The 115,343-nt window shown below is 70.0% G+C and carries 90 protein-coding genes and 2 pseudogenes (2 of these 92 cut by a window edge); 46 read left to right on the plus strand and 46 right to left on the minus strand.

The window, feature by feature from the left end; all coding sequences use genetic code 11:
- The 4 genes and pseudogenes from I4J89_RS34275 to I4J89_RS34285 all read right to left on the minus strand — a co-directional run.
- Nucleotides 1–360, minus strand: the 5' portion of a protein-coding gene (locus tag I4J89_RS34275; protein ID WP_196418301.1) for a class I SAM-dependent methyltransferase. Its footprint begins 408 nt before the window's first position; the window shows 360 of its 768 coding nt (coding positions 1–360); it begins with the start codon at nucleotides 358–360; its stop codon lies beyond the left edge, outside the window.
- A 199-nt stretch (nucleotides 361–559) separates the two neighbouring features.
- Nucleotides 560–1,213: pseudogene (locus I4J89_RS52050) on the minus strand (M28 family metallopeptidase); the annotation flags it as partial.
- 69 nt (nucleotides 1,214–1,282) lie between these two features.
- Nucleotides 1,283–2,080, minus strand: a pseudogene (locus I4J89_RS52055) (PA domain-containing protein); the annotation flags it as partial.
- Nucleotides 2,081–2,151: 71 nt separating this feature from the next.
- Complete coding sequence (locus I4J89_RS34285; RefSeq protein ID WP_230860064.1) at nucleotides 2,152–3,027, minus strand: fumarylacetoacetate hydrolase family protein; 876 nt, start codon at nucleotides 3,025–3,027, stop codon at nucleotides 2,152–2,154.
- Between the two features lie 128 nt (nucleotides 3,028–3,155).
- Here I4J89_RS34285 and I4J89_RS34290 point away from each other — a divergent pair, with 128 nt between their 5' ends.
- The 4 genes from I4J89_RS34290 (at nucleotide 3,156) to I4J89_RS34305 (ending at nucleotide 9,627) form a co-directional block, all read left to right on the plus strand.
- A complete protein-coding gene (locus tag I4J89_RS34290; protein WP_196418304.1) occupies nucleotides 3,156–3,926 on the plus strand; it encodes an IclR family transcriptional regulator in 771 nt (256 codons plus the stop codon).
- 136 nt (nucleotides 3,927–4,062) lie between these two features.
- Entirely contained in the window at nucleotides 4,063–5,499 is a 1,437-nt protein-coding gene (locus I4J89_RS34295) for an extracellular solute-binding protein (RefSeq protein ID WP_230860065.1), read from the plus strand.
- A complete protein-coding gene (locus tag I4J89_RS34300) occupies nucleotides 5,496–7,493 on the plus strand; it encodes an ABC transporter permease (protein WP_196418305.1) in 1,998 nt (665 codons plus the stop codon). The genes I4J89_RS34295 and I4J89_RS34300 overlap by 4 nt, the downstream gene beginning before the upstream one ends.
- A gap of 121 nt (nucleotides 7,494–7,614) precedes the next feature.
- The gene (locus I4J89_RS34305; RefSeq protein ID WP_196418306.1) at nucleotides 7,615–9,627 is read left to right on the plus strand and encodes a M6 family metalloprotease domain-containing protein; all 2,013 of its coding nucleotides are present in this window, start codon (nucleotides 7,615–7,617) and stop codon (nucleotides 9,625–9,627) included.
- Here I4J89_RS34305 and I4J89_RS34310 read toward each other — a convergent pair.
- Both I4J89_RS34310 and I4J89_RS34315 read right to left on the minus strand, forming a co-directional pair.
- Nucleotides 9,607–10,266, minus strand: a complete 660-nt coding sequence (locus I4J89_RS34310; protein WP_196418307.1) for a histone deacetylase — start codon at nucleotides 10,264–10,266, stop codon at nucleotides 9,607–9,609. The genes I4J89_RS34305 and I4J89_RS34310 overlap by 21 nt on opposite strands.
- Nucleotides 10,266–15,413 (minus strand): fibronectin type III domain-containing protein, encoded by a 5,148-nt coding sequence (locus tag I4J89_RS34315; RefSeq protein WP_196418308.1) that lies wholly within the window; start codon nucleotides 15,411–15,413, stop codon nucleotides 10,266–10,268. Before I4J89_RS34315 ends, I4J89_RS34310 begins: the two co-directional genes overlap by 1 nt.
- Before the next feature lie 39 nt (nucleotides 15,414–15,452).
- Here I4J89_RS34315 and I4J89_RS34320 point away from each other — a divergent pair, with 39 nt between their 5' ends.
- The gene (locus I4J89_RS34320; protein ID WP_196418309.1) at nucleotides 15,453–18,899 is read left to right on the plus strand and encodes a CHAT domain-containing protein; all 3,447 of its coding nucleotides are present in this window, start codon (nucleotides 15,453–15,455) and stop codon (nucleotides 18,897–18,899) included.
- Between the two features lie 230 nt (nucleotides 18,900–19,129).
- Here I4J89_RS34320 and I4J89_RS34325 read toward each other — a convergent pair whose 3' ends face one another.
- From I4J89_RS34325 to I4J89_RS34375, 11 genes are all read right to left on the minus strand, one after another.
- Nucleotides 19,130–20,044, minus strand: coding sequence for a ParB/RepB/Spo0J family partition protein (locus tag I4J89_RS34325; protein WP_309238585.1), 915 nt, complete (start codon nucleotides 20,042–20,044; stop codon nucleotides 19,130–19,132).
- Nucleotides 20,045–20,299: 255 nt separating this feature from the next.
- Nucleotides 20,300–21,403, minus strand: coding sequence for a 3-dehydroquinate synthase II family protein (locus tag I4J89_RS34330; RefSeq protein ID WP_196418311.1), 1,104 nt, complete (start codon nucleotides 21,401–21,403; stop codon nucleotides 20,300–20,302).
- A gap of 21 nt (nucleotides 21,404–21,424) precedes the next feature.
- Nucleotides 21,425–22,249, minus strand: a complete 825-nt coding sequence (locus I4J89_RS34335) for a 2-amino-3,7-dideoxy-D-threo-hept-6-ulosonate synthase (RefSeq protein ID WP_196418312.1) — start codon at nucleotides 22,247–22,249, stop codon at nucleotides 21,425–21,427.
- A gap of 62 nt (nucleotides 22,250–22,311) precedes the next feature.
- Nucleotides 22,312–23,484: a hydroxymethylglutaryl-CoA synthase gene (locus I4J89_RS34340; protein ID WP_196418396.1), complete on the minus strand. Its 1,173-nt coding sequence runs from the start codon at nucleotides 23,482–23,484 to the stop codon at nucleotides 22,312–22,314.
- A 2-nt stretch (nucleotides 23,485–23,486) separates the two neighbouring features.
- Complete coding sequence (locus I4J89_RS34345; protein WP_196418313.1) at nucleotides 23,487–24,548, minus strand: hydroxymethylglutaryl-coenzyme A reductase family protein; 1,062 nt, start codon at nucleotides 24,546–24,548, stop codon at nucleotides 23,487–23,489.
- Nucleotides 24,545–25,636: a type 2 isopentenyl-diphosphate Delta-isomerase gene (gene fni / locus I4J89_RS34350; RefSeq protein WP_196418314.1), complete on the minus strand. Its 1,092-nt coding sequence runs from the start codon at nucleotides 25,634–25,636 to the stop codon at nucleotides 24,545–24,547. The genes I4J89_RS34345 and fni overlap by 4 nt, the downstream gene beginning before the upstream one ends.
- Entirely contained in the window at nucleotides 25,633–26,709 is a 1,077-nt protein-coding gene (locus tag I4J89_RS34355; RefSeq protein WP_196418315.1) for a phosphomevalonate kinase, read from the minus strand. Before I4J89_RS34355 ends, fni begins: the two co-directional genes overlap by 4 nt.
- On the minus strand, nucleotides 26,706–27,716 hold the full coding sequence (gene mvaD, locus I4J89_RS34360; RefSeq protein ID WP_196418316.1) for a diphosphomevalonate decarboxylase: 1,011 nt from the start codon (nucleotides 27,714–27,716) through the stop codon (nucleotides 26,706–26,708). The genes I4J89_RS34355 and mvaD overlap by 4 nt, the downstream gene beginning before the upstream one ends.
- Nucleotides 27,706–28,659 (minus strand): mevalonate kinase, encoded by a 954-nt coding sequence (gene mvk / locus I4J89_RS34365; protein ID WP_230860066.1) that lies wholly within the window; start codon nucleotides 28,657–28,659, stop codon nucleotides 27,706–27,708. The genes mvaD and mvk overlap by 11 nt, the downstream gene beginning before the upstream one ends.
- On the minus strand, nucleotides 28,660–29,748 hold the full coding sequence (locus tag I4J89_RS34370; protein WP_196418317.1) for a polyprenyl synthetase family protein: 1,089 nt from the start codon (nucleotides 29,746–29,748) through the stop codon (nucleotides 28,660–28,662).
- 247 nt (nucleotides 29,749–29,995) lie between these two features.
- Nucleotides 29,996–31,555 carry a helix-turn-helix transcriptional regulator gene (locus tag I4J89_RS34375; RefSeq protein WP_230860067.1) on the minus strand — a complete coding sequence of 520 codons (1,560 nt, stop codon included), beginning with the start codon at nucleotides 31,553–31,555 and terminating at the stop codon, nucleotides 29,996–29,998.
- 322 nt (nucleotides 31,556–31,877) lie between these two features.
- Here I4J89_RS34375 and I4J89_RS34380 point away from each other — a divergent pair, with 322 nt between their 5' ends.
- Genes I4J89_RS34380 through I4J89_RS34395 form a run of 4 tightly spaced genes read left to right on the plus strand, consistent with a single transcriptional unit; the run spans nucleotide 31,878 to nucleotide 36,373 of the window.
- A complete protein-coding gene (locus I4J89_RS34380; protein ID WP_309238586.1) occupies nucleotides 31,878–32,936 on the plus strand; it encodes a polyprenyl synthetase family protein in 1,059 nt (352 codons plus the stop codon).
- Nucleotides 32,937–32,954: 18 nt separating this feature from the next.
- Nucleotides 32,955–33,911, plus strand: coding sequence for a UbiA family prenyltransferase (locus I4J89_RS34385; RefSeq protein WP_196418318.1), 957 nt, complete (start codon nucleotides 32,955–32,957; stop codon nucleotides 33,909–33,911).
- 29 nt (nucleotides 33,912–33,940) lie between these two features.
- A complete protein-coding gene (locus I4J89_RS34390) occupies nucleotides 33,941–35,545 on the plus strand; it encodes a class I adenylate-forming enzyme family protein (protein ID WP_196418319.1) in 1,605 nt (534 codons plus the stop codon).
- A 30-nt stretch (nucleotides 35,546–35,575) separates the two neighbouring features.
- Nucleotides 35,576–36,373, plus strand: a complete 798-nt coding sequence (locus I4J89_RS34395) for a transmembrane-type terpene cyclase (RefSeq protein WP_196418320.1) — start codon at nucleotides 35,576–35,578, stop codon at nucleotides 36,371–36,373.
- Here I4J89_RS34395 and sigJ read toward each other — a convergent pair.
- Nucleotides 36,288–37,253, minus strand: a complete 966-nt coding sequence (sigJ, locus tag I4J89_RS34400) for an RNA polymerase sigma factor SigJ (protein ID WP_196418321.1) — start codon at nucleotides 37,251–37,253, stop codon at nucleotides 36,288–36,290. The genes I4J89_RS34395 and sigJ overlap by 86 nt on opposite strands.
- 174 nt (nucleotides 37,254–37,427) lie before the next feature.
- Here sigJ and I4J89_RS34405 point away from each other — a divergent pair, with 174 nt between their 5' ends.
- Entirely contained in the window at nucleotides 37,428–39,620 is a 2,193-nt protein-coding gene (locus I4J89_RS34405) for an MMPL family transporter (RefSeq protein WP_309238587.1), read from the plus strand.
- A 66-nt stretch (nucleotides 39,621–39,686) separates the two neighbouring features.
- Here the strand turns inward: I4J89_RS34405 and I4J89_RS34410 are convergent, their stop codons facing one another.
- Nucleotides 39,687–40,031, minus strand: a complete 345-nt coding sequence (locus I4J89_RS34410; RefSeq protein ID WP_196418323.1) for a hypothetical protein — start codon at nucleotides 40,029–40,031, stop codon at nucleotides 39,687–39,689.
- Between the two features lie 90 nt (nucleotides 40,032–40,121).
- Between I4J89_RS34410 and I4J89_RS34415 the strand changes: the two genes are divergently transcribed.
- The gene (locus I4J89_RS34415) at nucleotides 40,122–41,045 is read left to right on the plus strand and encodes a hypothetical protein (RefSeq protein WP_196418324.1); all 924 of its coding nucleotides are present in this window, start codon (nucleotides 40,122–40,124) and stop codon (nucleotides 41,043–41,045) included.
- A 63-nt stretch (nucleotides 41,046–41,108) separates the two neighbouring features.
- Here I4J89_RS34415 and I4J89_RS34420 read toward each other — a convergent pair whose 3' ends face one another.
- A complete protein-coding gene (locus tag I4J89_RS34420; RefSeq protein WP_230860068.1) occupies nucleotides 41,109–42,587 on the minus strand; it encodes an FUSC family protein in 1,479 nt (492 codons plus the stop codon).
- 198 nt (nucleotides 42,588–42,785) lie between these two features.
- On the opposite strand from I4J89_RS34420, the gene I4J89_RS34425 reads away from it, so the two are divergent.
- Nucleotides 42,786–44,147 (plus strand): DUF1996 domain-containing protein, encoded by a 1,362-nt coding sequence (locus I4J89_RS34425; protein WP_230860069.1) that lies wholly within the window; start codon nucleotides 42,786–42,788, stop codon nucleotides 44,145–44,147.
- An 83-nt stretch (nucleotides 44,148–44,230) separates the two neighbouring features.
- Here I4J89_RS34425 and I4J89_RS34430 read toward each other — a convergent pair whose 3' ends face one another.
- On the minus strand, nucleotides 44,231–45,208 hold the full coding sequence (locus I4J89_RS34430; RefSeq protein WP_196418325.1) for an alpha/beta fold hydrolase: 978 nt from the start codon (nucleotides 45,206–45,208) through the stop codon (nucleotides 44,231–44,233).
- Between the two features lie 9 nt (nucleotides 45,209–45,217).
- Between I4J89_RS34430 and I4J89_RS34435 the strand changes: the two genes are divergently transcribed.
- From I4J89_RS34435 to I4J89_RS34485, 11 genes are all read left to right on the plus strand, one after another.
- Nucleotides 45,218–46,237: a helix-turn-helix transcriptional regulator gene (locus I4J89_RS34435; RefSeq protein ID WP_309238588.1), complete on the plus strand. Its 1,020-nt coding sequence runs from the start codon at nucleotides 45,218–45,220 to the stop codon at nucleotides 46,235–46,237.
- A 513-nt stretch (nucleotides 46,238–46,750) separates the two neighbouring features.
- On the plus strand, nucleotides 46,751–47,851 hold the full coding sequence (locus tag I4J89_RS34440; protein ID WP_196418326.1) for an amidinotransferase: 1,101 nt from the start codon (nucleotides 46,751–46,753) through the stop codon (nucleotides 47,849–47,851).
- 69 nt (nucleotides 47,852–47,920) lie between these two features.
- On the plus strand, nucleotides 47,921–48,679 hold the full coding sequence (locus I4J89_RS34445) for an N-acetyltransferase (protein ID WP_196418327.1): 759 nt from the start codon (nucleotides 47,921–47,923) through the stop codon (nucleotides 48,677–48,679).
- Between the two features lie 27 nt (nucleotides 48,680–48,706).
- Nucleotides 48,707–50,491: a non-ribosomal peptide synthetase gene (locus tag I4J89_RS34450; protein WP_196418328.1), complete on the plus strand. Its 1,785-nt coding sequence runs from the start codon at nucleotides 48,707–48,709 to the stop codon at nucleotides 50,489–50,491.
- On the plus strand, nucleotides 50,488–51,795 hold the full coding sequence (locus I4J89_RS34455) for a condensation domain-containing protein (RefSeq protein ID WP_196418329.1): 1,308 nt from the start codon (nucleotides 50,488–50,490) through the stop codon (nucleotides 51,793–51,795). The genes I4J89_RS34450 and I4J89_RS34455 overlap by 4 nt, the downstream gene beginning before the upstream one ends.
- Nucleotides 51,776–53,047, plus strand: coding sequence for a cytochrome P450 (locus I4J89_RS34460; protein ID WP_196418330.1), 1,272 nt, complete (start codon nucleotides 51,776–51,778; stop codon nucleotides 53,045–53,047). The genes I4J89_RS34455 and I4J89_RS34460 overlap by 20 nt, the downstream gene beginning before the upstream one ends.
- Nucleotides 53,044–54,642 (plus strand): condensation domain-containing protein, encoded by a 1,599-nt coding sequence (locus I4J89_RS34465; RefSeq protein WP_196418331.1) that lies wholly within the window; start codon nucleotides 53,044–53,046, stop codon nucleotides 54,640–54,642. The genes I4J89_RS34460 and I4J89_RS34465 overlap by 4 nt, the downstream gene beginning before the upstream one ends.
- Complete coding sequence (locus I4J89_RS34470) at nucleotides 54,639–55,928, plus strand: MFS transporter (RefSeq protein WP_196418332.1); 1,290 nt, start codon at nucleotides 54,639–54,641, stop codon at nucleotides 55,926–55,928. The genes I4J89_RS34465 and I4J89_RS34470 overlap by 4 nt, the downstream gene beginning before the upstream one ends.
- Before the next feature lie 11 nt (nucleotides 55,929–55,939).
- Nucleotides 55,940–56,989 (plus strand): TauD/TfdA family dioxygenase, encoded by a 1,050-nt coding sequence (locus I4J89_RS34475; protein ID WP_196418333.1) that lies wholly within the window; start codon nucleotides 55,940–55,942, stop codon nucleotides 56,987–56,989.
- A complete protein-coding gene (locus I4J89_RS34480; protein ID WP_196418334.1) occupies nucleotides 56,986–60,891 on the plus strand; it encodes a non-ribosomal peptide synthetase in 3,906 nt (1,301 codons plus the stop codon). Before I4J89_RS34475 ends, I4J89_RS34480 begins: the two co-directional genes overlap by 4 nt.
- Nucleotides 60,881–63,181: an amino acid adenylation domain-containing protein gene (locus I4J89_RS34485; protein ID WP_196418335.1), complete on the plus strand. Its 2,301-nt coding sequence runs from the start codon at nucleotides 60,881–60,883 to the stop codon at nucleotides 63,179–63,181. Before I4J89_RS34480 ends, I4J89_RS34485 begins: the two co-directional genes overlap by 11 nt.
- Nucleotides 63,182–63,191: 10 nt before the next feature.
- On the opposite strand, the gene I4J89_RS34490 is transcribed toward I4J89_RS34485, so the two are convergent.
- A complete protein-coding gene (locus tag I4J89_RS34490; protein WP_309238589.1) occupies nucleotides 63,192–63,827 on the minus strand; it encodes a TetR/AcrR family transcriptional regulator in 636 nt (211 codons plus the stop codon).
- A 46-nt stretch (nucleotides 63,828–63,873) separates the two neighbouring features.
- Between I4J89_RS34490 and I4J89_RS34495 the strand changes: the two genes are divergently transcribed.
- The 4 genes from I4J89_RS34495 (at nucleotide 63,874) to I4J89_RS34510 (ending at nucleotide 66,702) form a co-directional block, all read left to right on the plus strand.
- Entirely contained in the window at nucleotides 63,874–64,185 is a 312-nt protein-coding gene (locus I4J89_RS34495) for a hypothetical protein (protein ID WP_196418336.1), read from the plus strand.
- The gene (locus tag I4J89_RS34500; protein ID WP_196418337.1) at nucleotides 64,185–65,060 is read left to right on the plus strand and encodes a methyltransferase domain-containing protein; all 876 of its coding nucleotides are present in this window, start codon (nucleotides 64,185–64,187) and stop codon (nucleotides 65,058–65,060) included. Before I4J89_RS34495 ends, I4J89_RS34500 begins: the two co-directional genes overlap by 1 nt.
- Nucleotides 65,057–65,422 carry a hypothetical protein gene (locus tag I4J89_RS34505; protein WP_196418338.1) on the plus strand — a complete coding sequence of 122 codons (366 nt, stop codon included), beginning with the start codon at nucleotides 65,057–65,059 and terminating at the stop codon, nucleotides 65,420–65,422. The genes I4J89_RS34500 and I4J89_RS34505 overlap by 4 nt, the downstream gene beginning before the upstream one ends.
- 602 nt (nucleotides 65,423–66,024) lie before the next feature.
- Nucleotides 66,025–66,702, plus strand: a complete 678-nt coding sequence (locus I4J89_RS34510; protein ID WP_230860070.1) for a DUF899 domain-containing protein — start codon at nucleotides 66,025–66,027, stop codon at nucleotides 66,700–66,702.
- A 53-nt stretch (nucleotides 66,703–66,755) separates the two neighbouring features.
- Here the strand turns inward: I4J89_RS34510 and I4J89_RS34515 are convergent, their stop codons facing one another.
- Together I4J89_RS34515 and I4J89_RS34520 are read right to left on the minus strand one after the other, a co-directional pair.
- Nucleotides 66,756–67,286, minus strand: coding sequence for an RICIN domain-containing protein (locus I4J89_RS34515; RefSeq protein WP_196418340.1), 531 nt, complete (start codon nucleotides 67,284–67,286; stop codon nucleotides 66,756–66,758).
- 31 nt (nucleotides 67,287–67,317) lie between these two features.
- Nucleotides 67,318–67,833 (minus strand): FG-GAP repeat domain-containing protein, encoded by a 516-nt coding sequence (locus tag I4J89_RS34520; protein WP_196418341.1) that lies wholly within the window; start codon nucleotides 67,831–67,833, stop codon nucleotides 67,318–67,320.
- A 231-nt stretch (nucleotides 67,834–68,064) separates the two neighbouring features.
- Between I4J89_RS34520 and I4J89_RS34525 the strand changes: the two genes are divergently transcribed.
- The 5 genes from I4J89_RS34525 to I4J89_RS34545 all read left to right on the plus strand — a co-directional run bounded on the left by I4J89_RS34525 (nucleotide 68,065) and on the right by I4J89_RS34545 (nucleotide 74,127).
- A complete protein-coding gene (locus tag I4J89_RS34525; RefSeq protein ID WP_196418342.1) occupies nucleotides 68,065–68,499 on the plus strand; it encodes a DUF2690 domain-containing protein in 435 nt (144 codons plus the stop codon).
- 214 nt (nucleotides 68,500–68,713) lie between these two features.
- Entirely contained in the window at nucleotides 68,714–69,517 is an 804-nt protein-coding gene (locus I4J89_RS34530) for a maleylpyruvate isomerase family mycothiol-dependent enzyme (RefSeq protein WP_196418343.1), read from the plus strand.
- 557 nt (nucleotides 69,518–70,074) lie between these two features.
- The gene (locus I4J89_RS34535; protein WP_196418344.1) at nucleotides 70,075–72,168 is read left to right on the plus strand and encodes a hypothetical protein; all 2,094 of its coding nucleotides are present in this window, start codon (nucleotides 70,075–70,077) and stop codon (nucleotides 72,166–72,168) included.
- A 1-nt stretch (nucleotide 72,169) separates the two neighbouring features.
- Entirely contained in the window at nucleotides 72,170–73,705 is a 1,536-nt protein-coding gene (locus tag I4J89_RS34540; protein WP_196418345.1) for a hypothetical protein, read from the plus strand.
- 143 nt (nucleotides 73,706–73,848) lie between these two features.
- Entirely contained in the window at nucleotides 73,849–74,127 is a 279-nt protein-coding gene (locus I4J89_RS34545; RefSeq protein ID WP_196418346.1) for an MBL fold metallo-hydrolase, read from the plus strand.
- 441 nt (nucleotides 74,128–74,568) lie between these two features.
- Here the strand turns inward: I4J89_RS34545 and I4J89_RS34550 are convergent, their stop codons facing one another.
- A complete protein-coding gene (locus tag I4J89_RS34550) occupies nucleotides 74,569–74,871 on the minus strand; it encodes a hypothetical protein (RefSeq protein ID WP_196418347.1) in 303 nt (100 codons plus the stop codon).
- A gap of 137 nt (nucleotides 74,872–75,008) precedes the next feature.
- Nucleotides 75,009–77,207 (minus strand): MMPL family transporter, encoded by a 2,199-nt coding sequence (locus tag I4J89_RS34555; protein ID WP_196418348.1) that lies wholly within the window; start codon nucleotides 77,205–77,207, stop codon nucleotides 75,009–75,011.
- 173 nt (nucleotides 77,208–77,380) lie between these two features.
- Here I4J89_RS34555 and I4J89_RS34560 point away from each other — a divergent pair, with 173 nt between their 5' ends.
- Together I4J89_RS34560 and I4J89_RS34565 are read left to right on the plus strand one after the other, a co-directional pair.
- On the plus strand, nucleotides 77,381–79,084 hold the full coding sequence (locus I4J89_RS34560) for a sensor histidine kinase (protein WP_196418349.1): 1,704 nt from the start codon (nucleotides 77,381–77,383) through the stop codon (nucleotides 79,082–79,084).
- Nucleotides 79,081–79,761 (plus strand): response regulator, encoded by a 681-nt coding sequence (locus I4J89_RS34565; protein WP_196418350.1) that lies wholly within the window; start codon nucleotides 79,081–79,083, stop codon nucleotides 79,759–79,761. Before I4J89_RS34560 ends, I4J89_RS34565 begins: the two co-directional genes overlap by 4 nt.
- Nucleotides 79,762–79,767: 6 nt before the next feature.
- Here I4J89_RS34565 and I4J89_RS34570 read toward each other — a convergent pair whose 3' ends face one another.
- Nucleotides 79,768–81,261, minus strand: coding sequence for a family 43 glycosylhydrolase (locus I4J89_RS34570; RefSeq protein ID WP_196418351.1), 1,494 nt, complete (start codon nucleotides 81,259–81,261; stop codon nucleotides 79,768–79,770).
- 201 nt (nucleotides 81,262–81,462) lie between these two features.
- On the opposite strand from I4J89_RS34570, the gene I4J89_RS34575 reads away from it, so the two are divergent.
- On the plus strand, nucleotides 81,463–82,908 hold the full coding sequence (locus tag I4J89_RS34575; protein WP_196418352.1) for a family 43 glycosylhydrolase: 1,446 nt from the start codon (nucleotides 81,463–81,465) through the stop codon (nucleotides 82,906–82,908).
- 76 nt (nucleotides 82,909–82,984) lie between these two features.
- Here I4J89_RS34575 and I4J89_RS34580 read toward each other — a convergent pair whose 3' ends face one another.
- The 8 genes from I4J89_RS34580 to I4J89_RS34615 form a co-directional block, all read right to left on the minus strand.
- On the minus strand, nucleotides 82,985–86,089 hold the full coding sequence (locus tag I4J89_RS34580; RefSeq protein WP_196418353.1) for a caspase, EACC1-associated type: 3,105 nt from the start codon (nucleotides 86,087–86,089) through the stop codon (nucleotides 82,985–82,987).
- Between the two features lie 3 nt (nucleotides 86,090–86,092).
- Nucleotides 86,093–86,482, minus strand: coding sequence for an effector-associated constant component EACC1 (locus I4J89_RS34585; protein ID WP_196418354.1), 390 nt, complete (start codon nucleotides 86,480–86,482; stop codon nucleotides 86,093–86,095).
- A gap of 152 nt (nucleotides 86,483–86,634) precedes the next feature.
- Complete coding sequence (locus I4J89_RS34590; protein ID WP_196418355.1) at nucleotides 86,635–88,605, minus strand: hypothetical protein; 1,971 nt, start codon at nucleotides 88,603–88,605, stop codon at nucleotides 86,635–86,637.
- Nucleotides 88,532–89,689: a glycoside hydrolase family 130 protein gene (locus I4J89_RS34595; protein WP_230860071.1), complete on the minus strand. Its 1,158-nt coding sequence runs from the start codon at nucleotides 89,687–89,689 to the stop codon at nucleotides 88,532–88,534. Before I4J89_RS34595 ends, I4J89_RS34590 begins: the two co-directional genes overlap by 74 nt.
- A gap of 1 nt (nucleotide 89,690) precedes the next feature.
- Nucleotides 89,691–90,521: a carbohydrate ABC transporter permease gene (locus I4J89_RS34600; protein ID WP_196418356.1), complete on the minus strand. Its 831-nt coding sequence runs from the start codon at nucleotides 90,519–90,521 to the stop codon at nucleotides 89,691–89,693.
- 1 nt (nucleotide 90,522) lies between these two features.
- Nucleotides 90,523–91,365, minus strand: a complete 843-nt coding sequence (locus tag I4J89_RS34605) for a carbohydrate ABC transporter permease (protein WP_196418357.1) — start codon at nucleotides 91,363–91,365, stop codon at nucleotides 90,523–90,525.
- A 32-nt stretch (nucleotides 91,366–91,397) separates the two neighbouring features.
- Nucleotides 91,398–92,657, minus strand: a complete 1,260-nt coding sequence (locus tag I4J89_RS34610; protein WP_309238590.1) for an ABC transporter substrate-binding protein — start codon at nucleotides 92,655–92,657, stop codon at nucleotides 91,398–91,400.
- Between the two features lie 39 nt (nucleotides 92,658–92,696).
- Nucleotides 92,697–93,728 (minus strand): LacI family DNA-binding transcriptional regulator, encoded by a 1,032-nt coding sequence (locus tag I4J89_RS34615; RefSeq protein ID WP_196418359.1) that lies wholly within the window; start codon nucleotides 93,726–93,728, stop codon nucleotides 92,697–92,699.
- Between the two features lie 171 nt (nucleotides 93,729–93,899).
- On the opposite strand from I4J89_RS34615, the gene I4J89_RS34620 reads away from it, so the two are divergent.
- Nucleotides 93,900–94,502 carry a hypothetical protein gene (locus I4J89_RS34620; RefSeq protein WP_196418360.1) on the plus strand — a complete coding sequence of 201 codons (603 nt, stop codon included), beginning with the start codon at nucleotides 93,900–93,902 and terminating at the stop codon, nucleotides 94,500–94,502.
- A gap of 13 nt (nucleotides 94,503–94,515) precedes the next feature.
- Here the strand turns inward: I4J89_RS34620 and I4J89_RS34625 are convergent, their stop codons facing one another.
- Nucleotides 94,516–94,977 (minus strand): hypothetical protein, encoded by a 462-nt coding sequence (locus I4J89_RS34625; RefSeq protein ID WP_196418361.1) that lies wholly within the window; start codon nucleotides 94,975–94,977, stop codon nucleotides 94,516–94,518.
- 121 nt (nucleotides 94,978–95,098) lie between these two features.
- Between I4J89_RS34625 and I4J89_RS51690 the strand changes: the two genes are divergently transcribed.
- Nucleotides 95,099–96,217, plus strand: a complete 1,119-nt coding sequence (locus tag I4J89_RS51690) for a carboxypeptidase-like regulatory domain-containing protein (RefSeq protein WP_196418362.1) — start codon at nucleotides 95,099–95,101, stop codon at nucleotides 96,215–96,217.
- Between the two features lie 165 nt (nucleotides 96,218–96,382).
- On the plus strand, nucleotides 96,383–97,993 hold the full coding sequence (locus tag I4J89_RS34635; RefSeq protein ID WP_196418363.1) for a cellulase family glycosylhydrolase: 1,611 nt from the start codon (nucleotides 96,383–96,385) through the stop codon (nucleotides 97,991–97,993).
- A gap of 25 nt (nucleotides 97,994–98,018) precedes the next feature.
- Here I4J89_RS34635 and I4J89_RS34640 read toward each other — a convergent pair whose 3' ends face one another.
- From I4J89_RS34640 to I4J89_RS34655, 4 genes are all read right to left on the minus strand, one after another.
- Nucleotides 98,019–98,720: a hypothetical protein gene (locus I4J89_RS34640; RefSeq protein ID WP_309238591.1), complete on the minus strand. Its 702-nt coding sequence runs from the start codon at nucleotides 98,718–98,720 to the stop codon at nucleotides 98,019–98,021.
- A gap of 53 nt (nucleotides 98,721–98,773) precedes the next feature.
- On the minus strand, nucleotides 98,774–100,447 hold the full coding sequence (locus I4J89_RS34645; protein ID WP_196418364.1) for a serine/threonine-protein kinase: 1,674 nt from the start codon (nucleotides 100,445–100,447) through the stop codon (nucleotides 98,774–98,776).
- 148 nt (nucleotides 100,448–100,595) lie between these two features.
- Nucleotides 100,596–101,624 carry a S66 peptidase family protein gene (locus tag I4J89_RS34650; RefSeq protein WP_196418365.1) on the minus strand — a complete coding sequence of 343 codons (1,029 nt, stop codon included), beginning with the start codon at nucleotides 101,622–101,624 and terminating at the stop codon, nucleotides 100,596–100,598.
- A 99-nt stretch (nucleotides 101,625–101,723) separates the two neighbouring features.
- On the minus strand, nucleotides 101,724–102,047 hold the full coding sequence (locus I4J89_RS34655) for an ArsR/SmtB family transcription factor (protein ID WP_196418366.1): 324 nt from the start codon (nucleotides 102,045–102,047) through the stop codon (nucleotides 101,724–101,726).
- Nucleotides 102,048–102,112: 65 nt separating this feature from the next.
- Between I4J89_RS34655 and I4J89_RS34660 the strand changes: the two genes are divergently transcribed.
- Nucleotides 102,113–103,189 carry a flavin-containing monooxygenase gene (locus I4J89_RS34660; RefSeq protein ID WP_196418367.1) on the plus strand — a complete coding sequence of 359 codons (1,077 nt, stop codon included), beginning with the start codon at nucleotides 102,113–102,115 and terminating at the stop codon, nucleotides 103,187–103,189.
- Complete coding sequence (locus I4J89_RS34665) at nucleotides 103,186–104,016, plus strand: hypothetical protein (protein WP_196418368.1); 831 nt, start codon at nucleotides 103,186–103,188, stop codon at nucleotides 104,014–104,016. Before I4J89_RS34660 ends, I4J89_RS34665 begins: the two co-directional genes overlap by 4 nt.
- 3 nt (nucleotides 104,017–104,019) lie before the next feature.
- Here I4J89_RS34665 and I4J89_RS34670 read toward each other — a convergent pair whose 3' ends face one another.
- Genes I4J89_RS34670 through I4J89_RS34695 form a run of 6 tightly spaced genes read right to left on the minus strand, consistent with a single transcriptional unit; the run spans nucleotide 104,020 to nucleotide 109,135 of the window.
- The gene (locus tag I4J89_RS34670) at nucleotides 104,020–105,288 is read right to left on the minus strand and encodes an MFS transporter (RefSeq protein WP_196418369.1); all 1,269 of its coding nucleotides are present in this window, start codon (nucleotides 105,286–105,288) and stop codon (nucleotides 104,020–104,022) included.
- Between the two features lie 5 nt (nucleotides 105,289–105,293).
- Nucleotides 105,294–106,712, minus strand: coding sequence for an FAD-dependent oxidoreductase (locus I4J89_RS34675; protein ID WP_196418370.1), 1,419 nt, complete (start codon nucleotides 106,710–106,712; stop codon nucleotides 105,294–105,296).
- Nucleotides 106,713–106,767: 55 nt separating this feature from the next.
- Nucleotides 106,768–107,274 (minus strand): GNAT family N-acetyltransferase, encoded by a 507-nt coding sequence (locus tag I4J89_RS34680; RefSeq protein ID WP_196418371.1) that lies wholly within the window; start codon nucleotides 107,272–107,274, stop codon nucleotides 106,768–106,770.
- Complete coding sequence (locus I4J89_RS34685; RefSeq protein ID WP_196418372.1) at nucleotides 107,271–107,600, minus strand: ArsR/SmtB family transcription factor; 330 nt, start codon at nucleotides 107,598–107,600, stop codon at nucleotides 107,271–107,273. Before I4J89_RS34685 ends, I4J89_RS34680 begins: the two co-directional genes overlap by 4 nt.
- A gap of 12 nt (nucleotides 107,601–107,612) precedes the next feature.
- Nucleotides 107,613–108,887: a M28 family metallopeptidase gene (locus tag I4J89_RS34690; RefSeq protein ID WP_196418373.1), complete on the minus strand. Its 1,275-nt coding sequence runs from the start codon at nucleotides 108,885–108,887 to the stop codon at nucleotides 107,613–107,615.
- Nucleotides 108,884–109,135 carry a hypothetical protein gene (locus tag I4J89_RS34695; RefSeq protein WP_230860074.1) on the minus strand — a complete coding sequence of 84 codons (252 nt, stop codon included), beginning with the start codon at nucleotides 109,133–109,135 and terminating at the stop codon, nucleotides 108,884–108,886. Before I4J89_RS34695 ends, I4J89_RS34690 begins: the two co-directional genes overlap by 4 nt.
- A 90-nt stretch (nucleotides 109,136–109,225) precedes the next feature.
- Here I4J89_RS34695 and I4J89_RS34700 point away from each other — a divergent pair, with 90 nt between their 5' ends.
- The 6 genes from I4J89_RS34700 to I4J89_RS34725 all read left to right on the plus strand — a co-directional run.
- Complete coding sequence (locus I4J89_RS34700) at nucleotides 109,226–109,606, plus strand: ArsR/SmtB family transcription factor (protein WP_196418374.1); 381 nt, start codon at nucleotides 109,226–109,228, stop codon at nucleotides 109,604–109,606.
- 413 nt (nucleotides 109,607–110,019) lie between these two features.
- Nucleotides 110,020–111,687 carry a sodium:solute symporter family protein gene (locus I4J89_RS34705; protein ID WP_196418375.1) on the plus strand — a complete coding sequence of 556 codons (1,668 nt, stop codon included), beginning with the start codon at nucleotides 110,020–110,022 and terminating at the stop codon, nucleotides 111,685–111,687.
- A 27-nt stretch (nucleotides 111,688–111,714) separates the two neighbouring features.
- Nucleotides 111,715–112,104: a hypothetical protein gene (locus I4J89_RS34710; RefSeq protein WP_196418376.1), complete on the plus strand. Its 390-nt coding sequence runs from the start codon at nucleotides 111,715–111,717 to the stop codon at nucleotides 112,102–112,104.
- A 53-nt stretch (nucleotides 112,105–112,157) separates the two neighbouring features.
- Complete coding sequence (locus I4J89_RS34715; protein WP_196418377.1) at nucleotides 112,158–112,688, plus strand: DUF6197 family protein; 531 nt, start codon at nucleotides 112,158–112,160, stop codon at nucleotides 112,686–112,688.
- Between the two features lie 43 nt (nucleotides 112,689–112,731).
- On the plus strand, nucleotides 112,732–113,733 hold the full coding sequence (locus tag I4J89_RS34720) for a carbohydrate kinase family protein (protein WP_196418378.1): 1,002 nt from the start codon (nucleotides 112,732–112,734) through the stop codon (nucleotides 113,731–113,733).
- Nucleotides 113,730–115,343, plus strand: partial view of a glycoside hydrolase family 65 protein gene (locus tag I4J89_RS34725; protein ID WP_196418379.1) — the 5' portion only. It continues 702 nt past the right edge of the window; 1,614 of the gene's 2,316 nt are visible here — the first part of the coding sequence; it begins with the start codon at nucleotides 113,730–113,732; its stop codon lies off the right edge, out of view. Before I4J89_RS34720 ends, I4J89_RS34725 begins: the two co-directional genes overlap by 4 nt.

The following is a 115,343-nucleotide window of genomic DNA, read 5'->3' on the forward strand; positions in this document are numbered from 1 at the left end:
GGAGCCGTCCGGCAGGGGGACGTCCTCGGCATCGGCTTCGATCAGCGGGAAGGACAGACCGAACTCCTCCTGGCAGCGGCGGGCCGTGTCCAACTGCGCGGGTGTCAGGTCCACGCCGACCGGTCGCGCCCCGAGCCGGGCGAGCCAAGCGGAGACATAGGCGGTTCCGCAGCCGAGTTCGACGACGTCCAGGCCGTCGACGTCACCGAGAACGCGCAACTGGCTCTCCGGGTTGCCGAACAGCCCCCATGAGAAGTCTTCGGCCGCCCATGCTTCGTGGGCGCGCGCATCGGTGAACTGCGCATTCACGATCGTCCACAGATCACGATTGACGGCCAGCTCGTCCCTGGAATCAAGCATCAGCCGTGGCCACCTCTCAGTTCGAGCACCAGAATGTCGGCCGGCCGGGAGCGGACGCCGCTCTCCGACCGGCCAACTGTTTCAGGCGTGCCCGGCGAGCCCGTCATCCTCTGCGGACGAGATCGGGCGATTCCTCGCCGGCCACGACGCTCTGTCAGGGAATGGCGGTTGTGTTGAAGGCGAATCTGGCTGTCGAGTCGGCGATGGCGTCGGCGTTGACGTCCAACGCGGTCATGTTGGGGTTGGCGATGGTGTCGCAGGCCAGGTGGTAGCAGATGTCGTAGGCGACACCGGCGGTGCCACCGAACAGCGCCTGTTCTTCCGGCGTCTTGATGCCTTCGGCACCGGTGAAGATGCCACCGGCGGGAATTCCCACCGCGATGAACGGGCCGTAGTCGGAGCGGCCGTCGAAGTCGGTGCCGACGTGGCCGAGACCGCGGGAGTCGAAGAAGGCCGCGAGCTGTTGCTCGATCTGCGCGGAGCCGGGCGGTCCGGCCGGAGAGCCCACCCCGTCGGAGTCGTCGCCGTCGTAGAGCTTGTAGGCGTAGTTGGGTGAGGCCACCATGTCGAAGTTGAGGTACAGCCTGATCCGGTCCCGCTGGGCGGCGGACAGACCCTCGACGTACTGATCGGAGCCGAGCAGCCCGATCTCCTCCGCCGCCCAGAACGCGAAGCGGACCTTGTTGCGCACCGGGAAGTGACGCATCTGCAAGGCGGTCTCGAGGATCGCGGCCGTGCCCGAGCCGTTGTCGTTGATGCCGGGACCGGCCGTCACGCTGTCGAGGTGCGCGCCGACCATCACGACGTTGTTCGGGTTGCCGAGCCGTGTCTCGGCGATCACGTTGTGGTTGGTGCCCAGCGTCAGCGTGGAGTCGACCTTGAGGCGGACGGTGGTTCCGGGGTTGGCGGCGAGCTCGTTGCCGACGGCGAAGCTGGCGAAGACCATGGGAACTCCGGCCCGCCACTCTCCGATGTCGAGCGGGAAGGGGTCGGTGCGTCCGGGCTGTCCTTCGTTGAAGACGATGATGCCGGAGGCGCCGGCGAAGCCCGCGTTGCGGATCTTGGTGGCGAACCCGCACGTGCCGCGCTGGATGAGCGCGATCCGGCCGGCGACGAAGCCGTTGAAGTCGGCGGCTTCACATCCGCTCGTCGAGGTCGGTGTGGGGGTCGGCGGCAGCGTGAGGTCGACACCCTGCACCTGCGCGGTCACATCGCCGGCGGGTGAGGGTTCGAAGGTGAAGAACTCCTGGTTGGGAACGTAGGTCTTGCTGACCGGTGCGGTCTGACTCAGCGTGGGCGGGCTGTTCTCCGTCCAGTCCTGGACGAAGTTGATCGGGTTGAGCGTGACTTTGTAGCCGGCTCGGCGCAGTTTGCCGGCGACGTAGTCACGTGAGGCGTTGTAGCCAGGCGTTCCGGCAGCGCGGTTGCCGCCGTTGGCGTCGGCGATCGCCTGCAGGGCGTCGAGGTGCTCCTTGGCGTTCGCGCCGGTGACCCGCTTGACGAGGATCTTGGCGAATACATCGTCGAGCGGGGCAGCGGCCGCTGGTGCTGGTTGGGCGAGAAGTAGTGTCAGGGTCGCGGCTACAGAAACGACGCCGACAGCCCCCTTACGAGAAAAAATGCGCATAGTTCCCCCCGGGTGAATGAACCGATGGATGCTCCGTGACACCCCTTGAAGCGCGTTGCCCAGAACGTAACGTGCGCTCTCGATGCCAGGCATGGTCCGATCAGGTGGCCGCAAGGCGCATGGGGTACAGAACGACGAACCACGGTAATTGGCGCCAGCTCGGGTCAGGAGCGACACCCGGCAGCCGTCCGGGGATTCCCGCCAACCGCGACAACGGAGTTGGTCAGCGTTCCCAGCTGCACGGACGTTATCTCGATCGTGTCACCGGGTCGCGCGGTGAAATCGGCACCCGGCACGACGCCGGTGCCGGTCAGCAGCACCACACCGGCCGGAAAGCTGAGCGCCTGGAACAACCAGCCGGCCAGGTCTTCGAAGCCGCGGGTCATCGCTGAGGTCGAGGTCGTCGCGGCGTACGCCTCACGGCCCTCCCGCACCACCCGCAAGCCGATCTGGAACGGGCCCGGACCGGCCGCCCAGCTCGGCACGATCGCCGGGCCGACCGCACAGGAACGGTCGTAGATCTTCGCCTGCGGCAGGTAAAGCGGGTTCTCACCCTCGATCGAGCGGCTGCTCATGTCGTTGCCCAGCGTGTAGCCGAACACATCGCCGGCCGCGTTGAGCACCAGGCCGACCTCGGCCTCGGGGACATCCCAGCCGGAGTCGGTGCGGATCCCGACGGCGTCATGGTCGCCGACGACACGCCACGGACTGGCCTTGAAGAAGATCTCGGGACGGTCGTTGTCGTAGACGTGGTCATAGAGGGAACCGTGCCCGGACTCCTCCTTGCGCCCGTCGCGGCTGCGCCGGTACGTCACCCCGGCCGCCCACACCTCCTGCCGGTCGACAGGAGGAAGCACCGCGTCGCCCGGCATGTCGCCGCCGGCCTCGCGGGCGGCGGCCTCGACCACCGCCCGCGCCTGGTCGAGAGGCAGGGTGAGCAGGTCGGCGAGAGCGCCGTCGAGCCCGGCCCATTCGCCGTCCCGGCACACTGCCCACCGCGACGCGCCGCCGGCGCGCAGGTGGTGAATGGAAATCGCCAATGTGACCATCCTCGGTAGGTGGAGATGTAGCCGTTCCGGTGGCGCGCGCCGACGCCGTTACGCTGGTCGGGTGCCGCTCGGTGTGGAGATCATTGACACGGGTACGGCATTTCGAAAGGACTATCGACATGCCCCGTGTGGTACCGGCGGTCATCCGCGCCCTCGACGTTCTCGAACTGTTCCTGGACCGCCCCGAACTGTCGGCCCGCGAGGTGATCGAACGGCTCGAACTCCCTCGCACCACCGTTCATGAATTGCTCGTCACGCTCGTGGACCGCTCGTACCTGATCGTCGTCCCGGGCCAGCCGGTGCGGTATCGGCTCGGCATGCCGTTGTTCCAGCTCGGGGCGGCGTTCGCCGGCCGGCTCGACCTGGTCCGCGAGGCGCAGGGCGTCGCGCGCGACGTCGGCGCCGCGTGCAACGAGGCGGTCCACGTGGCCGTGCGGGACGGCGCCGATGTCATCTACCTCGTCAAGGTTGACAGTACCCATCCGGTCCGGATGGTCTCCGCGGTCGGGCGGCGGCTCCCGGCCCACTGCACGGCGGTCGGCAAGATCCTGCTGGCCGGCCTCGATCAGGCCAGCCTGGACGCCGTCCTGGCGAAGGGTCCCCTGCCGGGCATGACGCCGGAGAGCATCACCGACCCGGAGCGCCTGCGGGCACATCTCGACCAGGTCCGGGCCGAGGGCGTCGCGGCCGACATCGGTGAGTCCGACAGCGCCATGCGCTGCGTGGCCGCGGCGGTCCGGGACCATTCCGGCGCCACCATCGCCGCGATGAGCATCTCCGCGCCGATCATCCGCTGGACCCCGCAGGCGCATCTGGAGTGGACCGAGCTGGTGCGCGAGGGCGCTGCCACGCTCTCCGCCCGCATGGGCTACCTGACCCGCCCCCGGTAGCCCGCCTGCCGTTCCGGGCGGCGGGCACATCGAAGCATTGACATCTCTCATCGGGCTCCCCTACCGTCGCGTCTACCGGTGACGATATATCGAACTCTGTACGAAATCTCGAACAGCGGTGCCCCGAGGGAGGCCAATGGTCATGCAGGACAACTCGTTGTGGTCCCGGCGCGGCTTTCTGGGGATGGGGGTGGGGGTGCTCGGCGCGGCCGGTCTGGCCGCGTGCGGCGGCGACTCCGAGTCGCCCTCCACCGTGCAGCCGGAAGTTCCGAAGGAGCTGCTCGACGCCGCGGCGTCGGTGAAGGGCTCCTCGATGGGGATGCTGTCGCAAAAGTTGTACTCGACCGCGGCGAACGCAGCGCTCGACAGCTCGATCAAGAAGTTCGCCGACGCCACCGGGACGAAGATCGAGAACAGTCTGGTCCAGGCCGACGCCGGTGACGTGGTGGCCAAGATAGACGCCGAGGTCAAAGGCGGTGTGGCACGGGACCTGGCGTTCATGACCGACTCGCGGTTCATCGCGCAGTTCCATGCGCTGGGCGACCTGGAGGACGTGACGGACACCGTCGAGGCCCTCACCGCCAAGTACGGCGAGCCCTGCGCGGAGGCGAAGAACTTCTGCGTCTTCGACGGCAAGTGGTACGCGATCCCGTACCACTTCATCGGGATCGGCTCGTTCCTGCGCAAGGACTGGATGCAGGACAAGGGCATCGCCCCCAAGGACGTCTACACGTGGGAGGAGGTACGCGACCTGAGCCTGGCGATCTCTGATCCGGGTAAGCGCCGGTTCGGCTGGGGCATGACCGTGAACCGCTCCGGTGACGGCAACGGCCTGATCGAGGCGCTGATCAACTCCTACGGCGGGGCGATCGCCTCCAACGACGGCACGAAGGTCACGTTCGACTCGCCCGAGACGGTCCAGGCGGTGACCTTCCTCGGCGACATCTACACCAACCCCAAATACCGGCCCATGCTGCCGCCGGGGGTGGCCAGCTGGACCGACACCAGCAACAACGAGAACTGGCTCGCCGGCATCCTCGGCTACACCCGCAACAGCTTCAGCGTCTACGCGGACTCCAAGACGAAAAAGAACCCCGTCTACGCCAACACCCACGTCTTCTCCGACTGCATCGGGCCGGCGACCGACAAGTCCCTGCTGCTCGGCCAGTCACAGGGTTTCGTCGTATTCAAGGGCGCCAAGAACGCCGCGCTCGCCAAGCTGCTGGCGCAATACCTGGTCAGTGCGCCCGCGCTGGTCGGGGTGGCGAAGGAGGCACCCGGTCTGGCGATGCCCGCCTGGGAGAAGGTCTGGGACGCCGACCCGTTCTTCACCGGCGGCGACCCGGCGTTTCCCATGCTGCGCACCATGTCCCAGCAGCCGTTGCCGCTCGAAACCAAGAACGGGCTGGCCTTCCCGCAGAAGGCCAGCGCCGGCCAGCAGGCTGTCGTCGGCGCCTACGTCCTGACCGACATGATGCAGCAGGTCGTCCAAGGAACAGCTCCCGCGCAGGCCGTGACGGCCGCACACGCCAAGATGGTGCAGATCTTTGCCCAGCAGGGGCTGCCGCAGTGAGGTCGGTCCGTGCCGCGCCGGCCCCGGTGACCAAGGCATCCTCACCGCCGGGGCCCGGCTCGCTCACCGCGACCCAGCGGCGGCTCGGCCGGGACTGGCGGCTGGCGGCGCTGTTCCTGGCGCCCACGGCAGTGCTGGTCGGGGCGCTCGTACTCGTGCCGATCGCCCAGTCGATCGTCACCAGCACGACGGAGCGGCACGGGGCGGACAGCGTGTTCGTCGGCCTGGCCAACTACATCGCTCTGGCCGGCGACGCGCAATTCCGTACGGCCGTCGTGAACTCGTTCGTCTTCACCGCGTACGCCGAAGTCTTCAAGGTGGTGCTGGGGCTGGCCGCGGCCCTGCTGCTGCACCACCGGCGCCGTGGCCGGGCCCTGCTGACCGGGCTGCTCCTGGTGCCGTGGGTGGTGCCGACCGTGGTGACGGCGTTCAGCTGGCGTTCGCTGCTCGACCCCATCTTCGGCAGCGTCAACACGCTGCTCACCGCCTCGGGGATCGGGCCGCTGCTGGCCTCCGCGAATCTGGTCGACAGCTGGCCCGCGGGCTGGCTGTCCGACGCGTCGCTGGCCATGCCGTCGGTGATCCTGGTCAACGTGTGGAAGGGGGTGCCGTTCTTCACCGTCTGCTTCCTCGCCGGGCTGAAGGCCATCCCGGCGGACCAGTACGAGGCGGCGACCATCGACGGCGCCTCGTCATGGCAGCGCTTCCTGCACGTGACGCTGCCCGGACTGCGCCACGTGATCACCGTGACGGTGACCCTGTCGTCGATCTGGACGTTCAACAACTTCGACCTCATCTGGCTGCTGACGCAGGGCGGCCCGGGCGACGTGACCACGCCGTACGTGCTGGTCGCCTACACGAAGGCGATCCTGCAGCTGCAGTTCGGCGCGGGCGCGGCGGTCACGCTGGTCATGCTGCCGATCATCGGCGTACTGGTGTTCGTCCTGGTCCGGTTGTTGCGCCAGGACACCGGCACCGAACCGCCGGGGCGGACCCGGACGGCGCGGTGGGTCGCGTGGGCCGTCGCGGCGGCGGTCACCGGCCTGCTGGCCTGGGCGTCGCCGCAGATCTTCTGGAAGGCGGCCGTGGTCCTCGGCGTGATCCTGCTGGTCGCGGCGGCGGTCGGCCGGCTGATCTCGGCGCTCCAGGCCCGGGGTGGCCGCCGCGCGTCGTCGTTGGTGTCCAGCGTGGGCTCCGGTGTGGCGCTGGCCGGGTTGCTCGCCTTCGTGCTGTTCCCGATGTACTGGATCGCCGTCACGGCCTTCAAGTCCGAGGGCCAGGTCGTCATGCGCGAGCACGACCTGTGGCCGACGCCGTGGACCCTGGAGCAGTTCAGCGCCCTGTTCGCCAACCAGCCGTTCGGCCGCTGGTATCTCAACACCCTGCTGGTGTCCGCGGCGTCCACGACGGTGGCACTGCTCTGCGCCGTCCTGGGCGGCTACGCACTGGCCCGGCTGCGTTTCCGCGGGGCGCAGGGCTTCACCGTCACCGTGCTGCTCACCTACGTGATGCCCGGCGCGCTGCTGTTCATCCCGCTGTACCAGCTGCTCATCGAGGTGCGGCTCACCGACTCGCTGTGGTCGCTGGTGCTGACGTACCCGACCTTCACGCTTCCGTTCGCCACCTGGCTGCTGGCGGGGTACTTCGCGTCGATCCCCGCCGACCTGGAGGACGCCGCGCTGGTCGACGGTTGCAGCCGCGTCCAGGCGTTCGGCCGGGTGGTGCTGCCCCTGGCCAAGCCGGGGCTGCTGGCGGTCGCGCTGTTCACCCTGACCAACGCCTGGAACGAGTTCCTGTTCGCCTTCGTGTTCGTCACGAAGGACGAGTACAAGACGCTGCCCGTGGGGATGCAGTCGATGATCGCCGGAGACGTCGTACCGCAGGGGCAGCTCGCCGCCGCGTCGCTGCTCGTCAGCATTCCCGTGGTGGTCATGTACGCCTTCGGGCAGCGCTTCCTGACCGAAGGGCTCACCGCCGGAGCGGTGAAGGGTTGAGTGCCTCCCTCATGGGGCGAGGGAGGCACTCCCCACTAGCGGCGCGGAGCGCAGGCGGTCAATGGCTGCGGGCATCACCGCAGCCATTGAGTGGCGTCGATTCATTTGCCAGGATGGCGCTATGACGACGGCGCGACGCCTGTTCTCGGCCCTGTCCGTAACACTTCTGGCGGTGACCGCGGCCCTTCAGGCCGCACCCGCGGCCGCCGCGCCGCCCGGTGGCGTCGATCCGGATACGCCGTGGCGAATGCGGCACTGGCCGCAGACTCAGCCGTGGCAGCTCGACGAGGCCACCACGCTGGCGCGTCCGGCCGGCGAGCCGCAGCCGATCGACCCGCAACGGTACGAGCTGCCGGACACGATGACCTGGTCGGACTACAAACCGGTGCCGGGCACCGACTGGGCGAACCCGGCGGTACGCGGCTCGGAGCGCAACTTCAACGGCGCGCTCGTGCTGGTCGACTACCCGAACCAGCCGTTCGTGGTCACCCAGCCCGCGAACTCCACGATCTACGGCAACCCGTCCGGCGTACAGAATCTGGACCGCTCCGAGGTCCCCGCCTTCTACCGCGACTTTCTCAACAAGCCGGGTGCGCTCAACCGGGGCCACACCATCCACGAGTACTGGATGGAGGACTCGAACGGGCGCTACGGCATCGAGTTGAGCGCGTTCGGCGTGTACCAGATGCCGGCCGAGAGCCACGAGTACGGCATCGAGAACCAGATGCAGCGCGGACTGGGGTGTCCGAGCGACGACGTGTGCGGCCGCAATCTGCGTACCGATGCGCGTGCCGCCTGGGTCGCCGCGGTCGGTGAGCAGGAGGCGGCCGCGTACGATTTCGTCTTCTTCCTCTCGGCCGGCCAGGACGAATCGGCCACCTGGCAGGAGTTCGGCCCGATGAAGTTCACCACCAAGGAGGACGTCACCGACGAGTTCGGCCCGCCGGACGAGTCGCTGCCGAACTGGAACGCGACGCGCTACGTCGAGTGGACCTCCTGGCAGGCCTCGGCGAACATCTGGCCGAACGCCACCCAGGGCAGCTCGCTGCAGGCGGAGAGCTCGGGCATGTCGACGTACGCGCACGAGTTCAGCCACATCCTCGGCATCGGCGACAACTACAACAACCCGTACTCGGTCCCGCCGCGCCGCGACTACAGCGGACCGTGGGAGATGCTGAGCCGGGGCACTTTCAACGGGCCCGGCGGACCGCACAGCCGATGGCTCATTCCGGGCACGGCGGGGTCGTCGATGGGCGCCCAGCACATGCTGCGTAACAAGATGAAGCTCGGCATCGTCGACGACGAGGCGGTGCTGAAGCTGTCCCGCGACGCGCTCGCCGAGTCCGGCGTCGTGGTGACACGCGTGACGGCACGTGCGGTCGACCCGGCGGGCCGCCGGCTCGCCGGGATCAACGTGACCCTGGACGGCGGCGACCGCAGCGCGGCCTGCGACACCGCGACGGATCCGTACTGCGACGGCGGCGGATACGACAACTACACGGTCGAAGTGGTCGACCGGATGGGCTTCGACTCGTTCACCCCGGACTCCGGTGTGCTGCTGGCCAAGACGAAGGACGAGGACGCCGCGCCGTTCATCTGGACCGTCGACGCCAACCCGCAGGACATCGACAAGGTCGACTTCGTGCTGCCGGACGGGACACCGCAGAAGATGACCATCGGCGACTACCGGCAACTCTCCGACGCGCTGTTCCACGCCGGCACCGGCTCGGGCAGCCTTTTCGAGTACGCGGACACGGCGAACCGGCTGCACTTCTACGTCCTGGACCGGAGGCGCGACCGCAACGGCGTGCTTTCGTACGAGGTGGCGGTGCGCTCGCTCGACGGCGCCGGGCCGTCCGCGCGCGGGGTCAGGGCGTGGCCGGCCGTGGCCCGTGCCAACTCGTCCGGCTGGGCGCGGTGCACGATCCCGCTGCGCAACACCGGCCGGGCCGCCGACGTCTTCCGAGTCTCGGCACCCGGTGCCGTGCTGCCTCGTGCGGTCGTCGGGGTTGCCGGTGGCCGCCCGTCGACGGTGGAGGTCTACGTCAAGGGCGTCCCGCGGGTGCCGGTCACGATCACCTCGGAGAGCAGCCCGGCAGCGACCGTCACCACCTCATGCACGGTCCGGCGGTGATGCGCTGACCGCCGCCTCTACGACATCGCGCAGCCGTCCCGCCGTCCAGGCTCCGGCGATGCCGCGCCGCGTGGCGAGGTAGGCCACGATACGTTCGGCGGACCAGCCGTGTGCCTCGTGCAGCCCGTCGGCGAGCATCGCCAGGTACGGCGCGGCCGGCGACGTGGTCGGAATGTCGCCGGCCCTCCACGGTGCCGTGAAGGTGAGCACCGGATATCCGTCGTGCTCGCCGGCGTGGACGAGCGTCTCGTACGGGCCGGGTCCCAGCTGCGCCGTGCCGCGCGAGAGGACGCTGTCCAGGTCTGTGCCGGGGGCCCGGCGCATCTCCTGTGCCACCACGTCCGCGAACTGCCCGGCCGTCAACAGGTAGGCGCGGGCCGCGGTGGTACCGGGGAGGTGCCGGTCGTAGAGGGCCACGCCGCCCGTCCACTGGCTCGAATTCAGCGCGAAGTAGATGCCGCCCGGCAGCATCACCGGCCGGATCGCGGCGGGTTCGCGGGGGTCCCGGCATCCCGGCAGGACGCGGCGGGCGCCGGGCGGGCAGCCGCCGGCGAGGTAGTACCGCAGTCGCGCCAGGCACATGTTCGATCCGTACGCCGCGTACCAGACCAGAGTCTCTCCGGCTCCATCGTTCGCCATCACCCGAACATTGTGGTGTCCCGGCTGCGGTGAGCTGACTGGCCGGATGCGGCCGGCGGGCGTGCGGATCCGGCGGTCTCGAGCCGCGACGTCCGGACCAGTCCCGCCCCGAGCAGCATGAGGAACAGGCCGAGCACCGCCATGTCCTCGGTCGCGTTGCCGGTGGTCGGCAAATCCCCGCCGTTGTCCGGCTGCGATCCGCCGGTGTCCGGTTCCGACCCGCCGTCGTCCGGCTGGGATCCGCCGGTGTCGGGCGAGGGCGAGGGCGCGGGCGCCGGCGCCACCGTGACGTCCAGCCGCATCGACCGCACGTTGCCGTCCGGGTCAGCACCCACCGCGACGATGCTGTGCGTGCCGGCAAGGTTCGCCGGCACGGCGATGTCGAGGGAGAACTCGCCGTTGTCGTCGGTGAGGACCGTGCCCAGGGAAACCGGCGCCGAGTAGACGACGACCTCCACGGTCGAGTTGGGCGCGTAGCCGGAGCCCCGGATAGTGACCGTCTCGCCCGGTTGGACGGCGTCGACGTCGCCGTCCGCACCGCCGTCCGCGCCGAGCTGTTCGTCCGCGACCGGCGGTGTCGAGGGAATGGCGGGCGGGACCGCTGTCACGCTCGCCGATGGCGCGGACGCGATCGAGTCACCGCTGGCCGAGTGTGCCACGACCACGACCGTGTACGGCTGGTCCGCCCGTGCGCCCAGGACGCAGGTCGTAGTTTCAACGGCTTCGCAGGTCGCCGGGCCGGGTGAGGCAATCGCGGTGTAACCGGTGACCGGCGCGCCGCCGGGCGCCGGGGCGCTCCATGACACGGTGATGGTCGCGGTTTGCGGCGCAGCCACCACCGCGGTCGGCGCGGCCGGCGGGGCGAGTGGGGTCACCGACACCGCGCCCGTCGCGGCGCCGGGGCCGGCGGCCGTGACCGCGCGCACCTGGATCTGGTACGTCGAGTCGTTGCTGAGGTTGCCGACGGTCGCCGTCAACATGCCACCGGCACCACCGGCCGGGCTCAACCCGGACCAGGTCTTTCCGTTGTCGACCGACACCTGGTAGCCGGTGATCGCATCAGCGCGGGCATCGGCCGGCGCCCCGAACGTCAGCGCCGCCGCACGGTTGCGGGCTGCCACGGTGAGCGCGCGGGGAGCGCCGACGTCGGCGCTCAGGGTGAGCGCGGCCGCTGGGCTGGGCGCGCCGGGACCGGCGGCATTGATGGCACGGACCGAGACCTGGTACGTGGCTCCGCCGGTCAGCGCCGGCCGGCCCTGGCCGGAGGCCGTCGTGATGACGGCGGTCAGTGTGCCGGTTCCGCTCGGCGGGGGCAGCGCCGCCCAGGTGGCACCGCCGTCGGTGGAATACTCGTAGCCGGAGATCTCGCTGCCGCTGCTGCTGGGCGCCGCGAACGTCAGGGTCGCGCCGGCCGTGCCGGGCACCGCGGTCAACCCGCTGGGCGCACCGGGAGCGCCGTACGGGGTGACCGTCACCGCCTCGCTTGCCGGGCCGGGGCCGACCTCGTTCGACGCCCGCAGCCGCAGCCGGTACGCGATTCCGTTGGTCAGGTCCGCGATCGTGGCGCGAACGGTCGTCGGCCCGAGCTGGGTGTAGCCCGCCAGCGGCCACCAGGTGGTGCCGCCGTCGGTGGAGTAGTCGTACCCGGTGATGGTGGCACCGTGGGCGGGCGGCGCGGTGAACATGACGGTCACCTGCCGGTCGCCCGATGTCGGCGTGATCAGGCTCGGCGCACCCGGCTCGGCCGGCGCCAGGATCCTCCCGACGGGATCGCTGGCCGGGCCGGCGCCCTGTGTGTTCACCGCTCGCAGCCGGATGTCGTAGCGGTGGTCGTACCGGAGAGGCAGTCGGGTGTCGCTCTCGGCGGAGACCTCCACGTGCAGCGGGCCCGTGCCGGTCGGTGCGACGTCGGCCCAGGTTTCGCCGTCGTCGGTGGAGTACTGATATTTGACGATCGCGCTGTCGCCGGGGCTCGCCGCGGTGAAGTCGACGCCGAAGCGGTTGCCGAGCAGCGACAGGTTGAGCGATGCCGGCCGGCCGGGCGCGCCCGGCACCGGCAGTTCCACCCTCAGCGGCATGCTGTCCTGGCCGGTGCCGAGCTCGCTGACCGCCCGGAGACGCAGGTAGTAGGTCTGCCCGTTCTGTAGCGGAGTGGTGCCGTCACCGGCGGAGGCGGTGATGATCGTCGAGCTCATGCTGAAGTCGTCGTTGACGGTGTAGGGCGGCAGCGGTCGCCAGGTCCCGCCGTAGTCGGTGGAGTATTCGAGGCCCGTGACCCGGCTGCCGCTGTCCGTCGGCTTGTTCCAGGTGAGGGTGATCGCACGGTCCCCGACCTGGGCGGACAGGTCGACCGGTGCGCCCGGCACGGTCGGGTCCAGGGCGGCCTCGACCGGGTCGCTGGGCATGCCCGGACCCTGGTCGTTCACGGCACGGATGCTGATCAGGTACCCGGTGCCCCGTGCGAACGGCCAGCCGCTCTGGCTCTCGGCCTCCAGGACCGCGTGCAACGGGCCGGTGCCGGTGGTCGTCACGTCGGCCCACGTACTGCCGCCGTCGGTGGAGTACTGATATTTGACGATCGCGCTGTCACCCGGCGCGGGCGCGGTGAAGTCCACACCGAATCCGGCGCCGGCCGGAGCCGCCGTGACAGGAGCCGGCGCTGCCGGCGCACCGGGGTTCGGAAGGGTGATCGTGACCGTCTCGCTGTCCCGGCCGGTGCCGAGGTCGTTGAGGGCATGGATCCGCACCTGGTAGGGCATGCCGTTCGACAGGGAGGTCGTGCCGTCGGATTCGGTGGCGATCGTGGCGGTCCCCCGCATGTCGCCGGTGACGCTGAGCGGCTGCCAATGCGCCCCGTCGTCGGTGGTGTACTCCCAGCCGGTGATCGGGCTGCCGTTGTCCGGTGGCACACCGAACGTGAGCGTCATAGTCCGGTCGCCGGGCTGGATGCGCAGATCCCACGGCCCTTCCGGCGCCGTCGCCGGCAGAGACGCCTCGGCCGCGCCGCTGGGCATTCCCGCGCCCTGGGCGTTCACCGCGCGGATCCGGATCCGGTACGGACGACCATGCGCGAACCGGAAGTCACCACTGCTCTCCACCTGCAGGACCGCACGCAACGGCCCGGTGCCGGTGATCGTCGCATCAGCCCACGAGTTGCCGTCGTCGGTCGAATACTCGTACTTGACGATCGCACTGTCACCGGGGCTCGGCGCGGTGAAGTCGACCCCGAAACCCTCGCCGGCCGCAGCCGCGGTCACCGAGGTGGGCGCCTCCGGCGCGCCGGGGTTCGGGAGGTTGACGGTCACCGTCTGGCTGTCCGGTCCGGCGCCGAGCGCGTTCAACGCCCGAACCCGGATCCGGTACGACTGGCCGGTCCGCAGCACGATGGAGCCGTCTCCGGTGGATTCGGTCGTGACGACAGCGGTGAGCCGCATGGTGCCGCTGACACCGGTCAGCGGCCGCCAGTGGGCACCGTCGTCGGTGGAATACTCGAACCCGGTCAGCGGACTGCCGTTGTCCTGCGGATTACCGAAGCTCAGCGCCGCTCCGCCCTCGGCCCGCGGCACGGCCGTCAAATCCCACGGCGCTCCCGGTCGGGCCGCGGGCAAGGAAGCCTCCGCCGCGGCACTCGTCATCCCCGCGCCCTGGGCGTTCACCGCGCGGATCCGGATCCGGTACGGACGACCATGCGTGAACCGGAAACCGCCGCCACTCTCGAACTCCAGAACGGCGTGCAACGGCCCGGTGCCGGTGATCGTCGCATCGGCCCAAGTGCCGCCGTTGTCGGTCGAGTACTGATACTTGACGATCGCACTGTCACCGGGGCTCGGCGCGGTGAAGTCGACCCCGAAACCCTCGCCGGCCGCAGCCGCGGTCACCGAGGTGGGCGCCTCCGGCGCGCCGGGGTTCGGCAAGACGATGGAGGCGGTCTGACTGTCACGCCCGGGGCCGAGGGCGTTCCGGGCACGGACCCGGATCCGGTACGGCTGACCGGTGCGTAACGCCGTGGACCCGTCACCCGCGGACTCGGTCGTGATCACGGCGGAGAGCCTCATCTCCCCGCTGACCCCGGTCAGCGGCCGCCAATGGGCACCGTCGTCGGTGGTGTACTCCCAGCCGGTGAGCGGACTGCCGTTGTCCGGCGGGTTGCCGAAGCCGAGCGTCACGCCACCCTCGGCCCGCGGGACAGCCGCCAGATCCCACGGCGCCCCCGGCGGGGCCGACGGCAAGGACGCCTCCGCCGCGGCACTCGGCATACCCGCGCCCTGAGCGTTCACCGCGCGGATCCGGATCCGGTACGGACGACCATGCGCGAACCGGAAGTCACCGCCACTCTCGAACTCCAGAACGGCACGCAACGGGCCGGTGCCGGTCGTCGTCGCATCGGCCCACGTGCCGCCGTCGTCGGTCGAGTACTGGTATTTGACGATCGCACTGTCACCCGGGCTCGGCGCGGTGAAGTCGACCCCGAAACCCTCACCGGCCGCAGCCGCGGTCACCGAGGTGGGCGCCCCCGGAGCGCCGGGATTCGGCAGACTCACGATGAACGTCTGAGTGTCCTGTCCGGGGCCTTCCGCGTTCAACGCGCGGAGGCGCAGCTGATACTGCTGGCCCGGTTGCAGCGCGGTGCTGCCGCCGCCACTCGACTGGTTGGTGATGGTGGCGCTCAGCTGAGTGGTACCGGAAACGGTCAGCGGTCGCCAGCTCGCTCCGTTGTCGGTGGTGTACTCCCACGCGTTGATCGGGCTGCCGTAGTCCCGCGGCGGCGAGAAACCGAGCGTGACGGCGCTCGCTTCCACGCTCACCGTCACCGAGTGCGGGGCATCCGGCGCCTTCGGCGGAATCGTCACGGCGAAGGGGTCGCTGGGCACGCCCGCGCCGTCGGCGTTGACCGCCCTCACCACCACGTTGTACGGAATGTTGTGTCCCAGCGGCATGTTGCCGCCGTGGGACTCGTGCGTGACCGTGGCCTGTTTGGTAGTCGTGCCGGTCACGTTGGCCAGCTGCCGCCAGCTGGTGCCGTTGTCGGTCGAGTAGTCGTAGCCGGTGATCGGGCTGCCGCCGTCGTCGGCCACCTGGAAGGTCAGGGTGAGCGTGCCGTCGCCCGGCGCCGCGGAGAACCCGGTGGGCTTACCCGGCGCGGCCATCGCCGTCTGCTCGGCGGCATCCGTCGCCGAGCCGGCAGCGTGCCGGGCGGTGCCGTCCGGCGAAGCTTCACTTTCCGTGGACGCGCTCGCGGACGGGGATGCGTTGGCCTGAGGCTCGGCGAAGGCCGGTGCGGTGTTCAGCATCGCGGCGGTGTTGGCGGTGAGCGAGAGGGCTCCGATAGCGGACAGCCAACGTCGACGGCGCATGAACGCACCCCATCTTCACGGGAAGTAATGTCACGCGCACCATATGTAAGCGGGCTCTCGTTGGAGCCCTCCCCCGCTCTTCGTCCCCCGCACGGGCGAAGATGGGTTCGGTCTGGCCGCGGCAGGGAGGTGTCTATGCCGCTGAACCGTGACGTCGAGATTCATGTCTATCGTGACGCGAACGGATACCGGCTTGATCTACGGTCGCTGGCCGGCGACACCTCAGCCTCCATCCAGTTGAGTTCAACGCAGATCATGGCGGACTTGGGGGCTGTGAAACGAGAGGTGGGGCTGCCGGCCGCACCGGCCAGGGACGCGGGAATCGAACCGGCTGGGACGGGCCAGCCGCTCCAGGATGTGGGCGCGGCCTTGTTCGGCGCGCTCTTCTCCGGTGACGCCTTCGCGCTGTACCGCGCGAGCCGCGTCGAGGCAGAACGGCAGAACAAGACCCTGCGGCTGGTGCTACGGCTACCACCGGAGCTGGCCGTGTTGCCGTGGGAACTGCTGTTCGACGAGAGCAGCGGGGACTACGTCTGCCACCGCTGCTCGCTCGTGCGGTACGTGCCTGTCCCGGAACCGCTCCGCGCGCTGACCGTCGCGCCACCGGTCCACATACTCGGTATGACGTCGTTGCCGGCCGACCTGGCGGTGCTGAACGCCGACGACGAACGACGGCTGCTGGAGACCGCACTGCGAGAGCTGAGACAGCGCGGGTTGGTATCGCTTCGCTGGGTCGACGGTGAGACCTGGGCAGCCGCCCGCGACGCGCTGATCTCCGGCTGCCATGTGTTCCATTTCATCGGTCACGGCTCCTTCGACCTGGCCACCCAACACGGTTCGATCTTCTTCGCGGACAGGCACGGCAACAGCGAGCCGGTAGCCGCCGCCGAGTTGGCGAAGCTCCTGGCCGTCCCGGACTCGCCACCACGGCTGGCGGTACTCAACAGTTGCCTCACCGGGGCGGGCACGGCCGCGGATGCGTTCGCCGGCGTGGGCTCAATGCTGGTCCGTCGTATCCCGGCGGTGGTGGCGATGCAGTTTCCGATCTCCGACGATGCGGCGATCACCTTCGCGCAGACGTTCTACACAGCCCTGGCGAGGGATCGCGGTGTCGACGAGGCGGTGCGGGTGGCGCGGATCGACATGGGCCGACGCTCAGGCACCTTCGAATGGGCGACTCCCGTGCTGTACCTGCGCAGTCAGGACAGCGACCTGTTCCACATCCAGGGCGATGGGGACACACCGGACGCGGCGGGCCGTCCGGGGACGCGGGTAGTTCCCGCTGAGCTGCCGCCGATCCCGGCCGTGCATGTCGGCCGGCAGCGCGAGCTCGGCGAACTCGACGCACGGCTGGCGGCAAACGCGGGGCCGGACGGCCGTCTGCTGGTACTGACCATCGGTGGGGCCGGCGGCATCGGAAAGACCGCGCTGGCACTGCACTGGGCTCACTCCGTTCAGCGGCGGTTCCCCGACGGACTGCTGTACGTGAACCTTCGCGGATTCGGCACCGAAGCGCCGATGGACCCGGCGGAGGCGGTACGTCATTTCCTGACCGCCTTCGGCATCGACGACCAACGGATCCCGGGCGACCTGGACGGGCGCACGGCCCTCTACAGATCGGTGACCGCGACGACGCGGATACTGGTCCTGCTGGACAACGCCGTGGACTCGGCACAGGTACGGCCGCTGCTGCCGGGCTCTCGTAACGCGGTTGTGCTCGTGACGAGTCGCAACCAGCTCGGCGGGCTGATCTCGGACGGCGCGACACCGGTGACCCTGGACTTTATGTCCCACGCCGACGCTCTCGCTCTCCTCACCCAGCGGCTGGGCGGGGCACGGCTCGACGCGGACGCGCAGGCCACGAGCGACCTCCTCGACTTCTGTGGCGGGCTGCCGCTGGCACTGTCCATCGTCGCGGCGCGCGCGCAGATCCGGCCGCGGACCCTTCTGGCGTCGCTCCGCGACGAGCTGACGGATGAGGGCGAAAGGTTGGATCTGCTCGCCATCGAAGGAGCCGAGACCAACCTGCGCGCCGTCTTCTCGTGGTCCTACAAGGCCCTCACCCCGCAGGCACAACGACTGTTCCGGTTGCTCGGCGTCAACCGGAGCCCGGAGGTCGGTTTGTACGGTGCCGCCTCGCTCGCCGATCTGCCGGTCAATCGCGTGCGATCGCGGCTCCGGGAGCTGGACGGCGCCCACCTCCTGGACGAGTACCGGCCGCAGCGATATCGCCTGCATGACCTCCTGCACCTGTACGCGGCGGCGCTCGCCGAAGAGGTCGATCCGCTCGACGATCGGCAGGCCTGCCTGCGTCGGTTGTTCGGCTACTACCTGGACACCGCCATGGTGGCCCGCGCGGTCCTGATAGGCGACCAGCCGTCGTCGAATCGGAGCAGCGGCTTGACGACCGCGGATGCGGGCGTTCGGATACCGCCTATACAGAACCGTGCGGAGGCCGCGGCGTGGTTCGACGCGGAGGATGCCAGCCTGCTTGCCGCCGTCACGAACATCGCGACCGGGGACCTTGCCGAATTCTCCGGCCTCCTCGCCTGGTCCGTCGACAACGTGTGGGTTTGGCGTGGACGCGTCCACGAGGTCGCCTCGATCTGGCGTAACGCCGCCGACGCCGCCGACCGGCGTGGCGACGCCGCCGCGATCGGCCGAGCCAACCGGCTCCTCGGTCTGGCTCTCCTGCGCCTGGGTGACAACGCCCAGGCCCGGACTCACCTCGAACGCGCGGCGGCCCAGTTCGCGGCTCTGGGCGATCCAGGAGGTCAAGCGGCAGCCCAGATGAACCTGGCGACCGCCCTCGACCGGGACGGGGATCCGAACGCGGCCAGTCAACTCGCCAACAGTTCCCTGCTGCTCTTCAGGACGGCTGCGGACAGGAGAGGTGAGGCGCACGCACTCAAGGCGGTGGGCCGCTACCGGGCCGAACTCGGCGAACCGGCCGAAGGACTGGCGGACTGTACGGGTTCACTGCACATCTTCCAGCAGCTGGACGACCTGGACGGTCAGGCCGACGCCCTCGACGACATGGGCAGGATCCACCAGCAGCTCGGGAAGCACGACCAGGCCCGCGAACTGTACGAGCGTGCCCTCGACCTCTACGGACAGGTCGGCGACGACTACGGCAGAGCCGACACCCTCAAGCATCTCGGTGACGCGCGGCATGCGCTCGGCGAAACCGACTCGGCCACGGCAGCGTGGCATCTGGCCACGGAACTCTTCCGAGCGCAGGGCCGCCATCACCGGGTCCGCCTCCTGGATGCGACGTGACGGGACGAGGACGATGCGGTCGTCGGTGTCGGCGGTCCACGCCCGGGTGACCTCGGCCAGCGGCACCGCCCGTGCCCGTACGCCGATCGCGCCGTCGGTTATCGCCGCGGCGAGCCCCGGCAGTTCCGCGATGAAGTCGCGGGCCGGGACGGAGCCGATACGCTGCCGACGATCTGCAGCCGGTGCTGCTGTAGTGCGAGCCGTCTGCCTTGGCTCGGGTCAGCTGACGCTCACGCGGGGTCCTCGAGCTCGTCGGCGAGCGCCTGCCAGGCCGCGGCACACGACCGGGCCACGTCGGCCATGGACTCCCGCCAGTGCGGCGGCACCGCGGCGACGAGCTCGGCCCATTCGGCCCGCTCGATCACGTGCGCGTCGACCCAGCGGACGAAGACCCGGCCCTTCTCGGCGTAGCGAACCGCCGGGTCGCGGCTCAGGTTCTCCCGCACCGCGGGCCAGCAGGCGCTCTCCCGGGCGCCGCCGGTGCGGCGCCGCCGGTATTCGACCGCGCCGCGCTGCGAGGTCAGCACCGGGTCCTGGCCGGCACGGAGGCGCTCCCGCACGTCCCGCGCCGTGCCCACGGATACCCCGGCCTCTTTGGCGATGGCGCGCAGCGGCGCGTCCGGCTTCAGCGCGATGAACTCGCCGGCCCGCCGCCGGCCCGCCGATCCGTCCACCGGACGCACCCGCCCGTCCCGTCCTACCCGGCTGCCCTCCGCTGCAGCCGGGGGGACGAGACGACGGCGGATCATGCTCACCGTCGTCGGTGACAGACCGACGGCGGCCGCGACGGCCCGGTCGGACATGTGCCCGAACAGGCCGAGGATGCGCCCGGCCGCCGCCTCGCGGTCGGACCGGGACAGCGGCAACCCGTGCTTGAGGTTGGCGTCGACCGAGAGCAGGAATGCCTCCGCGTCGTCACCGTCGAAGAAGGTGACCGAGATGGTGCGGTCGCCGCGTAGCTTCGCGGCGCGCAGCCGGTGCATGCCGTCGATGACCTTCATGGTGCGCCGGTGCACCAGGATCGGCGGCAGGCCGGACGCCGTGGCCAGCAGCTGCACATGCTCGGGGTTCTCCCCGCCCAGGCGCGGCGAGTAACCGGGCAGCAGCGACGATATCGGCACCGCGACCGGGAACCCCCTCCGCACATCGTCTGCTTCCAGGAATTCTGCGCTGCTCAACATTGGGACACACCTAACTGGGACAGGATCCGAGAAGGTACGACAGTCGACTGCTGATGCTCAAGCGCGACTCCACTCCGAATCAAATGTGGATTCGAACCTTGAATGGCTGCTTGTGCCGGGTTCGACTGTCACCCCAGGTGTGCGTCTCAGATGCGACCTGACGCCCTCGGTCGGCGTTCAAATCCCAGCCGCGGCAAGCCGCGGACATGTCCTACCGGGTCACTTCTCGATGCAGAACTCGTCGATCGGATAGCCGACATGCCGCTGCTCGACCGGCAGGCAACCGAGCACCTTCGTGCCCTCGGTCAGCTCCGTCACGTTCAGCACCGTGCCGCCCGGCCCGAGCACCCGCACATGCCAGTCGTCCTGGACGATCAGGTTGACCTTGACGCCCGACGGCGCCACCGCGTCGATGGCGAGCAGCGGGCGCGTCTCGATCTTCACCCGGCCCACGGTGACGACCCGTGACCGGCCCTGCGAGTCGACGGCCAGCACACGGCCGCCGGAGTGAAGCTCGCTCAGGTAGTTGGTGCGCCCGTTGGCCGACAACGTGTACGAGTGCAGCGCGCCGGCGTTGACCCGGAACGGCCGGGTCGGCATGTACGGCAGCGGGTGCGTCTCGCTGCAACAAAGGATCATGCCGGTGGAGTGCGAGCCGACCAGGATGCCCTCGTCGAGCCGGAAGTTCGTGCAGGTGTCGACGCAGGCCCGCTCACCGATGCCGACCCGGCGGATTCCGGTGACCGTCAGCTCGACGAGCGACACGTCCGCCGCTTTGCTGAGCGCGGCGGCCTTCAGTTCGGTGGCCTCGCCCGGGACACGGGGTGCCAGCATCACGCCGTCGGAGCCGTGTTCGAGGACCCCGAAGACGATCTCGGCTTCCTCGACGTCGGCTACCTGGGTGATGATGCTGCCCTCGGCACCGGCCGCGGCGGCCAGCACGATCTCCAGGGGGATCTTGGTGGGGTCGCGGAAGTAGAGCAGGCTCCACTTGTCGTGCCGGGCGGCGTGGCAGGCGGCCTCGAGACTGTCCGCGTCAACGATCTCCACGTACCGGCCGAACTCCACGTCGGGAAACTTCTCGGTCAGCACCGCGGGGTCGCCGTGCCGGGCCGGATCGACGATCACCAGGTCCGCGGCGCCGAACGTCTCGGGCAGCGGCTGGTGCTGCGGGAACAGCACCTTCTTGACGGTCGGGGGAATCGGCTCCAGGTCGGCGGCGTCGGCCGCCACGATCGCGTCCACCCGCTGGTGGACGGCCTCCTCGACGATGGCCTCCCGGGCGCCGTTGACGTTGCGGATGTCCAGCCAGCACAGCTTCACGGAAATCTCCTCAGAAACGGGTCAGGACGTGACGACGAGCCGGTCGGCGACGTCGTAGCGATCGGGAATGCTCGGCGTCTCGTGCACCAGCCGGGCGAGAGCGGACGCCGTCCAGCCGGGCCGGTCGGACTGGAAGACGTTGCGTCCGACGGCCACACCTGCGACACCGCCGCGCAGCGCGTCCGAGACGTACGCCAGCAGCGTCTCGGTGTCGGCCGAGCGCGGGCCGCCGGCCACCACGAGCGGGATCGGACAGGAACGGACCACGTCGGCCATCTCGCCCGGGGTGCCCACGTAGTCGGTCTTGACGATGTCGGCGCCCAGATCGGCGGCCAGGATCGCGGCGTGTGCCACCAGCTCGGGCGCTCGCGAATCGATGATCTGCGGCCCGCGGGCGTACATCATGGCGAGCAGCGGGAGGTTCCAGCGGTCGCACTCCCCCGCCACGGCCGCCAGATCGGAGATCTGGCGGGCCTCCTGCGGCGAGCCCAGGTTGACGTGCACGCTGACCGCGTCGGCGCCCAGCCGCAGCGCCTCCTCCACGTGGGCGACCAGGTACTTCGCGTCGGGATCGGGAGCGTGCCGGGTGCTCACGCTCAGGTGCACGATCAGCGACATGTCACCGAACCAGCCGGGGTCGACGTAGCGCAGGCTGCCCTTGTGCAGCACCACGGCGTCGACGCCGGTGCCGGCGATCTCGCCGACCAGCGCATTGAGGTCACCACGGCCCAGCGGGCCGTCGGTGACGAAATGATCAAGGGGTACGACGAGCAGGCGCCCGTCGTCCCGCCGGAACAGGCGCCGCAGGCGCAGTGAACGGGCGAACGAAGCATTGAGCACAGCCATTGTGTCCTGCCTCTCTCAAGCGATGGGCCGGGCGGATTCGGGTTCGCGGTGCGCGGCGGCGGTCATCGCTCGTAGATGCGCTTGTGGCCGGACAGCCCGGCGAACCGGTACGGCCCGGTGGTCTCCCGCGGCACGAAGTGGTCGCCGCCGTCGACCGGGAACGAGTGCTCGTGGATCGCGCGATAGCGGGCGTAGTCGATGTCCAGTCGACGGGAGATCGCCTCACGGTGCGCCTCGGATCGCAGATGCGACCGGTATCCCGGCATGACCGTGCCGGCGAAGAACTCCGCGACACTGCCCGACCCGTAGCTGAGGAAGCCGACGGACCGGCCGGTCAGGTCCGCGCTGTTGTCGAGCAGCGCGGCCAGGCCGAGGTAGAGCGACGCCGTGTAGCTGTTGCCGATCACGGCGTTGTACCCGGTCGTGTGCCCGACGGCGCGGGTGACCTCGGCCTCGTCGACGTCGTGCCCGCAGTGCTGCAGCAGGTGCCGGTGCGCTTTGTACGCCATCTTGGTGAACGGCTGGTGGTAGCAGATCGCGCTCAGCTCGTCGAGCTTGCGGCCGTCACGCTCGGTGTAGTCCTTCCAGGCGCCCTCCAGCGCCTGAAGGTAGGCCGCGATGGACTCGTGCCCGTCGACCAGTGCGGTGGTGCGGTAGTTCGGCCGCCAGAAGTCCGTGATGTCGGCGGTGAACACCCCCGACGGCTCGTCGACGCGCACCAGCGCGGGTTCCGCACTGACCAGCATGGCCACCGCGGCCGCGCCCTGGGTCGCCTCGCCCGGCTCGCCCATCTCGTACTTGGAGACGTCGCTGGCGATCACCAGGACCTGCTCAGCGGGGTTGCGGTGCACCACCCCGAGGGCGAACTGAAGCGCCGCCGTCCCGCCGTAGCAGGCCTGCTTGAGCTCGACGACCCGGGCAGCCGAGGGCAGGCTGAGCAGCGAATGCACGTGGATGCCGGCCGCCTTCGACTGGTCCACCGAGGTCTCGGTGGCGAACACGATCGTGCGGATCCGGTCGGCACCGTGCCGGGCGACGACGGGTGCGGCGGCGGTGGCCGCCATGGTGACGATGTCCTCGTCGGCCGCGGGCACGCTCATCGACATCAGCCCGATGCCCTTGTGGTACTTGCCGACGTCGGTGCCGTTGCGATCGGCCAGCGTCCGGTGCGTCAGAACGTATTGCGTGGTCGCGACCGAGAGGTCGTGAATCCCGATGGGCACGTCGCCGGGCATCGTCAACCCCCGACCTTCGTGGTCTTGTCCTCGCGTTCCCATCGCACGTGGGCGCGCATCAGCTCGCCAGGGTTCGTCTGTGCGGCCAGCAGGGAGAGCTCGCCGCACAGCACCGTGGCGGCGATGATCACCGCGAGCCGGCGCGCGTTGTCGCCGGGGTCGCGCTCCTCACGGCAGCCGAGCCGGGTCAGGTTCTCCTCGACGAAGTCGAGGCCCTTCCCGTTGCCGACGGTGCCCACGATCAGATTGGGCAGAGTGCAGGAGAAGTAGAGGTCGCCGTCCCGGTCCTCGGCCACGGTCACGCCCTGCGAACCCTCGACGATGTTGGCCGCGTCCTGGCCGGTGGCCAGGTAGAAGCCGAGCAGCATGTTCGCGTAGTGCGCGTTGGCCGAGCGGATCCCGCCGGCCAGCAGAGTGCCGATCATGTTCTTGCGCACGTTCAGTTCGGCGATCGCCGAGGCCGTGGTGTGCAACCGGGCGTGCACGATGTCGCGCGGCACCAGCAGCTCGGTCACCACGTTCTTGCCACGGCCGAGGATGCCGTTGATCGCGGTCGCCTTCTTGTCGGTGCAGTAGTTGCCCGAGATCGAGCCGTACGAGATGCCCGGAATGGTGTCCAGGAGGTACGAGAGCAGCGCGTCCGCCGCCAGCGTCGCCATGTTGTGCCCGGACGCGTCGCCGGTGGTGAAGCTGAACCGGAGGAACAGCAGGTTCGCCGTGATCTCGTGGTGAAACCCGATCAGCTCGACGAACCGGCCGCACTTGCGCACGATCTCGCGCAGCTCGTCGAAGCGTGCGTCGACCTCCAGCGAGGCGAGGTGAGCGGTCTGCGCGTCGGCGGCGCGGACGAACACCGAGCGGGTCATCCGCTCGTCGACCAGGGTGGTGACGATCCCCTCGTCGACCATCATGGAGATCCGCGCGCCCCGGCCGACCGAGGGCCACAGCGGCGACTCGAAGGTGGCGAGCGGAACCTCGGTCTCGATGTCGGCCACGTTCCCCGAGATGCGCAACGGCCCCACCCATCTCATCGGGACGCCGGCCACCGCGGTCGGTTCGGTCATTCGATGCCTCCAAGGCTCTCGTGGATGGTTCGGTAGGACCGGGAGCGCGTGGCGAGCCGCCGGGTGTTGACGCCCCGGTCGGCGCAGAACTGCCGCAGGCCGCCGAGGATCAGCACGTCGCACCGGGCCAGGCCGGCCGGTGTGCGCGCGCCGAGCGCGGTCATCAGGGCCGCCAGCTGGTCGAGCCAGAGCGAGATCAGGGAGATCAGCGCCGTCGGGCCACCGTCCAGCACCGTCTTGAGGAAGAGGCCGGACACCCCGGCCGCGGAGGCGCCGAGCGCCAGGCCGCGCAGCACGTCGAGCGGGTTGCGGACGCCGCCCGAGGCCATCACCGGGATGCCGACGCCGTGTGCGTCCAGCAGGCACGCCGGCGTGGACTGTCCCCAGCCCTCGAGGAAGGAGTAGTCGGCCTGTTCCCGCCGGTCGTTCTCGATCCGCGCGAAGTTCGTGCCGCCGCGGCCGGACACGTCGGCTACGCGTACGCCCAGCTCGTGCAACAGGAACAGGGTCTCGCGGCTGAGCCCGAAGCCGACCTCCTTGACGATCACCGGGACGTCGACGCCGGCGACGATCTTCTCGATCCGCGGCGCCCACTCGCCGAACGACCGGTCGCCCTCCGGCATCACCGTCTCCTGAACGGTGTTCAGGTGGATCTGCAGGGCGTCGGCGCGTAACAGGTCGACGGCCCGCCGCGCGTTCTCGACGGAGGCGGTCGCGTTGACGTTCGCCATGATGAACCCGTCCGGGTTCTCCCGGCGCATCACGGTGAACGTGTCCGCGACCGACTCGTCCTTGAAGTAGGCGCTCATCGATCCGGTGGCGATCGGTACGCCGGTCTCGCGAGCGGCGATCGCCAGGTCGCGGTTGATCAGACCGGTCTTGACGCTGCCGCCGGTCATCGCGTTGATGCACAGCGGCACCGGCCATTCGATGCCGCCGAACCGGGTGGCCAGCGAAACCTCGGACCGGTCGATGCCGGCCAGAGCGTGATGGACGAAGGACACGTCGTCGAACTGGTTGTATCCGCCGAGGTCGCGTTGCTGCTCGGCGGCGAAGCGGACGTGGTCGTCCTTGCGGTTGGCGATCATGGTGCGCTCTCCCTCGAGGGCTGGACTCTGATCGGCACGGGCAGCACCCCGGCGGCGGCCCACTTCTCCCGTAGCTGCCGGACCCCGTCCTGTGCCCGGGGGCCGAGCAGCGCGATGCCGCAGTCGCCGCCGCCGGCGCCGGACGGTTTGCCCGCACCGCCGACGGCCTCGGCCGCGTCGCAGAGCGCGGTCAGCCGCGGGGTGAAGATGCCCAGGCCGGCCTCCTCGTCGAGTGCGGCGAGCACCTCGCGGGCGCCACGGATCCGGCGCAGCAGCTCGTGGTCGTCGCCCTGCTGGAGCGCACGGATCGCGGCGTGGACGCACTCGTCGCTGCGTGAGACGAAACCGGGGCGCGGCGTGCCCAGCCGCTCGGTCAGCGCGGCGCTGCTCACCGGCTGCCCGGTCCAGCCCACCTCCAGGGCGAGCCGGCGCGGCGCGGGCAGCGCGCGCACCGCGTATCCGGGCCAGGGCGCGCGGATCGTCGCCTCGATGCCCCGGCGTCCCGCCAGGTCGAGCACGGCCTGCCGATCGGGGGCGTGATAGGCGATCCAGCCGCCCCAGACACTGGCCGCGAGGTCACCGCCGGAAGCGCGGGCGTCGCGTCGCGCGGTCGCCAGCAGCGCCAACCGGAACAGCGTCTCGCGAGACAGCACCAGCCGGTGGTACGCGGCCACCGCGGCGACCGTGGCGACGGTCACCGCGCCGCTCGAGCCCAGGCCGAGCTTGGTGCCGCCGTGGTGCAGATCGCTGCGGATCGCGACGTGTACGGGCGCCGGGCGCAGACCGCGCTCGGCCAGCAGGCCGGCAACCACCTCGACGGCCGACACCACGGGGCCGAGGCTGACCGCGCCGGGCCCGTCGAGTCCGCCGTCGAGCCACCGCAGGCAGACCTCGCCCGAGGAGATGTCGGCGTCGATCACCACATCGCTGCCGGCGTGCTCCGACACGGTAACGGTGACCTGCCGGTCGACCGCCACCAGCAGCGCCGGATGGCCCGGTTCCAGCACCGCGTACTCGCCGGCGATGAACAGCTTGCCGGCCGCGCTCCGGCTGACCGACCGTTGCTCGCTCACCGGTCGGCCCCCGCTGACAGGCGGGCACCCGGTCCGCGCCGGGCGGTGAACACCGAGCAGTCCGGTACGGCGGCACGCAGTGTCTCGGCCACCCGTTCGCGGTCGGCGCGGTGGCAGAGCACCTTGACGTTGGGGCCGGCGTCCATGGTCGCGTAGGCCGCGATTCCGGCCGCTCGCAGGCTCAGGACGCTGTCCAGGACGGTCACGGTGGCAGGTGACAGATAGCGCACGGCCGGGCGGGCGGCCAGCATGGTCGCGTGCATGCCGAGGGCGTTGCGCTCGGCGATCGCCCCCACCGCGTCCAGGTCACCGCGGCGCAGCGCCACGCGCATGTCGGCCAGGTCGGCCCGGCTCGACTCGGCCCAGGCGCGATAGAGCGGGGACGTCTCGACGGTCCGCCGCATGGCGGCGCCGCTCGAAACGGCCTTGGGCCCGGCATTCACCACCGCGATCACCAGCGCCGGATCGAAGCCGGGTACGTCCACCGGCTCGGCGTAGGAGGCCAGGTCGGCGGCCGTACCGGTGCCCTGGCCCGCGTACCAGATCGCGAAGCCGCCGAAGATCGACCGGGCGGCCGAGCCGGACCCGCGCCGGGCCAGCCGGGACAGCGCGGTGGGATCGAGGTCGAGGCCGTACGCGCCGGCCGCGGCGACGGCCAGCGCGGCGAACCCGCTCGCCGAGGACGCCAGCCCCGCACCGGTGGGCACGCTGTTGCGGGTGACCACAGTGGCCGGCTCCACGCGTCCGGCCATCTCCCGTACCAGATCGAGGAAGGCCACGACGCGCTGCCGCCGCTCACCCTCGGCGGCGACGCCGTCCAGGGTGACGTTGTCGGCGACGCCGCCCGGGGCGAGCCGGACGGTCGTGGTCGTGGGGAAGAGGTCCAGGGTCATCGACAGGCTGTCGGCGACAGGCAGCTTGAGCAGCTCGTCACGCTTGCCCCAGTACTTGATCAGCGCGATGTTCGGGTGGGCGACCGCCGATGTCCCGAGGTGGTCACCGGGCATGGCTCACCAGCCAGGTGCGGATGGCGCCGGCATCGCGCAGGCGCTGAGCCACCGCCTCGGCCCCGGCCGGTTCGCCGGCCAGCGCGATCATGCAGCCGCCCAGCCCGCCGCCGCTGATCTTGGCGCCCAGCGCACCGGCCGCGAGCGCCGATTCGACAAGCGCGTCGATGAGGTCGGTGCTGATTCCGGCATTCCGGAGCAGCTCGTGGTTCTCCGTCATCCGCTCGCCCAGCGCGGTCAACCGGCCGTGTTCGAGGTCGCGCGCGGCCGCCTCGGTCAGCTGCGCCACCCGCCGGACGAACTCCTCGTGCGCTGCCGGGGCCTGTTCGGCGCGGCGGCGTACCAGGTCCACCGCCTCCCGCGTGCTGCCGCTGGTGCCGCTGTCCGCGATGACGAGTACGCCGTTCCCGGCGACCAGGTCGCGCGCGGTGCCGGCCTGGAAGAGGAGCGGGGACGCCGACCCGGTGGTGAGCGCGTCGACGCCGCTGGCCTGGCCGTGTGCCACCGTCTCGGCGACCTGCACGATGTCGAAGACCTGCCGGCCGTCGAGCCGCCGGTCGAAGGCGTCGGCGAGCGCCAGCACGGACGCCCGCGCACAGGCGGCACTGGAGCCGAGCCCGCAACCGGGCGGGATCGCGCAGTCGATGAGCAGGTCGGCGCCGATCGGTTCGGCGATCCCGGCCCGCTGCTGGAACTCCGCCACCAGGTGCCGCAGGCCCTCCGTGGCCAGCAGTGTCATCGTCGGGTTCCCGGGTCTCGCGATCGCGAAGGAGACCGGACCCGGGCGGCGCGTCGCGGTAGCGGTGACCGGCAGCTGCGGCACCGGGATCGCCAGTGCCGGGGCGCCGTACACGACGGCGTGCTCCCCCAGCAGGATGGCCTTGCCGTGAGCGCGGCCCACCCCGATGGTGAGCGAGTCCGGCGACATCAGCGGGCCGGACATCTACTGGACCCGCTGGGTGGCCTTGATCGCCATCTCGGCGAGCTGATGTTCGGCGGGGCCGGTGACCGCACTCGCCTCGAGCGCGGCCAGCGCCCGGTCGGTGCGCAGCGCGATCATCCCCTCGATGTGGTCGACCGCGCCGAGGTCCACCAGGATGGCGCGGAAGCGGGCCAGCTCGTCGTCGGAGAGATCGGTGCCGATCTTGGCGCGCAGGAACTCGGCCGCGTCCGGATCCCGCTGGTCCGCACGCTCCAGCGCCGTCGCGAACAGCACCGTCCGCTTGCCTTCGCGCAGGTCGTCGCCGGACGGCTTGCCGGTCACCGCCGGGTCGCCGAAGACGCCGAGCAGGTCGTCGCGCAGCTGGAACGCGACGCCGACGCCGGCGCCGAACTCGCCGTAGGCGGCCATCAGCGCGGGGTCGGCGCCGGCCATCGCGGCGCCGAACTGGAGCGGGCGCTCCACGGTGTACGAGGCCGTCTTGTACCGGTTGACACGCAGGGCCGCGTCCACGTCCTCGCTGCCGCTCGCCTGGCCGATCAGGTCGAGCAGCTGGCCGTACATGACCTCCGAGCGGGCCGCCGACCACACCGGCGAGACCCGGACCTGCGCGTCGGCCGGCAACCCGGAGGCGCGCACCAGCACGTCGGCCCAGATGAGAGCGAGGTCGCCGATCAGGATGGCGGTGCCGGTGCCGTACGCGTCGGCGTGACCGGAGAAGCCCCGGGCCTGATGCCGCCGGGCATAGGTCACGTGCGCGGCCGGACGGCCGCGGCGGGTCTCCGACGCGTCGATGATGTCGTCGTGAATCAGACCCGCGGCGTGCAGCAGCTCGAACGCGGCGCATGCCCGCAGCACCGCCGTGGCGACCGGTTCGCGCGGGTCGCCGCCCGCGCCGATCCAGCCCAGCCACGCGAACGCCGGCCGTATGCGCTTGCCGCCGCACAGCACGAAGCTCTCCAGCTCCTCGACGGTCGCCGCGAAATCGGCACCGAGTTCGCCGGATTCGGCTCGGCGCTCGGCGAAAAATTCCTTGAGGGCGATGTCCACGGCGGTCATGTCAACGGCCGCTTCGAGATAGTTGACGGTCATGTCACACACTCATACATCTCGAAACTCCTGTGAATTCGGAGCGGGAAATCTGGCTGCGGCGGGCGCACGCATTCACGCCGGAATTGGTTCCGGCATGACAGTAATGGCGCGGCTGCGGGCTGCCCACTACTCACGCGAGTAGTGCGTGCCGCATGACGCGAGGAGGGCTCACGTTGTTCGAGCAGCCAACTGACCAAACTGAACGGTTGAACGCACCACTTAATTGGTACGGCGAGTGCAAATACCGTCAGCTGGCCTCCTCGGCGACGCCCGCATAGGCGACGGCCGCGTGCGCCAGCTCGACCCGAGTGTTGATGCCGAGCTTCTTGTAGACCTTCCGCAGGTGGTAGTTCACGGTGTGCGCGGACAGGTGCACCTGCTTGGCTATCTGCCGGTTGGTCAGGCCCGCGCTCACCAGCGAGGTGATGCGGCGCTCCATCTCGGACAGCTGTGACCAGCCCGTGGCGAGCCGGGTGAGCTTCTTGGCGGCGTAGAGCTTGGCGAGTTCCTCGGTGGCCAAGGCTGCCGAGATCGGGTCGGGTGACTGCACGACGATCAGCGCCAGCGCGGCCGAGGCGCCCTTCGCCAGGGCGTTCGCGTGCATGGCGGTCAGCCCGACGACCCCGATTCCGGCGTTGTCCGCCGCGAGGCCGTTGACCGTCTCCAGCACGTCGCGTTCCAGGGCGCCATCGCCCACCTCACGCGCGAGCAGGACCAGGATCGCGGCGGCGCTCGGCACCTCGACGTAGAGGCTGCGCTGCCGCGGCAGACAGCGGTGCTTGCCGGACAGCAGGTCGACGGCCGCCCAGGGTCCCTCGGTCCGGGCGGCGACGAGGATCTCGGCCCAGGCGTGATCGGCGCGCGGCAGATGCGCGACGGCCGCCGGAAGGTCCTCCATGTAGAGGGAGCCGATGCAGAGCACCGCGTGCGCGAGCGGCTCGAGAAGCGGAACGGCGTGCGGTTCCGCCGCTGAGGTCGCCAGCGTCGCCTCGCGCAGCGCGTCCCCGACGCGCCCGGCCTGAAGCAGCAGCCGGGATCGCATCGCCGCGGCCGCGGCCGTCCAGACCGGCGCCGGTAGTCCGCGCAGGCCGGCCTCCGCGTCGTCGATCAGCGACGCCGCTCTGTCGAACTCCCGCAGATCGGCCAGCTTCTCGGCGAGTGCCAGCTGGAAATGAAGGCGCCATACCGGATCGACGTTCTCGCCGTGGCGCACCGCGGTGCGGCCCAGGCTCAGCGCCTCGCCCAGCGCGCCGGCACGCCACAGGGCGTCGGACCGGATCATCAGCGCCATCATCGCGGCGATGTCGCCGGGCCCGTTCCCCCGCTCCCGCAGGATCCGCTCGGCGAGCCGCTCGGCCTCCGGACCGCCGAGCAGGAAGTGACCGAGTATCAGGCAGGCCTCGGCGTCGAGCCGGGCGGCGGGTACGGCGTCGGGGCTGACGAGCACCCGCTGCGCGACCCGCACGCCGGCGGCCACGTCACCGTTCATGATCAGGCGGTGCGCCGCCGAGCACGACTCGGCCGCCGCCTGGTGTGCCGGGACGTGCCGCATGGGCAGGCTCGTCACCTCACGTCGCAGCGCCAGGCGTGCGGGCGCGGGCACCGATTCGGTGATCGCATGCAGCACCGAGTCGGTGGCAAAGGCGACATGGTGCCCGGCGAAGGCCGGCCCCCGGACAATCGCCTCGTCCAGCGGCGGCGGCAGGGCCACCGACGACCGGCCCAGCATCCGGGCCACGTTCTCGAGCAGGAACGACTCGCCCCGCACCCCGGTGATCTTGTGTAACGGCGTCGATTTCGTTGTCATAATCCCCCCGCGGTTATGCACGAACACGAAAGAGCCGAATTCGGCGACGACAGACGATCGTGAGCGACCGGTATCACCGATGTCAATCAGCATCGGCGTTCGACTTCTTGTCATTGCTTCCGGCGACCGAACGCTGCTACCTTCCCGGAAAAGCGCGCCCCGGATCTCATTCCTTTGGGATCCTATTGACTTCTGGCGACGCAGCTTTCCGCCGCCCGTATGCCATTCATCGGGCGGATCTGACGTTTTGGACTTCTCTTTCGTCGCATCTGGCCGGCCGACGGCAGGCTGTCCGGGCTCGCGACCGTCGCAGGGAGATGACGTGACCACAATCAACGCCGGCCTGGCCGTCGCCGGCACGCCGCACCACAGGGCCCGCGCGCGCCTGATGGAGCTGGTCGAGGAGCAGCTGCACGAGTTTCTCCGCGCCGAGCGAGAACGCTGGTCCGCCGAACAGCCGCGGGGTTGCGACCTGGTCACCGCGATCGCCGAGCTGGTGGCCGCCGGCGGCAAGCGGATCCGGCCCGCGTTCTGCGTCAGCGGCTACCTGGCCGCCGGCGGCGACCCGGACGACCACCGCGTGGTGCCGGCCGCCGCCGCTCTCGAGCTGCTGCACGCGTGCGCGCTGATCCACGACGACATCATGGACGGGGCGGCACAGCGCCGCGGCGCGCCCACCGTGCATCACCGGCACTCGGCACTGCACCGCCGGCTCGGCCGGCGCGGCGACCACGTCCGCTACGGCGAGAGCGTCGCCATCCTCGCCGGCGACCTGGCCCTGGTCTACGCCGACCAGTTGATGGCCACCGTTCCGCGGGTCGAGGCAGTCTGGGCGCAGCTGCGCTCGGAGCTGATCGTGGGACAGTTCGCCGACGTCCTGGCCGCCGCCGACTTCTCCGCCGATCTCGAGACGGTCCGCTGGGTCGCGGTGGCCAAGTCCGGCCGGTACACGATCCACCGGCCGCTGCAACTCGGCGCCACGATCGCCGGGCGGCCCGACCTGGCCGCGGCGTTCGAGGCGTACGGCACGGCCGTCGGCGAGGCCTTCCAGCTGCGCGACGACCTCATGGACGCGTTCGGTGACGCCGCGGTGACCGGCAAGCCGGACGGGCTCGACTTCGAACGGCACAAGATGACACTGCTGCTCGGCCTCGCCATGCAGCGCGACCCCGGCATCCATGACCTGCTCACCCCGGGACCGGACAGCGCCGGGCGGCTGCGCCGGCGGCTCGAGGAGACCGGCGTACGCCGCACCGTGGAGCAACACATCGACCAGCTCGTCGAACAGGGCTGCCGAACACTCGCGGACGCCCCGCTGGCGGCCGCCTGGCACGAGGAGCTGACCGCCATGGCACACCGCGTCGCGTACCGCGACCGGTAGAAGTCGAGGAGCTGACCGATGCGTACCGAATTGGCGGCTCCGGCCGCACCTGTGACGACCTGGCAGGTCGTCGTGGGCCTGGCCCGGATCTCCAAGATCTCCGTCTACCTGCACTTCTTCCCTTGGGCGCTGGCCGCCCTGCTGCTCAGCGCCGATGCGCTCGACCGGCCCGGCGCGCTCGCGGCCATGGTGCTGTTCCTACTGTCGTCGGCCGGCATCGTGGCGGCGACCGCCGCCCTCGACGACATCGTGGGCTTCCGCAACGGCAGCGACGCGGCCAACTACACCCGGCCGGGGTTCCGCCGCGACATCCGACGCAAGCCGCTGCTCAGCGGCGACCTCACGCTGCGCCAGGCGACCGTGTTCGCGGTGGCGTCCGAGGCGTTCGCCTTCGCCACCGGCTTCGCCGCGTTCGCCGTACTCGGCTGGGACGTGCCGGTGTCGGCCGTCGTCATCTTCGTCCTCTGCGCCGTGCTGGGGCCGCAGTACTCCGCCGGCCTGCGGTTCAGCTTCCACGTCTACGGCTCCGAGCTGCTGCTCGGCATCGGCACCATCGGCGGGCTGCTGTTCCCGTTCCTGGCGGTGCAGAACCACTGGACCTGGGCCGCGACGTTGCAGGGCGTACTGATGGGCCTCTGGCTCGTCATGCTGGTGTCCTGCTCCAACGTGGGCGACGTGGAGGGCGACGCGCGGGTCGGGCGGCGCACGCTGCCGGTCGCCGCGCCCCGCTGGGTGGTCAAGGCCGTGCTGGTGGCCTACCTGACCATCTCGGTGGTGACGATCGCGCTCCTGCCCGCGGCGACCGACACGCCGTGGTGGACGGTGCTGGCCCTGCTGCCGGCCACCGCGCTGCACGTCGCACAGATCCACCTGGCCATCCTGCGCGACCGGTGGCGGCAGGCCCGGATCGCCGCGTTCGTCGCCTACGACCTGGGATTCCTCGGTCTCGTGGCGCTCGACCTCTACGCGCGGTGACGCACCCACCCCCGTCGAAAGGCCCGCAGATGAGCCGAACCTCGCCGTACCACATCGGACGCGTCTTCCACTGGCACGCCGAGCGCCGCCGGCAGGCGGTCGTCCACCTCGACCGCCCGCTGGACGTCGCCCCCGCGGGCGGAACCGAGTATGACGGCGCGGCCCTCGCCCGAGTCGTGGAGCGGATGTCGGACTGCCTCTACGCCGCCGGCCTGCGCGCCGGCGACCGGGTGGTGGTCGCCAAGGACAACCACTTCGACCAGCCGCTGCTCGCCGCCGGTGCGGCCCGCCTCGGCGCACTGCCGGTGATGATCGCCCCGATCGAGTCGGCGGAGACGGTGCGGACACTGATCGATCGGGCACAGCCCGCCGTGCTTGTGGCCGGCACCCGGCTGCTGGCCCGTGCCGACGCGGCCGGCGTCAAGCTGGCCGACCCGCGGATCCGCACCATCGCGGTCGGCGAGCCGCTCGCCGAGCCGGCCCCGGACGTGCTGACGCTGGCCGACCTGGAGGGCGGCGCCACCGCCCCGGTACGGCTCGGCGGCACCGACGACCCGATGGTCTCCACGCACACCTCCGGCACCACCGGCGTACCGAAGCTCGTGCTGCACACCGCCGCCACCGCGGTCGGCCGGTTCCCGGCGCGGATGGAGCGCTGCGCCATCCCGTTCCTGACCACGCGGCACAGCGATGTGACCGCGGCCGCCGTCTCGTTCGCGCACATCCGGGTGCTCGCCTGGACCGCCTCGCAGCTCAAGATGGCACCGCGCAAGATCGTGGCCATCTCGGATCCGGGACTGCCGTCCGTCGAGCGGATGCTCGACCGGCACCGGCCCACGATTCTCGAGGCCATGCCGAACATGTTCCAGCGATGGGAGGAACTGGCCGACCGGCGCCCGGAGCTGTTCGCCCGCGTACGCCTCTACGTCAGCACGTTCGACGCGGTGCACGCCCGGACCATCCGCACCCTGCTGGACGCGTCCGAGCGCCGGTTCCCGGTGTGGGGCTGGGGCCTGGGACAGTCCGAGATCACCGGCATCATGGTCAACCTGTTCACCCGCCGTACCGTGCGCTCGCGCGTCGACCGCTGCTCCGTCGGGCTCCCGGCCGCGATGGTGCGGGTGCGGGTCGTCGACCCGGCCACCGGCCGCCGCCAGCCGCGCGGCAAGCCGGGCCTGCTGATGGTGTCGACCCGGGCCCGCTGCCTCACCTATCTGGGCGAGGAGGACCGCTACCAGGCCAAGCTGACCGGCCGTTGGTGGAACAGCGGCGATCTGGGCGAACGCATCGGGTGGGGCCGGATCCGGCTGCTCGACCGCGAGGTCGACATGATCCCCGGGCACAGCTGCATCGAGCTGGAGAGCATCCTGCTCGACCGGCTGCCGCACGCCTCCGACGTGACGATCCTGGCCCGGCCGGACGGGCCCCCGGTGCCGGTGCTGTCCATGCGGGACGACCGGCTCGACCCGGACGACTGGGCGCGCGCCACCGCCGGCCTGCCCGAGCTGGCCGCACCGCGGCTGGTGGCCTGGGAGGACGTACCGCGAACGGCGACCTGGAAGGTACGCCGGCTCGCTTTGCAGCAACAGGTTCTCGGCACCGCCGAGGTCATCGGCACCGGCCGCTGGACCTGACCACCGACACGTACGAAAGCAGGGTCTTTCATGGATTGGTTCACCGACTGGCTTCCGCCGGCGCTCGTCGACCTGCCCGCCACGGCGCCGTCCGTCTCGCCACCGGGTGACTTCCGCAACGGCTGGTTCTGGGCCATCGTCGTGGGCATCCTGACGTTCTGGGCACTCGCCTACGCGCTGGAGATCCACCGCGCTTCCGTGGACAAGTACGTCGGCATCCCGGTGGTCGTCGTGGCGATCAACTTCGGCTGGGAGTTCGTGCACTCCGTCGTCATCGACCAGGAGCCGGCGCAGCGCCCGGCCAACCTGCTCTGGTTTCTCGTCGACATCGTGATCGTCATCCAGGTCGTCAAGTACGGCAACAAGGACTTCCCACGACTCGGCCGCACACTTTTCCTGCGCCTGTTCTTCGGTCTCGTCGCGGTGGCCGCGTTCCAGACGTTCCTGATGGCGTACGAGTTCCGCGACATCCTGGGCATGTACAGCGGCTGCGCGCTGAACGTCGGCATCAGCGCCGCGTTCATCGTCACGCTGGTCAAACGGCGCTGTTCAGCCGGCCTGTCGCTGCACGCGGCCATCAGCAAGATGATCGGCTCGCAGCTCGCCGGGCTCAACGTACTGATCCTCTTCCCGGACCGTTACCTGGTGCTGTCCTGGTTCGTCATGATGCTGATCCTCGACCTGGTCTACATCCGCATGCTGTACCGGCAGATCCGCAAGGACGGGTACTCGCCCTGGGCGATCAACCGGCCGCGGGTGTATCCGCCGGCACCGGTACCGGCGACGCCCGCCGCGCAGCCGGCACCCGCCGTCGCACTACCCCAGTGAGCTTGTCCGGATTGAGAACCGCGTATATCCCACCCACCCGGTCGTCGTCGGCGAGCTCGACGACCAGCACCGCGAAGATCTCTTCGGCGACGACCAGCAGGGTGGCCGGGCCACCGATGACGTCGACCGGCCGCACCGTGAGCGCCGGCAAGCCGGCCAGGTTGTGGCCGATCAGACGCAATACCTTGGCGCGGCCTTCGATAACGCGCAGCGCCGCATGGCGCCTGCCGCCACCATCGGTCCACAGGCGTACGTCCGGCGCCAACACCTCCAGCAGCGTGTCCATGTTGCCGCCCAGAGCGGCGTCGAGGAAGCGCTCGGTGACGGCCCGTACCGCCTGGGGCCGGGCCGCGCGGCGAGGCTGGCGGGCACGCACCCGCTGTCGCGCCCGGTGGGCGAGCTGGCGCACGGCCACCGGCGTGCGGTCCAGAAGTGAGGCGATCTCGGTGTAGTCGTAGGCGAACGCCTCGCGCAGCACGAACACGGCCCGTTCCAGCGGCGTCAGCGTCTCGAGCACCACCATGAGCGCCAGCGACACCGACTCGCCGGCCACCGCCGACTCGGCGGCGTCCGGCGTGGTCAGCACCGGCTCCGGCAGCCAGGGACCGAGGTAGTGCTCGCGGGCCCGGCTGGCCCGCCGCAGCCGGCCAAGAGCCGAGTTCACCGCGATGCGTACGAGGTAGGCCCGCGGATTGCCGATCTCGGAGCGCGGCGCGGCGGCCCACGCCAGCCAGGTGTCCTGCAGCACGTCCTCGGTGTCGGCAACACAGCCGGTCAGGTTGTACGCCAGCGCGAACAGCAGCTCGCGCTGGTCGAGATAGAACTCCGTCTGGTCGTCGGCCGCGGCGATCGCGCCGGGCATCGCGGTCGGCTCAGACATCAGGTCGATCCCCCGTCATGTGAACTACGCAACACGAGCGCGGCTCGATGTCACACCGCAGCGGTCCTGAACATCGTAGAACCGCCGAGATGGACGTCTTGCGACGAAGGAGTGGAAATCATGCTGGAAAGGCTGTCGGAATTGGTGCTCCGGCGGAGCAGGACAGTCCTCATCGTGACCGTCCTGCTGGCACTGGCCGGCGGCGCGGCGAGCGCGACCCTGTTCGACAAGCTGACCGCCGGCGGGCTGGCCGACGCCGGGGCGGAGTCCGGTCGAGCCGCTCAGATCCTGGACGAGGCCGGTCAGGGCACGCCCAACCTCACACTGGTGGTCAGCGCGCCGACGAGCGTGGACGACCAAGCCGTGACCGACGCCGGCACCGAACTCAGCAACCGGCTGGCGGCGGAGGCCGACGTCAGCAACGTCACTTCGTACTGGATCGCCGGCAAGCCGCCGCAGCTGCGCAGCAACGACGGCCGCAAGGCCCTGATCGGCGCGACCGTTCGCGGCGACGAGACCACCGTCAACAAGATCCTGGACGACCTGGTGCCCCGCTACGAGGGCACCCACGACGGCCTGGACGTACGGGTCGGCGGCTCGGCCATGTTCTGGAAAGAGACCACCGAGCAGAGCCAGAAGGACGGCACCAAGGGCGAGGCGATCGCCTTCCCGGTGACCATGATCGTGCTGATCATCGTGTTCGGCTCGATCGTGGCCGGGCTGGTGCCGCTGGCCGTGGCGATCGTGACCATGCTGCTCGGGATGGGCGTGCTGTGGGTGGTCGCCTCGACCACCGACCTCTCCGTCTTCGCGGTCAGCGTGGTCACCCTGCTGGGCCTCGGTCTGTCCATCGACTACAGCCTGCTGATGGTCAACCGCTATCGCGAGGAACTCGCGCACGGCCGGGACACCCGGGACGCCCTGCGCGTCACGGTCACGGTCGCCGGCCGTACCGTCGCCTTCTCGGCCATCACCATCGTGCTCGTCCTGGCCGGATTGCTGTTCATCCCGCTGCCCGCGGTGAGCAGCCTCGGCTACGGCGCGATCATCACCGCGCTGATGGCCGCGGTGGGCTCACTCACCGTGCTGCCGGCCCTGCTCGCCATCCTCGGCCCGCGCATCGAGCGCGGCCGGATCCTGCGCCGGCGGCGGCCGGCCGCCGGCCCGGCCGACGCCGAGTCAGGCTTCTGGCACCGCCTGGCCACCTTCGTGATGCGCCGCCCGATCCCGGTCGCCACCGCGGTCATCGCCCTGCTCCTGCTGCTCGGCGTGCCGTTCCTCGGCATCAAGCTCGGCATGCCGGACGAACGCTCGATGCCGGAGTCGTCGCAGGCCCGGCAGGTGACCACGCTGATCCGGAACAACTTCAACGGCGCCGAACTGAACGCCCTGCAGGTCGTCGCGCAGCGGGCCGACGCGGCCTCGACCGAGGTCGGCGACTACGCCGCCGGCCTGTCCCGCCTGCCGCACGTCGGCCGGGTGGACACGGTCAGCGGCAGCTACGTCGACGGCGCCGTGGCGGTACCGGCCACCGAGGGGCACCGCCGGTTCGCGATCGATGACGGTGTCTACCTCTCGGTGGTGCCGGACACCACCAACCCGGACGACGCGCTGCGGCTGGTCGACGTCGTACGCGACCAACCCGCACCGTTCCCCGTGCTGGTGGGCGGCAACGCGGCGGTCAGCGTGGACACCACCGACGTGCTGATCGAGCGGCTCCCGTACACCCTCGGGTTGATCGCCGTGGCGATGCTGGTCCTGTTGTTCCTGCTGACCGGCAGCGTCCTGCTGCCCGTGCTGGCGCTGCTGCTCAGCGCGCTCAGCCTGACCGCCACGTTCGGCGCCCTCGTCTGGATCTTCCAGGACGGACACCTGTCCGGCCTGCTCGGCGGCTTCACCGTGACCGGCACCATCGCGTCGACGATCCCGGTGATGCTGTTCGCGCTCTCCTTCGGCCTGGCCATGGACTACCAGGTGTTCATGCTCTCGCGCATCCGGGAGGAGTACGAACGCACCGGCGACGGCAATGCCGCGGTCGCAATCGGGCTGGAGCGCATCGGACGGATGGTCTCGGCGGCCGCCCTGCTGATCTCGATCGTGTTCCTGGCGTTCACCGTCTCGGGGATCACCTATATCAAGGCGTACGGCATCGGCCTGCCGCTGGCCGTGCTGGTCGACGCGACGCTGATCCGCGGCGCACTGCTGCCCGCGCTGATGCGCCTCGGCGGCCGGGCGACCTGGTGGGCCCCCGCCGGGTTGCGCCGCTTCCACCAGCGTTTCGGCCTGCGGGAGACGGTCCCCGCCCCGGCCGAGCCGGCGGCCAGTGCACCGGTCGCCGAGACCGCAGCCTCATTGGGACGGCCCTGACCCCGGCGGGGCCGTGTGCGGTCCGCTTCCCGGTCCCCCGTGCCGGGAAGTGGACCGCACGCACGATTACGGAGCCGGCCAGATCACCATTCCGGCCGCCGGCAGGGCCGCGACGTCGGGTGCCGGGATGCCCGACAGCCGGCACAGATCGCCCACGGCTTCCGCGAAGCCTTCCGCACCTTCGTGCACCTCGAAATACTCGCCGTAGGTGACGTTCACCGTCAGCGCCGGCCAGCGGGCGCCATCGGGTTCAAGACTCAGCGCCGAAAGCGAGACGTCGGCGATCTCGTCCCACGGCACCGCGAACACGTTGGTTGAACCCGGCCGCATCTCCGTGCCGAACACCGAGACCAGCGGCTCGGTCACCGACGTCACCGTGATGCCCTCGCCGGTCACGTCGATCCGCTGCATCGGCGCAGCCTACGCGTTCACCAACGAGCGGGAGGGCGCTCCCTCCACAGAGGGAGGTCGCCCGGCGCGCCGAAACCTACCGTGAGCGGCATGAGCAGAGCTGAGCGGCTTGACGGCGCCATTGCCGGCCGCGTTGCCGCGTACGGCGCCGTCGTCGCGATGGCGCCGTACTTCGTCATGAAGATCTTCTGGACGATCGACGGACTGCGCGGCGGAGGGCTGCACGAAGGAGCCTGGCGCCACCTGAACTGGGCGGCCATCAACGGGCTGACGGTGGCGATGTCCGGGCTGGCCATGCTGCTCGGCCTCGCGCTGGCACAGCCATGGGGCCTGCGGGTGCCGGACTGGATGGTGCTGATCCCGGCCTGGATCGGCATGGGCTTCCTGGTGCCGATGATCCCGCTCATCCCGCTTCTCGCGCTGGTGAGCACGGACACCGGCGACACCTCCGCGGAAGCGCCGATGACTACCTGGGAAATCGGTCTGCTGTCCGTGTCGTTCGCCGGGTTCGCGCTCGGTGTGGCGATCGCCGCCCCGGTCTACGCCGTACGCCGATGGCCGCAGGCGTTCTCCGGCAGGGGCGTCCCTGGGCGCCCAGGCGTGCGGGTCACCGTGGCCCGGTTGGCGGCGGCGCTCTGCATTGCCCTCGGCCTGCCACAGCTGTTCTGGGCGCTGGGCGGGACGATCGGCTTGAACGAGGCGACGCTCGACAGCCGCGATGTGCAATGGCACCTCCTCACCGCCAACAGCGGAGTGTGGGCGCTGGTCGCCGCATGGAGCGCCTGGACGCTGACCCGCCACACCGGCCGGGCGCCCCTGCTGCTGTCGTGGCTGGCTTCCGGGTTCCTGTTCGCCTGGGGGTCGTGGAAGGCGGTCTTCTCCTTCGCGGTGACGCCGGAGTTCCCGCCGCCGGAGCCGCCGTGGGTGCTCACGTTGCAGAACCACTTCGGTACGGTTGCCGGGCTGCTGATCCTTGTCGCGGTCCTTCTCACGGTGTCCGACCGGGTAGATTGACCCGCTGTGCTCCGGACCCGTCTCGATCTCGGTCGAATTCGCGCCGCGCGCGAGGTGATCCGGTCACGCCGGCGGGTCGCGGTCCGGCCGCTCGGATTCCTCCGCCGCCGTCTCCGCAGACTCCACCTCGGCTTCGGCGGCCAGCTCCGCCGCCACGTGCGCGACCGCGGCAGCCTCGGTGGCCAGTCGCTCCGCTTGCAGCGCGTTGTCAGCGTCGGCTCCCTGCGGGTGCGTTCGTAGCAGGTCATCGGCGGCCGCTTGCGTCGCCGCCGCAGCGGTCGTGGCAGCGTCCGCGGCCACGTCGATCACCCGGCGGACGGCCTGCCGCGGCCGCCCTTCCTTCGCGGCGGCGTCGATGACACGTCGCACAGCCTGCCGCGACTCCTCCGCGATGAGTGGTGGGCGCCACGGCTCGGACGCCGGGCGTACCGCCGCCTCGGTTTCCACCCGCAGCCGGTCGACGGTGGCCAGCAGCGCACCGTGCTGCTGCCAGGCCGCCGCGTCGGCGTGCGGGTCGACGACGAGCAGTTGACCCAGCCGGTCACGCCGGCGCTGAAGATCGTCCAGATGGGTCTGCACCCTGGCGCGGGCCACCTCGACCGGCCCGGCGCCGGTGGCGACATCGGCCACGGCATCCATCGCCTGGGACGCGCACTCCAGCACGTCGGCGAGGGCGTCACGGGTGTCCGGCCCGTACGCCTCGGTCTCCAGGTCCGGCGGAAGGTACAACGTACGGTCGAAAAGCTCCCGGCACAGCGTCCGCACCACGACGTAGCAATGATCGAGCCCGGTCAGCGCGTTGCGCAGCCGCGGCTGCGCCTCACGGACCTCATCACCGCGCGGGTTCAGCAACGCGCTGCGTTCGGCGCGGGCAAGCGACAGGTCCGCCCGGGAGACGTGCGGTCCCAGCGCCCGGGCCTCCTTGAGCCAGCGGTCCGCCGCGGCACGCGACCAGCCCTGCCTGAGTTCGCCGGCGAGCCCGCGCAAGATCTTCGCCAGCTGGGTGGCCACCCGTCCGATGGCGTCACCCGCCGGCAGCACGTTGACCGGCGGAGCGACGGCGAAGTTGACGGCGAGGCCGATCGCGGCGCCGATGAGGGTCTCGTACACCCGGCCCGCGGCGGCGCCCTCGGCGCCCCCGCCACCGACGGCGAGCACGAGCATCGCGCTGATCGGCACCTCGACCGTGTGCGGTCCCAGCCGGAGCACCTGGCCGACCACGAGCGACACGGCCACCACGGCACCGAGGCTCCACCAGCTCAACCCGACGAAGGTCGCGATCGCGAGCGCGACCAGCACGCCGGCCAGCACGCTCAAGATGCGCTGGATGCCCTGGGCGACCGTTTCGTACACGGTCAACTGGACCACCAGCAGCGCGGTCAGCGGCGCGAGGATCGGGGCTTCGGTCGTGTTCAGCAGGTCGGCGACCACATAGGCCAGCACCGCGGCAAGCGTGGCCTTGGCAGTGCGCAGGCCCGGCACACGACCCCACCGGGCGAGTACGGCGGAGCGCGGATGGCGCACGTACACGGGTAGCCGCATGACTCCTCCTCAGGCGGCGAGCACGGGCGTAACACCCATTGTCGGTCACCGCGCCGCGGCTGGCGTCTCAAGAAAGCGCTTCCCCAGACTTTGCCCTCGTTTACGCACATGACGTCGATCGTCACCGATCGATGTTGTGAAAGCGCTCTCTCGCGCCCGATACTCCTCGCACCCCGATCCCCACCTCGAGGAGCGTCGATGAATTCATCCCCACGCCTCCGTATGCTGTTCGCCGCGGTCCTCGCGGCGTCAGCGACCACAGTGATCCTTTCCGCGAGATCCGCCGAGGCGGCAACCGTCACCGTCCAGGCCGAGTCCTACGCCGCGCAATCCGGCGCGCAGGTCGAGGCGACAGCCGACACCGGCGGCGGGCAGAACGTCGCCTACCTCGGCAACGGCGACTGGCTCCGCTACGACAACGTCAACCTGGGCGCCGCCGGCACGCTGACCATCCAGGCGCGGGTGGCGTCCGCCGTCGGCACCGGCAGCGTGGAGCTGCGCACCGGTTCGGTTACCGGGCCCGTCCTCGCCCAGTTCGCCATCACCTCGACCGGCGGCTGGCAGACCTGGCGGACACTGACCGCGACCGCGGCCGGCCACCCGACCGGCGCGCAGACCGTGTTCGCGGCCCTGCGCAACACGACCGGTGGGGACTTCGTCAATATCAACTGGTTCTCGTTCGGCGACGGCCGGCCGGCCGACCCGGGTCAAGGCTGGATCCCGATCGACCAGGCCGCGTGGAACGCCCAGCTCGCCCAGTTCAACGCGATGGTGCCCAGGACCGTGCCGGCCGGCACGGTACGGGTCCCGGAGTTCAACGCGACCTGCGCCTACAGCCACTCACGCCCGGACGACCCGATCATCTTCCCGGGCCTGCCGGGCGCCTCGCACATGCACTCGTTCCTCGGCAACGACCGGACGGATGCGAACACGACGACCGGCACGCTGCTGGCCAACGCCGGCACCAGCTGCCGGCCCGCTCCCGACCTGTCCGCGTACTGGATCCCGACGCTCTACCAGGGCGACCGGGCGATCGAGCCGAAAGACGTCGTCGTCTACTACGGATCCCGGCTCACCGACCCGTCGGTGACCAAACCCTTCCCCCAGGGCTTCCGGATGATCGCCGGCGACGCCAAACTGCAGGCGCCCACCCCGGCCGGTTCAGTGAACGCGTTCTACTGCGCCGGCCCCGGCGGGGAGATCGGCCGCAGCGCCGACGGCAACTGGCCGGTCTGCGCTTCCACCGCCGTCCTCATGTTCCACCTCGTGTTCCAGGACTGCTGGGACGGCCGGAACCTGGACAGCCCGACCCACAAGGCGCACGTCTCGTACAGCTACGACGGCACCTGCCGAGGCGACTATCCGGTCGCCATTCCCAACCTGTCGTTCCTCATCGCGTACCCCACCAGCGGCAACGCGGCCGGCTTCCGGCTCGCGTCGGGGATGGCGTCGTCCATGCACGGCGACGCGTTCTTCGCGTGGGACAACCGGGCGCAGGGTGAGCGCGTGAAGAATTGCCTGGCCCAAAAGGCCAAGTGCAACACCGACGGCAACTTCTAGTACGCCGGCAGGAGCGGCAAGCAGCCACCGTCAAGTCTCCGCGGCGGTGGCTGCTTGCCGAGTAAGACGCTCACCTGCAAGCGTCAGGTGGCATCCCGCTGGTCCAGCCACTTCAGAATCGCTTGGTTTGTTTCTTCCGGCTTTTCCTGCTGGATCCAATGACCGCAATCCAGACTGGCCACTTCCGCATTGGGCACGAACTCGGTCAGGTTTTCAGACCTCAGGACGGCATCCCGGTCGCCGTAGATCATGAGGGTGGGCTGCTGGATGACTGGGTTCACGTCCGCCAGCAAGCGCCAGTTGCGGTCCAGGTTCCGGTACCAATTGATACCGCCCGTGAACCCCGATGACTCGAAGGCGGAGACGAAAACGGCCAGTTCACTGTCGCTCATTACGGGCTCACCGAGTGGCGTCTCTGCTCTGGCCAGGTTGATCAGCGCCATACCCGGCTGAGGCTCCGCGGGTGGCACGTTCTTCCGGTACATGTTGCGAAGGAACTGGAAGGTATTGTCGTCGAATACGGCGCCCGCGACGCCTGGCTGTCGATTGAAGTGGACGAAATAGAAGTCACCGCCAAACGTGTCTTCCATGACCTCGATCCAGGGCTTTTCTCCGCGCTCGAGGTAAGGCAGGCTCAGGTTGATCACCTTGTTCACACGGTTGGGATGCAACAAGGTCAATCCCCAAACGACAGCCGCACCCCAGTCATGACCGACAAACGTGGCATCGTCGTATCCGTAGTAATCGAGAAGTGCGATGAGATCGCCCGACAAGTGTTCGATGTCATAGTCTGTCACTTCGGCCGGACGGGACGAGTTTCCATAACCCCGCTGGTTCGGGACGATGACGTGATAGCCCGCTGCGGCAAGGGCAGGCACCTGATGGCGCCAAGAGAAGGCATGCTCCGGCCAGCCGTGGCAGAGCACAATGGGTCTTCCTGCATTCTGCCGGCCGGCTTCGAAGACTTCGAGTTCCACACCGTTGACGGAAACAAGGGTGGGCTCGGGAAAGTCGGTTCGATCGATGCGATCGTGGGTGGTGGGACTCGTCGGTGAGGTCATGTCGCCATCGTGCCGACCGAAACCGGTCACCCCATGACCGGTTTGTTTGGAAGTGTTGCCGGGGTGCGAGCCGACCGACTGATGGCCATCGTCCTTTTGCTGCAACAGCGCGAGCAAGTGACAGCAGCAGATGTCGCCCGAGAGCTGGAGGTTTCCGAGCGCACCGCCCGTCGCGACCTCGACGCCCTGGCCATGGCCGGGGTGCCGGTGTACTCCATGCAGGGCCGAGGCGGCGGCTGGCGCCTCGTGGGCGGTGCCCGCACCGACCTGTCCGGGTTGACCGCGAGTGAGGCCCGCGCCCTGTTCCTGGTTGCCGGCCCGGCCTCGGCCGCGACGCCGGCCGTGAAAGCGGCTCTACGCAAGCTCGTTCGTGCCCTGCCGGAGCCCTTCCGGGTGCAGGCCGCGGCCGCGGCGTCGTCGTTGGTCATGGACCCGCAGCGATGGGGGTCGAGCCGGGTCGAGCACCGACCACCTCGCTTCCTCGACGAACTCCAGGACGCGGTGATCCGCGGCGTCCAGGTGCGGCTCGGCTACGTCGACGGCAAGGGCGCCGAAACCGAGAGAACCGTCCATCCGCTGGGCATCGTCGCCAAAGGTCCGTCGTGGTACCTCGTCGCCAACACCGAGGCCGGCCGGCGGACCTTCCGCATCGACCGCGTGTCGTCCGCCGACCCGACCGACGATCCCGTGCACCGGCCCGAGGACTTCGACCTCGCCGAGAGCTGGCGCGAGATCGCCGACGAGGTCGACCGCAGGCGAACGCCCCTCGAGATCCAGGCGCTCTGCGCGCCCGACGGGATGTACCTGCTCCGGATGATGCTCGGCGGCCGGCTCCAGGTAGGAGGCTCCAGGACCGACGGCCGCATCGAGGTCGTGATCCGCGGCTACAACGAGTACGCGCTCGCCGGCGAACTCGCCGGGCTGGTCGAATGGCTCGAGGTGACTGGCCCTCCGGGCGTGCGAGACCACCTGGCCTCGATCGGCAACGCGCTCGTCGAGCGATACGGCGACGCCGATCGCTCGCGCTGAGGGCCGTGCGAGGCCGGCGGTCTGGCACCGGCACGCGGCGCCGCGCATCCCGGCGAGGTTTCAGAAACCTTGATACGACCCTTCAGTTTTCCATGATGATCGATTAGCCTACCGTCAGTCATGCTCATGAATGTGCATCGCATTCCGGTGAGCCGGGCAACGGGGGATTTCGAAACACGGCCATCTGCGCCGCGTTTCTTCATAGCCGCATCCCCTGCTGTCCGTTTCACTGGGACCGCTGGTCGTGAAATGAATTTGACACGGGGGATTTCGCATTGAGCAATATGGGGCAGTCGACGTTGAAATATGGAAAGGTCGCGCCCATTTCGCATGGTCAGCACCGGTTGTGGCCGGCTGATCAGGCGTCTCCGGGGAGACATCAAGGACGGCTCGCGGAGCGAGCCCCTTTAGATTCTCGGAGCTCCCCCGGCGATACGCCGCTACCTTGCCTGGCGCCGTCGCGCCAAACGCATGTCCAAAGACATCGGCTACCTCTACGACTGAAGGCGGGTCATGTTCCTAGAAGAGGCGGTCACCTCGCAGCAGGTGGTCAACAGTCCGGTCCGCTCGTACACCGAGTGGGATCCGCTGGAGGAGGTTGTCGTCGGGATCGTCGACGACGCGACGTTCCCGCCCTGGCACCCCGCATTGGAACCGGTCATCCCGTCCGGCCAGCACGAGACGTTCCGCCGGGAGCAGGGCCGGCCGTTCCCGCCCGAGCTCGTCAAGGCCGCGAGCCGGGAACTCGAGGAGTTCGTCCGGCTGCTGGAGGCGGAGGGCGTCACCGTACGCCGCCCGGAGCCGATTCCGCAGAACCGGCCGTACTCGACCGGGGCGTGGACGAGCACCGGGATGTACGCCGCCATGCCGCGCGACGCACTGCTGGTGGTCGGCGAGGAGATCATCGAGTGCCCGATGGCGTGGCGGTCGCGGTACTACGAGAACCTGGCCTACCGGCCGCTGCTCAAGGAGTATTTCCGGCACGGCGCCCGGTGGAGTGCCGGACCCAAGCCGGAGCTGCTCGACGATCTCTACGACCTGGAGTGGTCGGAGCCCACCGCGGGTGAGCCGGCGCGCCTGGTGGTGACCGAGTTCGAGCCCACCTTCGACGCGGCGGACTTCCTGCGCTTCGGCCGCGACATCGTCGGGCAGAAGAGCAACGTCACCAACGAGTTCGGCATCGCCTGGCTGGCCCGCCACCTCGGCGACGACTACCGGGTGCGGATCCTCGAGTTCGACGACGACCACCCGATGCACATCGACGCGACCATCACCCCGCTCGCGCCCGGCAAGTTGCTGGTCAACCCGGAGCGGGTCACCAAGGTCCCGCAGATGTTCAAGGCCTGGGACCTGCTGCCCGCGCCGACCCCGGTGATGCCCGACTCGCACCCGCTCTACATGACGAGCAAGTGGATCAACATGAACCTCTTCTCGATCGACGAGACACGCGTCGTCGTCGAGGCGCAGGACGAGCCGATGATCAGGGCACTGCGGGGCTGGGGCTTCACGCCGATCCCCTGCAACTTCCGCAACTTCAACAGTTTCGGCGGCTCCTTCCACTGCGCCACATTGGACGTTCGCCGGTCGGGCACGCTTCAATCCTTCCTGGACTGATCGGGGCTATGACAGCAAGAGAGGGACGATGATCCACCCACGCACCGACAAGCGTCAGTCAGCAGACTCGTGATCGAGGGCATCGAGATCACGACGCTCACCGACCGGCCCCATCTGGCTTCGAAGGCCGAGGCGCTCGACGGTGGCTGGCCCGAGTTCATGCAGCACGACCCGGTCGGGCAGTCCTTCTACCTGGACGCGGCCGAGTACTACACCGACTACACGTTGGTCGCCACGCCGGCCGACCGCCCGGACCAGGTGATCGCGCGGGCGTACTCGGTGCCGATCGGGCTCGCCGAGGAGCCGCCGGCCGGGCTGCCGGACACCGGCTGGGACGCCGCCATCGTCCTGGGCCGCGTCGCCCGCTTGGCCGGGTACGGCGGTGACGCGCTGTGCGGCCTGGAGGTGACCATCCGCCCCGACATGCGCAGCTCCGGCCTGGGCGCGGAGATGCTGCGCCAGTTCCGCGTCATCGCCCGGTCCAAGGGCCTGCGCCATTTCGTCGCGCCGGTGCGGCCGCCCGGCAAGACGGCCGTACCCGAGATGACGCTGGGCGACTACGCCGCACAGCTGACGGCCGATGGCCTGCCGGCGGATCCGCTGCTGCGCGCGCAGGCCCGGCTCGGCGCGTCGATCGTCGGTATCGCCCCGGCCTCGATGGTCGTGGTGGGCTCGCTCGCTCAGTGGCGACAGTGGACGGGCCTGCCGTTCGACAAGGACGGCCCGGTCATCGTTCCCGGCGCCATGGTTCCGGTGCACTGCGACCTCACCCACGATTCGGCCGCGTACGTCGAACCCAACGTCTGGGTGCACCAGGCACTGTCCTGATCCCCTTTTCCTCCGGAGGCGACTTCGATGACCGGTCTTGTTCATGAGGCGATAGCCGCGCGTGCGGCGGCGACACCCGACGCCCTGGCACTCAGGTCACGGCGTCGCTGGTTGACCCACCGGGAGCTCGACGAGCTGGTACGCAACACGCAACAGGCGTTGTCGGCGATTCCCATGCCAACCGAAAACGCTCCCGTCGTCGTGATCACGTCCCGTAGCGAATGGGCTGTGGTCGCGATGCTCGGGGTGTGGCACGCCGGCTGCGTGTATGTGCCGTTGAACGAAGCGATCTCCGAGCAACGCCTGCAATACATCCTGGGCCAGGTCCGGCCCGGGGCCATCCTGACCGACAGCGCCAACGTCGAGAGCCTGCGAGCAGCGTGGACGGACTGCCCGATCCTCGAGGTCGAGCACGCCGCCGCCTCCGGTGGACCGGCCGCGCCGGTCAAGGCGCACCCTCGGCAACTCGCCTGCCTCGTGTACACCAGCGGATCCAGCGGGCAGCCCAAGGGCGTCATGATCGAGCACGCCTCGCTGTACAACCTGGTCACCGCGGTCGCCTCGCCCTATGCACCGAGCCCGGAGCATCACGCTCTGCATTTCGGCGCGCTGGGCTGGGACTCCAGCATCGAAGAGATGATCCTCCCCCTGTTTCTCGGTACACCGCTGACGATGTGTACCGACGAAGCCGATTACGGGGTGCCGCATTTCCTGCGTGAGCTCGCCGAGCAGTCGGTCTCGCACCTCTACCTGCCCACCGCCTACTGGCGGGAGATCTGCCTGGAGTTGCGGGACGGCTCGGAGCGGCTGCCGGCGTGCGTACAGAGTGTGCTGATCGGCGGGGAGCGGGCGTCGGCGGACGACCTGATGGTGTGGCGCCGTTCGGTGCCGGCCGGGGTGGACCTGTGGAACTGCTACGGCCTGACCGAAACCTGTGTCACCTCGACGATCTACCGCGACGACCGGGACGTCCCGGCGGACCGGTTCCCGGCGCTGCCGCTGGGCGGTCCGTGTCCGACCGTGACGACGCACGTGCTCGACGAACGGATGCAGCCGGTGCCGGCGGGGTCGGTGGGCGAGCTCTTCATCGGCGGTCCCGGTGTGGGCGCGGGTTACTGGAACGACCCGAAAGGCACTGCCGCCGCGTTCGTCCCGGATCCGTTCGGACCTGGACGGCTGTATCGCACCGGGGACCTCGGCACCTTCGACGAGTCTGGCCGGCTGCACTTCGTAGGACGCGTCGACCGCCAGGTCAAGATCAACGGCTTCCGGGTCAACCCCAACGAGATCGAGGGCACGCTCACCGCGCACCCGGCAGTCCATCGGGCGTGTGTCGTGTCACGCCGGGAGGCATCGGGTCACACGGGCCTCGTCGCATACCTCGAACTGGTCGACCCAACGCAGGATGTTCAGCAGGTCAAGGACCATCTGGCGGAACGAGTGCCGGCCTTCATGATGCCGGCCAGCGTCGTGGTTCTCGAGACGATGCCACTGCTCTCCTCCGGCAAGATCGATGTCGACGCCCTGACGAACCAGGCCTCGGCCGCCGGCGACACGTCCTCAGGCGAGCGCGCAGACGGCGGCGGACACGCGGCCGAAATGATCAAAATCTGGTGTGAGGCCCTCGGAATCGACGAGTGCGGACCGGACGTCGACCTCCTGGAACTGGGCGGCAACTCGCTCTCCGGGATGCGCATCGCGGCCCGGGTAAGTGATCACTTCGGGGTCGCGATCCGCTTCAGAGACGTGCTGGAGAACCGCACGCCCGCTGGACTGGCCGAATACATCGAACTGCGACAGAGGGCGTCATGATTCCACGACAGATGCCGCTGTCTTTTGGGCAGCGTCGGTTGTGGATCGCCGAGCAGGCGGCACCGGGGAGCTTAGCCTATACCACTCCGATGTTGTTGCGGTGGCGTGGTGCGGTGCGGGTGGACGTGATGCGCTCGTGTCTGGATGCCGTGGTCGAGCGGCACGAGGTGTTGCGGACGACCTTCGGGACCGAGCGGGGTGTGCCGACGCAGGTGGTGGGCGAGTTCCGCGGCGCCGACGTGGAGGTCGTCGACTGCCGTGGTGACGCGATCGGTGTTGATCAGGCGATTCGTGCGGAGCTGGAGCGGCCCTTTGATCTGGTTCATGGCCCGTTGTTCCGGGCGCGGATCATTCTGGAGGCCGACGATTCCGGCGTATTGCTCGTTAATATGCACCATATTGTGACGGATGGCTGGTCCGTCGGGATTCTGCAGGACGAGCTGGTGGCGTTGTATCCGGCGCTGGCGGCGGGTGATGTGTCGCCGTTGGATGAGTTGCCGTTGCAGTATGCGGATTTTGCTGTCTGGCAGCGGGAGCTGCTGACGCAGGAACGGCGTTCCGCGCTGGAAGGCTACTGGCGGAAACAGCTTTCTGAAGCTCCGGCGTATATGAGCTTGCCGTATGACCGGGATCCGTCAGGGGTGGAGTCGCGGGACGGCAACACTTTCAGTTTTTCGCTCGACTCCGCGGTGGTGGATGGGGTGCGGGCGTTGGCCCGTGAAGAGAACTCCACCCTGTTCATGGTGTTGCTCGCAGCGTACAAGATATCGCTGTCGCGGTTGACCGGTGAGACCGACATTGTGGTGACGACGTCGGTTGCTGGCCGAAGTCATGCGAAGCTGGATTATTTGATCGGGTTCTTCGTCAATAATCTTGTGCTGCGTACTGATCTGAGCGGCGAGCCGAGTTTCCGTGATGCCGTGCGGCGGGTGCGGCAGACCGTCCTCGATGCGCAGGACCATCAGGATCTGCCGTTCGACATGCTCGTGGCAGCGATCCGGCCACCCCGCCGACCACAGCAGACACCGTTCCTGCAGACGGCGTTCGTCCATCAGCCGGAACCGATCGCCCAGTATCACCTCGGGGATCTGGCGGTGCGGCCGATACCGGCACCGGTCGCTGCCGCGCCGATCGACCTGGTCTTCTCCTTCTTCGAGGACACCGGCATCGAATTGCAGATCAACTATCGGGTTGAGCTCTTCAAGCCGGAAACAATCAGGAACCTGAGCGAGCAGTTCTCGGCGACCCTCAGCGCGGCAGTGCGGCAAGACGAGGGAGGCGAGAATGACAGAAAAGATCGCTGACGAGGCGCGCACACGGAGTCCGTACCTCGAATTCGGCTCGGGCCCACTCGCCGACATCGACTTGACGTCGCCGAGCCTGCATGCCGAGCGTGATTTGAGCGAAGTCTGGGGCCTGCTGCGTGAACGGCAGCCGGTGGCCTGGCATCCCACGATCGACGGTGGTTTCTGGGTCGTCAGCAGTTACGCCACCGCGGTCGAGGCCTACCGGAACAGCGACGTGTACACCTCCCGTCGCGGCAACGTCCTGGCTACGCTCCTGGCCGGCGGCGATCCGGCCGGAGGCAAGATGCTGCCGGTCTCCGACGGCCCCCGGCACCAGCAGATCCGGCGCGTGCTGATGCGCGCGCTGACTCCTCGCGCGCTTTCCGGCCTGGCCGAACGCGTTCGCAGCGCCACTCTTCGGCTGGTGCGTGCGGCGGTGGAAAGCGGAGACTGCGACCTGGGCAACGAAGTGGCGCCCTACATCCCGCTCGCGGTGATCTGCGACCTGCTCATGGTGCCGGAGAAAGACCGCGAGTTGCTGCTCAGTCAGAGCAAGCTGGCACTCGCTTCCGAAGGGCCGGACGGGACCGAGATCGACGCGCGGCTGGCTCGCAACGAGATCCTGCTCTACTTCGCCAAGCTGGCGCGAACTCGCCAGGACTCCCCCGGCGACGACATTCTCGGCCTGCTGATCCAGATGACGAGATCGCCGATCGCGCTCACCGACCAGGAGCTGCTGTACAACGCGTACAGCATTTTGATCGGCGGCGACGAGACGACCCGGCTGTCGATGATCGGGGCCGTGCACGCTCTGACCCAGTGGCCGGACGAGTGGAATCGGCTCAAAGCCGGGGACGTGTCGGTGGATTTCGCCGTCGAGGAGTTTCTGCGATGGACCACGCCGACTCTTCACGCGGGTCGAGTCGCCACGCGGGACACGACCCTCGGCGGCCGTCAGATCGCGCGCGACGACATCGTCACCATCTGGAACTCGTCGGCCAACTTCGATCCAGAGCAATTCGACGATCCGACGCGGTTGCGACTCTCCCGTACCCCCAACCGCCACCTGGCGTTCGCGATCGGCCCCCATTTCTGTCTGGGTGCCCAGCTGGCGCGGATCGAGCTGAGCGCGCTGGTCACCGCACTGGTGGAGACCACCGACGGCATGGAGCTGATCGGGGAGCCGAAGCGGCTCTATTCCAATTTCCTGAGCGGCTTCAACACGCTGCCGGTGCGGTTCACGTCGGCTGAGAAGGGTGAGATTCGATGAGCACGACGAGTAGTGCCGGACCGTTGAACGCGGTCGAGTCCGTCATGGCCGAGATCTGGGAGTCGGTGCTGCACGTCCGCGACGTCGGTCCGGACGACGACTTCTTCGCGCTCGGCGGTGATTCGTTGCTGGCCATCGAGATCATTTCGGCGGCCGAGCAGCGCGGGCTGCCGCTGAAGCTCGTGGACCTGTTCAAGCGACCGGATCTGCGCGGATCCTGCCTGAACCTGACGGCGCAGGCCGGCGGCGACACCGCACCCGCCACGAATTTGCTCGAGCAGGCCGATCGAGAACAGCTGCCGGCCTCGGTCAGCGCGGCCTACCCGATGACCAGGCTGCAGCTCGGTCTGGTCTACGAGAGCGCGGCCAGCGGAGGCTCTCTCTACGTCGACGTGGTCTCCCGCGAGGTCATGCTGCCGCTGGATGTCGAGGTGCTCCGCCAAGCCCTGGATCACATGGTGGGCAGACATCCGATCCTGCGCACCCGTTTCGATCTCGGCGGCTACAGCGAGCCGCTGCAACTCGTCGAGAAGCAGGCCACCGTCGAGCTGGAGCTGGACGACCTCCGCGGGTTGCCCGACGAGGAGGTGACGGCTCGCCGCAGTGCGACGATGGAGAAGCTCGGCCGGCAGTTCGACGTGGACACCGTCCCGCTGATCCGTGCGCACGCCGCACCGTCCGGGCCAGACCGCTTCCGCCTCACCTACGCGTTCCACCACGCGATCCTCGACGGCTGGAGCGAGTCGGTCCTGGCGTCGGAGCTGATCAAGACGTACCAGGCCATGCTGCGCGGCGAGCAGCCCTCGTTGGCACCGCCGGCGCCGTTCTCCGAGTTCGTCCGGCTGGAACGCGAGGCACTCGCCGACGACGGCCATCGGCGGTTCTTCGCGCGCTTCGGGGAAGGGCCGCGCGACGGCTCGCAGCGGCCGGCCCGGCGGTCGGCACCGCCCGTACCCCACAAGGTCTCCCTGGTCGCGCCGCGGCCCGCGGTCGACTCACTCGCCGCGCTCTCGACGGCGTGGAGCCTGCCGGTCAAGAGCCTGGTAGTGGCCGCCTACTACACCGCTGTCGAATCCGCGTTCGGTCGCGCCCAGGTGGCCGGGCTGTCGATGAGTGGCCGGCCGGAGCAGCCGGGAGCGGATCTGACGCTCGGGCTGTTCCTCAACCACCTGCCGGTGCGCCTAGGGTCGAGCGGGGCCACCTGGCGGGAACTCGCGCAGCGAGCGTTCGAGGCGGAGCGCGAGCTCCTGCCACATCGGCGTTTCCCGTACTCCGAGATCATCGAGTTCCTCGGCCGCCGGCCCTTCGACGTGGCCCTGAACTTCGTGAACTTCCACAACATCGACGACTTGCTCGCCCAGGGGCTCGTCGACGTGGAGGAGGACTGGCGGGACAGCACCAGCGTTCCCATCCGCGTCGAGGCGATATACGCCCCCCGGGCGTTCGGGCTCCAGCTCGACGTAACGGTCGACACCGTGCGGCATCCGCAGCGGCGGGCGGCGGAGATGGCCGAGACGATGCTCCGCGCGCTCGACCGGCTGGTCCACCACCCCGATGAGCGGGTGACGCCGGCCGAGGCAGATCGCACGCGATGACGGAGGAGGAAACGACCACGGCGGCGTCGAGACCGTCACTCTGGCGGCGCCGCGGCTATGTCACCTACCTCGGGTCACAGACCGTGGCTCAGGTCGGCTTCCAGGTCAGCGTGGTAGCCATCCCGCTCACGGCGGTGCTCGTGCTGGACGCGTCGCCCGTACAACTCGGTCTGCTCATCGCGGCCGAGCGGCTGCCGTTCCTGATCTTCGCGCTGATGGCCGGCGTGCTGGTCGACCGCTGGTCCCGCCGCAAGCTCCTGATCTTCGCCTCTGTCCTGCGCGCGCCGCTCGTGCTGACCATTCCCATCGCGGCGGCCATGGACGTGCTGACGGTGACGCATCTGTACGTGGTGGCGTTCCTGCTCGGCATCCTCACCGTCCTGTCCGACGTGGCCGCGCTGTCGATCATGCCGTCGCTTGTCCCCCGGGACCTCCTGACCGAGGGGAACGCCAAGCTCGAGGCCGCCCGCTCCGCCAGCGAGGTGGTGGGGCCCGGCCTGGGTGGGGCGCTGGTCCAGCTCATCACCGCACCCTGGGCCCTGGTCGTGGACGCCGTGTCGTTCCTCGTGTCCGGAGGCATGCTGTCGGCGCTGCCCAAGGACGAGGCCCGGCCGCAGAACACCGAGGGCGGCACGCGGTCCGCCTGGCAGGAGATCAAGGAAGGCATCGCTTTCGTCTGGCGGTCCGGCGTACTGCGGTGGAACGCGGCCGTGGCCGGCCTCACCAACCTCTTCGTCTACGCCTTCCTGGCGATCCAGTACCTCTTCATCGTCGACGATCTACGGTTGGGCGCCGTGTTCGTCGGGGTGCTCCTGAGCCTCGGCGGCGTGGGCGGCGTGCTGGGCTCACTTGCCGCCGGGTGGATCTCGAACCGCATCGGCATCGGCGGCGGCTTCCTCATCGGCAGCGCCACGATGGCGGCCGGCGTCCTCCTGGTGGGTGTCGCGCCCGCCGGGATGGGGCTCGGTCTCGTCATAGCCAGCAGCGGCTACCTGCTCTTCGTATGCGGCATCCCGATCTTCAATGTCGCGGCGGTGACCATCCGGCAGGCGGTCACCCCCGCCGCGCTTCTCGGCCGCACGAACGCCACGATGCGCTTCCTCATCTGGGGCACCATCCCGCTCGGATCCCTGATCGGTGGAGTCGTGGCCGAGGCGACGAGTTCGCGGGCGGTCGTACTCCTCTCCGGCGCCGCGCTGCTGATCCCGACCGTCCTGCTGGTGCTGTCCCCGATCCGCGGCCTGCGCATCACCGAGAACCAGGACCAACTGCAAACAGAACGTTAAGGAGACGAACAATGGGAGCTTCGACTCCAGCGCCGGGACGCTCGGTGCGGTCCATCCGCCGCCGGAGCGTCGAACCCGGCAGCGACGGTCTCGTGCGCATCACGGGTGCCGACCGGCCCGGCGCGCCTGTCGTCGTCGAAGCGCGGACCGCCGGCCTCGACCTGGCCGCATGGCTGCGGGAGAGCCAGCAGACCGTCGACAGCCACCTGCGGGCCGCCGGTGCGGTGCTCTTCCGGAAGTTCCAGGTCGCCACGGCAGCCGACTTCGCCAACGTGGCCGGGGACGGTGGTGACGAGCGGCTGCTCGACTACATGTACGGATCCACTCCGCGCACCAAGGAATCGAAGGGCGTGTACACGTCCAGCGAGTACCCGCCGGAGGCGACGATCCCGCAGCACAACGAGATGGCCTACTCGCGGAACTGGCCGCTGCGACTGTGGTTCTTCTGCCAGCTCAACGCCACGAGCGGCGGAGAGACGCCGCTCGCGGACAGCCGGCGGGTGCTGGAGCGCATCCCGGCCTCGGTTCGCGCGCGGTTCGAGCGCGACGGGATCATGTACGTGCGCAATTACGGCGGCGGTGTCGACCTGCCCTGGCAGCAGGTGTTCGAGACCGATGACCGGGAGACCGTGGAGGCCTTCTGCGCGGCCAACGAGATCGATCTGGAGTGGCTCCCGGACGGCGGCCTTCGTACCAGGCAGGTCTGTCAGGTGGTCGCCGAGCACCCGCACACCCATGAGATGGCGTGGTTCAACCAGGCCCACCTCTTCCACACCTCCAGCCTGCCCGCCGCCGTCCGTGAGGACCTGCTGGCGTCGTTCGGGCCCGAGCAGCTCCCGCGCAACGCCCTGTACGGCGACGGCAGCGTGATCGAGGACGAGGCGCTCACCGAGATCCGGGCCGCGTTCGAGGCGGAGACCGTCGCCACCCCATGGCAGACCGGTGACGTGATGCTGGTGGACAACATGCTGATGAGCCACGGGCGGAACCCCTACGACGGCCCCCGGAAAGTGCTCGTCGCCATGTCCGGCGCCTGGAGTGCCCTCAAGGAGACGCGATGACCAGCACGGACGCGACCACGGAGATGTTCCCGTTGTCGCCACAGCAGCGGCACGCCTGGCTCACCCAGGTCGTGTCGACCGGCTGTCCCTCGATCTCCGGTGAGATCACGATCCGGGGTCCGCTCGACATCGGCCGCCTGCGGGCGGCCCTGGACAGCCTGGTCGAGCGCTTCGAGATCCTGCGCACCGACTACCGCCGTGTCGCCGGCCTCGACGTGCCGCTGCAGCGGATCACGGCACCGGCCTCGGTCGTCGTCGACGACGTCACCGAGGAGGGCTGGCGGTCCCGCATCGCGGAGCCGATGGATCCCGCCGGTCCGCCATTGCAGGTCGGGCTGGCGAGACGGGATGACCAGCTGCACACCCTGTTCCTTCGGCTGCCGACCCTGAACGCCGATGCCGAGAGCGTCGCGTTGCTCGCGGAGAGCCTGGCCGGACTGTACGGCGGCACGGCACCTGCGTCCTCGGACGAGGAGCCGTTGCAGTACGCCGACCTGGCGGAGTGGTTCAACCAGCAGGTGGACGAGGCGGACGCCGCGCTCACCGAAATCCTCGGAGACCTGCCGCGGCTACCGTTTCAACACTCCAGTGCGGATCGCCCCGCAGGCGAGGACACCGTAGAGGTGGCCCTGCCCGAAGGCCTGCGCGACGGGGGCACGGCGCGCGAGGTCCTGCTCGCGTCCTGGGCCGCGCTGCTCGGTCGGTACGTTCCCGGCCGGCCCCTGGTGGTGATGGCGACGCGATCGGGCCGGCAGGAGGCCGACGTGGCGGACGCGATCGGGCCGTTGGCCAGGCTCGCGCCGGTACGGCTCGACGACGACCCCTCGGCATCCCTGCGGTCCCTGGTCCGTCACGTCAAGGCACAGGACGAAGCAGCCGAACAGTTGCAGTACGGGTTCACCGGCGGCTCCGTGGAACAGGGGCGGACGTCCATCGGCTTCACCCATCGCGTCCGGCCACCGGCCGTTCGTACCGACGGGGTGGAATTCGAGCTCAGCCGGATCGACACCGTACTGGAGACGGACCTCGAACTGGCGGTCGAGCAGGACGACGCGTCGCTGCGGGTGGTGCTGAGGTACCGGACGGACCGCTTCGACCGGGCCGACGTGGCCGACCTCGCCACAGGCCTCGGATCGGTGCTGGAGACCTGGCTGTCCGCCCCGGAGACGCCCATCGACGAGGTGCCACTGCTGCCCACCGATCGCCTGCGCCCCGCTTCCACGCCGGCGCCGGCCGGCGGCGAGCTGGTCCCGGTGCACGAGCGATTCGCCCGGCACGCTCGCGCGGAACCGTCGGCCGTCGCGGTGGTGGACAACCGTGGCCGGCACAGCTACGGTGCGCTGCACGCGACCGGACAGGCGCTCGCCGGCCAGCTCGTCGAGCGCGGAGCCGGGCCGGGCAGCCGGGTCGGCATTCTGTTCGGCCGCAGCGCCACGGCGCTGGCCGCGATGCTGGCGGTGCTCGAGTCCGGCGCGGCGTACGTCCCCCTGGACCCGACCCTGCCACCGGAACGTCTGCGCCTGATGATCGACGACAGCGGTGTCGAGATCATCATCACCGAGCCTGCCTACGCCTTCCTGGCCGAGTCTCTTCGCACGGCCCCGATCATCGTTCACGACATGAACCACGAGGGTGACCGCGGACCGGCCCGGGACAACCCGAGAGGGTCCGCCGACCTGGCCTACGTCCTGTACACCTCGGGGACGACCGGCAGGCCGAAGGGTGTGCTGGTGGGGCACGAGCAGATCGCCGGGTACGTCGACGCGATCACCGAACGCCTCGGCCTGGAACCCGGCCTCGGTTACGCCCACGTGTCGACGCTCAGCGCGGACCTGGGATACACGGTCCTGTTCGCGGCGCTGTGCACCGCCGGGACGCTCCACCTGGTGGACGACGACGTTCTCCGGAGCGGGGACGAGCTCGCGGAATACCTCCAGCGCGAAGCGGTCGACGTCCTCAAGATCACCCCGTCGCATCTGACGGCGCTCCTGCAGACGAGCGCGAACCCGGCGGGCCTGATCCCCCGGCGGGCGCTCGTCATCGGTGGCGAACTGTTGCAGCGCGACCTGGCCGCCCGGCTGGACGAGCTGGCGAACGGCTGCGAGATCGTCAACCACTACGGCCCGACCGAGACGACCGTGGGCGCGACCGCGTACCGGGTCCGGCCGGCGGAGCTCGACCCGCGGTCGGGGTCGGTGCCGATCGGCAGCCCGTTGGGCGCGGCCACCGTCCAGGTCGTGGACAAGGCGCTGCACGAGGTTCCCTGCTGGGTGCCCGGCGAGCTGGTGATCGGCGGGCCGGGCGTCGCCGGCGGCTATCTCGGCCTGCCGGAGCTCACGGCCGAGCGCTTCATCCCGGACCCGCTGTCGCACCGGTCCGACGGCCGCCGCTACCGGACCGGTGACGTGGTGCGCAAGCTGCCCAGCGGCGACCTCGAATTCGTCGGACGCGACGACGACCAGGTGAAGATCGCCGGATACCGGGTCGAGCTGCGAGAGATCGAGTCGACCCTGCGGACGCATCCGGACGTGAAAGACTGCGTCGCACTGGTGAATCCCGATGACGCCGGGCAGCAGAGGCTGGTCGTGTTCGTAACGGGCGCCGGCGATCTGCACGAGACCGAGCTTCACCAGTTCGCCGCGGCGCGCCTGCCGCACTACATGCGGCCGGCCGCCATCGTCGCGCTCGACGCGTTTCCGCTGAGCGGTAACGGCAAGCTGGACCGGGCGGCCCTGATCCGAGCCGCGGCCGACGTCCGCCAGGCCGCTCACCGCGGCGAGATTCCGCCCAGGGACACCATCGAACTGATCCTCTCCCACCTCTGGACACGGTCGCTCGGCAGGATCGTCGGCGTCACCGACGACTTCTTCGAGGTGGGCGGGAACTCGCTGAAGGCGATCCGCCTGATCGCGGACATCCGGAAGGCGACCGGCGTCAGCCTGCCCGTGTCGGCCATGGTCAACGCGAGCTCGATCGAGGCGATGGCTCAGCTCCTGCGCTCAGCGGAGCGGGAGCACCAGTTCCGGTCCGCCGTGCCGCTACAGGCCTCCGGTTCGCTGGCCCCGTTCTTCTGCATCCACGCGGGCGGTGGCGGCGTGCTGAGTTACCTGCCGCTGGCGCGTGCCGCCGGGGACGAACGTCCGTTCATCGGCCTGCAGTCACCGGGGCTCTACCCCGGCGGGAGCAGCCCGGACGAGCTCACCGAGATGGCCGCCCAGTACGTGGCGGAGATCAAGGAACACCAGCCGCAGGGACCGTACTGGATCGGCGGATGGTGCCTCGGCGGGATCATCGCGCACGAGGTCGCACAGCAGCTGGCGGCCGCCGGAAACGAGGTGGCTCAGCTCGTCCTGTTCGACAGTGACGCACCCGTCAAAGCGCAGCTCGACGAACTCGCCGGAGACGAGCCGCTGGATTCCGGCGCCGACGTCACGGACATCGAGCTCATCCAGCGCTTCGCCTGGCACTACCAGCTGGACATCCCCACCGGAGAACTCGAGTCGCTGGACCCGGAGGCGCGGCTGGATCATCTGGTCCAGCTGGTCCGGAACAAGGACCTGCTGCCTGCCGACGCCGGCCGGGCGGAGCTGCGGCAGCTGCTCACGGTGTACCGAGGGAACGTCAGCGCGGCGCGGCGGTACATCCGGGATGCGCGACCGCCGCTCACGCCGTCGGCGGACTACCCCGTCACGCTCTTCCTGGCGATGGACGAGGAGGTGCGGGACAGCCCCGGCGAGACGCTGGGCTGGGAACAGATCTACGGATCCGGGGTTCGCGTCGAGCACGTGCCCGGCGACCACCACACGATGATGGTCGCGCCGCAGGTCGGTGTTCTCGCGCAACGGCTCTCGGCGCTGTTGTCCGAAACCGGATCGACGGGGAAGCGTTCCGATGACCGCTAGATCGGCAACGGTCGGCCGGGAGCCGTCGGAGGCGCTCGTGGCCGCCAGGGTCGCCCAGCTCAAGGGTGCTCCGACGGTGCTCGAACTTCCGTCCGATCTGACCCGTCCCGCGACCCAGGACCGCACCGGAGCGCGGCTGACCTTCGTCCTGTCCAACCGTGCCGAGTCCGCCTGCGCGCGGCTGGCGGCGGACTGTTCCGTGAGCCGCGCGACGGTGCTGCTGACGGCGTGGAGTCTGGTGCTCGCCAGGCGTGCCGGGGTGGAGGATCTCCTCCTCGGCTACACCCTTGACGGTCCGCGCCTGGTCCCGGTCCGCTGCCTGCTGACGGAAGCGACGTCCGCGCGTGCGTACGTGGGCGGGATCGCGTCGGCGCTGGCCGAGGCCGGAGACGTCGGGGTGGACGAACTGCGGGCCGGGTTGGAGTTCTCCGACGATCCCCGCCGTACGCCGCTGGTCCAGTTCGTCGCCGACGTGCGCGGGAAGGACCTGCCCGAGCTGGCCGTCGGCGAGGGGGTGTCACCGTTCGACGCCTCACTCGTCCTGCGGCGATGGGCTCCCCGGGCGGAACTGGCGTTGGACTACGCGACCTCCGTACTCCTGCCGTCGGAAGCCGCCGCCCTGACGGACTCGCTCGACGCCACGCTCGTCGAGCTCCTCGACTCGCTGGACGAGCCGCTGGAGGCGGTGCGGACCATCTCGCAGGCGCAGCGCGCGCGGCTTGCCCTCATCCGCAACGGGCCGCGGTGCGACTCGTCCGACGACGTCTGGCGGATGGTGGCGGCGGTCGCTCGATCCCGGCCCGACGCCGAGGCGGTTAGCGGCGCGGACCTGGCGCGGCCGCTCAGCTACGCGGATCTGGTGTCCGCCGTGGAGCGGTTGGCGGCTGTTCTGGCGGAGGCCGGCGTCGGCGTGGGCGTCAACGTCCTGATCGCGCACGCGCGATCGGCCAGGGAACTGGTGTCGGTCCTGGCCGTGCTGCGCTGCGGCGGCACGTACGTGGCCTTCGACGCCGGGGCTCCCGACGATCGCCTTCAGCGGATGTTCAGCGCCGCGAATCCCAGCGCGATCGTCGGTGACCCGGTCATGGCCGACCGGATCAGCCGGCTGTGTCCGTCCCCGTGCGCCACGGTGATCGCGCCGGATCCGCTCGACGCCGGCGGCACGGGCCTCGCGGTGCCGCCGCTGCCACCGGTGGACCCGGACCGGGCGGCCTACATCACGTTCACATCCGGTTCCACCGGGACCCCCAAGGCCGTACGGATACCCCACCGGGCGGTGGTCCGGCTCGTGCGAGACCCGGACCACGTACGCTGCGGTCCCGGCGAGCGGATGCTCAGGTTCGCGCCGCTGGCGTTCGACGCCTCCACGCTCGAGCTGTTCGCTCCCCTCGCCAACGGCGCAGCCGTGGAGGTGATCCCGCACGAGCTGCCGTCGTCCGGCGAACTGGCGGCGTTCATCGAGGAGCGCGGCGTCACCGTGCTCTGGCTCACCGCCGGGCTGTTCCGGTTGATGGTCGACCTCACTCCGCACGCCTTCGCCGGCGTCCGGCAGGTGCTGACCGGCGGCGACGTGGTGCCGCCCGAGCAGGTCCGGCGACTGCTCGAGCGCTTTCCGGGCATCCGCGTCACCAACGGTTACGGGCCGACCGAGAACACGACGTTCAGCACGGTGCACCACCTCGACGATCCGAGCGCGGTGGAGTCACCCCTGCCCATCGGGCGGCCGATCGCCGGAACCGGACTCCTGATCCTGGACCGCACGGGACGCGAGGTACCGCCGGGAGGTGTGGGCGAGCTCTACGTGACCGGCGCCGGCCTCGCCATCGACTATCTGGGCGCGCCGGAGCAGACGCGAGCGGTGTTCGGGCTGCCTGCCCCGGACACCGGTGAGCGCATGTACCGTACCGGCGATCTGGTGCGCCTCGACGCCCACGACCTCGTACGCTTCCTGGGCCGGACCGATCACCAGGTCAAGATCCGCGGCTATCGCATCGAAACCCAGGAGATCGCGGCACGGCTGCTGGAGCACCCCCTGGTCCGGGACGCCGTGGTGGTCGCGGTGGGCGCCGACGCATCGTCCCGGCGTCTGCTGGCCGGCGTGGTCGCCAGCCCGGAGCCGCGGCTGGAACCCGCGCTGCGGGCGCATCTCACCCGATCCCTGCCGAGGTACGCCGTGCCCGCACTCTGGGCCATCGTGGACCGGATCCCGCTGACGACCAATGGCAAGGTCGACGCAGGCGAGCTGGAACGCACCGCTGAGCGACTCCTGGCGGAGCGCAGACAACGGTGACCTCCCGCGGTCAGTCCGGCGCGCCGAGCACGGCGGCGACGCTGTCGACGAACCACCGCTCGAACCGCTCGACCGGCCACCCGCGCTCGCGGACCAGCCAGTCGTAGTTGCGGACGTCCTGCGCGAGCCACAGCACGTCGGCGGCCCGCTCCTGGCTGACCAGGACCTCGCCGCTGGCCGCGAGATCGGCGGCGAACATCGCCATGCCGCGGCGCCGGTCCTCGAGGTTCTTGCGCCAGATCGCCGCCGCGTCGGCGTCGGCGCTCGCCGCACCGGCCAGCGCCAGCATCACGTGCACCTGCCGGGCATGGGTCTCGGCCAGATGCCGGGCATACCGGGTGAGCTTCGCCCGCAGACCGGTCAGCGCGCGGATGTCGGCGACGAACGACCGCTCCGCCATCGCCACCTGCTCGTCGTCGCCGACCAGGGTGACATCGACGAGATCGGACAGCAGCTGGCGCTTGTTGCCGAATACCGCGTACACGGTCTGCACGGCAACACCGGCCTCGGCGGCGACCGCGGTCAGCGGCGTCGCGGCATAGCCCGGGTCCACGAACAGCTTGGCGGCCGCGTCGAGGATCGCCCGCCGGGTCTGCCGGGCCTGCTCCTGGCGCCGCGGCGAAACGTAACGCCGGTTGACAGTCACGCGTGCAGCGTAGTCCACTATTCGATAGAGCTTCACTCTATCGACTATGCGTCAGGGGACAGCTATGCCGTACGGCGTCGTGCAGGACATGCCCGGAGTCACTGAGCAGGAATACCGGCAGGTCGAGAAGCACCTCGGCCCGGACCGGCCGCCGGGCCTGCTGGCCCACGTGGCCGGCCCGTCCGACGAGGGCTGGCGGATCATCAACATCTGGGCCGACGAGGCCGCGTTCCGCAGGTTCCAGTCCGAGCGCCTGGTCCGGGCCGCCGGCCTGGCCGCCCAGGAGGACGACTTCGATCCCGCGAAGGCCGCCACCTTCCGATCGGCGAGCGTCGACGGCGCCGAGATGCCGTTCTGATGGCCGACACCGCCACGCTGCGCGCCCGCAACGCCGACTTCTGGACCCGGACGGCACCGGGATGGATCAACCAGGCCGACCGGCACGACGAGATCGGCCGGCCGCTGGGCGCCGTGGCACTCGACCGGCTGCGACCACAACCCGGCGAACGGGTACTGGACGTCGGCTGCGGATGCGGCGGCACGACCGCCGAGATCGCCCGGGCCGTCGCCCCGCTGGGCAGCGCGATCGGTCTCGACCTCGCCGAGGCGATGGTCGCCACCGCCCGGACCCGGTTCACCACGCCCGACGGCGCCGGACCGCGGTTCGTCGCCGGCGACATCGAGACGCTCGATGCCGTACCCGGATCACCGTTCGACGCCGTCTACTCCCGGATGACGTTGATGCTGCTCGCCGATCCGATCGCCGGCCTGACCACGATCCGCCGATCGATGCGGCCCGGCGGCCGGCTGGCCGCAACGGTGTTCCGCGACGGCCGGGCGAACCCGTGGCTGCCGTCAGCGATGCTCGGCGCGTCGGCACACCTGGGACCGCTGCCACCGCTACCGATCGGCGACGAGCCGGGACCCTTCGCCTTCGCCGACCCCGCCCGGGTCACCCGCCTGCTCACCGCCGCCGGCCTCACCGACATCGCCATCCACCCCCACGACGTCACACTCGACGCCCCGGACGACCCGGAAGCGGTCACCGAATGGCTCATCGAGATCGGTCCCGCCGGCGCGGCCTACCGAGACGCCGAGCCCACCACCCAGGGCCGCGCCCGAGCCGGAGCGGCACGCCTGCTCGAACGATTCCGCACCGCCGGCACCGGCTACCGCCTGCCGGCCGGACTCTGGTTGATCACCGCCCGCTCAGACAGGACCAGCACCCCATGACCCCTCACCGGCGCCTCGCAGCGTTCCTCACCCTGATCATCGGCACCACCGCGTTGTACGGCTGCTCCTCAATCGACACCGACACCGCCACCGACCCGCCGCCCGCCGCACCGCCGGCGGACGGCGGGTATTCGGCGAAGGACGTCTGCGCCTACCTGAAGGGCGAGATCCCGGCGCTGAAGGAGATCGGCAGCCCGGTCGGGCGGCACGCCAACCTGGCCGGCAACCTGGCCACCTTCTTCGAATCCCACGGCAAGCCGGAAACCGGCGCCGCACTGGACGCGGCGACCAAGGCGGAATGCCCGGCCGTGCGCACCGAGGTGCTTACGTTGATCGACGTAGACAGCTTCAGCTCGTTCTAACCAGACCGTCGGTTTCTGCCGGTCCAGCTTCTTCGGGGTACGCGTAGCCGGCGTCCCGCCGAAGCCGACCCCGTTCCCGCTCTCCCGGCGCAAGCCCGGCCTTTCCCCACCGCCCCAAGGCGACCGCCGGGAAACAGCACCACCTGACGGTTACGGCGGGGCGAATCGCGGCCCACCCCTGCGGCGGCCCGTCGCCCATCACCCGCGGCGCCCAGCCCCTCAGACCCCCAGCAGGCACCCCGGCCGCTGGCAAGCGGGCTTCCGTAGTCAGGGTCCCCAAGCGGTGATCTTGCTTGGCCCACGCTCGATGCGGTCTCAACGGCCGCCAGACAGCAACCACGTTGGGCCGTACCCGCGCCCGGTCCGTCCGCAGCGCGACGGACTGGTCTTTCCCGGCGGTCGCGCTGGGGCGGTGAGGGGAAGCCGGAGCTCGCGCCGGGAGAGCGGGGGCGGGGTCGGCTTCGGCGGGACGCCGGTCACGCGTACCTCGAAGGAGCGGGACCAAAAGCACACCTCGACCTCGAATTCCGCATAGCGCCGACGGCGCGTGCGCGACGAATCGGGTACCTGTAGATGAAAGACGAGCGAAGGAGATGCTGATCATGGCGCTGCCACCTGTTGTCGATCATGCGACCTGGCGCAAGGAGCTGGACGAGCTGCGCGTCCGCGAGAAGGCGGCCACCAGGGAACTGGACGCGATCGCCGCGCAGCGGCGGAGGTTGCCCATGGTGCGCATGCCTGAGTACACCCTGGTCGGGGCCGAGGGACCGGTTCGGCTCGTGGACATCTTCGACGGTCGATCGCAGTTGATCGTCTACAACCACATGTGGGAACCGGGCGCCGAGTGGCAGTGCGGTGGGTGCACCAGCCTCACCTCGTCATTCACCCGGCTGGGGTTCCTCGACAACTACGACGCACGATTCGTGATCGTGACTCAGGGCCGGATCGAGGAAGCCCTCGCCTACGCCGAACGCGTCGGCAACACGATGACGTGGTACTCCACCGCGGACAGCCCGTTCGGGGCCGACGTCGACGCGCCTGCCGGCGGCGGGTTCGCGATGAACGTCTTCCTGCGCGACGGCGAGACCGTCTATCGCACCTGGCACACCACCGGTCGCGGTGTCGAACAGCTCACGTACACGTTCGCTCTGGTCGATGTGTTGCCGTTCGGGCGGCAGGAGGAGTGGCAGGACTCCCCGGAGGGCTGGCCGCAGCGACCGACCTACAGCGGCTGGCTCGACTCGCCCGATGTCGCCCGGCTGTACGGTCCCGCGTCCTGAACCGGCACGCGGCAGCAGGTCATCGACCTGCTGCCGCGGACGATCCTGGTGGATCAGAACGGGTACCAGGTGAGGTGCTGGTTGCCGCTGCTGTTGACGCAGGACCACAGCTGCGGCTGCTGCCCGTCGGCCAGCGAGCTGTGCGGCATGTCGATGCAGACCTGCCGGCCGTAGCCCGTCATCTGGTACCAGTCCGGCGGGCCGCCGTGCATCTTGTAACCCTTCCAGACCATGCTCGTGCCGCAGTTCCACAGATAGACTCTGCCGCCGTTGTTGCCGTCACCGTTGAGGCAGTAGTTGGTGTTCCACTTCCTGATCTGTGCGTGGCCGTCGTCGCTGGTCCACTCGAAGACCCACTGCTGGTGATTGCGGTTCGTGGAGCTCGGCGAGGCGCAGGTCCACTGCTGGACCTTGGCGCCGTCGACCGCCTTGTTCTGATAGAGGTCGAGGCACTTGCCGGAGTGCTCGAACTTGATCTGGTACGGGCCGGAGTAGGCCAGGGCGGGCGAGGCCGGCGCCAGTACGACGCCGAGAATCGTGGCCATCACCGCCGCGAACATGCTGATCGTTCGAGATCTGGACATCAGGTTTTCTCCATTCTCGGTGTGAATTCCGTCAGATCAGGTCCATCGACGCCCAGCCGGACCGGCCGAGCTCGCGGCCCTGGGAGTAGTCGCCGAAGCCCGAGTTGCGCCAGGTGTACAGCGCGTATTCGCCGTTGCCGAGTGGGAGCCGCCCCATCAGGTCGCCGATGCCGTCCTCGTTGAGGTCGGTGAGCCCGGTCAGATCCTCGAAGGCGGACCAGCCGCACTCGAACGAGGCGCCGGTGCCGAAGCCGCCCCGGCCGTCGCCGTACCAGTGGTACAGGCATCCCGTGTCCCGCCTGATGCCCACCAGGTCCGGCTTGCCGTCGCGGTTGATGTCACCGGCCGCGGTGATGTCGCGGTACCGGTGCCAGTCGCCACAGTTGATCACCGCCGCCGGAGCGAATCCGCCCTGGCCGTTGCCCGCCCAGCGCCACAGGCACGGGTCGGTCTTGGACAGGTCGAGGGCGACGAGGTCGGCGTTGCCGTCCCCGGTGATGTCGCCCGGTCCGATCAGTTCGCTGTAGAGCTCCCAGCCGCAGCCCACCTGGGCACCGGCGCCGAAGCCGCCCTGGCCGTCACCCCACCAGCGCCGTAGGCAACCTCGGCCGGCAACGAACGGTCAACATCCACCATGGGCGCGGTCCGGGACAACACCTTTCAGGCAGGGCTTAATGGAGGCTCCGTGCCCCTACCTTTCAGCGCTGGCTTAACAGTGTGGTGGGCCGCCGTCCGCGCTACCGACCATGAGTTCCTCACTCGCACGAAAGGAGAAGCGATGGGATGGCGCAGGTACACCGCGATGGCCGCGACCACCGTGGCAGTGGTGGCGGCGACGCTCGCACCGGCCGAGGCGGCGATGGCGGTCAGCTGTGGCATCGTCTGTGACGGCGTTGACCCGAACCAGGCACGCTACGAGAACGCCGATGGCGCCATGGTGCGCTGCGGCGGCTTCAAGACCATTTATCGCAAGGATCTCGGGCTCGGCGGAGTCATCGAGCTGCGGTACAGCACCCAGTGCCGGATGGCCTGGGGACGCGGCCCGAGCGGTGTCGGCTTCTCGATCGAGGGCTGGAACAGCACCGGGACAGCGATGCGGGTCCGCTATCCCAAACCCGAGATGGGTACGTACACGCCGGCGGTCAACGACGCCGGTCTGAAGGCGCGCGTCTGCCTGTTCGACCCGCCCAACGCCTGCACCGACATGTGGTGAGCCGCGATCGCGGCCAGCGGTCAAGCTGGCCCAAGAGAATCCGGGCGGATCAGGTTCGCCGACCGGGCCGGCCGATTCGTTCCGGTTGTGGAGGTGGCCGCGGCGACGACGGGGGCGCGGCCACCCGAGCAGACCGGATCCACCAGTCACCGATGAGTTCGACCGGCACGCCGAGTCAGCCATAGCACAACGAACCTATGGAAAGGTCAATCCGATGACCGAGCTGACCGCGGAACACGCCCGGCGAGCGATCGTCGAACACACTCGACGTCTGGCGGAATCAGCCGCCGCGGCCGGGCCTGACGCCGCCGTGCCGACGACCCCGGGGTGGACCATGACTGACCTGGTCGCGCACGTGGGCCAGACCCAGCATTGGGTCGCGGAAATCATCGAGCGGCGTATCACCGACCCCACACAGCTGCCCACGGAGATGGCAGTGCTCCCCGCCGACCCCAACGAGTGGCAGGCGTGGCTGTCGGGGTCCGCGCAGCGGGTCGCGAACGCGTGCTCGGATGACGCGCTCGACGCGCCGGTGTTCAATGCCGCGGCCGACGAGCGGTCCGGGACGCGATTCTGGATGTCCAGCGTCCTCAACGAGACGGTCGTCCACGGCTTCGACGCGGCCAACGCGGCGGGCCGGCCGGCCGACATCGACGCCGGCATCGCGGCCGCGCTCATCAGCAACCACTTCGCGATGCTCACCTCCCCCACGTGGGAGATGCTGCGGTCCGAGTCCGCCCACGCCATCCGGGGCACCGGGCAGACCCTGCAATGGCTGGCCACCGACACCGCGCACGACGCCGGCGCTTGGCTCGTCGAACGGCGGGCTGACGGGGCGACGTGGCAGGCCGGAAGCCAGCAGGCCGATGTGACGGTGAGCGGCCCGGCACAATCACTGCTGCTGATCTTGACCCGGCGACTCCCTCTCACCGATCGCGAAGCCACCGGCATCAGCGTCGACGGCGACACCGACCTCGTCCAGCATTGGCTCGACAACACCGCCCATGTCAGCGACTGACCGAACCGAAAGGTTACTACGATCCCCCTACCGGGTCCGGCCCAGGAACGCCGAGCCGTGATGCGCAGCGCTTCGCTCGCTTCATCAAGGTTTCAGTCCCGCGCATCCCCTACTTGACTCCCGATTCGGCCAAACGCTCGAGATAACGCTCGCGCCGAACGCCGAGGACAAGATCTACGACGCGATCTATGCCGCTGCGGAGGCTCTCCTCGAAGGTGCGAGATCAACCGCGAGCTCAGGGAGTATCTGAAATCCGAAGCGGGACCGCCAACGGATCGGGCGTCGTCCGCCCGCGCCTCCGCATGACCGCTCAAGGTCACTTTGACGCGGCCAGACTACTCAGAATACGGGGACGTCGTCGCGCAGCAGGCGGCCCTCCGGCAGGGTCAAAGTTAGAGTGCGAAGCGTTCACGGTGGACGGCCGGCCCGGTGCAAGCAGTCGTCATAGCGACAGATCAGCGCCGCCTTCCCGCGCGGCGGCGAGGATGACAGCGATCGGCATACGCGGGGGCGGCTACTTGCCGCCCGGCGTCCGCATGCCTGCGAGGAGCAGCCGCATGACCGTCAACCTCCGGAGGACCCCCACGGTCGCCGAGCGGTCGGCGGACGGCCCGCTGGACCATCTGCGAACCTTGATCCAGGCGCTCCCGGTCCCCACCGCGCCGCTGACATTTCCCAGCCGGGAGGCGGCGCTCGGGTTGGCCCTGATGGACCTGTCCTTCCGGCTCGATCATCTGCCGCGCCTCTCCGAGCACCTGACCCTGATGGACCGCGGCCACATGAGCCGGTCGATCAGCGTCGATGTGGATCTTGCCTTCATCTCGGGACGGTTGCGCGACACGCTCATGGTGCCGGGCGAAGCAGCACCGGGCGGCGGTGCGTCGCTGTGGGTGCCGGTTTCCCGGTACAGCCGCCGGGACCTGGCGCCCGTGGTCATCCGGGACTCGAGCGGCGACGTGGTGCCGCGGCTCTCGCATCGCGATGCCAACCGGGTCACCGCCGCCGCGTTCGTCATGTTGCTGTCCATGCTGATCAACGCCCACCGGGAGGTCGCCGCCCCGACCAGCCCGATTCACCAGCTGCGCCACACCCATCAGCGGTCGCGCTGGCTGATCGAGGCGGCGATCACTGAGCTGATCACGGTCGGTTCGCCGGTGGGACAGCGGTTGCACACACCGCTCGATCACGCCGTGCTGCCCGCGCCGGGTGCGCGCGACGGAGGGCGTACGGGTGACTCCCGATCAATGCGCGATCTCGCGCTGTCGGGCCTGGACGTGCTGTTCCCGGCGGCGGGTGGTGATCATCTGATGGTGCCGTTCGCCCGGCTGCTGCAACTGGCAACCCGGCAGTACATGCTGGTCGCGCAGCTCGGCCTGGACCGGCCCCGCCGATTCCTGACATGGGAGGCGCCGCTGCTTCCGGCGCAGCATCGTCCGGCACCGCTGCAGACGCTGGCGAAGAACGTGTTGCCGTTGAACCGGGAGTTCGTCGTGGAGTACGAGACGGAGATCCCGCGATCGGTCAAGGCGTATCACCTGACCCTGGAGGTCCGGCAGGAGATCAGCGTCCGGCGGTTCCTGATGTCCAGCAACGTCGACGAGGAGTTCGTCGAGGTGCTCGCTCAGGATCTGGAGTCGGTGGCCCGGCGCGCGCAGCGGCTCGGCAGACACCACAAGCTGCTCGAGCTGGAGATGCAGGGAATCGCGTCGAGGCTGGCCGAGCTCGGCCGGCGGCGGCTGGTCGACCTGGCGAGTTACGAGGCCTATCTGGCCCGGCTGCCGATTCCGGTCGGCCCGGAGTCGGCGCCCCCGCCCCGCAGGCTGACCGTCGATGAGGTCATCGCGGCGTTGTCCGCGGGCGACTGCTCACTCGACGTGCTGTCGGCGTTCTGTGCGCACTACGCCGCGGATGGACTGCAGCACCTGGCCCGGAGCGGACTCGCCGGGCCGGCACTGCTGAACATCGCCAACGGGCTGCGTGCCGCGCAGGTCGGCCGGGACGTCACCACGGACAACGATCCCCGCGAACACGGCGCCCACGCGCATTGGCGCCGGCCCTCGGTGGATCTCAGCCCACAGTCCACCGAACCGGTCCGCGCTGTCGCCTACATGGCCCTCGCCGACGAGGCGCCGGCGCTGATCGAGAGCATCACCCGGATGGTGTCCGGCCTGACCCTGATGGTGCTGGGGATCGGGACGCTCCTGTCCGGCGGGATCGCGTGGCTGTACTCCTCGGAGGTGTCCGAGGGCTTCGCCCCCGAGCAGGCGGATGCCGTCGTCGCGGTGCTGCTGTTGGTGCCCGGGTTGCTCCTGGCGCGGCTCGCCCTGCCCAGCACCAGGTCCGTGCTGGGCCAGCTGCACAAGTTCCAGAGGACGCTCGCCGCCGCCTCGGTCGTGGTGACCACGGCACTGGCGATCGCGGTCGGCACGGTGCGCTCGGACGTCGAGATGGCCAGGCTGTTCCAGCTGGCGCTCGCCGTACTGATAGTGATCCTGTTCTGTTGTCTGTGCGAGTTCTATGCCCGGCGGGTCCACCGCAGCAGCTCGGTGCCGCGGTCCGCGCGAGTGCCCCGCTGGCTCCGCGACGCCCGCCGGGCCACCCGGCGCACCGTCGAGCCCGACGACTTCTTCGACGCACGTGATGAGGTGTGAGGTGACGTCGCCCGCAAGCTCGACGAAGTCGTCCGAACTGGCCCGGATCGCGGCGGAGGCGGCCGGCACCAGTTCCGCCTCGGTGCAGTTCACCCTGATCCACGGACCCATGAACGGTCACGACGGCCCGTTGCCGTTGACGGTCGAAAGCGCCGATCCGGACAAGGAGGATCCGGACGCCTGGCCGACCGACTTCTGCCACTTCTCCGTCGCCGGGCTGTCGGTGTCGACGTCGACCTGGCCGTCGGCGATCTCGACGTTCAGCGGCCGGGTGCAGATCGGCCCACCGGAACACACCGGGCGCCGGGACACGTACGCGTACTCCGGGCATGCCGTGCCGAATCCCGGCTTCATCCACCAGTCGACCCGCAAGGTGGAAGTCCTGATCACCCTGGGCAACCAGCACTGGTCCCCGACGTACCGGGAAGCGCTCATGCAGGCGCTGGTCATCGAGAAGCTCACCGGGCTCGCCGCCGAACGCGACGCCCCGGTGCTGCATCTGCACACCCCGGTCGCCCCGTTCCCGCAGACCCACGTGTCCGAGCGGGGCGACGGGTCCAACGAGCGGCTGCGCGACGCGATCGGGCCCTGCCTGCGGTTCGCGATCGGGGTTGATCCGACGATGTCCGACGCGCGGCTGGACTTCGAGACGGAACTGGCCGCGCTGGCCGAGGAGTACGGCATCGGCCTCAAACTGGACGACCAGCGATTGAACCGCGCACGCGGCGAGTGGTTCACGATCCGCGGGTTCGACCGTGAGCGCTATCGCCAGGCGCGCGGCAAGCTGTTCCCCGAGGCGTCGGTGGTGATCCCCAGACGAGCGATGATCGCGAGCGTCGTCGGTCCCTCTCGGGCCGGGACGACCGCGGCGGCCGTGGCGGCGTTGCGCGCACGAGGCATCGGGGTGCTGGCGGCGTCGATCTCCAGCATGCGTAAGACGACGTTCATCAACCTGGTGCTGCCGGTCGCCGCCGAGTCCTCCGGGAAGTTCCCGCAGTGGTCGGGCGGCTGGCTCGAGGCGTTGCCGAGACTGGTCGACTGCGCCGGCCATCGGCCCAGCCTCCCCGACGAGTCCGGCGAAGGCCTGATCGCGGACTGGAAGGTGGCGCTGAGCCCGGCGATGCGCTGCTCCTATCCGCAGTCGAGTCAGCAGACCGGGGCCACCGCGACCGGCCGGGTGCCGTACCCGATCTGGTTGTGGTGGCAGTTGCCCTACCGCACGGTCGGCACGCCGGCGCTGCTGACCGAGGTGCAGGCCGCGTTGCAACCGCACACCCGGCGGTGCGAAGTCGCCTACGCCCAGTCGCGGCTGTGCCGGGGCGACGTCGTCCGGGGCCGGGCGAAGCTGATCGTGATGCTCTCCCAGGAGCACCGCGACCACGCCGCGGTGCAGCGCCTGCTGACCGACGCTGCGGAGGCGGCGCAGGAGCGCATCCGGGAACGGTTGCCCGCCCTCGGCCATGTCGATGCCGGCCGGGTCCGGCTGCGGTTGTCGCCGCGCGAGCGCTGGCTCATGTACGCCGGGGCCTCTGCCTGAAACGCACTTCCCGGCCGACCGGAGTGGCGGCGTTCGGCCGGTGCCGGCATCGCGCGGCTGGTGTTTCCCGGCGGCCGCGCTGGGGCCGCGACCAGGTGGCCGGCTCGCGCTGGGAGAGCGGAGAACGGGACGCGCCTCGCGCGGTGCCCACCACCGACCCACAGCTCTACATGGGCGTCGAGCGCATCGACATCGCCCTCGGTCACTTCCACCTCGACCACGTCGTCGGGCTGAGCTACCTCGACGCGCTGGATCCCGCCGTCGAGCGGCACGTGTGGGGTCCCGGCGCATGGTTGTACGGCCGGGACACCCGCGCCATCGTGGAACAGCTCACCGGCACACGAAGCTCGTGGCGGGAGCCTCGCCCCTGCTGCACGAAGCTTGGACTGGGCGTGGATCTCCGGTGCTGGCCGGCTCAGTGATCACTGCCGCCGGAAGACACCGGTCAGCCCGGCGATCGGCATCGCGGCGAGTGCCCAGCCAGCGAGGGTGTAGCCGGTTGCCCACCACGCGGCGTCGTCTATGGCGATGAATCGGGATCGTTCCCCCAGACTGGCGCCAGGGATCAGCAGGTCAGCCGTGTAACGAGCGCTGTCGAACTGCTGGGCAGGGCTGACATCCTTGGCAGGGACTATCCGGCGCCGCCGGTGGTCATGCCGTCGGCATTGATGGCGGGCCCGCCCTGGTTGCTGAACCGGCCGCCGGTGCAGATCAGCTGGCCGCCGATGTGCGCGCCCAGCAGCTTGACCTCACCGGTGGCGCAGAATCCGTCGTTGAGCTCGAGTCCCCCCGAGTCGTCAGTGAGTCCGCCGAGAGGCCACCGATGTGGCAGCCGGTCAGCACGATGTTGACCGCCTGCGCGTTCAACATGATCGGTTTTCGATGAAGCAGTCGGCCAGATAAAGAGGCCTCGTCAAAATGGCTGCCTCCAGGTCGAGATGACCGAGGACACGTGCACCGGCGAGCCGGATAGGCCGATGACTCCATTGGTCCGAACCGATGGGAGCGGTGACCAGGTCCAGCAGCGTTGAAGCTTCGACAGTTCGGCACGAATTCCACTTGAGTCCGTCCGCAGCGTCGATCCGCTTCCCCGGATCGGGCCAGAGATCGACCGCCTCACCGCGGAGCATGCGTTCACGACGATCCCCTGCCGCGTTGTCCTTCATGGCCTTCCCGGTCTGCCGTGCGCCGTCTTGAGGCCACCGTGTGGGAAGAACTCCGAGGTTGATGACAGGTAGTCGACACGGGACCGGTTCTCTGCTACTCGTGCCGGCCGGACCGGCACGAGTAGCAGCTCGGCGCGCTAGCGGCCCGCACCCACCGGCTCGGGCATCGCCGGCGGTACGTCCGGCACCACATCCCGCAACCGCTCCCCCTCCACATCGACATTCGGCAGCAGCCGGTCCAGCCACCGAGGCAGCGCCCACGCGCGCCGGCCGAGCAGCGCCATCACCGCGGGCACGATGGTCATCCGGACCACGAACGCGTCGAGCAGGATGGCCGCGGCCAGCGCGAACCCGATCGATTTGATCAGTGGATCCGGCGCCAGGATGAAGCCGGCGAACACGCTGATCATGATAATCGCCGCGGCCGTGACCACCCGGGCGCCGTGTGCGTAGCCGACGGTCACCGCACGGGTCGGCGGCGCGCCGTGCACGTGTTCCTCGCGCATCCGGCTGACCAGGAACACCTCGTAGTCCATCGCCAGGCCGAACACGATGCCGATCAGGATCACCGGGAGCAGGCTGACGATCGGCCCGGTCTGGTCCACCCCGATCAGCTCGGCCAGCCAGCCCCACTGGAAGACCGCCACGACCGCGCCGAAGGTGGCGACCACGGACAGCAGGAACCCGGCGATCGCTTTCAGCGGCACCAGCACCGACCGGAACAGCACGGTGAGCAGCAGGAAGGCCAAAACAACAATCACAGCGAGGTACGGCAGCAGCGCGTCACCCATCTTCGCGGCGATGTCGATCGTCACCGCCGTCGTACCGGTAACCGACAGATCCGCGCCGGTACTCTCCCGCAGCCCCGCGTCGGCGTCCCGGATGGCGTGCACGAGGTCGGTGGTCTCGGTGCTGTCCGGCGCGCTGGCCGGGACCACCTGCAGCATCGCGGTGTCGCCGGCCGGGTTGAACGTCGGCGGGCTGACCGACACCACACCGGGCAGGTCGGTGATCGTGTCGGCCGCCGCGGTCGCCGCCGCCTTAGGGTCCGTGCTGCCCACGGCGTCGACCACGACCAGCAGCGGCCCGTTGTAGCCGGCCCCGAATCCGTCGGTCACCAGGTCGTACGCCTTGCGCTGGGTGGTGTCTGGCCCGGCCATGTTGTCGCCGGGCAGGCCCAACCGCAGGTCCAGTGCCGGGACCGCGATCAGCAGCAACCCGGCGACCGCGGTGACCACGGTTAGCACCGGCCGGCGGGTGATCGCCCGGGCCCATCGCAGGCTCAGCGTCGGCCGTTCGCCGTCCGCCTCGATATCCCGGGTGCGCCCGCCGCGCCCGGTGATCCGCCGCCCGGCGAAACCGACCAGCGCCGGCAACAGGGTGAGCGCGATGAGCACGGCCACCGCGACCGCGCCGGCCGCGGCCAGGCCCATCTCGGTCAGCACCGGGATGTTCACCACCGCCAGCGCGGTCAGCGCGACCAGCACGGTGAGCCCGGCGAACGTGACCGCGGACCCGGCGGTGCCGACCGCGCGCCCGGCCGCCTCCGCGCCGGTCCGGCCCACGGCCAGTTCGTGCCGGTATCGCGACACGATGAACAGGGCGTAGTCGATGCTGACCGCGATGCCCAGCATCAGCGCCAGCGTGGACGTGCTGCTGCTCAGGTCGAAGAAGCCGGACGCCAGCTGGATGCCGGCCATCGTGGCGGCCACCCCCAGGAACGCGGTGAGCAGCGGCAACCCGGCCGCGACGAGCGAGCCGAAGGTGATGGTCAGCACGACGGCGGCGACGCCGAAGCCGATCACTTCGCTGAGACCCTGCTCCGGCTCGGTCTGCAGGGCGTCGCCACCGGCCTCCACGGTCAGCCCGGCGTCACGGCCGGTTTCCGCGGCCGCCAGCAGCGCCTCCCGGTCGGCCTCCTCCACCTCGGGAGCCGGCACCCGGAACGCGACCTGCGCGTACGCGATCGTGCCTTCGGGGTTGATCGTGCCTTGCAGCGGATCGCTCACCTCGGCGACCTGCGGCCCGGTGCGCAGGGCCGCGACGGTACGGTCGACCGCCGCCCGGTTCTGCGGGTCGGTGAGCTTCTCGCCGGCTGGCGCGGCGAACACCACCCGGGCCGCGGCACCGCTCGCCGGCGACTCGCCGAAGCGCTCGCCCAGCAGGTCCTGTGCCTGTTGCGCCTCGGTGCCGGGAATGGTGAAGTCATCGGAGGTCGGCCCGGACAGCGTGGCGGCGCCCACGCCGAGCAGCCCCAGGACGGCGAGCCAGATCGCGAGGACCAGCTTGCGCCGGTGGAAGCTGAGCCGGCCGAGCCGGTACAGATAGGTAGCCATCGGTTCCCCCGAGCTGCCGGTGTCATTGACTGCTCCACCGTTGCGAAACGCGGGCCGGAAGTCGTCGTCCAGGCAGAGACAGTCGCGTACCACGGTTGCGGTATCCGGTGCCGCGGCCGGTACCACGACGAGAGGACGCCACCGGGTCACGGCCGCGCGTAGGGTCGGCGGTGATGGACACAACCGAGGGGCACTTGATCGGGCGCTGGCGGATGATCGCCGAGCGCCCGCTGCTGGTGGACTTCCTACTCGCTCTGGTCCTGGCCGCCGCGGTGTTCAAGGCGGCGCTGCCGGAGTCCACTCACCGGCCGACCGGCTGGGACGTACTGATCGCGGTGGTGGCGTTCGTGGCGGTGATGGGCCGCCGGCGGCGGCCGATGACCGCGCTCGCGATCGCCACCACGGCCACCGCCGTCGCCGTGGTGCAGGAGGTCCGCAATCCCGGACTGATCGTGGCGCTGGGCGTGATCACCTACTCAATCGCCGCGCACACCGACCGGCGGCGCGGCTGGACGTGCGCGGTGGCCGCGTCGTCGGTCGTCTACCTGACCGTGGTGCTGCTCAACCGCGACGTCTGGCTACGACCTGACGTGCTCGGTCTGTTCGCGTGGGTCTTCCTGGCCGCCGCGGTGGGCGACGCGGCCCGCTCGCACCGGGCGTACGTCCGGGAGGTCGAGGAGCGCGCCCGCCGCGCCGAGCACAGCCGCGAGGAGGAGGCTCGCCGCCGGGTCACCGAGGAGCGGCTCCGCATCGCCCGGGAGCTGCACGACGTGGTGGCACACCACATCGCGGTGATCAACGTGCAGGCCGGCGCGGCCACCCACATCCTCCAGCGCAGCCCCGAGCAGGTGGCGCCGGCGCTGACCCACATCCGGGAGGCGTCGAACAACGTGCTCTCCGAGATCCAGTCCGTGGTGGGCGTGCTGCGCACCCCGGACGATCCGGCCGACACCGAGCCGGCGCCCGGCCTGGAGCGGCTGCCCGAGCTGCTGGCAGGCCTGGAAGCCGCCGGCTTACCGGTGGAGTTCCGGCAGCTCGGCGATCCCGGGGAACTGCCGGTGGTGGCCGACCTCGCGGCGTACCGGATCGCGCAGGAAGCGCTGACGAACGCGTACAAGCATGGCCACGGCGCCGCCGGGCTCACCGTGCGGCACACCTCGGAAGCGGTGGAGATCGAGGTGGTCAACCGGGTGCCCGCGGGCGCACCCGCGGCAAGCTCCGGATACGGACTGATCGGCATGCGCGAGCGCGCCACGTCCGCGGACGGCACCTTCACCGCAGGGGTCGTCGAGGGTGAGTTCCGCGTCCATGCCGTGTTGCCGGCCGGTGTGCCGGCTCCGGCGTCCGGGTGCGGCCATCGGCCCCGCGACCGCTCACGGACGGCCAGTGCGCTCCAGGACCTCGTGGCCGGCCATCTGGCCTCGATCAACGAGCAGACCCGGGCGGCCCTGCTGGTGACGCCGTCGCTCACCCAGGTCCACCAGACATCGGACGGCATGCTCAGCGAGATGCAGTCGGTCATGCGTCTGCTGCGCGGCGCCGGCGAACCGGCCGGCGCCGAGGCGGCGCCCGGCCTGGACCGGTTGCCGGAGCTGCTGGCACGGCTGGCGGCTGCCGGCATCGTGGTGGAACACCAGGTCCTCGGCAAGCCACAGCGGCTGCCCGCGGTGGCGGACCAGGAGGCGTTTCGGATCGTCGGAGCGGCCCTCGCCGGCGTGCGCGCGGCCCGCCTGACCGAGCGGTACCGGCCGGGCGCGGTGGAGATCGAGGTGGTGAGCACTGCCGGAGACGACTTCCGGGTGCATGCGGTGCTGCCTATTGAGGAACCGGCGTCCGAATTCGACACCGTGCCGGATGGCCGGGTGCGGTCGGCGTGACGATCCGGGTGCTGCTCGCCGACGACCAGGCGCTGATCCGGGCCGGCTTCCGCATGATCATCGATTCGGAGCCGGGCTTCGAGGTGGTCGCCGAGGCCACCGACGGCCGTGAGGCGCTGGGCCTGGCTCGTACGAGCCGGGCGGACGTGATCCTGATGGACATCCGGATGCCGCACATGGACGGCCTGGAGGCGACCCGGCGGATCGGCGCGGACGACGACCTGGCCGGTGTCCGGGTACTGGTGCTGACCACGTTCGAGAACGACGACAACGTGGTCCTGGCGCTGCAGGCCGGCGCGAGCGGGTTCCTCGGCAAGAGCGTGGAGCCGGCGGACCTGCTGCACGCCATCCGGGTGGTGGCCGGCGGCGAGGCGCTGCTGTCGCCGCGGGCCACCCGGGCTCTGGTCGGCCGGTTCCTCGACCACCTCCGACCGGTGAGCCCGCCGGCGCCGGCACTGGACGAGCTCACCGAGCGGGAACGCGAGGTCCTGGTGCTAGTCGCCCACGGGCTGTCGAACAACGACATCGCGGGCCGGATCCATGTGTCGCCGCTGACTGCGAAGACCCACGTCAACCGGGCGATGACCAAGCTGGGCGTCCGGGATCGCGCCCAGCTCGTGGTCATCGCGTACCAATGTGGTCTGGTCCGGCCGGGCGACGCCCTGCCGGAAGCCTGACCGGGGTCAGGAGGTGCGGCGGAATGTGGCGTCGGCGCGCCCGGCGGCGGTGGTGATGGGGTCAATCCGCAGGACGTAGTTGCTGTGCCGGATGTAGCGATCGGGGAAGTTGTACGACTGGAACGACGACCACGCCGCGTCGGCCAGCCCGGCGACCTGGCGGAAGGTGGCGTCCTGCCGGAACGTCGCCGACCCGGTGTTCGGCTCGAGCCTGAGCACGTAGTTGTTGTGCCTCAGGTAGTGGCCGGGGAAGTTCACCGACTCGAACGACACGGCGCCGCTGTCGGCCAGGCCGGGCACGACCCGGAACTGGGCGTCCAGCGCCGGGCTCACGTTCGGGTCGATGCGGGTGGCGTAGGACTGGTGGCGTACGTAGCGGTCCGGGAAGTTGTAGGACTGCAACCGCTGAACGGTGACCGCGCCCGGGTTGCCGAGTTCGCCGGACGGGCCGGGCAGGACCGTCGCGGTGGAGACCGGGGTGCCCAGGTGCGGCGTACCGTCCGGGTTCCAGGCGATCCGCTGGGCGCGGCTGGTGCGGGTGGTGCCGCAGCCCTGCGAGGCCGAGTCGTTGGCGTGGTAGACGATCCAGTCCTCGGTGCCGTCGGGCGATTTGAAGAAGCTGTGGTGGGCCGGGCCGAACACGCCGTTGGCGTCGCTGCGCTGGAACAGCGGGTTGGCGAGCTTGGTCCATGAGCCGCGGCTGAGCGGGTCGGATCCGGTGAGCTCGAGCGCTCCGATCTTGTAGTCCGGGGTGCCGCAGTAGCTCGCCGAGTAGGTCATGAACGTGCGGCCGTTGCGCTGCAGCACGTACGGGCCTTCGTTGACCGGGTTGCCCTGCCGTTCCCAGGCGAGGGTCGGCTCGGAGATCAGCGAGCCGAGGGCCGCGGGCGTCCACGGGTTGGTCAGCCGGCTGATGTAGAGGCTCTGCAGGCCGCCGTTCTCGAAGCCGACGTTGTTGTTGAAGGCGGAGAACACGAAGTAGTTGACCCCACCGACGGTCATCACGCTGCCGTCGATCGACCAGCCGTTGTTCGGCATCAGCACGAGCGCGCCCTTGTAGGTGTAGGGCCCCATCGGATCGGTGCCGGCGCTTTCCAGTACGTGCTGGCGCTGCCCGCCGCAGCAGGCGGACGGGCCGGCCGAGTAGTACAGGTACCAGCGCTGACCGCTGGGCCCGTTGAGCAGGTGCAGGCTCGGCGCCCACATGTTCGACACCGCGTTCGGCTGCGACATCGTGAACACGGTCGTCTCCGGCGCGGTGCGCAGTCCGGCGACGGTGGCCGACTTGCGGATGTAGATGCGGCCGGTCCAGGTCGTCGCGGCGTAGTAGTAGCTGCCGTTGTAGAAGCCCATCCACGGATCGGCGCTGTTGGGCGCGCCGACGACGGGGTTCTGGAACGAGGCGCCGGGTGCGGCGCCGGCCGGGGTCGGGGCGGCCCCCACCGTCACGATGAGAGCGAGGGTGGTCAGCAACGCGGTGACCATGCTTCGCATACGCATGGAGCAGTCCTTTCGCCGGCCGGAACGGCAGGTGCGTTAGCGCTCACAAATTTGTCCGGCATGTTACGAGACATCCATGGCCGCAACAAGAGTCAGGACGATTTCGACGATGTTTCTTGACGGCACGCCCCATCGACGTGCATGTTAACGATCACACGTGCGCGACACGTATCCCCGTCCCCGCCCACAAGGAAGTCACCCATGGGTCTCCCCGCTCGACTCCGTCGCAAGTTCACGGTCGCGCTGGCCCTGGTCGTCGTTCTCCTGACCGGGTTCGCCGCACCGGCCTCCGCCCAGTTCATCACCGTGCGCAATCCCGTCGTCAACCAGCGCGCCGACACCGCGATCTACAAGCACACCGACGGCTACTACTACATGACCGCCTCGGTGCCCGACTACAAGCGCGTCGAACTACGCCGTTCGACCACCCTGCAAGGGCTGGGCACCGCCGCGACGAGCAACGCGTTCGTCGCGCCGTCCAGCGGAGCGCTCAGCGGCTGGATCTGGGCGCCCGACATTCAGTACGTCGACGGCGCCTGGTACATGTACTTCTCGGCCTCCCCCAGCACCGCTGTCTTCGATCAGCGGCTCTACTGGATCCGCAACACCAGCGCCAACCCGATGACCGGCTCGTGGAGCGCCCCGCAGCGGTTCAACACCGGCTGGGAATCGTTCCAGCTCGACGCGGCGTCGTTCGTCAGCCGCGGGGTCCGCTACTTCACGTGGGCCCAGGACAGCCCGTCGACGAACTTCAACAGCCACATGTACATCGCCCGGATGAACGGCCCGACCGCCATCACCGGAACCGCGGTGGAGATCGCCCGGCCGACCGTCGCCTGGGAGAAGGAGGGCGTGGCCGGCGTCGTGGAGGGCCCGTCACCGCTGGTGAAGAACGGCCGCGTCTACATCGCCTACTCGGCGTCCGCGACCGACTCCCGCTACAAGCTGGGCCTGCTGTCCTCCTGGGACAACGTCGACCTGCTCAACCCGGCGTCCTGGTACAAGCACCCGAACCCGGTCTTCCAGACCGCCAACGGGGTCTACGGTCCCGGCCACGGCAGCTTCACCGTCGCCGAGGACGGCGTCACCGACATGCTCGTCTACCACGCCCGCGACTACGCCACCCCGAACCCGGACGCGCTGACCGACCCGAACCGGCACACCCGCGTACAGCAGCTGCTCTGGCGCGAGAACGGCGACCCGTTCTTCGGCCAGCCGATCCCCAGCACGGTCACCAACCCCGGGATCCGGGGCCGGCACAGCAACCGGTGCGTCGACAACTACAACCGCGACACCACGCTGGGCGCGCTGGTCCGCCTCTACGACTGCAACGGCGGCACCGCCCAGCAGTGGGAACTGAACTACAAGGCGCCGACCCACTACGAGATCCGTAACCGCAACACCGGCACCTGCCTGGACAACCTGAACTTCAACACCGCCTCGAACGCCGACGTCGGCCTCTACACCTGCAACGGGTCCACCGCCCAGCAGTGGATCGTGCAGGACCGCGGCAGCGGCTGGTTCTCGCTGCGCAACGTCGCCGGCAACATGTGCCTGGACAACTACGAGTGGAACGCCGCCAACGGCGCGCGCCTGTCCCTCTACGCCTGCAACGGCACGGCCGCCCAGCAGTGGCGGATGGGCTGATCGATCAGCAACACAGCGCCGGGGCGGCGGCAGTGCCGCCGCCCCGAGCGGTGCGGTAGCGGGTGACGTCCGATCATCACGCGGCAAGGTCGATGGTGGTGACGCCGGTCAGGTCGGTCGTCGACATCACCGAGACGGTGCCGGCATACGCGTTCGCCACGTAGACGCGTTCCCCGTCCGGGCTGACCACCACATCGATCGCCACGCCGACGTCGACCGGCCGGCCGACGATCTGCCTGGACGTCAGGTCGACCACGGTCACCCCGTTCACCAGGTCGATGGCGTAGAGCCGGCTGCCGTCGGGATGGACGGCCATGTCAGCGAATCCGGTCTCCGGGCTGGTGACCACCTCGCTCACCTGCCGCGACGCGGTGTCCATCACCCACAGCCGGTTGACCTCACCGACGTCGTAGCTGCCGAGGTACACCCGCTTGCCGTCCGGGCTGACCTCCACGGACGCTGGCCGGCCCGGCAACGGCACCTGCCCGACCGGGAGGTTGTTGTCGGCGTCCATCACGGTGAGCCGGTAGGGACCCTGCTCGGCGGCTCCGTTGGTGGCGTACACCCGGCTGCCGTCGGGGCTGACGGCGGCGGCCCCGGCGTCCTCACCGAGCTTCACCGGCGTACCGATGACGCCGTTGTTCGAGGTCTGGATGATGGTCATCGTGTCCGAGCCGCTGTTGGTGACGTACACCCGGCCACCGTCGCGGGTCATCGCCACGTCGCTGGGCTCGTCGCCGACCGGGATCACGCCGCCGATGGTGGCGTTCTCCCGGGCGGTAAGCACCGTCACCGAGTCGGAGTTCCGGTCGGCGACGTAGAGGTAGCCACCGTCGTCAGCCTTGACCGCTATCCCGACCGGCATCTCCCGCAGCCCGATCGGCTCACCGACCGGCTCGTCGGTCTTCGTGTCGATCACGATCAGCTCCCCACGCGCCGCGGAGTTCCGGGCACCGAAGGGTGGGCGGAGCATCGTCGTCGCGTACACCCGGTCGCTGTCCGGGCTGACCGCCAGCCGGTTCACCAATCGCACCAGAATCCCGGCCGGCGGGGTGAGCTGATCGACGAGCACCACCGCGCCGCACCCGACGATCAGCGTCACGGCCAGAGTCATGGCAAGCAGGCGCCGGGTCAGCCGCACGGGGGTCCCGGCCGGCCGGCGGGCCAGGCTCTCGGCCGCGACGAGCAGCACCAGCAGCGCCGCACCGAACACGATCGCCCAGGTGCGATCGGGATCCGGACGCCCGCGCACCCAGGTGCCGGTGGTCAGGCTGATCGCCCAGCCGCCCGCCACCCAGCCGGTGAGCAGCGCCAGAGCGAACCGGATCGGGGCGGCCAGGGCCGCCACCAGCGGCAGGAGCAACGCGAGCACGACACCGATCGCATACGGCCAGGTGTGCGTGGCCAGGTCTCCGAAGCCGGGGTACGTCTCACGCAGCTGGACGAGTTCGTACAGCTGCACGCCCAGCACCAGTGCGCCGCCGACCGTCGCGAGCACGCACAACAGCAGGGTGACCCGGGCGGCACGGTCGTGCGGAAGCATCAGCCGCAGGCGCACCGCCCGGTCGCGGCGCAGCTGCAGCCCGGCGAGGACGGCGGCGGCCGTCAGGAGCAGGTGGCCGATCAGTTCCAGGCGCAGCTCGCGGCGCGGGTCGCCGAGCAGGGCGTCGCGGATCAGTTCGCCGGTGAAGAACACCAGCCCCCACCAGGACGCGGCGGTCACGCCGAGCAGCAGGCCCGGACCGACGAGCGGGCGGGTCGCCGGGCGCAGCACGCCCAGTCCGGCCACGATCGCGGCGAGGGCGATCCCGGCGGCGTACCGGGGGTGGTCGGCGGCCGGGCCGGACACGTTGACACCGCTGGTCAGCTGGCGGGCAATCGCTCCGGCGACGATGAGCACGCCGGCCACCACCGCGAGAGCGCCGGCCACCACGGCAAGCCGATCCCGCCGGCCCGGCGCGGCCTCCGGCGCCGGCTCGACTTCCGGTGCCGGCTCGACCTCCGGCGCCGGCTTGACTTCCGGCGGCGGCGCAGCCTCTGGCGGCGGCGTCTCGAGCTGCGGCGGAGTCTCTGGCGGCGTCTCGAGTTGCGGCGGAACCTCCGGCGGCGGCGTCTCGGGTGGGGAGGCAGCAGGCTGCGCCGCCGGCGGTGGCGGGGCCGGCTCGGGTACCGACTCCGCCGGTGCTCGCGGCCGCGCCGATGGCGGCGGCGCGGCCACGCGGGCCGGAGCGGCCGGCGGCGCGAGCGCACGCAGGCGATCAGCAGCTGAGGCGGACACGGTACGGCTGTCATCGCCGGTCAGCTGTTCGATCTCGGCCCGGGTGCGAGCGCGTACGGTCTCATTGCCGATGCGATGCAGGCGCACCAGCGCGTCCAGCGCCCCCAGCCGATCGGTCGCGATCGGGCTGGCCAGTGCGTTACGCAAATACACCGGCAGATCCCAGTTGACGTTGCGGGCGATGACCGTACGCCCCTGCACGTCGTCCTGCTTCTTCGGCCGCTGCTGCGGGGTGTCCTCGACAACCCGGTCGTAGACGTAGCTGTACAGCTCGTCGAGCGTGATGTCACCATCACCGTCCAGGTCGGCGCTGCCGTCGCGCAGTCCCGCGGTGAGATGGCGGGTGAACACCGACTGAACCGCCTCGCCGCTGGCCCGGTCGCCCTCGAACGAGTACTGGGTGGCGTCGGAGGCGGTCAGCACGGTCCGCCCGTGGCCCTGGAACCGCTGCAGGGTGTGCACCTGGTCGTCGCCCTTGGCCAGCCGCCCGGGCGGGTACGCCCCGCTGTAACAGCAGTCCAGGATCAGCACCTTCCGCCGGCTGACGCAGCCCTCCATCGCCTGGTCGATCTGGTCGGCCGAGATCGCGGTGAACATCAGACTGTCCCGGCGGGTGTCGGCCATGGCCAGGTGCAACCGGCCCTGGTCGTCCTTCAGTCCGTGCCCGGTGAAGTAGAGCAGGGTGAGATCGTCGCGGCGCCGGTCGTGGTAGAAGTCGCCGATCGCCTCACCGACGCGGTAGTGCGGTTCGTTGATCAGCGTGGTGACCTCGAAGCCGGCGATCCGCGGATCGCCGAGCACGGCGGTCAGCGCCTCGACGTCGTGTGCCGGCGCGGTGAGGCGGCGCAGGCCGGCATCGCGGTACTCGTACGTCGCGATCAGCAACGCGACCCGCCGGCCCACCGCTCACTCCGGACGGTGCCGCTGCAGGAACGCCGCGACCAGCTCACGCTGCTGCGCCGAGGTCGCACCCTCCAGCTCGATCGTGTCGCCGTCGACGGTCAGGGTGATCCGGTGGCGCCCGTGCTGACGGCCCAGCCAGTCCCGCACCGTGTCGACGAGGGCGACGAACACACCGCCGGACGCGCTCAAGGCGACGATCAACGCCCCCACGGTGACCGGGTCGCCCTTCGCGTACGCCGGAGCCGCGTCAGCCGGTGCCGCGGTGACCGACTCGACGTCGACGTGGCCGATCTCGGCGCGAAGCCGGTGAACGAGCCGTTCGTACGTCTCCGCGTCGATCTCGTCGTCGGCCTCCAGGACGACCAGCACCTCGGTCACGCCGTCGACACCCATGGCTCCCACCCGTCTGTCCGTCGGGAATGGGCTCATGCTGCGCCGTTGCATGCTCGGTGGGCAAGGCATGGTCGATGTCCAACCCCTGACACCAGCTCGACCCCGGCGGCGCCAAGCAGCGCTCCACCAACGCTACGACCCGCCGCCTCCGGTCACCGGCGGACCAGCGTGAAACCGCCGGGCAGGACCGGCACCCGCACGGTCGCGCCGGCAGCGGTGACCTTGCCACGCCGTACCCCGGCTGCGTCATAGGTCTCGATCACCGCCGGGCCCGAGACGCGCACGGTTTGTGGTGTGCGCGCGGCGCTGCGCAGCAGCGCCGTCTGGCGCCCGGCTCCGCCGATCACCAACCGCGACACCAGCGGCTCGAGCATCACCGCGTCCAGCACGGCCTCGCCGCCGGTCGCGGTGGCAACGAGATCGGTACGCCCGGCCGCGAGCTCACCCACCGTCACCGGCAGCAACGCCCCGGGCGCCGGTGAAGCACCCTGCGCCCCGATGTCCCCGTGGCGCACCGCGCCCAGCGATGACCAGTGGGTGACCGCCGAGCTGCCGGGCCGCAGGTCGACGACCGGGAGCACCAGCCGGGGCTGATCGAACGCCGGCAGCTGCCAGCGGACGGTGGCGCCGGCGGGCATCCGGACGTAGCCGCCGCTGAACGACGATTCGCCGGTCCACGCCGACGGCGGGGTGACCACCGTGGCGCCGCCGCCGAGTTGTCCCTGCTCGGCCTCGACCGTGGTCGACCCGATCCGGTCCAGGATGCGTCCCTGCCTGGCCAGGGCGGCGACGTCCGGAGAGGCGTCGAGGGCCAGCATGCTCAGCAGCCCGTGGATGGTCGACTCGGCGCCGGAGTTGCGGTTGACCGTGCCGTCGCCGGCGATCCCGTCGATCGTGCGCCCGGTCGCCGGATCGTAGGCGGGCACCCCGGCCGGGTTGGCGCCGAAGTACCAGGCGGCGACGATCCCGGCGAGCCCGCGGAAACCGGTGCGCCCGGTCGCGCCGGCGACCGCGAGCAGCGACTGCAGCCGCGAGTCGACCCCGTAGGCGATCTGGGTGCGGTCGACGCGGGTGGGCAGCCGGCCGTTGTCCGGGCCGCCGGAGGTGAGCAGCCACGGCGTGAAGACGGCCGAGTCGGTGACCGCCGGCCGGACCAGGCCGGGGTCGCCGAGGACCTGGCCGGCGCGGGCCAGCGCCGCCGGCATCTGCGATCCCCAGGCGTGCCAGAGCGACAGCGACAGCGCCCACGGGCGTACCGCGCCGAACGGCCACTCGCGCACGCCGCCGTCGGAGAGCGCGGCGATGCCCTCGGCGAACTGCCGCAACGCGCGCCGGGCCGCGCTCGTTCCACCCACTTCGGCGTACGCGCAAAGCCCCAGCACTGCCTCGGCGGTGGCGTCCGCGCCGTCCACGATCAGCCAGGCGGGTGCCTCATCGCCGTCGATCAGCAGCCGTTCGCCGTACCGGATGAGGACCTGGCGTTGCAGGGCGGTGACCGCGAGATCGAGCCGTTGCCGCAGGAACGCCGCGAACTCGCGGTCGGCGGACCGCCAGGCCGCGTAGCCCTCGCCGAGCGCCCAGAGCGTGCGGGCCAGCCAGTAGGACGGCCCGCTGTCCGACGGGTCGGGCAGTTCCGGCGGGTCGGCGCTCGGGTTGAGCGTGCCGTCCGGCTGCATCCACAGGATCACGTTGCCGGCGTTCGGGCCGGTCGCGGTTTGCAGATAGGTCAGGCCGCGCAGCAGCTGGTAAGAGGCCTCCCGGCTGCTCGCGGCGCCGGTCTGCCGCCAGTGCCGCAGGTAGACCACGGCGGCGCGGGCGACGTCGTCGGCGTTGTAGGCGCCCTGCCCGTACGTGTCGGTCGCCGGGTCGTAGGTGCCGCCACCGATGCGGCGGTAGCTGCCGTCCGGATTGGGCTCGGCGTAGGTCCACAGCATCCCGACCGCCGGCGTATCAGCGAGCCGGTAGGTGGTGTGGCCGGCCTGGGCGGGCGGGGTGACCCGCTCGGAGAGGAAGTCGAGATGGGCGAGGTTCGTCAGTGGCGCTGACGCTTCAGCCGGGGTGGGGTTCAGCAGCGGAGCTGTCAGGGCGAGGCCGCTGCCGAACAGGACGGAACGACGTTTCATCGCGTTCTCCTTCGTCGGTGAGCCGGTCCAGTCGAGCGACGCCGATCCGGGTGTCCGCCATGCCGTAGAAGACGTAGTGGACGCCGTCGACCTGCTCGATCGCGGTGGGGAAGACAACGTTGGGCACGGTGCCGTGATGCTCGTCCTCGGTCTCCGGGACGAAGATGGGCTCGGCGGTGCGGGCCAGCACCCGGCCGGGATCGGCCGGGTCGAGCAGCATGGCTCCGGCGGCGTAGGTGACGTCCTGGCCGGCCGGGTCCCAGCCCGGCGGGACGTAGCCGGTGACGCCGTGGTGGATGAGCAGCCAGCCTTCCGGCACGCGCAGGGGCGGCGGCCCGGCGCCGATCTTGAGCTCCTCGTAGTCGTATTCGGACAGCGCCACGCAGCGGTGCTCGCGGGGCCGGACCAGTGCGGTGAGGTCGGCCCGCACCTCGTCGGCGGGCACGTAGGAGATCCAGATGCCGGCCCGCTCGTCGGTGATGCCGGCGGGCAGGTGCACGCCTTCGCCGGGCCGGACCCAGCTGAGGTCCCACATCGGGCGGTGCAGCATCGCGTAGCAGGGCCGGCCGTCCGGTCCGGGCACCGGCTCCGGAAAGAACACCGCGTCCTTGTTGGGGAACAGGTTGAGGTCGGTGTCCAGGCCGGGCTGGTAGGCGAACTGGACCGGGCCGAGCCGCCGCCACGATCGCAGGTCGGTGGAGACGGCCAGGGCCAGGCGCGGGCCGAGCGGCCCGTACGCGACGTAGGTCATCAGGTGCCGGCCCAGCGTCGGCACCCGGGTGGTGCGCGGATCCTCGACGCCGGCGTTGGTCAGGCCACGCTCCCAGCCCTCGTCCGGCGCGAGCACGACACCGCGGCGGTGCACCCCGACGGGTACGCCGTCGCGCAGCTCCACCTCGGCCAGCCCGACCCGGGACACGTTGCCGGCCGCCACCAGCCGCGGCAGCAGGTGCAGCCGCCCGTCCGGGGTACGCCCACTCGCCGGGTTGAGCACGCCTTCGGCTTCCAACGGGTTGCCGGGATCGGGTGTCATCACCGTGCCGAGACGCGTCAGCGCGTACGGAACATGGGTTTTGATCGGCATGTCAGCCTTTCACCCCCGAACCGAGATCGCTGGAGACGAAGTACCGCTGGAAGGCGATGAACAGCGCGACCGCCGGCGCGGCCAGCACGCACGCCCCGGCGAGGATCGCGCCGAACGGGTTGGCGGCCCGCGACGCCACATTGCTCATGTAGTTGGCCAGCGACACCGCGAGCGGCTGCATGTCGGCCTGTTTGGTGATCAGGAACGGCCAGAGGAACTCGTTCCACGGCCCGATGAAGGTCAGCAGCACCGCGGTCAGCAGGGCCGGCCGGACCAGCGGCAACGCCACCGACCAGAGGATGCGCACCTCACCGGCGCCGTCCAGGCGGGCCGCCGCGAACAGGTCGTCGGGCAGTTGCAGGAAGAACTGGCGGAAGACGAACACCGCCGTCGTGTTGATCGCGAACGGCAGGATCATGCCGAGGTACGAGTCGGCCAGGCCGTAGCCGCGCACGATCAGCACATACAGCGGGATCAGCAGCAGCTGGAACGGGATCACCTGGACCAGCAGGACCAGCACGAACAGGGTGCCGCCGCCGCGAAACCGCAGCCGGGCCAGGGCGTAGCCGGCCAGCACCCCGAACACGACCGTGCCGAGCAGCACGCCGCCGGTGAAGATCCCCGAGTTGACCAGCGAGCCGAGCAGGTCGACCCGCGAGTTGATGTCGGCGTAGTTGTCCAGGGTCAGCCCGCCGGACGGGAACGCGCCGGCCACCGAGGTGTCCGGCTCGGTCTGCAACGAGCCGATCAGCATGTAGTAGAACGGGAACAGGAACGCCAGCGCGCCGGCGAACAGCACGACGTAGCGCAGCACCGTGGGCCATCGCGGCATGTCAGTCCCTCTCGATGAGCCGGCGGTTGATGTAGGCGACGATCAGCACGCCGATGACCAGCAGCACGCCGAGGGCCGCGGCGAAGTCGGGTTCGCCCTGTTGCAGGCCGCGCTGGTACATGACCAGCACCGGGGAGGCGGATTCGCCGTTCGGGCCGCCGTTGCCGGTGAGCAGGTAGGGCTCGGTGAACAGGTTGGCGCCGGTGATCAGCGCGATGATCACCACGAGGGCGGTGGCCGGGCGGACCGCGGGTACGGTCACCGACCAGAACCGGTTCCACGCGCCGGCGCCGTCGACCGAGGCCGACTCGTACAGCTCCTTGGACACGTTCTGCAGGGCCGCGAGGTAGAGCAGGATGAAGAAACCGAGCTGTTTCCAGGTCACGAACAGCGCGATCACCGGCATCGCGAGGTTCTCGTTGACCAGCCAGGACGGGTCCGGCGCGAGCGGGCCGAGCACGGTGTTGACCATGCCGTTGGCGTTGAACAGGAACAGCCAGACACCGACGACGGCGACGCTGGCCGTCACGTACGGGACGTAGAAGGCGACCCCCAGGAACGTGCGGGCGTGCACGGCCCGGTTCAGGGCGACGGCCAGCAGCAGCGCCAGGGCGGTGGTCAGCGGCACGTTGATGACCAGGAAGACTCCGATGTTGCCGAACGCCTGGCGGACCCCGGGGTCGGTCAGAACGGCCCGGTAGTTGTCCAGGCCGATGAACGGGTGCTCGATGATCGCGCCGGGCGCGGCGAAGAAGTAGTCGTGGAAGCTCATCCAGATCGCGAACCCGAACGGGTAGGCGAAGATCACGGCGAGGTACACGGCGTACGGTGCGGCCAGGACCATGCCAACCGGGTGGCGGCCGAGAACCGCCCTTTTCACGAGCCGCTGGCCAGCTGGTCAACCTTCTGCGCGGCGGCGTTGAAGGCGTCCGGAACCGGCTGCTTGCCGAAAATCACCGAGGCCGTGTACGCGTCGCGGAACGCCTGCCAGATCGCCACCGAGTTCGGTACGTTCGGCACCTCCACGGTCCGGCCGGCCATCTCGGCGAACTGGCTGTAGGCGGGGTTCTTCGCGAAGTAGTCCGGGTACGCGGCCGCCAGATCGGTGCGCAACGGCATCTGTCCGGTCTTGGTGAGCAGCTCACCGTCCTGCTCCTTGCTGGTGGCGAACTTCAGCACCTCCCAGGCGGTGGCCCGGTTCTGGCAGGCGCTGTACATCGCCACGTTCTTCGCGTCGCTGAACGTGGTGATCTGGTCGGCCGGCTTGCCCGCCGAGGTGGGCACCGGCACCGCGCCCCACTTCACCTTGTCCCCGTAGACCGCGATCGCCCACGGGCCGACGATCGCCATGGCCGCCTTCTCGTCGGCGAACGAGTCGCCGTTGTACGGCTCCTTCGGTGCCAGGCCCTCGTCGTACAGGGTCTTCCAGAACGCCGCGACCCGCTCGCCCTCCGGGGTGTTGAACTGCGCTTTGTTGTCCTCGACCAGCTGTTTGCCGGTCTCGGCGGCGAACAGCGGGTAGAAGTCGAACCAGGACTGGAAGAAGTCCGCGGCCGGCGACGGGTAGATCGCGGCCGGCGCGGCGCCCGACGACTTGATCTTGCGCGCGGCGGTCAGGAACTCGTCGTACGTGGCCAGCGCCGGCTTCTCCGCGTCGAGCCCCGCCTTGGCGAACAGGTCCTTGTTGTAGAAGATCATCACCGGGTTGGACTTCCACGGCATCTGGTAGAACTTGCCGTCCGACGACTTGTACTGCTCTGCGGCGTCGCCGGTGCGCTCGGTGACGTACTGCGCGCCACCCTCGAACTCATCGAGCGCGACCAGGCCACCCTGCTTCTGGAACTGCGGCACCGCGGCCGGTGCGGTGTTGAAGATCAGGCATGGGGCGTTGCCGGCGGTGATCGCCGCGCCGATCACCTCCTCCGAGCTCTTGCCGGCCGGGATCTCCTGCGCGGTGATCGCCTGATCGGCGTGCTGCGCGTTCCACGCCTCGACCATGGCCTTGCCCCAGCCGAGTTCGTCCTGGTTGTTGGAGAGCCAGATGGTGATCGGGCCGGTGGCGGCGTTGGCCTTCTCGGCGTCGCCGCCGCCACCGCTGCCGTCACAGCCGGCGGCAAGAACGAGAGTGAGAGACACGAGGACTGCCGGGAGCGTGCGTTTCATTTCTCCTCCGATTCAGACGGTGGGAGGTGGGGGTGCGGTGGAGGCCCGGACGACGAGCTGAGCGGCCGGAACCGCGACGTCGTCGACGGTCTCGCCGTCGATCAGGGCGAGCAGAGCCTCGGCGGCCGACCGGCCCCAGTGGTACGGGTCGGTGCGGACGCTGGTGAGCGGCGGGGAGACGTACCCGGCCAGCTCGGTGTTGTCGAAACCGGTGACCGAGAGCTGGGCCGGGACGGCGATGCCGTGCTCCACCGCCACGGACAGCCCGGCGATGGCCATCAGGTCGTTGGCGTAGACGATCGCCGTCGGACGCTCGCCGGCTTCCAGGAGCACCCGGGTGGCCTGCGCCCCACCGGCCGCCGAGAAGTCGGACTCCACCACGGTGGAGGCGGGCAGGCCGGCATCGGTGAGCGCCTGCTCCCACGCTCGACGCCGTACCGAGCCGTGCAGGAAATGGGCCGGGCCGGCGACGTGCGCGATCCGGCGGTGCCCGAGCTCGACCAGGTGGCGTACCGCGGCGGTGATGCCCGGCCGGTCGTCGACCAGCAGTGCCGGGAAGTCGCTGGGCACGTCGGGACGCGCGATCGTGACCGCCGGCATCCCCAGCTCCCGCAGCAGCGCGATCCGCGGGTCGGCGACGCGCAGGTCGAGCAGGAAGACACCGTCCACCCGGCCGGCGCCGGCCAGCCGCCGGTAGCCGTCCTGCTCCGCGCGGGCGTCCGGCACCACCTGCAGCACCAGGGCCTGCCCCCGCTCGGACAGGGTCCGCTCGACGCCGGCGATGAAGGCCGGAAAGAACGGGTCGGCGCCGAGCAGCTCCGGCGGGCGGGCGAGAACCAGCCCGACGGCGAACGCGCGGGAGACCGACAGCGCCCGGGCCTGGTGGCTGGGCGTCCAGCCGAGGCTGCGGGCGGCGTCCAGGATCCGCTGCCGGGTGCCCTCGGCGATGCCCGGCCGCCCGTTGAGCGCGAACGACACCGCACCCTTGGACACCCCGGCGACGCGTGCGACATCACGGATCGTCGGGCGTTCCGGCCTGGTCATCGTCGACCTCCCGGCGCTACTAAACCGGTTTGAACGCGAACCTAGACCGGTTTAGACGGTCGCACAACCCGGGGCACTGACCGCCTGCGTACCGGATCTGCGTACCAGCACTGAGGCGCCGCCGCCGGGCAAGTCCGACCATCGGTGTACCGACAACCGGAGGTGGAGACCATGTACGCCCGACTGCAGACCACCGCATCGCGACCCGACACCGACGACCCGGACAAGCTCATCCGCCGGCTGACCGAAATCATCTCCGCGCATCCCGGATACGCCGGACTCGTCCTGCTCGAAACCGACGACCAGGCCGGCTCCCTGCTGACCCTCTGGCGAACCCGCGACGACGCCGAGCTGGCCTCCGAACGGTCGCGCGCCGCAGCCGGGCCACGACCGGTCACCCTGCTGGTCGACGACATCTACGAGGTCGAGGAGGACGCGCCCGGCCAGGCCGTCACCCAGCCTCCCGCGGCCGCCCTCGTCGGGTACTTCGACGGGCCATGGAGCCCGGCCCGCGTCGACGCCGCACGCCGGCGCTGGCAGAAACGGATCAAACCGGCGCTCGAGCAAGTGTCCGGCCTGGTACGCACCCTGGTGCTCTGGCACCACACCGCCGGCAAGTACGCCGTGGTCCATCTCGCCACGTCGGCCGCCGGAGTGCACGAGATCGTCACCGCCGTCACCGCCGTGCCGCTGTCGGCGGACGACGAGCTGGCCCTCCTGACCGGACCCGACCGGGTCGAGACACCCCGGGTCCTGGCCTACGACGCGAGGTAACGCCTGTCGTCGCTCACCGGCAGCGGGCTCCGGAGTCGAGCGCGTCGGCGATGTGCAGGTCATAGGTCCCGGCGGTGGCGACCGACAGATTGAGGTACGCCTTGACTCCCTCGATGTCAGTACTGGCGCAGAGTATCGCCGCGTTGTCTCCGGCAGGCGGGACTCGCGGGGCGACCTGCCACCCGTCCTGCTCCATCGCGCCCCGGAAGTACTCGACCACCTCGCCCTGCCCGGTGGCGCCGTGGGACTGCCTTCCCGCGTACGCGACAACGCGGTCCACGTCGCATCCGGCGTAGGACTCGGACGGCTGAAGGCCCGCCGGCCACCGGCTCAGCAACGCCAGCCCTTCCAGCCGAGCGCCGCGCTGCTCGCAGTCCTCGAGCCGGTCCCGCTGCCACTCCGCTCGGAGACCCACCACGGCAAGGCCCCCGACCAGCAGCAATAAGGCCCCGGCGGCCCTTGCCAAGTTTCGCACCAGCAGAAAGTAACAGCCGTCTTCTACTGCCGCCCCGCGTCGCGCGGCCCATCCACGACAGGGCATAGTGGCCCGCGGTGTGATCGACCGGCGTTGCCGCTCTGGAATGAGGTAGTTGGACGTGACGACGCGCTTACGTGCCCGACTGGTCCGATCGGCCGCGGTGACGGCACTGGCCGGGGCGATCCTCGCGGTTCCCGCAGCACCTGTGATGGCCGCCCCTCCGGGCATCCGCATCGTGAGTGTGTCCTCGGAAAACGTGCGGTCCGGCGAGTCGGTACGCGTACGGTTCCGTGCCACGAACAACGAGAGCGGGAGAGAAACGATCTTCGTGGCCGTCTCCGGCGGCCTTCAATGCACCGCCGGGTGTTCCGCGTCCCCGGCCATCGGACCCGGCCAGAGCGAGACCTTCGATGCCACGGTTGTCGCGCCCAAGGTGAACAAGAACGAGGTGAGCGGCCGCAACCTCGCGGTCTCCGTCCGGATCGGCACGCAGACAGCGTTCGATCACAAAATGATCTACGTGCACGGCGCTGAACAGCCGCCATCACAGCCGTCATCCGCGGTGAGTCAGGTCTCCGGCCGGGTCCGCGACACCGACGGGAAGCCGATCGGTGGCGCGACCTTGACCGTCCGGGACAGCGCCGGGCACGACTACCGTACGACCAGCGGCCGAGCCGGCAGGTTCGCGATCAAGTCGAGTGCCGGCAAGCCGATCGCCGTAGGCCTCATCACGGTCGACGTACGAAAGGACGGCTATCGCACCGCTCGCGCGACCGTGCAGGGTGCCGCCGGCAGCGCCGCGACCGTGCGGCTGACTATGGCGGCGGTGGCCACGCCGTCCCGGACACCGCCGTCGCCCTCCGCCGAGGCGAGCCGTCCCGCGGCGACCGAAGAGCCCGCGACCGAGGAGGGCTCCGCCGGGGCGGCGCCGCCGGCCGCCCTCAAGGAGGTCAGCGACGATGGTGAGAGCTCGCCGCTGTGGATCATCCTGGGTGGGCTACTGGTGGCCGCGGGTCTGGGCGCGCTCGTACTGGTGCTGATCCGCAGGAGGAACGCACCGAACTCGAACTCGCCGGCGGGTGCGCCCGGAGCCGGTATGGCCGATTCCCCGACCGCCGTACTGCGCACCGTGCCGCCGGCCGGTGGATTCTCCGGCCCATATGGTGCGGCCGCACAGGGCGGCAACCAGCAGCACGGCTACGACCATGGCGGCGGTTTCGCCGGACCTACCCGTTAGCTGAGGCGAAGGCAACAAGACATCGATGATTTACAATAGTGGGAGCGCTCCCATAAGCTACCTTTCCCCCCCGGCCGGCTCTCCCCACGCTCGATCAACCTGATCCGCGGGCCCGAGCGCGAGCTCGGCCGGTTCAGCGCTTGAGCACCGAGAGAGGGAACACCGATGAGTTCGAGAGTAAGGACGGCCGGGCTCGCAATACTTGCCGCCACCATGGCCTTCGCCGGAGCCGTGTACGGCGTGACGCGGTCGGCATCGGCCGACGTGGTGGCTCAGCTGAACGGTCCTCAGCTGGTCGCCGACATGGGTGCCGGCTGGAACCTGGGCAACACACTCGAGGCCAACATCAATGGCATCCCCAGCGAGACGGCCTGGGGTAACCCGGTCGTGACGCAGGCGTTGATCGACCGGGTACGGGCCTCCGGATTCAAGACGATCCGGATCCCGGTCTCCTATCTGGGACACATCGGGGCCGGCCCGGACTACACCGTCAACGCGGCGTGGCTGAACAGGATCCAGGAGGTCGTCGACTACGCGTACAGCCGGGGTCTGTATGTGCTGATCAACATGCACGGCGACGGGTACAAGAGCGTCTCCGGTTCCTGGCTGATCTGTGACGCGGCCTCGCAGACCGCGATCCGGGAGAAGTACCAGAAGGTCTGGCAGCAGGTGGCGACCCGGTTCCAGAGCTACAACGAGCACCTGATCTTCGAGTCCATGAACGAGAACTTCGACGGGCAGTACGGCAACCCGACCCAGCCGTGCTATTCGAACATCAACGCGTACAACCAGATCTTCGTGGACACCGTACGCCGTACCGGCGGAACCAACGCCTCCCGCTGGCTGCTGGTGCCCGGTTGGAACACCAACATCGACCACACCGTCGGCAGCGGCTTCGTCATCCCGACCGACCAGTACCGGGCCTCCACCATCCCGGCCGGCGAACAACGGCTGATGATCTCGGTGCACTACTACGACCCGTGGGACTTCGCCGGCCAGGAGGACGGCACCATCACGCAGTGGGGCGCGGGCGCGACCAACCCGGCGAAGAAGTCGGTCTGGGGCCAGGAAGACTTCATGGACGGGCAGTTGAAGAAGATGCGCGACACCTTCGTCGCGCGCGGATATCCGGTCTTCGTCGGTGAGTACGGCTCGATCGACAAGACGGCGTACGACTCGTCCAACAACAGGTACCGCGCGGACTACGCACGCACCCTGGTGGCCACCGCCAAGAAGTACGGAGCCGCCACCGCCTACTGGGACAACGGCTACAACGGGCAGCACGGCTTCGGCCTGTTCAACCGCAGCTCCGTCACGGTGACCCAGCAGGGCATCATCGACGCCATCATGAGCGCCGTCGGCGGCAGCCTGCCGTCCAGCTCGCCGTCTGCCTCCCCGTCCAGTTCGCCCTCCGTATCTCCGTCCGCATCCCCGTCGAGCTCTCCGTCGAGCAGCTCCGGCACTGGCACCTGCCGGGTCACCAGCGCGGTCAACGCGTGGAACACCGGCCTGACCAACAGCATCGCCATCACCAACACCGGCACCACCGCCATCAACGGCTGGACCCTGGCCTTCACGCTGCCCGCCGGGCAGAGCATCGTCTCCGGCTGGAGCGCCAGCTACTCCCCCGCCAGCGGCACGGTGACCGCGACAAACGCCAGCTACAACGGCTCCCTCCCGCCGGGAGGCTCGGCCACCATCGGTTACCAGGCCAACCACACCGGCAACGCCGCCGCACCCACCGGCTTCAAACTCAACGGCACCACCTGCAACTGACCCACCACGACGGGCCGGGGCCGCTTCAGCGGCCCCCGCAGCGGTAGGCGACTTTCGTACCGGCCGGGATCGGTGACGGCGCGAGGATGTTGACGGTGGCGGTCTCGGTGGTCGTGCCGACGCCGCTGAACGTCCATTTGAGGGTGAGGGTGGCGGTGCGCTGGCCGCTGCCGACCTGCTCGGTGAGCACGGCACCCGGCGCCGCGTCCGACCGGAACCACTGGTAGCGGATCACGCCGCTCCGGCCGTTGGTGTGCACGGTGGCGACCACGTCGACGGTGACATCGCAGCGGTTTCCGGCAGGCTGGGGCACGGCCACCGCCACACTCTCCACCTCGATGGGCCGGAGTCGCTGCCACAGGTAGAGCCCGACCACCACGACCAGCGCGAGGGTCAGCAGGCTGGACAGCACCGACACCAGCCGGCGCCACAGCGGGCGCCGGCGCCCGGCCGCTGCGCCGGCCGGCCAGCCGGGAGTGGGCACCGGGGCCACCGGCACACCGGGCCCGAAGCGCAACTCGGCCTCGGCACGCACGGTCGGAGCACTTTGGGGTACGTGTGCAGTCGGCTCCGATCCGGGCAGGTGCACGGTCCGGTCGGACGGGCGAACGTTGACGGTCGTGTCCGAGTCGCCGAAGTACACGGTGGGCACGGGGCGGTCGATGGTCGCCCACGGATCGGCGGGCGGCATCGGCCGGCCGTCGTTGGGTTCCTCCGGCCGGGTCACGCCAGCCGTCCCCGCGTCGACACATGCCTCTGCGCAGCAAGCACGGCGTGCTCCTAACCGGGGGTGCAGGTGTTGTCGAGGGTCACGTACGCCGGTGACGCCGACCGGGCCGAGTTGCCGGCGGCATCGACGGCAACGACGGAGACCGGAATTCGGGTGGTCGTCTTCGGCGTCGGCAGCGGGCCGAGCGTCCCCTGAAAGACGCCCCTGCCGGCCGATTTCATCGCGACGGTCGAGGTGGTGCCGCCCAGGGTGTAGCGGAAGCTGACCTTCAGCGCGGCCGGGTCGCTCCGGTCGTCGGTGACGGTGGCCGCGACGGTGCTCGTACGGTTGCCGTACTGGCAGTTCTCCGCCTCCAGCGCCGACGGGTTCGCTCGGACGGTGCCGACCGTGGGGGCGGTGGTGTCGGGCCGAGGCGTCGGGGAGGTACTGGTCGCCGGGCTCGGCGCAGGCTTGGTGGTGGTGGTGGGCGTCGGCACGCCGGTGGGCGAGCCGGGCGGGGACTGACTGGGTGTGGTGCCTGGACCCGCCGGCACCGTCGGGCTGGTCGTCGCGGTCTGCGTCACCGAGCCCTCAGAGGTCGATGGCGCCGCCGGCGCCGCCGAGGCGGCCGCAGGGACCGCACTGGACGGTCCGGTCACCGCCGGATCCGCGGCGGCCGGGCTCGCTTGGCCTCCCGCCAGGGCCGGGTATTCGTCGTCGGCGGCGGCGTAGCGGTATCCCACTCCGCCGATCAGCAGCGCCGCGACGAGGGCGCCGCCGGCCAGCGCGGCCTTGCGCCCACGACGGAAGCCGCCGGGCGTGGTGCTGCCGACCGTCGTCGCGGCGAGGCTGGTGGCGCCCGCGCTGCCGTCCGGAAACGGCCACAGCGCGGCGAGCAGGGCGGCCCGGCGCGCCAGCTCGCGCAGCCCGCTGTCCTCCCAGTCCGGCCCGTACGCCGAGCCGGCCACCCGCTCCAGCATGTCGAGGAAGGCGAGGGCGTGCTGGGGCCGGTCGGCGGGCCGTTTCGCCATGCCGTACCGAAGCAGGTCGTGCACCGGCACCGGCGCCGGATCCGTCGGGATGGGCGCGTTGACGTGCTGCTCGTGCAGCGCGAACAGGTTCGGTGCGTCGTACGGCGGCTTGCCGGTGAGGCACTCGAAGAAGGTGGCAGTGGCGGCGTAGATGTCGCAGGCGGGCGTCGCCGGCGCGCCCATCCACTGCTCGGGCGCCATGTAACGAGGCGTACCGGAGACGACGGTGTCAGCGCCCTGACCGACCGGCGCGGCGATGCCGAAGTCCGCGAGCTTGCTCAGCCCCTCCCCCGTCACCAGCACGTTCTCCGGCTTGTAGTCCCGGTGCACGACGCCGTGAGCGTGCGCCGCGCCCAGCCCGGCGAGCGAGCCCTTCAGCACGCAGAGCGCCGACTCGGGAGTGGTCGGTCCGTGCTCGCGCAGCATCTGCCGCAGCGACACCCCGTTGACCAGCTCCATCACGATCGCCGCGCCGTCAGCGGACTCGACATACTCGTACAGCCGGGAGACGTGCGGGTCGTCGATCTCCCCGAGCAGCTGCGCCTCTTTCCGGAAGGCGGCCCGGAACGAAGCGTCGTCCCCGAGGCCGCGCACCAGATACTTGATCGCGACCGGGGTGCCGGTCGGGTCGTGGGTAGCGAGCACGACGCTGCCCGACGCGCCGGCGCCGAGCGGACGAACAGGCGTGTAGCCGGACAGCTGCCAGCCGCTCATTCGAGCACTCCACCATCCAAGGGCGGATGTCTGCCTCCGCCGCGCCGATCATTCTGGTCACGGAAGAACTACCGGGGATCCGCGCAACGGCTGCTTTCGCCGACCAGTTGGGCGACCCCCGAAGGCTTGGGCGCCGCATGCGTCCGGATTAGACCAGATACGGTAAGGGTGTCGTCGCGTACGGCCGCACTGCCGGTTCGAGCAGCGACAACGTCCGCTGCTGCGCATCAAGGCCGACACGGAGGCCGACCGGCATCGGAAGATTCGGCCCGGCATGCCCGAAGTCGACGTTACCCAGCACCGGGATGTCACGGTCGCCGAGTACGTCAAGGACGATCTCGGACAGCGTCGGGGACGCCTCGGGCGAGTCGAGTCCGGCGATGTCGCGCGGAACGCCCACGACCATGCCGGAAATCCGATCGAGGATGCCGCAGTGCCGCATCACCTGCAGATAGGTCCACACGTGCGACGCCAGGCCGCCGATCTCCTCCCAGAACAACACCGCACCGTCGAACCACTCGAGCGGCACCGCGAAGCGCGTCGCCTGCACCAGCGCGATGCGATTGATCACCCCGCCGATCAGCCGGCCTTCGACACGCCCGGCACGCCAGCACTCCCACGACGAGCTCGCAGGTAACGGACCAATCGCCTCGGTATCGGTCAGCAACCGTGAGTAAAGCTTCTCGAGTTCCGCCTGGCGCGTCGCCGGCGCGGCCTGCCAGTGCCCGCCGAAGCCAGGCACGGCCATGTCGGCATGGAACCCGACCAGGCCCGTGCGTGCGTAGAGCACCAGATGCAGCAGGGAGATGTCGCTATAGCCAAGGATCGGCTTCGGGTCGGCCTTGACCGCCTCGAAGGCGATCAAGTCGAGGTAGCCGAACGCCGTCTGGCCGCCGTCACTCGCGACAATCGCACGAACCTCAGGATCACGAAGAAGACCGTTGAACTCCGCGGCAATCTCCGCCGGCGCCGCCGCGCTCCACCAACGATGCCGCCCCACTTCCAGCAGCGGCGCCCGACGCACACGGAATCCCATCCGCTCGAGCACCACCACCGTCTGCTCAACGTTGCGCTCGTAGATCGCAGGCAGCGGCCCGGACAGCGAAGCGATGACGACGAGATCGCCGGGCCTCAGCGCACGAGGCCGAAGCAGCTGAGGCGATGCAGAACCGGTCACCGGCGCAGTATCCGCACACGCGCCACAAACACGCCACGCATTTCCGACCGGCTGGCCGGGATCGGATCCACTTCGCCCCGTTGCCGATCCGCCGCAGCGCTACGTCTCCCGGCTTTCGGCAGGCGGCGGGCAACAGCAGGCGAGGTATCCCTGTAGGTCCGCAAGCCGAGCACCAATGCTGGCCGGATCGGCGCGGTAGCGGACGAGTTTTCCGTCGCGCGCCGACGTGACCAGTCCGCCGCGGCGCAGAAGGGCGAGTTGTTCGCTGGCCGTGGAGTGACCGAGCCCGCAGGCGTTGGCGACCTCACCGACGGTGAGCTCCCGGCCATCGGCGAACAACATCATGATCTGCTGCCGGGTCTCGCTGGCGAGCGCCTTGAGGAAGTCCTGAGCGGCTCCGTGGAGGCCGGTGGGTGTGGTCATCGGATATCAGTCTCCTCCACGACCTTCATTTCGTCATTTCCCGAAGTGACGATACATTGCAGCGCATGACTGCCGTAGATCTCGTCGTCGTCGGTGGCGGCCAGGCCGGGCTCGCCACCGCGCACACTGCCGTTCAACGCGGCCTCCGCCCGCTGGTCCTCGACGCCTCGCCCGGCCCGGGTGGCTCGTGGCCGTCGTACTACGACAGCCTCACGCTGTTCTCCCCCGCCCGGTTCTCGGCGCTTCCCGGACTGCCGTTCCCCGGCGACCCGGAGCGATACCCGCTGCGTGACGAGGTCGTCGACTACCTGACGTCCTACACGAACCGGCTCGACGCCGACGTCCGGTTCGGCAGCCGCGTCGAGCAGGTCACCGTCGACGGCGACAGGTTCATCGTCACCGTCGACGACGGCTCGCCGGTACGGACTCCGGCTGTGGTCGCCGCCAGCGGCGGATTCGGCACCCCGTACCGGCCGGCGTTGCCGGGCCTGGACGAGTTCACCGGTACGGTGCTGCACGCGGCGCGGTACCGCGACGCCGCGCCGTTCGCCGGTGCACGGGTGGTGGTGGTCGGCGGCGGGAACTCGGCGGTGCAGATCGCGGTCGAGCTCGCGCAGGTGGCGACGGTGAGCATCGCGACCCGTGGACCACTGCGCTTCCAGCCGCAGCGCATCCTGGGCCGCGACTTCCACTGGTGGCTGACCCGGACCGGCTTGGACGCCTCCCGGCTCGGGCCACGGCTGGTGAAGGGATCGGTGCCGGTGATCGACGACGGGAGGTACCGGGCGGCGATCCGCTCCGGCCGGCCGGACCACCGGCCGCTGTTCCAGCGGCTCGACCAGGATCGGGTGGTGTGGGCCGACGGGGTGAGTGAGCGGGTGGATGTGGTCCTGCTGGCCACCGGCTACCGGCCGCAGCTGCCGTACCTCGCCGGCACCGGCGCCCTCGACGTGCAGGGCGCCCCGGTGCACGCTGGTGGCGTGTCGGCGACTGTGCCCGGGTTGGCGTACGTGGGCTTGGAGCGGCAGCGCAGCTTTGCTTCGGCCACGCTGCGCGGTGTCGGCCGCGACGCCGCCCATGTGCTCGGCCACCTGCTGCGTCGTCGCCCGGGACGGCATGCGGCGGCGACGGCGACGCGGTGAGCACCGCGGCGGTCGCGATCCTGCTGGTCGCCTCGATGCTGGCCGTCGGCACGGCCGCCACCGTGGACGATTTCCGCGGCCTCGCCCGGCGGCGCCGCGTCGTGGTGAGCGCCGTGGCGGTCAATGTGATCGTGCTGCCGGGACTCGCGGTCATGCTGGTCTCGATGGCGCACCTGCGGGCCGAGGTGGCGCTCGGGTTGCTCTTGGCGGCTGCCGCCCCGGGTGGCGGCACGGGCGCGTTGTTGACGTTGCACGCCCGCGGTGATCTCGCGGTCAGTGCAGCACTGCAGGTGGTCCTCGCGCCGGTGGGTCTGCTGGCCGTTCCGGTGTGGGCGGCCGCCGCGGGCTACACCGTGATTCCTTCGGGCGTCGCCGGGCTGCTGCTGGTCGGTGGTGGACTGTTCGGCCAGATCGTGCCGCTGGCCGGCGGGATGTGGCTGCGCCGGTCGAGACCCGATCGAGCGGCGCGGGTGCACCGGGCCGCGCGCCGGGTGGCGGACGTTCTCCTGGCCGGACTGGTGCTCTACTTCGTGATCACCGGGGTGGGGCGGCTGCCGGAGGTGGGATGGGCCGGCGTGGCCGTGATCGCCGTACTGGTCGCGGCGAGCCTGACGACCGTCACTCTTCCCTGGCTGGGCTCGCCGGCCGAGCGGCGGGCGGTCGCGATGACGACCGGGGTACGGAACTTGACGCTCGGCCTGTTCTTCGCGGCCGCCGCATCACCGACGGTGGTGTTGACTCTCCTGGCCTACGGGCTGTTGATGTACGGGATGTGCGTTCCGGCGGCATGGGCGCTGGCGCGCACGGCGCCGGTACCCGCCGGGTGATCGTCAGACTCGCCGGGCTTCAGCGACCGGGGTGGCTTCGGTCTCGGCGAGATACGGCGTGTCGGCCCGGGCGATGATGCCGGCGACGGCGATCAGGCTTGCGACGCCGATGGTGAGCAGCACGGTCAGGTAGCCACCCGGGGTGGCGAGCAGCCCGGCCGCGGCGAGCGGTGCGCCGGCCTTGGCGAGGGTGACGAAGGCGGCGAGGGTGCCGGCGATGCTCGCGTACGCGGTGGTGCCGTACCGGTCGGCGAGCAGTTGCGGGGTAGCGAGGCTGGCGATGCCGAAGCCCAGCCCGAACGCGATCACCCCGAGGATCGCCCCGACCCGGCTGCCGGCGACGGCCGGCAGGCTGACCGCGGCGACGGCTTGCAGCGCGAAGACCGCGGCGACGATCCGGTAAAGGCGCAGGCGGCGTCCGGCGGCGGTGAGCAGCAGCCGGCCGGTGACGGACAGGACGCCGAGCAGCCCGGCGATCGTGGCGGCGAAGGTGGCGGGGTGGCCGCGGCTGGTCAGGAAGCCGACGAGGTGGACGGTCATGGTGCTCATGGCGGCGCTGTGGGCGACGAACGCGGCGGCCAGGCACCAGAAGCGACCGTCGCGGATCGCGGCCCGGATGAGGCTGCGGCGGTGAGCGGACGTCGCACGCCGGGAGGGGTTGGTTCCACGCGGTGGCCGGCGCACGACCAGGACATGCAGGGGAACGACGACGGCCGCGTACAGCCCGGCGAGGATCAGCAGGGTGGTCCGCCAGCCGTGCTGGTCGTTGAGCCAGCCGGTGAGCGGCATGAAGATGGTGCTGGCGAAGCCGGCGACGACGATCATGCCGAGGATCGCCCGTGGCCGGCGGGCCGCGTCGAACCAGGACACGAGGACGGCGGTGGCCGGCTCGTACAGTGCCATCGCCATCGCCACACCGAGGCCCGCGAACACCGGGTACAGCTGCCAGACTTCGCGGACCTGGGACCAGGCGAAAAGCATGCCGGCGCCGAGGGCGGCGCCGGCGGTCATCAGGGCGCGACCTCCGCGCCGGTCGAGCAACCTTCCGACGGGTACGGCCATCGCGGCTTGCACCAGGATCGCGGTGGTGAGCGCGCCCGTGACAGCCGCCGGGGTCGTGTTCAGGTCGGTGGCGATCGGGTGCAGCAGGACGGCGAACGCGTAGTAGAGGCAGCCGTACCCGATGGTCTGGGTGATGGCGAAGGTGGCGACGAGCCACCAGCCGGGGAACACCCGCCGGCCAGCGGTGGCCGGCGGGTTGTCGCGGGGCATCGCGTTCAGCAGCAGGTGCCGGTCTGGCCCTCGGCCGGCTTCTCGCCGAGGGTGATCAGGGTGAGCGGTGCGGTCAGCAGGCCGCCGGCGATGCCGGTGGCGAGCCCGCGCCCGGCCGGTTCGACGGTGACCGGCTCGGACGTGCCGCAGCAGCCGCTGCCCGCTGTGGCGCCCTCCTGCGCGTCGAGCAGGTCGCTGCTGCACACGCCGGTCTCGGGCAGGTCCAGCTGCACGTCGCGGGCCGCTTCCCAATCCCCGGCGAGGGCGGCCACCACGGAGCGGGCCTGCTCGTAGCCGGTGGCCAGCAGGAACGTCGGCGCCCGCCCGTAGCTCTTCACGCCGATCGCGAAGTAGCCCGGCTCGGGGTGGGTGAGCTCGTCGGCGCCGTGCGGCGGGACGGTGCCGCAGGAGTGCTCGTTGGGGTCGATCAGCGGCGCCAGAGCCCGGGTGGAGCCGAGGATCGGGTCCAGGTCGAGGCGCAGTTCCCCGGTGATCGAGTGGTCCGGGCGGAAGCCGGTGGCGGCCACGATCCGGTCGGCGACGACGGTGCGGTCGCCGTCGGAGACCTCCACGGCGTCCCCGCCGGCACTGACGCTCTGCACGGAGAAGCCGGTGAGCAGGGTGATCGTGCCGTTCTCGACGTGCTCTCGCAGCCGGCTGCCGAGGGCGCCGCGGGCGGGCAGGGCGTCGGCGGCCTCGCCGCCGTAGGTGCGCGCCGGGCTGGTCGCCCGGATCGCCCAGGTCACCGTGGTTCCCGGTGCCTGCTCGGCGAGTTCGGCCAGCGAGAGCAGGGTGTTGGCGGCGGAGTGCCCGGCGCCGACCACCAGGGTGCGCTTGCCGGCGAACCGGCCACGGTCGCGGCCGAGGACGTCCGGCAGGGCGGACTCGAGGAACCGGGCCGCCGCTGCCTCGCCGTGGGCGGGGATGCCGGAGGCGCCGAGTACGTTCGGCGTGCCCCAGGTGCCGGAGGCGTCGATCACGGACTGCGCCAGGATGTCCGCGCCGTCGGCGAGCCGCACCAGGTACGGGGTGGTCTCGCGGCCGGCGCTGCGCACCCGGTCCAGGCCGAGCCGGGTGACCGCGACGACCCGGGCCCGGTAGCGCACGTGTGGTTTGAGCGCGGGCAGGTCGGCGAGCGGCTGCAGGTAGTCGGCCGCGAGTTCGCCGCCGGTGGGCAGCCAGTCGTCGTCCGGGCGGACCCATCCGTCGTCGGCGAGCAGGCGGGCGGCGGCCGCGTCGATGTTGTAGCGCCATGGCGAGAACAGCCGGACGTGGCCCCAGTCGCGGACCGCGGCGGCCGGTCCGTCACCGGCTTCCAGGACCAGGAACGGCAGGCCACGCTCGGCGAGGTGGGCGGCGGCGGCGAGGCCGACCGGCCCCCCACCGATGACGACGACGGGCAGGTCGGAGAGCTGACTGGTCACGACTGGTGACTCCTGTCTAAAGAAAAAGATCAAAAGCAAGGGGGGTACGGGTGGGTCAAACGATCTTTGGGCTGCGGCGTTCGAGGAACACGACGTCGCGCCATCGGTTGCCGAGCGCGGGGTGGCGGCCGACGCGTTCGCGGACGCCGACGGTGCGGAACCCGCATGCCTGATGCAGGGCGAGGCTGGCGGTGTTCTCCGGAAACACGCCGGACTGGATCGTCCAGATGCCGGCCGCCTCGGTCGAGACGATCAGCGCTTCCAGCAGGGCCCGGCCGACACCACGGCCCTGCGCGCCGGGGCCGACGTAGACGGAGTGCTCCACCACCCCGGCGTAGACCGGCCGCACCGAGACCGGAGACACCGCCACCCAGCCGAGCACCTGGCCACCGCCGTCGCCGGCGATCAGGCGATGCGCGGGCAGTCTGGCAGCGTCGAAGACCTCCCAGGTGGGTGCGGTCTGCTCGAAGCTGGCCTGGCCGCCGTCCAGACCGGCCTGGTAGATCGCCAGGACGGCCTCGGCATCGTCGGCGCACATGGGCCGGATGCTGACGCCGCTCACTCGCAGCCTCCGATCGGCTGCGGTGCCGGCCGGCCCATCACGACGTCGGCGGCGGACGGGAAGCACTCGACGCAGCGGCTGTTGATCCGGTAGTGGCGGGCGTTGCCGACCGGCTCGACCAGCACGAACCGAACCTCGGTGAGGATCTTCAAGTGCTGCGAGACGGTGGACTGAGCCAACCCGACGGCGGCTACGATCTCGCCGACCGGCATCGGGCGGGCCTGGCGCGCCAGGTACTCCACGATCTGCACCCGCGAGGGATCGGCGAGCGCCCGGAACCAGGAGGCGTACTCCTCCGCGACCGCCCGTGCCAGCAACTCGGCCATCCGAACCACCCATCATCGTTCATCGCCGATCGGCGATAGAACTGTAGCGGACTGGGCGCCGGCCAGCCAGGCGGTTGCCACGACCAGGCGGGCGAGGGCCACCATCGTGGCGGTCTCGACGCGCTCGGCGGTGTCGGCTGGGCTGTGGTAACCGGCCATACCGGCCCCGATCCCGATGGCGGCGAGTCCGGCCGCCGCATAGCGGCGGTTGTCCGAGGCCACCGGCCCGGCGGCCAGCGGCAGGCCGGTGTGCCGGGCGGCCTGATCCAGAACGGCGAGCAGCCCGTGTGCGGGCCCGCCGGCTTCGACAGCGGCGGCCTGCTGCAAGTTGCCGGCACCGTCGACGTTGATCACCACTGGCCGATGCGAGGCGGCCACGAGTTGCCCGGCATGGTGCGCGGAGCCGAGTGCGCCGGTTTCCTCGGCGTCGAGCAGGGCCACGGACAGGCCGACGCCCTGCGGCAGGGCGGAGGCGAGCAGGCGGGCGGCTTCACCGACGACGGCGACGCCGCTGCCGTTGTCAGCGGCGGCGGGTTGCCGCAACCCGGGATGGTCGCCGACGCCGTCGTAGTGGGCGGTGAACAGCAGGTCGAGCCCGCCGGGCGGCGCCGGGCGGAAGCGGGCGTGCAGGTTGACGCCGGCCACCTGTGCGCGGCGGATCGGCGTGCTCGCCGACAGCAGTCCACCGGCGTCCGTCCCGGCGCGGCGGGCGGCGATGGTCATCTGTTCGTGCAGACGGCTTTCCACCGACAGCACCGGAAGCGGGCCGGGATTCGGGCCGGCGAGCATCGTGTAGTGCCAGCCGTCGGCGTCCACGCCGCGTCCGAGCAGCAGTCCGGCCGCGCCCTCGGCGTGTCCGTAGGCGTCGAACAGGTTCATGCCGGGCGGGACGAGCAGCCATCGGCCGCTGGGGTCGCCGTATCCGGCGACGGCGAGCCCACCCCGGCGCGGCTGTGGCACGTCGGCGGAGGCGAGGTGCACGGCGATGTCGCGGCCGAACACCAGGGGTACCGCGATGCCGTCGCGTCGCCAGGACACTCCGGGGGGTGCGTATACCTGCGGCACGTTGCGGACGGTGAACGCCTCCTCGACGACCGTCGCCCCGGCCTCGGCGAGCACACCGGTGAGCCAGGCACGGGCTGCGGCACCGCCGGGGCTGCCGACGCGACGTCCGGCGAAGGCCTCGCCGGCCAGTGCGGTGACCGTGGCGGCCAGCCGCTCGCCGGAGACCCGCGCGAGCAACGCGTCGAGCCCGGCGAGCGGTGTGGTCTGCACTGCGCTGGTCATCCGCAGCAGCCCTGTCCGGTGGCGACGGCTTCCTGCTTGGCTTCGGCACCGCAGCAGGAGCCGGCTTCCTGGGCCTCGGCGGTGGTGCCACAGCACGGGCTCTGCCCCTGGTCGACGGGCTCGGGAAGGGCAAGGCCTGGCTGGGGCGAGTTGCCGCAACAACCGCTGGTGCCGGCCACCGCGAGGGCAGCCGCCGGGTCACCGGCGAAGCCGCCGGCAGTGGTGGTGGTCGTCGTGTTGCTCATCATGCTTCCCCTCACTGTCTAGACGTCTGTTGAAGTAGACGTTTCTCGAAACAGAGAGTTGCACGCTGTTTCGACATCTGTCAACCTAGACGCATGCCGAAACAAGCCGCGCCGCTCGCACTCATCGACCTCAGCACCGAGACGCCGTGCTGCCCGCCGATCGCGCAGAGCCGCATCCCGGCCGAGGTCGCGACGGTGCTCGCGCCCGCCTTCAAGGCCCTCGGCGACCCGGTCCGCCTACAGCTCATGTCGATGATCGCCTCGGCGCCCGACGGCGAGGCGTGCGTCTGCGACCTGACGCCCGCGTTCGAGCTGTCCGGGCCCACGATCTCGCACCACCTGAAGACGCTGCGCGAAGCCGGCCTGGTCGATGCCGAGCGCCGGGGCACGTGGGTGTACTACCGGGCCCGGCCTGGAATCATGCGCCAGCTCGCCGCCCTGCTGACCGTCGAGACGACGGCCGCCGGCGCGTAAAGCGACGCGAGCGGCAGATCCCGGCGCCAGCGGTGCCAGGCCGATATGCGAGCCATTACTCGCATTTCTTGATATCGAGCCTCATCATTGCTTTGGTCCCCTGTGTCGCCAATTTCAGGAGCCGATAAATTCCCGATCCGTGCACGGTATCGCCGAGCGCACGCGGCGTCGACCCCCTACTCGGTCGGCGCCAACATGCCCCGGACCTCGTGATCCACTAGCAGACGGCTCACCGTCGCATGGCGACTCGACCCTTGACGACCCCAGTCGGCCGTTGTTCACTTGCCTTGTTATTCGACAGCCGCAGATGGAATCAACAGCGCTGTCGAATGGCATTCCCGTGGCACCCGAAGAATTGCGCGTACAACAAAACCCGAGCATCGCCCCCCATAGTTACCGGGAAGGGGCCGAACATGTTTCTCGCGGCGGACAGCGGCAGCGTCCTGAGCTTGGACCTCAGCCCGGTCGACCTGGCGCTGATGTTGATCTATTTCTCGTTCGTGCTGGGCATCGGGTTCGCGCTCAAGCGCGCGGTCAAATCGTCGCTGGACTTCTTCCTGTCCGGCCGGTCATTGCCCGCCTGGGTCACCGGGATAGGCTTCATCTCCGCCAACATCGGCGCGGTCGAGCTCCTCGGGCAGTCGGCCAGCGGCGCCCAGTACGGCGCGGCGATGGTGCACTACTTCTGGATCGGCGCCATTCCCGCCATGGTGTTCCTGGGCATCGTCATGATGCCCTTCTACTACGGCTCCAAGGTGCGCAGCGTCCCCGAGTACCTGCGGTTGCGGTTCGACCCGAAAGCCCACTTGATCAACGCGATCACCTTCGTCGTGGGGAGCATGCTGATCGCCGGCGTGAACCTCTACGCGCTGTCGATCGTTCTCGAGGCGCTGCTCGGCATCCCGCTCATCGTCGCCATCGTCCTGTCCGCCACCTTCGTTCTCTCGTACATCCTTCTGGGCGGGCTGACCAGCGCGATCTACAACGAGGTGATGCAGTTCTTCGTCGTGCTCATCGGCATGGTCCCGTTGACGATCATCGCCATCAAGGAGACCGGCGGCCTCGGCGGACTGTTCGACAGGCTGGGCGGGGAGAACGGAAGGGCCTTCGTGGAGCCGTGGACCGGCACCGGCGTCGGCGGGTCCAGCCCCATCGGCGACTGGATCGGGATCATCCTCGGCCTGGCCTTCTGCCTGTCGTTCGGATACTGGACGACGAACTTCGCCGAGGTCCAGCGCGCGATGGCGGCGAAGGACAGCAACTCCGCGCGGCTGACTCCGATCATCGGCGCGTACCCCAAGACTTTCGTCCCCCTGATCACCATTCTGCCGGGCATGGCGGCTCTCGTTCTGCTGCCCGGGATCGGCACCCCCGGCAGTGGACTCGAATACAACGACGCGATCCCCGCGCTGATGGACAAGTACCTGCCGCCGGGTGTGCTCGGGGTCGCGGTGACCGGCCTGCTGGCCGCGTTCATGGCCGGCATGGCGGCGAATGTGTCGAGCTTCAACGCGGTGTTCACCTACGACCTCTGGCAGGACTACATCCGGCCCGGCCGCCCCGACCACTACTACCTCGTAGTGGGCCGTTGGGTGACCGTCGGCGGGGTCGGCGTCGCGGTTCTCACCGCGCTCATCGCCTCCGGCTTCAGCAACATCTCCAACTACCTGCAGACGCTGTTCTCGTTCTTCAATGTCCCACTGTTCTGTGCGTTCATCATCGGCATGTTCTGGCGGCGGGCGACCAAGAGCGCCGGTTTCTGGGGCATCCTGGCCGGAACGGTGACGGCAGTCACCGTGTACGCGCTCTACAAGCTGGACGTGCTGCACTTCCGCAGCGATCTGCACGAGACGATGTGGGGCTCGATCGCGGCGTTCGCCGCCGGTGCCATCGCGATGGTGCTGGCCTCGCTGCGAGAGCCGCGCAAGACCGACGCGGAACTGCACGGTCTGGTGTACGGGATGGAGATCCGCGACGCGTCGGACACCGCCGCCCGGCCGTGGTACCGGTCTCCGGTCATTCTCGGGATCGGGGTACTCGTCCTGAACGCGGGGCTCTACGTCGGCATTTACGCGATCTGACCCGCCGGGCCTGAGGAGGTTCACGCCATGACGTCACCGGAGGAGAGGCCGGGCGAGCAGAGCACCGACTTCCTGGCGAAACTGTTCGACATCCGCTCCTTCACCGGAGCGCTGTTCCTGATCTTCGGAGTGATCGTCACCATCGTCGGGCTGACCGCGAGCGACGCTGACATCGACAAGTCCGCCGGATTGAACCTCGCGCTGATCCTCGGGCTGGTCATGCTCGTCATGGGGGCGATCTTCATCGTCTGGCTGCTGCTCAGACCCCCGGAACTGCTGCACAGTCACGAGGTCACCGAGGAGGACCTGCCCGAACAGCTCCGCCACCAAGGCCTCGAAGCCATCCCCGAACACCCCGGCGAACCCGGCCCCGAGCCGCCACCTCCGCCACCGCGGCGCCGGCCGCGCGGACACTGACCGTTCCAGGCGGTCGAGCCGGCCGCCGACATCCCGTGATCCCGGGAGCAGCGATGACACCGACGATTGAGGAACCGCTCACCACCGCCCGCGGAGCACCGGCACGGCGGCGATCGCTGCTCGACCGGATCCGCGCCTTCCAGCAGCCGGAGCCGCGTACCCCGCCGTGGCAGGGGCGGCCCGAGGAGGCGTACCACGTGCTGGAGGGCGCCCGCGCGGTGATCGCGCGGGGGTGGATCCAGGACGACTGGTTCGCCCGCCGGCCGTCGGACGGCCCCGGCGACGTCGCTGCCGCCTGCCTGGTCGGCGCTGTGGTGTACGCCGCCCAGCAGTCCGGATCCGGCGACCCGGCGGTCAAGGCGGGGCCGGCGCTGGATTACCTCTGGGATGCCTGGCAGGAGTCACGCGGTCTGGGCGGCACCGGAGTCGCCGGCCTGGCGGCTCCCCGGGAGCTGCGCATGGCCCGGGTACGTGACCTGACGCGGTGGAACGACCAACCCTGCCGTACCCGCGAGGAGGTGCTGGATCTCGTCGACCTGGCCACCAGCCGCGCGGTCATGGCAGCGGTGAGCGGCTCACGCTGACCCGACGAGGCTCGGCGCGCTGATGACGTGCCCGGAGGCTTTCATGACGACTGAAGCGCGTACCGGTGCGAGCCGCAAGGTGGCCGTGCTTGGCCCGATCCCCCGCGACCAGATCGTGACGCACACCGGCGAACGATTCGAGAAGTACGGATGCGCGCTGTACACGGCGGTGGCGCTCTCCGCGCTGCTCGATCCCGGCGACACGATCGTGCCGATCACCCATGTCCGGCGCCAGGACGAGGGCCCGATCAAGACGATCCTGAGCGCCTACCAGAACGTCGACACGTCCGGGATCACGTCGTCGCACGACCAGGGAGACGTCGTCGAACTCCGCTACATCGAGCACAATCGCCGTGCCGAGCGGCAGACGAGTTTCATGAACCCGATCCTGCCGGGCGACCTCGACGACGTGCTCGACGCCGATGCGTTCGTGTGCGTCCCGATCACCGACTACGAGGTGAGCCAGCCGACGCTGCGCCACATCAAGGAGAACAGCAACGCGATCATCGTCCTGGACGCACACGGTCCCACCACCACGCTGACGCGCAGCGGCGAACGCCACCCGAGGGTCTGGGCGGACCGGGACGTGTGGCTGCCGTACATCGACATCCTCAAGATGAACCTCGAGGAAGCGAGCTCGACCTGGCTGGGTGAATCGCCGGAGCTGATGACGGACCCACCGAGCCTGAGCCACGACGAGCTGCGTGATCTGGCGCGGCACTGCCTCGACCGTGGCGTCGGCGCGGTCTGCATCACCCTGGACGAACGTGGCTGCGTGGTCTTCTATCACCGGCCCTCGGGGGAGATCGCCACCGAGGTGGTCGATCGCATCGAGGTGGGACGCGTCGTCGACGCGACCGGCGCCGGCGATTCCTTCGCCGCCGGCCTGGGCTTCGGTTACCTCGAATCCCACGACTACGTCGTCGCCTGCCAGTACGGCAACGCCATGGGTGCGCAGCGCTGCGCCGGTACGGAGCTGAACGCCTACCTGTCCCGGGAGAAGACCCAACAGCAGATCCTCGCAGCGTACGGAAGCCGATCATGACCGCGTGGCAGATCGTCGAGGACGGCTTCGACCCGGTACTGGCCAACACGAACGAGACGCTGTTCACCACGGGCAACGGCTATCTCGGTACGCGCGGCGCACTCGAGGAGGGCCACGAGGGCGCCCTGCCCGGAACCTTCCTGCGCGGGGTCTTCGACCACCACGACTGTGCGGTCATCGACCTGGTGAAGGCTCCCGACTGGGTGGCGTTGGAGATCGTGGTCAACGGTGTCCGGCTCGACGTCACCACCGCCTCCGTCGTCCGCCATCGGCGCGTTCTGGACATGCGGGAGGGCAGCCTGTCGCGTGAGACCGTCTTCTCCGACTCCGAGGGGCGCCGCACCCGCGTCGAGACCATCCGGTTCGTGAGCAGCGCCGACGAGCATCTGTGTTGCCTGCGGGCTCGGATCACGCCGGAGAACCACACCGCATCGATCGATGTGCACAGCGGTATCGACGCCACCCGGCACAACCTGGATCGACGCCCGTTCTACCCGGAGCCACCGCCGGCCGACCCCCAGATGAAGTGGCACAAGTGGGCCAAGTCCCGGCACCTCGACGAGGTCGCCCGTACCGGGTTCGCTGACGGCGTCTACCTCGAGACGCGAACCATCGGCACCGGCATCACCATCGGCTACGCGGCGTGCACGACGGTGTCGGCACCCGTGGAGCCGGAGATCGCACAGCGGTACAAGCAGATCGAACAGGTCTCGCGCCTGCGGGTCGCCGCGGGCGAGACGATCAGCGTGGAAAAACTCGTCACGATCTACACCTCCCGTGACGTCGCGGCGGAGAACGTGGGCCGGACCGCCCGCGACGAACTTCGCCGCCACCGGGACACGGGATTCACGGCGTGCCAGGAGCGCAACAGGGCGGCCTGGGCGGCGAGGTGGGCGGACTCCGACGTCACGATCGACGGCGACACGGACGCCACCCGGATGGTGCGGTTCAGCATCTACGAACTGCTGATCGCGGCGAACGCGTCGGATCAGCGCGTCAACATCGGAGCGAACGCCCTCACCGGCGAGCGCTACCGGGGGCACGCGTTCTGGGACACCGAGGTGTTCATGCTGCCGTTCTTCATCTACACCCAGCCCGAGACCGCCCGGGCCTTGCTGCTGTACCGCTACCACACTCTCGACGGCGCCCGGCAGAACGCCCGCGAGACCGGCTTCCGCGGCGCGCGCTACGCGTGGGAGTCCGCCGACACCGGCGTCGAAGAGACCCCGAAGTGGACGATCGACGGTACGCACCGGATCTGGATGGGCGAGGAGGAAATCCACATCACCTCGGCCGTCGCGTACGGTCTCGTCGCGTACGTCGCGGCCACCGGCGACCACGCGCTGATGACCGACTTCGGCGCGGAGATCCTCTTCGAGACCAGCCGGTTCTGGGCCGACCGGCTGGAGGCCACACCGGACGGGCGTTACGTGCTGAGCAGGGTCGTCGGCCCGGACGAGTTCCACGAGCACGTCGACAACAACGCGTACACCAACTACCTGGTGCGATGGCACCTGCAACAGGCCGCCCGCGTCTACGCCGAACTCTCCGACAGCAACGCGCGCGAGCTGAAAGCGCTGTCCGAACGTATCGGGCTCACCCGCGACGAG

This window comes from Actinoplanes aureus, assembly GCF_015704865.1.
GTDB lineage: Bacteria > Actinomycetota > Actinomycetes > Mycobacteriales > Micromonosporaceae > Actinoplanes > Actinoplanes aureus.

What these genes read in the sequence shown, in the direction of transcription:
- I4J89_RS34290 (WP_196418304.1), top strand. Translation starts at nt 3,156, where the DNA reads ATGCCCCGTGTGGTACCGGCGGTCATCCGCGCCCTCGACGTTCTCGAA.
- I4J89_RS34295 (WP_230860065.1), top strand. Translation starts at nt 4,063, where the DNA reads ATGGTCATGCAGGACAACTCGTTGTGGTCCCGGCGCGGCTTTCTGGGG.
- I4J89_RS34305 (WP_196418306.1), top strand. Translation starts at nt 7,615, where the DNA reads ATGACGACGGCGCGACGCCTGTTCTCGGCCCTGTCCGTAACACTTCTG.
- I4J89_RS34310 (WP_196418307.1), bottom strand. Translation starts at nt 10,266, where the DNA reads ATGGCGAACGATGGAGCCGGAGAGACTCTGGTCTGGTACGCGGCGTAC.
- I4J89_RS34315 (WP_196418308.1), bottom strand. Translation starts at nt 15,413, where the DNA reads ATGGCCGCGCCGGGTAAGCCCACCGGGTTCTCCGCGGCGCCGGGCGAC.
- I4J89_RS34335 (WP_196418312.1), bottom strand. Translation starts at nt 22,249, where the DNA reads ATGGCTGTGCTCAATGCTTCGTTCGCCCGTTCACTGCGCCTGCGGCGC.
- I4J89_RS34340 (WP_196418396.1), bottom strand. Translation starts at nt 23,484, where the DNA reads ATGCCCGGCGACGTGCCCATCGGGATTCACGACCTCTCGGTCGCGACC.
- I4J89_RS34345 (WP_196418313.1), bottom strand. Translation starts at nt 24,548, where the DNA reads ATGACCGAACCGACCGCGGTGGCCGGCGTCCCGATGAGATGGGTGGGG.
- fni (WP_196418314.1), bottom strand. Translation starts at nt 25,636, where the DNA reads ATGATCGCCAACCGCAAGGACGACCACGTCCGCTTCGCCGCCGAGCAG.
- mvaD (WP_196418316.1), bottom strand. Translation starts at nt 27,716, where the DNA reads ATGCCCGGTGACCACCTCGGGACATCGGCGGTCGCCCACCCGAACATC.
- mvk (WP_230860066.1), bottom strand. Translation starts at nt 28,659, where the DNA reads ATGTCCGGCCCGCTGATGTCGCCGGACTCGCTCACCATCGGGGTGGGC.
- I4J89_RS34370 (WP_196418317.1), bottom strand. Translation starts at nt 29,748, where the DNA reads ATGACCGTCAACTATCTCGAAGCGGCCGTTGACATGACCGCCGTGGAC.
- I4J89_RS34375 (WP_230860067.1), bottom strand. Translation starts at nt 31,555, where the DNA reads ATGACAACGAAATCGACGCCGTTACACAAGATCACCGGGGTGCGGGGC.
- I4J89_RS34385 (WP_196418318.1), top strand. Translation starts at nt 32,955, where the DNA reads ATGCGTACCGAATTGGCGGCTCCGGCCGCACCTGTGACGACCTGGCAG.
- I4J89_RS34390 (WP_196418319.1), top strand. Translation starts at nt 33,941, where the DNA reads ATGAGCCGAACCTCGCCGTACCACATCGGACGCGTCTTCCACTGGCAC.
- I4J89_RS34395 (WP_196418320.1), top strand. Translation starts at nt 35,576, where the DNA reads ATGGATTGGTTCACCGACTGGCTTCCGCCGGCGCTCGTCGACCTGCCC.
- sigJ (WP_196418321.1), bottom strand. Translation starts at nt 37,253, where the DNA reads ATGTCTGAGCCGACCGCGATGCCCGGCGCGATCGCCGCGGCCGACGAC.
- I4J89_RS34410 (WP_196418323.1), bottom strand. Translation starts at nt 40,031, where the DNA reads ATGCAGCGGATCGACGTGACCGGCGAGGGCATCACGGTGACGTCGGTG.
- I4J89_RS34415 (WP_196418324.1), top strand. Translation starts at nt 40,122, where the DNA reads ATGAGCAGAGCTGAGCGGCTTGACGGCGCCATTGCCGGCCGCGTTGCC.
- I4J89_RS34420 (WP_230860068.1), bottom strand. Translation starts at nt 42,587, where the DNA reads ATGCGGCTACCCGTGTACGTGCGCCATCCGCGCTCCGCCGTACTCGCC.
- I4J89_RS34425 (WP_230860069.1), top strand. Translation starts at nt 42,786, where the DNA reads ATGAATTCATCCCCACGCCTCCGTATGCTGTTCGCCGCGGTCCTCGCG.
- I4J89_RS34430 (WP_196418325.1), bottom strand. Translation starts at nt 45,208, where the DNA reads ATGACCTCACCGACGAGTCCCACCACCCACGATCGCATCGATCGAACC.
- I4J89_RS34440 (WP_196418326.1), top strand. Translation starts at nt 46,751, where the DNA reads ATGTTCCTAGAAGAGGCGGTCACCTCGCAGCAGGTGGTCAACAGTCCG.
- I4J89_RS34450 (WP_196418328.1), top strand. Translation starts at nt 48,707, where the DNA reads ATGACCGGTCTTGTTCATGAGGCGATAGCCGCGCGTGCGGCGGCGACA.
- I4J89_RS34455 (WP_196418329.1), top strand. Translation starts at nt 50,488, where the DNA reads ATGATTCCACGACAGATGCCGCTGTCTTTTGGGCAGCGTCGGTTGTGG.
- I4J89_RS34460 (WP_196418330.1), top strand. Translation starts at nt 51,776, where the DNA reads ATGACAGAAAAGATCGCTGACGAGGCGCGCACACGGAGTCCGTACCTC.
- I4J89_RS34465 (WP_196418331.1), top strand. Translation starts at nt 53,044, where the DNA reads ATGAGCACGACGAGTAGTGCCGGACCGTTGAACGCGGTCGAGTCCGTC.
- I4J89_RS34470 (WP_196418332.1), top strand. Translation starts at nt 54,639, where the DNA reads ATGACGGAGGAGGAAACGACCACGGCGGCGTCGAGACCGTCACTCTGG.
- I4J89_RS34475 (WP_196418333.1), top strand. Translation starts at nt 55,940, where the DNA reads ATGGGAGCTTCGACTCCAGCGCCGGGACGCTCGGTGCGGTCCATCCGC.
- I4J89_RS34480 (WP_196418334.1), top strand. Translation starts at nt 56,986, where the DNA reads ATGACCAGCACGGACGCGACCACGGAGATGTTCCCGTTGTCGCCACAG.
- I4J89_RS34485 (WP_196418335.1), top strand. Translation starts at nt 60,881, where the DNA reads ATGACCGCTAGATCGGCAACGGTCGGCCGGGAGCCGTCGGAGGCGCTC.
- I4J89_RS34495 (WP_196418336.1), top strand. Translation starts at nt 63,874, where the DNA reads ATGCGTCAGGGGACAGCTATGCCGTACGGCGTCGTGCAGGACATGCCC.
- I4J89_RS34500 (WP_196418337.1), top strand. Translation starts at nt 64,185, where the DNA reads ATGGCCGACACCGCCACGCTGCGCGCCCGCAACGCCGACTTCTGGACC.
- I4J89_RS34505 (WP_196418338.1), top strand. Translation starts at nt 65,057, where the DNA reads ATGACCCCTCACCGGCGCCTCGCAGCGTTCCTCACCCTGATCATCGGC.
- I4J89_RS34510 (WP_230860070.1), top strand. Translation starts at nt 66,025, where the DNA reads ATGGCGCTGCCACCTGTTGTCGATCATGCGACCTGGCGCAAGGAGCTG.
- I4J89_RS34515 (WP_196418340.1), bottom strand. Translation starts at nt 67,286, where the DNA reads ATGTCCAGATCTCGAACGATCAGCATGTTCGCGGCGGTGATGGCCACG.
- I4J89_RS34525 (WP_196418342.1), top strand. Translation starts at nt 68,065, where the DNA reads ATGGGATGGCGCAGGTACACCGCGATGGCCGCGACCACCGTGGCAGTG.
- I4J89_RS34530 (WP_196418343.1), top strand. Translation starts at nt 68,714, where the DNA reads ATGACCGAGCTGACCGCGGAACACGCCCGGCGAGCGATCGTCGAACAC.
- I4J89_RS34535 (WP_196418344.1), top strand. Translation starts at nt 70,075, where the DNA reads ATGACCGTCAACCTCCGGAGGACCCCCACGGTCGCCGAGCGGTCGGCG.
- I4J89_RS34550 (WP_196418347.1), bottom strand. Translation starts at nt 74,871, where the DNA reads ATGAAGGACAACGCGGCAGGGGATCGTCGTGAACGCATGCTCCGCGGT.
- I4J89_RS34555 (WP_196418348.1), bottom strand. Translation starts at nt 77,207, where the DNA reads ATGGCTACCTATCTGTACCGGCTCGGCCGGCTCAGCTTCCACCGGCGC.
- I4J89_RS34560 (WP_196418349.1), top strand. Translation starts at nt 77,381, where the DNA reads ATGGACACAACCGAGGGGCACTTGATCGGGCGCTGGCGGATGATCGCC.
- I4J89_RS34570 (WP_196418351.1), bottom strand. Translation starts at nt 81,261, where the DNA reads ATGCGTATGCGAAGCATGGTCACCGCGTTGCTGACCACCCTCGCTCTC.
- I4J89_RS34575 (WP_196418352.1), top strand. Translation starts at nt 81,463, where the DNA reads ATGGGTCTCCCCGCTCGACTCCGTCGCAAGTTCACGGTCGCGCTGGCC.
- I4J89_RS34585 (WP_196418354.1), bottom strand. Translation starts at nt 86,482, where the DNA reads ATGGGTGTCGACGGCGTGACCGAGGTGCTGGTCGTCCTGGAGGCCGAC.
- I4J89_RS34590 (WP_196418355.1), bottom strand. Translation starts at nt 88,605, where the DNA reads ATGAAACGTCGTTCCGTCCTGTTCGGCAGCGGCCTCGCCCTGACAGCT.
- I4J89_RS34595 (WP_230860071.1), bottom strand. Translation starts at nt 89,689, where the DNA reads ATGCCGATCAAAACCCATGTTCCGTACGCGCTGACGCGTCTCGGCACG.
- I4J89_RS34600 (WP_196418356.1), bottom strand. Translation starts at nt 90,521, where the DNA reads ATGCCGCGATGGCCCACGGTGCTGCGCTACGTCGTGCTGTTCGCCGGC.
- I4J89_RS34605 (WP_196418357.1), bottom strand. Translation starts at nt 91,365, where the DNA reads ATGGTCCTGGCCGCACCGTACGCCGTGTACCTCGCCGTGATCTTCGCC.
- I4J89_RS34615 (WP_196418359.1), bottom strand. Translation starts at nt 93,728, where the DNA reads ATGACCAGGCCGGAACGCCCGACGATCCGTGATGTCGCACGCGTCGCC.
- I4J89_RS34620 (WP_196418360.1), top strand. Translation starts at nt 93,900, where the DNA reads ATGTACGCCCGACTGCAGACCACCGCATCGCGACCCGACACCGACGAC.
- I4J89_RS34635 (WP_196418363.1), top strand. Translation starts at nt 96,383, where the DNA reads ATGAGTTCGAGAGTAAGGACGGCCGGGCTCGCAATACTTGCCGCCACC.
- I4J89_RS34645 (WP_196418364.1), bottom strand. Translation starts at nt 100,447, where the DNA reads ATGAGCGGCTGGCAGCTGTCCGGCTACACGCCTGTTCGTCCGCTCGGC.
- I4J89_RS34655 (WP_196418366.1), bottom strand. Translation starts at nt 102,047, where the DNA reads ATGACCACACCCACCGGCCTCCACGGAGCCGCTCAGGACTTCCTCAAG.
- I4J89_RS34660 (WP_196418367.1), top strand. Translation starts at nt 102,113, where the DNA reads ATGACTGCCGTAGATCTCGTCGTCGTCGGTGGCGGCCAGGCCGGGCTC.
- I4J89_RS34670 (WP_196418369.1), bottom strand. Translation starts at nt 105,288, where the DNA reads ATGCCCCGCGACAACCCGCCGGCCACCGCTGGCCGGCGGGTGTTCCCC.
- I4J89_RS34685 (WP_196418372.1), bottom strand. Translation starts at nt 107,600, where the DNA reads ATGGCCGAGTTGCTGGCACGGGCGGTCGCGGAGGAGTACGCCTCCTGG.
- I4J89_RS34690 (WP_196418373.1), bottom strand. Translation starts at nt 108,887, where the DNA reads ATGACCAGCGCAGTGCAGACCACACCGCTCGCCGGGCTCGACGCGTTG.
- I4J89_RS34695 (WP_230860074.1), bottom strand. Translation starts at nt 109,135, where the DNA reads ATGATGAGCAACACGACGACCACCACCACTGCCGGCGGCTTCGCCGGT.
- I4J89_RS34700 (WP_196418374.1), top strand. Translation starts at nt 109,226, where the DNA reads ATGCCGAAACAAGCCGCGCCGCTCGCACTCATCGACCTCAGCACCGAG.
- I4J89_RS34705 (WP_196418375.1), top strand. Translation starts at nt 110,020, where the DNA reads ATGTTTCTCGCGGCGGACAGCGGCAGCGTCCTGAGCTTGGACCTCAGC.
- I4J89_RS34710 (WP_196418376.1), top strand. Translation starts at nt 111,715, where the DNA reads ATGACGTCACCGGAGGAGAGGCCGGGCGAGCAGAGCACCGACTTCCTG.
- I4J89_RS34715 (WP_196418377.1), top strand. Translation starts at nt 112,158, where the DNA reads ATGACACCGACGATTGAGGAACCGCTCACCACCGCCCGCGGAGCACCG.
- I4J89_RS34720 (WP_196418378.1), top strand. Translation starts at nt 112,732, where the DNA reads ATGACGACTGAAGCGCGTACCGGTGCGAGCCGCAAGGTGGCCGTGCTT.